This window comes from Mycobacterium lentiflavum (assembly GCF_022374895.2).
Lineage (GTDB): Bacteria > Actinomycetota > Actinomycetes > Mycobacteriales > Mycobacteriaceae > Mycobacterium > Mycobacterium lentiflavum.
Window position 1 is genome coordinate 2962919 of the sequence record NZ_CP092423.2, and the last position, 111305, is coordinate 3074223.

General features: G+C 66.0%; 115 protein-coding genes and 5 pseudogenes (2 of these 120 running past the window's edge). 55 read left to right on the forward strand and 65 right to left on the reverse strand.

What is annotated here, in order from left to right:
* The 4 genes from MJO58_RS13805 to MJO58_RS13820 all read right to left on the reverse strand — a co-directional run.
* Positions 1–952, reverse strand: partial view of a GuaB1 family IMP dehydrogenase-related protein gene (locus tag MJO58_RS13805; protein ID WP_239719760.1) — the 5' portion only. 485 nt of this gene lie to the left of the window's left edge; only the first 952 of its 1437 coding nucleotides appear in the window; its start codon is at positions 950–952; the stop codon falls past the left edge of the window.
* Between the two features lie 27 nt (positions 953–979).
* Positions 980–2446 carry an NADP-dependent phosphogluconate dehydrogenase gene (gene gnd, locus MJO58_RS13810; protein WP_090602287.1) on the reverse strand — a complete coding sequence of 489 codons (1467 nt, stop codon included), beginning with the start codon at positions 2444–2446 and terminating at the stop codon, positions 980–982.
* Positions 2447–2545: 99 nt separating this feature from the next.
* Complete coding sequence (locus MJO58_RS13815) at positions 2546–3496, reverse strand: M56 family metallopeptidase (RefSeq protein WP_239719762.1); 951 nt, start codon at positions 3494–3496, stop codon at positions 2546–2548.
* A gap of 37 nt (positions 3497–3533) precedes the next feature.
* Positions 3534–3926, reverse strand: a complete 393-nt coding sequence (locus MJO58_RS13820) for a BlaI/MecI/CopY family transcriptional regulator (protein WP_090602292.1) — start codon at positions 3924–3926, stop codon at positions 3534–3536.
* A 334-nt stretch (positions 3927–4260) separates the two neighbouring features.
* Between MJO58_RS13820 and MJO58_RS13825 the strand changes: the two genes are divergently transcribed.
* Positions 4261–4683 (forward strand): PaaI family thioesterase, encoded by a 423-nt coding sequence (locus MJO58_RS13825; protein ID WP_090602295.1) that lies wholly within the window; start codon positions 4261–4263, stop codon positions 4681–4683.
* A gap of 11 nt (positions 4684–4694) precedes the next feature.
* On the opposite strand, the gene MJO58_RS13830 is transcribed toward MJO58_RS13825, so the two are convergent.
* Together MJO58_RS13830 and MJO58_RS13835 are read right to left on the reverse strand one after the other, a co-directional pair.
* Positions 4695–6083, reverse strand: a complete 1389-nt coding sequence (locus tag MJO58_RS13830; protein WP_239719763.1) for an NAD(P)/FAD-dependent oxidoreductase — start codon at positions 6081–6083, stop codon at positions 4695–4697.
* A 290-nt stretch (positions 6084–6373) separates the two neighbouring features.
* The gene (locus MJO58_RS13835; protein ID WP_239719764.1) at positions 6374–7051 is read right to left on the reverse strand and encodes an SDR family oxidoreductase; all 678 of its coding nucleotides are present in this window, start codon (positions 7049–7051) and stop codon (positions 6374–6376) included.
* Positions 7052–7240: 189 nt separating this feature from the next.
* On the opposite strand from MJO58_RS13835, the gene modA reads away from it, so the two are divergent.
* From modA to MJO58_RS13870, 7 genes are all read left to right on the forward strand, one after another.
* Positions 7241–8005: a molybdate ABC transporter substrate-binding protein gene (gene modA, locus MJO58_RS13840; protein ID WP_239719765.1), complete on the forward strand. Its 765-nt coding sequence runs from the start codon at positions 7241–7243 to the stop codon at positions 8003–8005.
* Positions 8006–8014: 9 nt separating this feature from the next.
* On the forward strand, positions 8015–8809 hold the full coding sequence (locus MJO58_RS13845) for an ABC transporter permease (RefSeq protein WP_239719766.1): 795 nt from the start codon (positions 8015–8017) through the stop codon (positions 8807–8809).
* A gap of 3 nt (positions 8810–8812) precedes the next feature.
* On the forward strand, positions 8813–9937 hold the full coding sequence (locus MJO58_RS13850; protein ID WP_239719767.1) for a sulfate/molybdate ABC transporter ATP-binding protein: 1125 nt from the start codon (positions 8813–8815) through the stop codon (positions 9935–9937).
* A gap of 98 nt (positions 9938–10035) precedes the next feature.
* Complete coding sequence (locus tag MJO58_RS13855; RefSeq protein ID WP_090602310.1) at positions 10036–11058, forward strand: alanine and proline-rich secreted protein Apa; 1023 nt, start codon at positions 10036–10038, stop codon at positions 11056–11058.
* Positions 11059–11134: 76 nt separating this feature from the next.
* A complete protein-coding gene (locus tag MJO58_RS13860) occupies positions 11135–11434 on the forward strand; it encodes a GlsB/YeaQ/YmgE family stress response membrane protein (protein WP_090602313.1) in 300 nt (99 codons plus the stop codon).
* Positions 11435–11619: 185 nt separating this feature from the next.
* Positions 11620–11898 (forward strand): GlsB/YeaQ/YmgE family stress response membrane protein, encoded by a 279-nt coding sequence (locus tag MJO58_RS13865; protein ID WP_090602316.1) that lies wholly within the window; start codon positions 11620–11622, stop codon positions 11896–11898.
* A 55-nt stretch (positions 11899–11953) separates the two neighbouring features.
* Entirely contained in the window at positions 11954–12988 is a 1035-nt protein-coding gene (locus MJO58_RS13870) for a zinc-binding alcohol dehydrogenase family protein (protein ID WP_239719768.1), read from the forward strand.
* Position 12989: 1 nt separating this feature from the next.
* On the opposite strand, the gene MJO58_RS13875 is transcribed toward MJO58_RS13870, so the two are convergent.
* The 5 genes from MJO58_RS13875 to MJO58_RS13895 all read right to left on the reverse strand — a co-directional run bounded on the left by MJO58_RS13875 (position 12990) and on the right by MJO58_RS13895 (position 18532).
* Entirely contained in the window at positions 12990–13715 is a 726-nt protein-coding gene (locus MJO58_RS13875; RefSeq protein ID WP_239723276.1) for a CPBP family intramembrane glutamic endopeptidase, read from the reverse strand.
* 81 nt (positions 13716–13796) lie between these two features.
* Positions 13797–16184 carry a phosphoketolase family protein gene (locus MJO58_RS13880; RefSeq protein ID WP_239719769.1) on the reverse strand — a complete coding sequence of 796 codons (2388 nt, stop codon included), beginning with the start codon at positions 16182–16184 and terminating at the stop codon, positions 13797–13799.
* Between the two features lie 46 nt (positions 16185–16230).
* Complete coding sequence (locus MJO58_RS13885) at positions 16231–17079, reverse strand: SDR family oxidoreductase (RefSeq protein ID WP_239719770.1); 849 nt, start codon at positions 17077–17079, stop codon at positions 16231–16233.
* Between the two features lie 42 nt (positions 17080–17121).
* Positions 17122–17592, reverse strand: coding sequence for a DUF427 domain-containing protein (locus MJO58_RS13890; protein ID WP_090602334.1), 471 nt, complete (start codon positions 17590–17592; stop codon positions 17122–17124).
* Positions 17593–17623: 31 nt separating this feature from the next.
* Positions 17624–18532 carry an undecaprenyl-diphosphate phosphatase gene (locus tag MJO58_RS13895; protein WP_239719771.1) on the reverse strand — a complete coding sequence of 303 codons (909 nt, stop codon included), beginning with the start codon at positions 18530–18532 and terminating at the stop codon, positions 17624–17626.
* Positions 18533–18664: 132 nt separating this feature from the next.
* On the opposite strand from MJO58_RS13895, the gene MJO58_RS13900 reads away from it, so the two are divergent.
* The 3 genes from MJO58_RS13900 to MJO58_RS13910 all read left to right on the forward strand — a co-directional run bounded on the left by MJO58_RS13900 (position 18665) and on the right by MJO58_RS13910 (position 24812).
* A complete protein-coding gene (locus tag MJO58_RS13900) occupies positions 18665–21058 on the forward strand; it encodes a CoA transferase (RefSeq protein WP_239719772.1) in 2394 nt (797 codons plus the stop codon).
* Positions 21059–21105: 47 nt separating this feature from the next.
* Positions 21106–22590 (forward strand): acetyl-CoA acetyltransferase, encoded by a 1485-nt coding sequence (locus tag MJO58_RS13905; RefSeq protein WP_239719773.1) that lies wholly within the window; start codon positions 21106–21108, stop codon positions 22588–22590.
* 119 nt (positions 22591–22709) lie between these two features.
* The gene (locus MJO58_RS13910; protein WP_239719774.1) at positions 22710–24812 is read left to right on the forward strand and encodes an NAD(P)H-binding protein; all 2103 of its coding nucleotides are present in this window, start codon (positions 22710–22712) and stop codon (positions 24810–24812) included.
* A gap of 20 nt (positions 24813–24832) precedes the next feature.
* On the opposite strand, the gene MJO58_RS13915 is transcribed toward MJO58_RS13910, so the two are convergent.
* From MJO58_RS13915 to MJO58_RS13935, 5 genes are read right to left on the reverse strand one after another with little or no spacing between them, the layout of a single operon-like run.
* Complete coding sequence (locus tag MJO58_RS13915; protein WP_239719775.1) at positions 24833–25567, reverse strand: DUF72 domain-containing protein; 735 nt, start codon at positions 25565–25567, stop codon at positions 24833–24835.
* Positions 25564–26208, reverse strand: a complete 645-nt coding sequence (locus MJO58_RS13920) for an HhH-GDP family DNA glycosylase (RefSeq protein WP_090602346.1) — start codon at positions 26206–26208, stop codon at positions 25564–25566. The genes MJO58_RS13915 and MJO58_RS13920 overlap by 4 nt, the downstream gene beginning before the upstream one ends.
* A gap of 36 nt (positions 26209–26244) precedes the next feature.
* Positions 26245–26577 (reverse strand): TfoX/Sxy family protein, encoded by a 333-nt coding sequence (locus tag MJO58_RS13925; RefSeq protein ID WP_090602349.1) that lies wholly within the window; start codon positions 26575–26577, stop codon positions 26245–26247.
* A 40-nt stretch (positions 26578–26617) separates the two neighbouring features.
* Positions 26618–27007 carry a nitroreductase family deazaflavin-dependent oxidoreductase gene (locus MJO58_RS13930; protein ID WP_090602352.1) on the reverse strand — a complete coding sequence of 130 codons (390 nt, stop codon included), beginning with the start codon at positions 27005–27007 and terminating at the stop codon, positions 26618–26620.
* Positions 27004–28275 carry a cytochrome P450 gene (locus tag MJO58_RS13935; protein ID WP_239719776.1) on the reverse strand — a complete coding sequence of 424 codons (1272 nt, stop codon included), beginning with the start codon at positions 28273–28275 and terminating at the stop codon, positions 27004–27006. Before MJO58_RS13935 ends, MJO58_RS13930 begins: the two co-directional genes overlap by 4 nt.
* Before the next feature lie 157 nt (positions 28276–28432).
* Between MJO58_RS13935 and MJO58_RS13940 the strand changes: the two genes are divergently transcribed.
* On the forward strand, positions 28433–31732 hold the full coding sequence (locus tag MJO58_RS13940; RefSeq protein WP_434086231.1) for a LuxR C-terminal-related transcriptional regulator: 3300 nt from the start codon (positions 28433–28435) through the stop codon (positions 31730–31732).
* Between the two features lie 3 nt (positions 31733–31735).
* Here MJO58_RS13940 and lon read toward each other — a convergent pair whose 3' ends face one another.
* The 3 genes from lon to MJO58_RS13955 all read right to left on the reverse strand — a co-directional run bounded on the left by lon (position 31736) and on the right by MJO58_RS13955 (position 35990).
* Positions 31736–34054: an endopeptidase La gene (lon, locus tag MJO58_RS13945; protein ID WP_239719777.1), complete on the reverse strand. Its 2319-nt coding sequence runs from the start codon at positions 34052–34054 to the stop codon at positions 31736–31738.
* A gap of 98 nt (positions 34055–34152) precedes the next feature.
* Positions 34153–34701, reverse strand: coding sequence for a CGNR zinc finger domain-containing protein (locus MJO58_RS13950; protein ID WP_175364428.1), 549 nt, complete (start codon positions 34699–34701; stop codon positions 34153–34155).
* Between the two features lie 53 nt (positions 34702–34754).
* Positions 34755–35990: an alpha-hydroxy acid oxidase gene (locus tag MJO58_RS13955; RefSeq protein ID WP_090609021.1), complete on the reverse strand. Its 1236-nt coding sequence runs from the start codon at positions 35988–35990 to the stop codon at positions 34755–34757.
* A gap of 18 nt (positions 35991–36008) precedes the next feature.
* Between MJO58_RS13955 and MJO58_RS13960 the strand changes: the two genes are divergently transcribed.
* Positions 36009–36443, forward strand: coding sequence for a DUF1810 domain-containing protein (locus MJO58_RS13960; protein ID WP_090602362.1), 435 nt, complete (start codon positions 36009–36011; stop codon positions 36441–36443).
* Here the strand turns inward: MJO58_RS13960 and MJO58_RS13965 are convergent.
* From MJO58_RS13965 to MJO58_RS13975, 3 genes are read right to left on the reverse strand one after another with little or no spacing between them, the layout of a single operon-like run.
* Complete coding sequence (locus MJO58_RS13965; protein ID WP_239719778.1) at positions 36440–37753, reverse strand: alpha-amylase family glycosyl hydrolase; 1314 nt, start codon at positions 37751–37753, stop codon at positions 36440–36442. The two genes, MJO58_RS13960 and MJO58_RS13965, sit on opposite strands and share 4 nt — an antisense overlap.
* 9 nt (positions 37754–37762) lie before the next feature.
* Positions 37763–38299, reverse strand: a complete 537-nt coding sequence (locus tag MJO58_RS13970; protein ID WP_239719779.1) for an alkyl hydroperoxide reductase — start codon at positions 38297–38299, stop codon at positions 37763–37765.
* Between the two features lie 25 nt (positions 38300–38324).
* A complete protein-coding gene (locus MJO58_RS13975) occupies positions 38325–38912 on the reverse strand; it encodes a peroxiredoxin (protein ID WP_036469215.1) in 588 nt (195 codons plus the stop codon).
* Between the two features lie 102 nt (positions 38913–39014).
* On the opposite strand from MJO58_RS13975, the gene MJO58_RS13980 reads away from it, so the two are divergent.
* The 4 genes from MJO58_RS13980 to MJO58_RS13995 all read left to right on the forward strand — a co-directional run bounded on the left by MJO58_RS13980 (position 39015) and on the right by MJO58_RS13995 (position 41969).
* Complete coding sequence (locus MJO58_RS13980) at positions 39015–39950, forward strand: hydrogen peroxide-inducible genes activator (protein WP_239719780.1); 936 nt, start codon at positions 39015–39017, stop codon at positions 39948–39950.
* 68 nt (positions 39951–40018) lie between these two features.
* Positions 40019–40720 carry an EthD domain-containing protein gene (locus tag MJO58_RS13985; protein WP_239719781.1) on the forward strand — a complete coding sequence of 234 codons (702 nt, stop codon included), beginning with the start codon at positions 40019–40021 and terminating at the stop codon, positions 40718–40720.
* 9 nt (positions 40721–40729) lie between these two features.
* Positions 40730–41173: a PPOX class F420-dependent oxidoreductase gene (locus MJO58_RS13990; protein ID WP_239719782.1), complete on the forward strand. Its 444-nt coding sequence runs from the start codon at positions 40730–40732 to the stop codon at positions 41171–41173.
* Between the two features lie 37 nt (positions 41174–41210).
* Complete coding sequence (locus MJO58_RS13995) at positions 41211–41969, forward strand: enoyl-CoA hydratase/isomerase family protein (protein WP_239719783.1); 759 nt, start codon at positions 41211–41213, stop codon at positions 41967–41969.
* 32 nt (positions 41970–42001) lie between these two features.
* Here the strand turns inward: MJO58_RS13995 and MJO58_RS14000 are convergent, their stop codons facing one another.
* Positions 42002–42199 (reverse strand): (2Fe-2S)-binding protein, encoded by a 198-nt coding sequence (locus tag MJO58_RS14000; protein WP_090609026.1) that lies wholly within the window; start codon positions 42197–42199, stop codon positions 42002–42004.
* Between the two features lie 239 nt (positions 42200–42438).
* On the opposite strand from MJO58_RS14000, the gene bfr reads away from it, so the two are divergent.
* From bfr to MJO58_RS14035, 9 genes and pseudogenes are all read left to right on the forward strand, one after another.
* Positions 42439–42927, forward strand: coding sequence for a bacterioferritin (gene bfr / locus MJO58_RS14005; protein ID WP_090609029.1), 489 nt, complete (start codon positions 42439–42441; stop codon positions 42925–42927).
* Between the two features lie 89 nt (positions 42928–43016).
* Complete coding sequence (locus MJO58_RS14010) at positions 43017–45113, forward strand: MDR family MFS transporter (RefSeq protein ID WP_239719785.1); 2097 nt, start codon at positions 43017–43019, stop codon at positions 45111–45113.
* 42 nt (positions 45114–45155) lie between these two features.
* On the forward strand, positions 45156–45650 hold the full coding sequence (locus tag MJO58_RS14015; RefSeq protein ID WP_239719787.1) for a carboxymuconolactone decarboxylase family protein: 495 nt from the start codon (positions 45156–45158) through the stop codon (positions 45648–45650).
* Positions 45651–45680: 30 nt separating this feature from the next.
* The gene (locus MJO58_RS14020) at positions 45681–47024 is read left to right on the forward strand and encodes a type I glutamate--ammonia ligase (RefSeq protein ID WP_239719788.1); all 1344 of its coding nucleotides are present in this window, start codon (positions 45681–45683) and stop codon (positions 47022–47024) included.
* Between the two features lie 2 nt (positions 47025–47026).
* The gene (locus tag MJO58_RS14025) at positions 47027–48148 is read left to right on the forward strand and encodes an amidohydrolase family protein (RefSeq protein ID WP_239719789.1); all 1122 of its coding nucleotides are present in this window, start codon (positions 47027–47029) and stop codon (positions 48146–48148) included.
* 66 nt (positions 48149–48214) lie between these two features.
* A pseudogene (locus MJO58_RS28805) lies at positions 48215–48274 on the forward strand (twin-arginine translocation signal domain-containing protein); the annotation flags it as partial.
* 26 nt (positions 48275–48300) lie between these two features.
* Positions 48301–48458, forward strand: a pseudogene (locus tag MJO58_RS28810) (cupredoxin domain-containing protein); the annotation flags it as partial.
* Positions 48459–48593: 135 nt separating this feature from the next.
* Positions 48594–49427 carry a lysophospholipid acyltransferase family protein gene (locus MJO58_RS14030; RefSeq protein WP_239719790.1) on the forward strand — a complete coding sequence of 278 codons (834 nt, stop codon included), beginning with the start codon at positions 48594–48596 and terminating at the stop codon, positions 49425–49427.
* Positions 49427–49861, forward strand: coding sequence for an SRPBCC family protein (locus MJO58_RS14035; protein ID WP_090602400.1), 435 nt, complete (start codon positions 49427–49429; stop codon positions 49859–49861). The genes MJO58_RS14030 and MJO58_RS14035 overlap by 1 nt, the downstream gene beginning before the upstream one ends.
* Positions 49862–51274: 1413 nt before the next feature.
* On the opposite strand, the gene MJO58_RS14040 is transcribed toward MJO58_RS14035, so the two are convergent.
* The 10 genes from MJO58_RS14040 to MJO58_RS14085 all read right to left on the reverse strand — a co-directional run bounded on the left by MJO58_RS14040 (position 51275) and on the right by MJO58_RS14085 (position 59279).
* Positions 51275–51559 (reverse strand): hypothetical protein, encoded by a 285-nt coding sequence (locus tag MJO58_RS14040; protein ID WP_239719791.1) that lies wholly within the window; start codon positions 51557–51559, stop codon positions 51275–51277.
* 965 nt (positions 51560–52524) lie between these two features.
* The gene (locus MJO58_RS14045) at positions 52525–52653 is read right to left on the reverse strand and encodes a hypothetical protein (RefSeq protein WP_259608697.1); all 129 of its coding nucleotides are present in this window, start codon (positions 52651–52653) and stop codon (positions 52525–52527) included.
* Positions 52654–53393: 740 nt separating this feature from the next.
* Positions 53394–53837, reverse strand: coding sequence for a limonene-1,2-epoxide hydrolase family protein (locus tag MJO58_RS14050; protein ID WP_090602405.1), 444 nt, complete (start codon positions 53835–53837; stop codon positions 53394–53396).
* Positions 53838–53995: 158 nt separating this feature from the next.
* Positions 53996–55318 carry a cytochrome P450 gene (locus tag MJO58_RS14055; RefSeq protein WP_239719792.1) on the reverse strand — a complete coding sequence of 441 codons (1323 nt, stop codon included), beginning with the start codon at positions 55316–55318 and terminating at the stop codon, positions 53996–53998.
* A gap of 53 nt (positions 55319–55371) precedes the next feature.
* Complete coding sequence (locus tag MJO58_RS14060; RefSeq protein ID WP_239719793.1) at positions 55372–55788, reverse strand: lipoprotein LpqH; 417 nt, start codon at positions 55786–55788, stop codon at positions 55372–55374.
* A gap of 10 nt (positions 55789–55798) precedes the next feature.
* Entirely contained in the window at positions 55799–56632 is an 834-nt protein-coding gene (locus tag MJO58_RS14065; RefSeq protein ID WP_090602411.1) for an SDR family oxidoreductase, read from the reverse strand.
* A 1-nt stretch (position 56633) separates the two neighbouring features.
* Entirely contained in the window at positions 56634–57107 is a 474-nt protein-coding gene (locus tag MJO58_RS14070) for an SRPBCC family protein (RefSeq protein WP_175364430.1), read from the reverse strand.
* A gap of 37 nt (positions 57108–57144) precedes the next feature.
* Positions 57145–57555, reverse strand: coding sequence for a resuscitation-promoting factor RpfC (rpfC, locus tag MJO58_RS14075; protein ID WP_165796405.1), 411 nt, complete (start codon positions 57553–57555; stop codon positions 57145–57147).
* 133 nt (positions 57556–57688) lie between these two features.
* Positions 57689–58276 carry a chorismate mutase gene (locus MJO58_RS14080; protein WP_239719794.1) on the reverse strand — a complete coding sequence of 196 codons (588 nt, stop codon included), beginning with the start codon at positions 58274–58276 and terminating at the stop codon, positions 57689–57691.
* Between the two features lie 13 nt (positions 58277–58289).
* Positions 58290–59279, reverse strand: coding sequence for an esterase family protein (locus tag MJO58_RS14085; RefSeq protein ID WP_090602419.1), 990 nt, complete (start codon positions 59277–59279; stop codon positions 58290–58292).
* Between the two features lie 641 nt (positions 59280–59920).
* Here MJO58_RS14085 and MJO58_RS14090 point away from each other — a divergent pair.
* Entirely contained in the window at positions 59921–61036 is a 1116-nt protein-coding gene (locus tag MJO58_RS14090) for a DUF7159 family protein (protein WP_239719795.1), read from the forward strand.
* A gap of 4 nt (positions 61037–61040) precedes the next feature.
* On the opposite strand, the pseudogene MJO58_RS14095 reads toward MJO58_RS14090, so the two are convergent.
* The 4 genes and pseudogenes from MJO58_RS14095 to MJO58_RS14110 form a co-directional block, all read right to left on the reverse strand.
* A pseudogene (locus MJO58_RS14095) lies at positions 61041–61971 on the reverse strand (class I SAM-dependent methyltransferase).
* A gap of 96 nt (positions 61972–62067) precedes the next feature.
* Positions 62068–62601: a YceI family protein gene (locus MJO58_RS14100; RefSeq protein WP_090609037.1), complete on the reverse strand. Its 534-nt coding sequence runs from the start codon at positions 62599–62601 to the stop codon at positions 62068–62070.
* Between the two features lie 40 nt (positions 62602–62641).
* On the reverse strand, positions 62642–63655 hold the full coding sequence (locus tag MJO58_RS14105; RefSeq protein WP_239719796.1) for an alcohol dehydrogenase catalytic domain-containing protein: 1014 nt from the start codon (positions 63653–63655) through the stop codon (positions 62642–62644).
* Between the two features lie 26 nt (positions 63656–63681).
* The gene (locus tag MJO58_RS14110; protein WP_090602430.1) at positions 63682–64968 is read right to left on the reverse strand and encodes a cytochrome P450; all 1287 of its coding nucleotides are present in this window, start codon (positions 64966–64968) and stop codon (positions 63682–63684) included.
* A gap of 300 nt (positions 64969–65268) precedes the next feature.
* On the opposite strand from MJO58_RS14110, the gene MJO58_RS14115 reads away from it, so the two are divergent.
* The 3 genes from MJO58_RS14115 to MJO58_RS14125 are packed head-to-tail and all read left to right on the forward strand — an operon-like array spanning position 65269 to position 66243.
* On the forward strand, positions 65269–65667 hold the full coding sequence (locus MJO58_RS14115; RefSeq protein WP_090602432.1) for a hypothetical protein: 399 nt from the start codon (positions 65269–65271) through the stop codon (positions 65665–65667).
* 5 nt (positions 65668–65672) lie between these two features.
* Complete coding sequence (locus MJO58_RS14120; protein ID WP_239719797.1) at positions 65673–65963, forward strand: hypothetical protein; 291 nt, start codon at positions 65673–65675, stop codon at positions 65961–65963.
* Positions 65964–66018: 55 nt separating this feature from the next.
* On the forward strand, positions 66019–66243 hold the full coding sequence (locus MJO58_RS14125) for an Rv1893 family protein (RefSeq protein WP_090602437.1): 225 nt from the start codon (positions 66019–66021) through the stop codon (positions 66241–66243).
* Between the two features lie 6 nt (positions 66244–66249).
* On the opposite strand, the gene MJO58_RS14130 is transcribed toward MJO58_RS14125, so the two are convergent.
* The 3 genes from MJO58_RS14130 to pstS all read right to left on the reverse strand — a co-directional run bounded on the left by MJO58_RS14130 (position 66250) and on the right by pstS (position 69231).
* Positions 66250–67380 (reverse strand): nitronate monooxygenase, encoded by a 1131-nt coding sequence (locus MJO58_RS14130; RefSeq protein WP_090602439.1) that lies wholly within the window; start codon positions 67378–67380, stop codon positions 66250–66252.
* A 117-nt stretch (positions 67381–67497) separates the two neighbouring features.
* The gene (locus MJO58_RS14135) at positions 67498–67962 is read right to left on the reverse strand and encodes a hypothetical protein (RefSeq protein WP_090609040.1); all 465 of its coding nucleotides are present in this window, start codon (positions 67960–67962) and stop codon (positions 67498–67500) included.
* Between the two features lie 159 nt (positions 67963–68121).
* Positions 68122–69231: a phosphate ABC transporter substrate-binding protein PstS gene (gene pstS, locus MJO58_RS14140; protein ID WP_239723278.1), complete on the reverse strand. Its 1110-nt coding sequence runs from the start codon at positions 69229–69231 to the stop codon at positions 68122–68124.
* Between the two features lie 246 nt (positions 69232–69477).
* Between pstS and MJO58_RS14145 the strand changes: the two genes are divergently transcribed.
* Both MJO58_RS14145 and MJO58_RS14150 read left to right on the forward strand, forming a co-directional pair.
* Positions 69478–71418, forward strand: a complete 1941-nt coding sequence (locus MJO58_RS14145; RefSeq protein ID WP_239719798.1) for a flavin-containing monooxygenase — start codon at positions 69478–69480, stop codon at positions 71416–71418.
* Between the two features lie 27 nt (positions 71419–71445).
* Positions 71446–72471 (forward strand): alcohol dehydrogenase catalytic domain-containing protein, encoded by a 1026-nt coding sequence (locus MJO58_RS14150; protein WP_239719800.1) that lies wholly within the window; start codon positions 71446–71448, stop codon positions 72469–72471.
* Here MJO58_RS14150 and MJO58_RS14155 read toward each other — a convergent pair.
* Genes MJO58_RS14155 through dtd form a run of 3 tightly spaced genes read right to left on the reverse strand, consistent with a single transcriptional unit; the run spans position 72468 to position 74692 of the window.
* The gene (locus tag MJO58_RS14155) at positions 72468–73259 is read right to left on the reverse strand and encodes an HAD-IB family hydrolase (RefSeq protein ID WP_090602451.1); all 792 of its coding nucleotides are present in this window, start codon (positions 73257–73259) and stop codon (positions 72468–72470) included. The genes MJO58_RS14150 and MJO58_RS14155 overlap by 4 nt on opposite strands.
* A 2-nt stretch (positions 73260–73261) precedes the next feature.
* On the reverse strand, positions 73262–74206 hold the full coding sequence (locus tag MJO58_RS14160) for a class I SAM-dependent methyltransferase (protein WP_239719802.1): 945 nt from the start codon (positions 74204–74206) through the stop codon (positions 73262–73264).
* A gap of 54 nt (positions 74207–74260) precedes the next feature.
* Positions 74261–74692 carry a D-aminoacyl-tRNA deacylase gene (gene dtd / locus MJO58_RS14165; RefSeq protein ID WP_239719804.1) on the reverse strand — a complete coding sequence of 144 codons (432 nt, stop codon included), beginning with the start codon at positions 74690–74692 and terminating at the stop codon, positions 74261–74263.
* A 38-nt stretch (positions 74693–74730) separates the two neighbouring features.
* Between dtd and MJO58_RS14170 the strand changes: the two genes are divergently transcribed.
* Positions 74731–75036: an MTH1187 family thiamine-binding protein gene (locus MJO58_RS14170; RefSeq protein ID WP_090602459.1), complete on the forward strand. Its 306-nt coding sequence runs from the start codon at positions 74731–74733 to the stop codon at positions 75034–75036.
* A gap of 99 nt (positions 75037–75135) precedes the next feature.
* Positions 75136–76410 (forward strand): competence/damage-inducible protein A, encoded by a 1275-nt coding sequence (locus MJO58_RS14175; RefSeq protein WP_473143361.1) that lies wholly within the window; start codon positions 75136–75138, stop codon positions 76408–76410.
* A gap of 1 nt (position 76411) precedes the next feature.
* On the opposite strand, the gene MJO58_RS14180 is transcribed toward MJO58_RS14175, so the two are convergent.
* Entirely contained in the window at positions 76412–77683 is a 1272-nt protein-coding gene (locus tag MJO58_RS14180; protein ID WP_090602463.1) for an MFS transporter, read from the reverse strand.
* 56 nt (positions 77684–77739) lie between these two features.
* Here MJO58_RS14180 and MJO58_RS14185 point away from each other — a divergent pair, with 56 nt between their 5' ends.
* Both MJO58_RS14185 and MJO58_RS14190 read left to right on the forward strand, forming a co-directional pair.
* Complete coding sequence (locus MJO58_RS14185) at positions 77740–78807, forward strand: amidohydrolase family protein (protein WP_090602466.1); 1068 nt, start codon at positions 77740–77742, stop codon at positions 78805–78807.
* Positions 78808–78874: 67 nt separating this feature from the next.
* Positions 78875–79276, forward strand: coding sequence for a phage holin family protein (locus MJO58_RS14190; RefSeq protein ID WP_239719806.1), 402 nt, complete (start codon positions 78875–78877; stop codon positions 79274–79276).
* Between the two features lie 5 nt (positions 79277–79281).
* Here the strand turns inward: MJO58_RS14190 and MJO58_RS14195 are convergent, their stop codons facing one another.
* Positions 79282–80064: an enoyl-CoA hydratase/isomerase family protein gene (locus MJO58_RS14195; protein ID WP_239719807.1), complete on the reverse strand. Its 783-nt coding sequence runs from the start codon at positions 80062–80064 to the stop codon at positions 79282–79284.
* 241 nt (positions 80065–80305) lie between these two features.
* Between MJO58_RS14195 and MJO58_RS14200 the strand changes: the two genes are divergently transcribed.
* Positions 80306–80725, forward strand: a complete 420-nt coding sequence (locus tag MJO58_RS14200) for an anti-sigma factor antagonist (protein WP_090602476.1) — start codon at positions 80306–80308, stop codon at positions 80723–80725.
* Here the strand turns inward: MJO58_RS14200 and MJO58_RS14205 are convergent.
* From MJO58_RS14205 to MJO58_RS14225, 5 genes are all read right to left on the reverse strand, one after another.
* The gene (locus tag MJO58_RS14205) at positions 80709–81674 is read right to left on the reverse strand and encodes an FAD-dependent oxidoreductase (protein ID WP_239719808.1); all 966 of its coding nucleotides are present in this window, start codon (positions 81672–81674) and stop codon (positions 80709–80711) included. The two genes, MJO58_RS14200 and MJO58_RS14205, sit on opposite strands and share 17 nt — an antisense overlap.
* Positions 81675–81676: 2 nt before the next feature.
* A complete protein-coding gene (locus MJO58_RS14210) occupies positions 81677–82246 on the reverse strand; it encodes an Rv1352/Rv1906c domain-containing protein (protein ID WP_434086370.1) in 570 nt (189 codons plus the stop codon).
* A gap of 66 nt (positions 82247–82312) precedes the next feature.
* Positions 82313–82807, reverse strand: coding sequence for an SRPBCC family protein (locus MJO58_RS14215; RefSeq protein WP_090602483.1), 495 nt, complete (start codon positions 82805–82807; stop codon positions 82313–82315).
* A complete protein-coding gene (locus MJO58_RS14220) occupies positions 82807–83448 on the reverse strand; it encodes a nitroreductase family protein (RefSeq protein ID WP_239719810.1) in 642 nt (213 codons plus the stop codon). The genes MJO58_RS14215 and MJO58_RS14220 overlap by 1 nt, the downstream gene beginning before the upstream one ends.
* Positions 83449–83478: 30 nt before the next feature.
* A complete protein-coding gene (locus MJO58_RS14225; RefSeq protein WP_239719811.1) occupies positions 83479–83961 on the reverse strand; it encodes a carboxymuconolactone decarboxylase family protein in 483 nt (160 codons plus the stop codon).
* Between the two features lie 194 nt (positions 83962–84155).
* On the opposite strand from MJO58_RS14225, the gene MJO58_RS14230 reads away from it, so the two are divergent.
* From MJO58_RS14230 to MJO58_RS14240, 3 genes are read left to right on the forward strand one after another with little or no spacing between them, the layout of a single operon-like run.
* Positions 84156–84845 carry a hypothetical protein gene (locus MJO58_RS14230; protein WP_239723279.1) on the forward strand — a complete coding sequence of 230 codons (690 nt, stop codon included), beginning with the start codon at positions 84156–84158 and terminating at the stop codon, positions 84843–84845.
* A 17-nt stretch (positions 84846–84862) separates the two neighbouring features.
* Complete coding sequence (locus MJO58_RS14235) at positions 84863–86308, forward strand: class I adenylate-forming enzyme family protein (protein WP_090602490.1); 1446 nt, start codon at positions 84863–84865, stop codon at positions 86306–86308.
* A gap of 8 nt (positions 86309–86316) precedes the next feature.
* On the forward strand, positions 86317–87030 hold the full coding sequence (locus MJO58_RS14240) for a hypothetical protein (protein WP_090602492.1): 714 nt from the start codon (positions 86317–86319) through the stop codon (positions 87028–87030).
* Here the strand turns inward: MJO58_RS14240 and MJO58_RS14245 are convergent.
* Positions 87027–87176 (reverse strand): annotated as a pseudogene (locus MJO58_RS14245) (nitronate monooxygenase); the annotation flags it as partial. The gene MJO58_RS14240 and the pseudogene MJO58_RS14245 overlap by 4 nt on opposite strands.
* Before the next feature lie 13 nt (positions 87177–87189).
* Positions 87190–87789 carry a TetR/AcrR family transcriptional regulator gene (locus MJO58_RS14250; protein WP_239719813.1) on the reverse strand — a complete coding sequence of 200 codons (600 nt, stop codon included), beginning with the start codon at positions 87787–87789 and terminating at the stop codon, positions 87190–87192.
* 111 nt (positions 87790–87900) lie between these two features.
* On the opposite strand from MJO58_RS14250, the gene MJO58_RS14255 reads away from it, so the two are divergent.
* The gene (locus tag MJO58_RS14255) at positions 87901–89466 is read left to right on the forward strand and encodes a phytoene desaturase family protein (protein WP_090602499.1); all 1566 of its coding nucleotides are present in this window, start codon (positions 87901–87903) and stop codon (positions 89464–89466) included.
* A gap of 4 nt (positions 89467–89470) precedes the next feature.
* Here the strand turns inward: MJO58_RS14255 and MJO58_RS14260 are convergent, their stop codons facing one another.
* Genes MJO58_RS14260 through MJO58_RS14280 form a run of 5 tightly spaced genes read right to left on the reverse strand, consistent with a single transcriptional unit; the run spans position 89471 to position 92296 of the window.
* A complete protein-coding gene (locus tag MJO58_RS14260) occupies positions 89471–90016 on the reverse strand; it encodes a YbhB/YbcL family Raf kinase inhibitor-like protein (RefSeq protein ID WP_090602501.1) in 546 nt (181 codons plus the stop codon).
* 41 nt (positions 90017–90057) lie between these two features.
* Entirely contained in the window at positions 90058–90501 is a 444-nt protein-coding gene (locus MJO58_RS14265; protein WP_090602504.1) for an SRPBCC family protein, read from the reverse strand.
* Positions 90502–90545: 44 nt separating this feature from the next.
* Positions 90546–91550 (reverse strand): zinc-binding dehydrogenase, encoded by a 1005-nt coding sequence (locus MJO58_RS14270; protein ID WP_090602507.1) that lies wholly within the window; start codon positions 91548–91550, stop codon positions 90546–90548.
* Between the two features lie 12 nt (positions 91551–91562).
* Positions 91563–91973 carry an SRPBCC family protein gene (locus tag MJO58_RS14275; RefSeq protein WP_090602510.1) on the reverse strand — a complete coding sequence of 137 codons (411 nt, stop codon included), beginning with the start codon at positions 91971–91973 and terminating at the stop codon, positions 91563–91565.
* On the reverse strand, positions 91970–92296 hold the full coding sequence (locus MJO58_RS14280; protein WP_239723280.1) for an ArsR/SmtB family transcription factor: 327 nt from the start codon (positions 92294–92296) through the stop codon (positions 91970–91972). The genes MJO58_RS14275 and MJO58_RS14280 overlap by 4 nt, the downstream gene beginning before the upstream one ends.
* Positions 92297–92355: 59 nt before the next feature.
* Here MJO58_RS14280 and MJO58_RS14285 point away from each other — a divergent pair, with 59 nt between their 5' ends.
* The gene (locus tag MJO58_RS14285) at positions 92356–93066 is read left to right on the forward strand and encodes an MBL fold metallo-hydrolase (RefSeq protein WP_090602516.1); all 711 of its coding nucleotides are present in this window, start codon (positions 92356–92358) and stop codon (positions 93064–93066) included.
* Here MJO58_RS14285 and MJO58_RS14290 read toward each other — a convergent pair.
* On the reverse strand, positions 93063–93437 hold the full coding sequence (locus MJO58_RS14290; protein WP_090602519.1) for a hypothetical protein: 375 nt from the start codon (positions 93435–93437) through the stop codon (positions 93063–93065). The genes MJO58_RS14285 and MJO58_RS14290 overlap by 4 nt on opposite strands.
* Positions 93438–93751: 314 nt before the next feature.
* On the opposite strand from MJO58_RS14290, the gene aceA reads away from it, so the two are divergent.
* The 4 genes from aceA (at position 93752) to MJO58_RS14310 (ending at position 98441) form a co-directional block, all read left to right on the forward strand.
* The gene (gene aceA, locus MJO58_RS14295; RefSeq protein WP_239719814.1) at positions 93752–96052 is read left to right on the forward strand and encodes an isocitrate lyase ICL2; all 2301 of its coding nucleotides are present in this window, start codon (positions 93752–93754) and stop codon (positions 96050–96052) included.
* 256 nt (positions 96053–96308) lie between these two features.
* A complete protein-coding gene (locus tag MJO58_RS14300; RefSeq protein WP_139043275.1) occupies positions 96309–96536 on the forward strand; it encodes a hypothetical protein in 228 nt (75 codons plus the stop codon).
* Positions 96537–96680: 144 nt separating this feature from the next.
* Complete coding sequence (locus tag MJO58_RS14305) at positions 96681–97085, forward strand: hypothetical protein (protein ID WP_090602530.1); 405 nt, start codon at positions 96681–96683, stop codon at positions 97083–97085.
* A gap of 189 nt (positions 97086–97274) precedes the next feature.
* On the forward strand, positions 97275–98441 hold the full coding sequence (locus MJO58_RS14310) for an LLM class flavin-dependent oxidoreductase (protein WP_090602532.1): 1167 nt from the start codon (positions 97275–97277) through the stop codon (positions 98439–98441).
* Positions 98442–98500: 59 nt separating this feature from the next.
* Here MJO58_RS14310 and MJO58_RS14315 read toward each other — a convergent pair.
* A pseudogene (locus MJO58_RS14315) lies at positions 98501–98607 on the reverse strand (FAD-dependent monooxygenase); the annotation flags it as partial.
* A gap of 153 nt (positions 98608–98760) precedes the next feature.
* Here MJO58_RS14315 and MJO58_RS14320 point away from each other — a divergent pair.
* A complete protein-coding gene (locus MJO58_RS14320) occupies positions 98761–99027 on the forward strand; it encodes a hypothetical protein (RefSeq protein WP_239719815.1) in 267 nt (88 codons plus the stop codon).
* Positions 99028–99041: 14 nt separating this feature from the next.
* Here the strand turns inward: MJO58_RS14320 and MJO58_RS14325 are convergent, their stop codons facing one another.
* Positions 99042–99488, reverse strand: a complete 447-nt coding sequence (locus tag MJO58_RS14325; RefSeq protein WP_090602538.1) for an SRPBCC family protein — start codon at positions 99486–99488, stop codon at positions 99042–99044.
* 198 nt (positions 99489–99686) lie between these two features.
* On the opposite strand from MJO58_RS14325, the gene MJO58_RS14330 reads away from it, so the two are divergent.
* A complete protein-coding gene (locus tag MJO58_RS14330) occupies positions 99687–100859 on the forward strand; it encodes a serine hydrolase domain-containing protein (protein ID WP_090602541.1) in 1173 nt (390 codons plus the stop codon).
* A 33-nt stretch (positions 100860–100892) separates the two neighbouring features.
* Positions 100893–101984, forward strand: coding sequence for a serine hydrolase domain-containing protein (locus MJO58_RS14335; protein WP_090602544.1), 1092 nt, complete (start codon positions 100893–100895; stop codon positions 101982–101984).
* A 195-nt stretch (positions 101985–102179) separates the two neighbouring features.
* Here MJO58_RS14335 and MJO58_RS14340 read toward each other — a convergent pair whose 3' ends face one another.
* Complete coding sequence (locus MJO58_RS14340; protein WP_090602548.1) at positions 102180–102557, reverse strand: hypothetical protein; 378 nt, start codon at positions 102555–102557, stop codon at positions 102180–102182.
* 95 nt (positions 102558–102652) lie between these two features.
* Between MJO58_RS14340 and MJO58_RS14345 the strand changes: the two genes are divergently transcribed.
* The 4 genes from MJO58_RS14345 to MJO58_RS14360 all read left to right on the forward strand — a co-directional run bounded on the left by MJO58_RS14345 (position 102653) and on the right by MJO58_RS14360 (position 106447).
* Positions 102653–104482, forward strand: coding sequence for a fatty acyl-AMP ligase (locus tag MJO58_RS14345; protein WP_090602550.1), 1830 nt, complete (start codon positions 102653–102655; stop codon positions 104480–104482).
* A gap of 40 nt (positions 104483–104522) precedes the next feature.
* The gene (locus tag MJO58_RS14350) at positions 104523–105179 is read left to right on the forward strand and encodes a hypothetical protein (RefSeq protein ID WP_090602553.1); all 657 of its coding nucleotides are present in this window, start codon (positions 104523–104525) and stop codon (positions 105177–105179) included.
* A 113-nt stretch (positions 105180–105292) separates the two neighbouring features.
* A complete protein-coding gene (locus MJO58_RS14355; RefSeq protein ID WP_090609045.1) occupies positions 105293–105661 on the forward strand; it encodes a SpoIIAA family protein in 369 nt (122 codons plus the stop codon).
* 33 nt (positions 105662–105694) lie between these two features.
* A complete protein-coding gene (locus tag MJO58_RS14360) occupies positions 105695–106447 on the forward strand; it encodes a YqjF family protein (protein WP_090602556.1) in 753 nt (250 codons plus the stop codon).
* A gap of 18 nt (positions 106448–106465) precedes the next feature.
* Here MJO58_RS14360 and MJO58_RS14365 read toward each other — a convergent pair whose 3' ends face one another.
* A complete protein-coding gene (locus MJO58_RS14365; RefSeq protein WP_090602558.1) occupies positions 106466–107233 on the reverse strand; it encodes an SDR family oxidoreductase in 768 nt (255 codons plus the stop codon).
* 58 nt (positions 107234–107291) lie between these two features.
* On the opposite strand from MJO58_RS14365, the gene MJO58_RS14370 reads away from it, so the two are divergent.
* Positions 107292–107771 (forward strand): nuclear transport factor 2 family protein, encoded by a 480-nt coding sequence (locus MJO58_RS14370; RefSeq protein ID WP_090602561.1) that lies wholly within the window; start codon positions 107292–107294, stop codon positions 107769–107771.
* Here the strand turns inward: MJO58_RS14370 and MJO58_RS14375 are convergent.
* Both MJO58_RS14375 and MJO58_RS14380 read right to left on the reverse strand, forming a co-directional pair.
* Positions 107768–108523 (reverse strand): DJ-1/PfpI family protein, encoded by a 756-nt coding sequence (locus tag MJO58_RS14375; RefSeq protein WP_239719817.1) that lies wholly within the window; start codon positions 108521–108523, stop codon positions 107768–107770. The genes MJO58_RS14370 and MJO58_RS14375 overlap by 4 nt on opposite strands.
* Positions 108524–108552: 29 nt before the next feature.
* Positions 108553–109503, reverse strand: coding sequence for a GlxA family transcriptional regulator (locus MJO58_RS14380; protein ID WP_090602566.1), 951 nt, complete (start codon positions 109501–109503; stop codon positions 108553–108555).
* A gap of 109 nt (positions 109504–109612) precedes the next feature.
* On the opposite strand from MJO58_RS14380, the gene tpx reads away from it, so the two are divergent.
* A complete protein-coding gene (tpx, locus tag MJO58_RS14385; protein WP_090602569.1) occupies positions 109613–110110 on the forward strand; it encodes a thiol peroxidase in 498 nt (165 codons plus the stop codon).
* 7 nt (positions 110111–110117) lie between these two features.
* Here the strand turns inward: tpx and MJO58_RS14390 are convergent, their stop codons facing one another.
* On the reverse strand, positions 110118–111305 hold the 3' portion of the coding sequence (locus tag MJO58_RS14390) for an AMP-binding protein (RefSeq protein ID WP_239723281.1). It continues 447 nt past the right edge of the window; only the last 1188 of its 1635 coding nucleotides appear in the window; its start codon lies beyond the right edge, outside the window — the gene reads right to left on this strand; it ends in the stop codon at positions 110118–110120.

The window sequence follows — 111305 nt, forward strand, 5'->3', positions numbered from 1 at the left end:
CGGCAGAGAACTGCGGGCGCCCGACACCGGTCATCATCCGGGTGGTGCACATCGCGCCGGGCCCGACGCCGACCTTGACGATGCCGGCCCCCGCGCTCAGCAGGTCACGGGTGCCCTCCGCGGACACGACGTTGCCGGCCGCCAGCGGCAGACCCAGTTCCTGCGATGCCACCGTCTTGATCGCGTCCAGCATCCGTTGTTGATGCCCGTGCGCGGTGTCGATGACGAGCATGTCGACGCCGGCTTCGGCCAGCGAACGGGCTTTGGCGCCCACATCACCGCTGATGCCGACCGCCGCGCCGACACGCAGCCGGCCCACGGCGTCGGTATTGGGTGTATACAGACCGGCACGCACCGCTCCCGTCCGGGTCAGCACGCCGGCGAGCTTGCCGTCCGCGGTGGTGATGACGCCGACCTCGATCGGCGCGTGATCCAGCAGGTCGAAGATCTTGCGCGGCTCGGTGCCCAGCGGGGCGCTGACGAAGTCGGACACGGCGACGTCGCGCACCCGGGCGAAACGATCCACGCCGAAGCAGGACGCCTCGGTGACCAAGCCGATGGGGCGACCCTCGAAGACCACCACCGCGGCGCCGTGCGCCCGCTTGTGAATCAGCGCGAGCGCGTCGGAGACCGAATCGTCGGGGGACAGCACGACCGGGGTGTCGAGCACCAGGTCCCGGCTCTTCACGAACTCCACGGTCCGTTGTACCACCGTGATCGGGAGATCCTGCGGCAAGATCACGATGCCGCCACGCCGCGCGACCGTCTCGGCCATCCGCCGCCCGGCCACCGCCGTCATGTTGGCGACGACCACCGGGATCGTGGTGCCGGAGCCGTCGCTGCTGGACAGGTCGACATCGAACCGCGACGCGATATCGGACCGGTTCGGCACGATGAACACGTCGTTATAGGTCAAGTCGTAGCCGGGCCGGTCGCCGGTCAGAAACTTCATCGCACTCGCCCCCTGGTGTATCTCCCGCTATGCCGGCACTTCGCTGCGGTCGCCACTCCATAGCGTGTGGAAGCGCTTGTCCGGGTCGTCGTCGATACGCCCGTAGGTGTGGGCGCCGAAGAAGTCGCGCAGGCCCTGGGTCAGCGCGGCGGGCAGCCGCTCCGTGCGCAGGGCGTCGTAGTAGGACAGCGCCGAGGCGAAGCCGGGGATCGGAATGCCCAGCTGCGTGGCGGTGACCACGACGCGGCGCCAGCTGTCGATCGATGTCTCGATGGCTTCGCGGAAGTAGGGCGCGACGATCAGCGACGGCAGGTCGGCGTTCTCGTCGAAGGCCTCTTTGATGCGGTTGAGGAATTTGGCCCGGATGATGCAACCGCCGCGCCAGATGGTGGCCATATCGCCGGGGGTGATGTTCCAGTCGTACTCGATGCTGCCGGCCTGGATCTGGTTGAAGCCCTGGGCGTAGGCGATGATCTTCGACGCGTACAGCGCGCGGCGCACATCCTCGGTGAACTGTGCGGCGTCGGATGGCTTTGTGCCGAGATCGCCGGAGGCCAGTCCGGTGGTGGCCTTGCGCTGGGCCACCGAACCCGACAGCGCCCGGGCGAAGACCGCCTCGGCGATACCGGTGACCGGCACGCCGAGGTCAAGCGCGGACTTCACCGTCCAGCGACCGGTACCCTTCTGCTCGGCCTCGTCCAGGATCAGGTCCACCAGCGGCTTGCCGGTCTTCGCATCGGTCTGTTTGAGCACCTCGGCGGTGATCTCGATGAGGTAGCTGTCCAGGTCGCCCTTGTTCCACTCGGCGAAGATGTCCGCGATCTCGGGTGCGGACTTGCCCAGTCCGTCGCGCAGCAGCTGGTAGGCCTCGCCGATCAGCTGCATGTCGGAGTACTCGATGCCGTTGTGCACCATCTTCACGAAGTGCCCGGCGCCATCGGGGCCGATGTGGGTGCAGCACGGCACGCCGTCGACGTGCGCGGAGATCTCCTCGAGCAGCGGCCCGAGCGATTTGTAGGACTCGGCCGGTCCGCCCGGCATGATCGACGGACCATTCAGCGCACCCTCTTCGCCGCCGGAGATGCCGGCGCCGACGAAGTGCAGCCCACGCTCCCGGATCGCCTTTTCGCGGCGGATGGTGTCGGTGTAGAGGGCGTTGCCGCCGTCGATGATGATGTCGCCGTCTTCCATGGCGTCGGCGAGTTCATTGATCACCGCGTCGGTCGGGTCGCCGGCCTTGACCATGATGATCACCCGGCGCGGCTTCTCCAGCGCGTCCAGGAACTCTTCGATGGTCTCCGAGCGCACGAACTTGCCCTCGTCGCCGTGCTCGGCGAGCAGGGCGTCGGTCTTGGCGATCGACCGGTTGTGCAGCGCCACGGTGTAGCCATGGTGGGCGAAGTTGCGGGCGAGATTCGAGCCCATGACCGCCAGCCCGGTGACGCCGATCTGCGCGGTACCAGTCTTCGAATCCTTGGAGTCCGGGCCACTCATGTCTTCGCCTCTCAGTTAGGAGCACTTTTCCTACACGGTTTCCGTCACACTGTGGCACAGCGGAGTTTCGGTCCGCCAAAGGGATTCGCTGTGGCTGCGCTAGAGGTTGAACAGTCGCTTGAGCTCGGTGAGCCAGGGCACCGCGAGTGCGACGGTGGGCACCACCAGAACGGCCGCCGCGGCCAGATAGGCGGCCGCCGACAACAGCACGCTGTTGCCCTGCCCCGCCAACCGGCGGACCCGCACCACGGTGCTGGGACCACCCGCGGCCAACGCACCAATCGGCGCCCGCCCGGCCGCGCAGGCCACCAGTGCGCGGGCCAGGGGAGTGCGCCCGGCGGCGCGCACCGCGGCATCATCGGCGAGCAGCTCGACCAGCAGCTGCACCGCGCCCAGCGCATTGGAACTGCGGACCAGCCGCGGGAATGCGGCATGCACCGCGGTGAACGCTTCCAGAACCAGGTCGTGCCGGGCACGCAGATGCGCCCGCTCATGCGTCAGGATGGCCGAGACTTCGTCGTTGTTGAGCTTGGTCAGTGTTCCTTCGCTGACGACAACCCGGCTGCGGACGCCCGGCAAGCAGTAGGCCAGCGGTTCGGCCACCTCCAACACGCGCAGGTCGCGGGTGCGGGCGCAGGGTTGGGCGAGGGCCGCTTCGTGTCCGACCCCGACGAGATCGACTACCATTCGGTGGTGAGCCCGCCGGCGCCGATTGGCGATGGCGACCCGCAGAACGGCCACCACCAGACGTACACCGACCAGCACAGTCAGCGCGAAGGCGGCGATATAGGCCGTCCACAGCGGCCAACCGAGCCGCCCCGCGGCGCCGACGACGCTGGCGGTGGGCCGACCGTCGGGGCCGGGCATGAGGATGCGGGTGGCAATGGCGATACCGGCGCTGAACGCGGAGAGCACGGCGGCCACTGCGATGGCTTGCCACAGCACCATCGCCGCACGCGGGGCACGCAGTGGCCAGGACGCTCGCGCTAAAAGGGCTGGCGTTGGGCCGATCAGCAGCACCGCGAGGAAGGTAAAGGCCAGCGCGGACACATCACTAGTGTCCCTCAGGGCGCCGGTCTAGCGCCAGCTATGGCGTATTGCGTTGATTTGCTTCCAGTTCAGCGAGCGCACGGCGCAGCGCTTCCGCTTCATCGGCGCCGACGCGCTCGACAAAATGCACCAGCGCGGCTTGCCTGCCGCCGGAGTCCTCGGCCTGCGATAGCGCATCCACCATCAGCCCGGCGACCAGCTCGTCGCGGCCGTGCACGGGTGCATAGCGGTGGGCCCGGTCGTCGCGGATCTGGGAAACCAGGTTCTTCTTCGCCAGCCGCTGCAGCACAGTCATCACCGTGGTGTAGGCGAGGTCGCGCCGCGCCGAAAGGGCTTCATGCACCTGACGGACCGTCTGCGGTTCGGGCGTGGACCATAGGTGGTCCATCACTGCGCGTTCCAGATCCCCCAGCCGTGTCAGCTTGGCCATAGTTCGTTCATCTCCATCAGCGTTGAAACAAGCGTACTCCGGCTTACTACCGGCGGTCGTAAAGACAGCCGGGCTATTCGTCATCCGGCCACGGGTACACGTGCACCCGGTCGGTGTAGTTCACAGCTTACCGCTTGCAAAGTTAGGGCAGCCTTGCCTATACTCAAGGAGATCGAGCGCAACAGACCGTCGGAGTGTCCTGAGGGCTGCAGTGACCCCCGGTCTACTCGATCGGCGAGCCCCGTGCCTTTGCGCACGGGGCTCGCCTGTTCTTTGCCACCACTTCACGACCGACCGTGATCACCGGATTCGGCGATGGTGTAGACAACAGAGCGTGTCAACGTCACCAGACGCGGTGATCCCGCCCGATTTCACCGCACCATTCGATACCGAGTTGGGCCTGCGATTCACCGAGCTCGGCCCGGACGGTGCCCGCGCCCAACTCGAGGTCACACCCAAACTCCTGCAGCCGATGGGCCTGGTCCATGGCGGTGTCTACTGCTCGATGGTGGAGAGCATGGCCAGCGTGTCGGCCTATACGTGGCTTGCCACCCAGGGCGGCGGCGAGGTCGTGGGCGTGAACAACAACACAGACTTCCTGCGTTCGATCGGCTCGGGAACCGTCTATGGCGTCACCGAGCCCATTCACCGGGGCCGGCGCCAGCAGCTGTGGTTGGTCACCATCACTGACGACAACCAGAAAGTCGTCGCCCGCGGACAGGTGCGGCTGCAGAATCTCGAGCCCCGGGAAGGCTGATCGGGCGTCGGCTAACTCGCCCGTCTGGCCGCGGCGGGCCGCTTCGCCTCCGCGGCTAGCACCGCGAGTTGTTCGATGCGGGTGCGGGCGAACGCCTGCTGCTCGGTGATGGTCAGCTGCCCACGCTGGGTGCTGAGGAAGGTCACGGTCCAGGACAGCAGCGTGCTGACCTTGGTCTTGAATCCGACCAGGTAAACCAGGTGCAGCACCAGCCACATCAGCCAAGCGATGAAACCGCTGAACTCCAGCCGCCCAACCTTGGCTACCGCCGAAAAGCGCGACACGGTGGCCATCGAACCCTTGTCGAAATACTGGAAGGGCTCGCGATCGGCCGGGTTGGCGCCCGCGAGTTCGGCTTTGATCGTGCCGGCGACATACTTGGCACCCTGGATCGCGCCCTGCGCGACTCCCGGCACGCCCTCGACCGCGGCCATGTCGCCGATGACGAAGACGTTCGGATACCCGGGGACCGACAGGTCGGGCTGCACCTTGACCCGCCCCGCACGGTCGAGTTCGACCGCCGACTGGTCTGCGAGATCACTGCCCAAACCGCTGGCCTGGACACCCGCGGACCAGACCTTGCAGGCGGACTCGATGCGTCGAATGGTGCCGTCGGAATCCTTGACGGTGATGCCGTTGCGGTCGACGTCGGTGACCATTGCGCCCAGCTGGATCTCGACGCCCATCTTCTCCAGCCGAGCGCGCGCCCGAGTCCCCAGCTTCTCACCGAACGGCGGCAGCACCGCGGGCGCGGCGTCGAGCAGAATCACCCGCGCCCGGGTGGAGTCGATGTGCCGGAACGAACCCTTCAAGGTGTGGGTCGCCAATTCCGCGATCTGCCCGGCCATTTCGACGCCGGTCGGTCCGGCCCCGATGACGGTGAACGTCAAGAGTTTGGCCCGTCGTTCCGGATCGCGAGACCGCTCGGCCTGTTCGAAAGCGCTCAGGATCCGCCCCCGCACCTCCAGTGCGTCATCGATCGACTTCATGCCGGGGGCGAACTCCGCGAACTGGTCGTTGCCGAAGTAGGACTGGCCGGCCCCGGCGGCGACGATCAGGCTGTCATAAGGAGTTTCGTAGGTGTGACCCAGCAAGTCCGATACGACGAACTTGCCGGCGAGATCGATGTGTGTGACGTCCCCGAGCAGCACCTGGACATTGCGCTGCCTGCGCAGGACGACCCTGGTGGGCGGGGCGATGTCGCCTTCGGACACGATGCCGGTCGCCACCTGATACAGCAACGGTTGGAACAGATGATGGGTGGTGCGGGCGATCAATTTGATGTCGACGTCGGCGTGCTTGAGTTTCTTTGCCGCATTGAGTCCGCCGAATCCCGACCCGATGATGACGACCTGATGGCGTCGCTTCGGATCAGCTGTGCCTTCTTGCTGGGGGCTCATTGCTTTGGGTGCTCCTGGTGGGGCTTCGTGTCGCGCGGTGTCAGTTAGCTATAACGCTAGTCACCCGGCCGCCCCGAAACCCAGGTACTAAGCCTGTGTAATCAACCACAATCGATCCGTTGCCGCTGGTCGCCCCAACGTGATTCGCGTCATGTCCGGCACCGAATGCGACCTCGGTTACATACCGAAGGTTACATACCGAAAACTTTGCTCTTATCTTGTTCGGCAACGGTTTCCGGTTGTGCGCATCCCAAAAACCAAGGCGCACAGGGAATCTGGCCCCCGTGTCGTTAGGCGAAACGAGCGAGGGCGCCGTGGCTGACGTGCAGGGTCTGGCCGGTGATGTGGCGGGCCGCCGGGGTCGTCAGGAACAACGCCAACCGCGCGACCTCGTCGGCGACGGAAGGCGGTGTGCGCGAAAGACCTTCGTAGCCGGCCTGGGCGCTGCGCCCGCTCGCCACGGCGTTGACCGTGATCCCGCGAGTGCCGAAAATGCCGGCCTGTCCGGAGATCCAGCTCGACAGCGTCGCTTTGATCGCGGCGTCGACGCTGGCCGCAGGCGGGTTTTCCGGCACGACGCTGATGATTGAGCCACCGGAGCGCAGGTGGTCGCCGACGGCTTGCACCGTCAGCACCGCCGACAGCACGGTCGCCTCGAGCGAACTGCGCCATACGGCGGCGGTGTCGGACAGCGAGTAAGTGCGCGGGTCACCATCGCTCCAGCCGCTGTCGGGAACGTTGACGATGGTGTCCAGGTGATGGGGGAACAACCCGCGAGCCTCTTCGAGGCTGGCCGGGTCGGTGGTGTCGCAGACGATTGCGTCGACGTCGAGCTCTTTGGCGGCGACCTCGAGGTCGCCGCGCCGTGCGCCCACGAGGGTCACCTTGTGACCGCCATCGCGAAATCCCTCGGCTACTGTCCGCCCCAGATCCGTGTCGCCGCCGGTGACCAGCACCTCCACAGCCATCCTCCTCGTGTTCCACGTTGAACCCACCGCGCCCATGCCCTGGGACCTCAGCGCGTATGGCGCCAATCTACGCCGAATGTTACTGGACAGTAGTTCTAAGGGGAAACTAAGGACGCCGCGACGCGCGGACAATTTTCGATAACTCTTTGGTCGTCACTGCTTCAATTCGCCGCGAGCTAGGGTCTGACCATGCGTCGGATCGCGGTCCTGGCCTGGTTGGTATGCACGATCCTCGTCGCGAGCCTGGTCGCCTGCAGCTCGAAACCGTCGTCGTCGCCGTCCGCCTCGATCGTGGTGTTCGCCGCGGCGTCGCTCAAGCCGGCCTTCACCCAGCTCAGTCAGCTGTTCAAGGCCGACAATCCCGGTAGCGGCGCCGAATTCGACTTCGCCGGCTCCTCCGAACTCGCCACCCAGCTCACGCAGGGTGCGAGCGCCGACGTGTTCGCGTCGGCAGACACCGCGCAGATGGACACCGTCGTCAAGGCCGGGCTGCTGGCCGGGAACCCGACAAATTTCGCCGCCAACACGCTGGTCATCGTCACCGCGCCGGGAAACCCGCGCAACATCGGCTCCTTCGCCGATCTGGCCAAGCCGGGCGTCAGCGTGGTGATCTGCCAGAGGCCAGTGCCATGCGGGGCGGCCACCCACCGCATCGAAGACGGCACCGGGGTGCACCTCAACCCGGTCAGCGAGGAATCCAGCGTCACCGATGTCCTCAACAAGGTCACCACCGGGCAGGCCGACGCCGCGCTGGTCTACGTCACGGACGCGAAGAACGCGAAAGACAAAGTCGCGACGGTCAACTTCCCCGAAGCCGCAGGTGCGGTCAATGTCTATCCCATCGGGGTATTGAAAAAGGCGCCGCAACCGGCGAGTGCGCAGAAGTTCGTGACCCTGGTGACGTCTGATGCGGGCCAGAAAATCCTGGCTCAACACGGCTTCGCAAAACCCTGACCCGCAACCGTGCGCCGGCCCACGAACCTGCCCCGCTGGGTGTATGTCCCTGCCGCCGTGGGAGCCGCGTTCGTGGTGTTGCCGCTGCTGGCGATCGCGATCAAGGTCGACTGGCCGAATTTCTGGTCGCTGATCACCAGCGCGTCGTCGAAGACGGCGCTGCTGCTCAGCCTCAAGACCGCGGCCGCGAGCACCGTGCTGTGCGTGCTGTTGGGCGTGCCGATGGCACTGGTGCTGGCCCGCAGCACGGCCCTGCTGGTCCGGCTGCTACGGCCGCTGATTCTGCTCCCGCTGGTGCTGCCGCCGGTGGTAGGCGGTATCGCGTTGCTCTACGCCTTCGGCCGGCTCGGACTGATCGGGCAGTACCTGGAAGCCGCGGGCTTGCGCATCGCTTTCAGTACCACCGCCGTGGTGTTGGCGCAGACCTTCGTCTCGTTGCCGTTTCTGGTGATTTCCCTCGAGGGTGCGGCCCGGACGGCGGGCTCCAACTATGAGGTGGTCGCGGCGACCCTCGGGGCACGCCCCAGCACGGTGTGGTGGCGGGTGACCCTGCCGCTGCTGTTGCCCGGACTGATGTCCGGCGCGGTGCTGGCGTTCGCCCGCGCGTTGGGCGAGTTCGGCGCGACGCTGACCTTCGCGGGTTCGCGCCAAGGGGTCACCCGCACCCTGCCGCTGGAGATCTATCTACAGCGGGTGACCGACGCGAATGCCGCTGTGGCACTGTCGATTCTGCTCGTCGCGGTGGCCGCGCTGGTGGTGTTCGGCCTGGGCGCTCGCCGGCTGACCGGAACAGCGGCGAGGTAGCCGGTGAGCGAGCTGCAGCTGCGCGCGGTCGTCGCCGACCGCCGGTTGGATGTGGAGTTTTCGGTGTCCCCGGGCGAGGTGCTCGCGGTGCTCGGACCCAACGGCGCGGGAAAGTCGACCGCCTTGCACGTCATCGCCGGTCTGGTTCGCCCCGATGAGGGCGTGGTGCGGTTGGGGGATCGGGTGTTGACCGATACCGCCGCCGGGGTCGACGTGGCGACGCACAACCGCCGGGTCGGGCTGCTGCTGCAGGACCCGCTGCTGTTCCCGCACCTGAGCGTGGCCGCCAACGTGGCGTTCGGGCCGCACAGCCGTCGCGGCCTGTTCCGGTCGACTCGGGCCACCGAGAAGCAGACGGCGCTGCGCTGGCTGCGCGAGGTGGATGCCGAGCAGTTCGCCGACCGCAGACCGCGGCAGCTGTCCGGCGGCCAGGCTCAGCGGGTGGCGATCGCGCGGGCGTTGGCCGCCGAACCCGATGTGCTGCTGCTCGACGAACCGCTGAGCGGGCTGGACGTCGGGGCGGCCGCGGCCATCCGCGCGGTGTTGCGGACCGCGGTCACCCGCAGCGGCTGCGCGGTCGTCCTGATCACCCACGACCTGCTCGACGTGTTCACCCTGGCCGATCGGGCGCTGGTGCTCGAGGCCGGCAAGATCTCCGAAGTCGGCCCGGTGTCCGAGGTGCTCACCGCTCCGCGCAGCCATTTCGGCGCACGCATCGCCGGCGTCAACCTGGTCAACGGAACCATCGGGCCCGACGGTGCTCTGCGGACCCGCTCCGGCACCCGCTGGCACGGAACCCCCGCCGGGCAGTTGGACGCCGAACTGACCAACGGGCAGGCCTCGATCGCGGTGTTCGCCCCGACGGCGGTGGCGGTCTACCGGGACCTGCCGCACGGCAGCCCCCGCAACTGCGTCGACGTCACCGTGTCAGCGCTGGACAGTCGTGGACCCGCGGTCGTGGTACGTGGCGAGGAACAGCCCGACGGCGCCCCGGGGCTGGCCGCCGAGATCACCGGCGAGGCCGCCGCCGAGCTGCGGCTGGCTCCCGGAGACCGGGTGTGGTTTTCGGTCAAAGCACTCGAAGTGGCGCTGTATCCGGCGGCACCGCGACGCGCCAACCCCCAGTGAACTGCGCAGACTCACCGAAGGTTGCGCTCCGGCAACATCGCGCGCATCGCCAGCACGGCATCCTTGCGTCACAGCGGTAACACGGTAGGTTCGTCGCCATGGATCAGGTGGACTCACACTCGACACGTCGCAAAGGCCTGTGGGCGACGCTGGCGATCGCCACGGTGACCAGTGCCAGTGCCGTCACCTTCGCGTTGCCGGCCCCGGCACATGCCGATCCCGAGGTCCCGACTCCGGTGCCGGCAACGACCACCGCCCCGGTCCCGGCCGCGGGCGCCCCCGCGCCGACGACCGCGGCACCTGCGCCGGGCGTCCCGGCACCTGCCGGACAGCCGGCAGCCGGCGACCCCAACGCGCCGGTGCCTGCGCCGCCCCCGCCGGTGGACCCCAACGCACCTGCGCCGCCGCCGCCCGTCGACCCCAATGCCGCCCGGATCACCAACGTCGTCGGTGGCTTCAGCTACCTGCTGCCCGGTGGGTGGGCCGAGTCGGACGCCTCGCACCTCGACTACGGCTCGGCGCTGCTCAGCAAGATGGTCGGTCCGCCGCCGCAGCCCGGTCAGCCCGCGCCGGTTGCCAACGACACTCGCATTGTGATGGGCCGCCTGGACCAAAAGCTCTATGCCAGTGCGGAAGCCAATGACGCCAAGGCCGCGGTCCGGCTGGGGTCGGACATGGGTGAGTTCTTCATGCCGTATCCCGGCACCCGGATCAATCAGGAATCCGGCACGCTGACCGGCGCCAACGGGATCACCGGAAGCTCGTCGTTCTACGAGGTCAAGTTCAGTGATCCGAGCAAGCCCAATGGACAGATCTGGACCGGTGTGGTCAGCGCTCCCAACGCAGCCAGCGCCGGGCCGCCCCAGCGCTGGTTTGTGGTGTGGCTCGGTACCGGCAACAACCCGGTAGACAAGGTCGGCGCCAAGGCACTGGCCGAGTCGATCCTGCCGTTCACCGCACCGCCGGCGCCGGGGGCGCCTGGTCCGGCTCCGGGGGCTCCGGTGGCACCGGCTCCGGGAGCCCCCGCACCTGCGCCTGGGCAGGTACCAGGCCAAGCACCCGCGAGCGGGGTCACTCCCACTCCCAGCCCGGCGCCGCAACAAACGTCGTTCAGCGCCTGACCCGTAACCCGGGGTATACCACTACGACGGCCGCGAATCCTAGGCTGAGTTCTGGCAGCGAACTCGAAGGAGACGCATGGATCTCATGGCGGCTACCGAATACCTGGCCCGATCGACCACGACGACAAGCGTCGGCCTGATCGGTTACATCATCATCGGCGGCCTTGCCGGGTGGGCCGCGGGCAAGATCATGAAGGGCTCCGGCTCCGGAATCTTGATGAACATCGTGATCGGCGTCGTCGGTGCACTGGTCGGCGGCTTCTTGCTGAGCTTCTTCGTCGACACCGCGGCCGGCGGTTGGATCTTCACCTTCTTCGCCGCGTTGCTGGGGTCGGTGATTCTGCTCTGGATTGTCGGCTTGGTGCGCAGGAGCTGATCGGCGGGGCCGTCTGTGGCAAATCGAGCGCGGCGCTGACCGGCGACCCGCCGAGCGGTCTGCGAGTCGCAGCATCTAGCCGAATTACGGCATCAGAATGGGTATTTCGCCGAGACGGTTGAGTTGGCTTCGACGGGGTATACGGCCCTACGTCCCGTCTGTCAGTTAAATAGAAGGAGCCGGTCATGATTCTGCATATCATCTGGCTGATCGTCTTAGGCCTGATCGTCGGCTTGGTCGCGCGCCTGCTGGTGCCGGGCAAGCAGCCGATGGGCTGGGTCGCCACCGCACTGCTCGGCATCGTCGGCGCGTACGTCGGCGGCACCCTGGGCAGCATCGTTTTCCCACCGCACCAGTTCGATATCCACCCGCCCATTCAGCACTCATTCCTGGGTGCGCTGGTCGGCGCGGTGATCCTGTTGTTGATCTACAAGTTCGCCACCTCGCGCACGAAGACCCTGTAGGACCAAGGCCTTTGGGCCCATGCGGATCGCCGGCGCGTAGCGGCATGATGGGGTGATGGCCTCAGCGGCGACCACGATGAACGCATGGCGGGTACGTCGGCCCGGCCCGATGGACACCGATCCGCTGGAGCGGGTCACCGCGGAAGTGCCGCGGCCGGCGCCCTCGGAGTTGCTGGTGGCCGTGCGGGCCTGCGGGGTGTGCCGTACCGACCTGCATGTCACCGAGGGTGACCTTCCGGTGCACCGCGAACACGTCACCCCCGGCCACGAAGTCGTGGGCGAGGTCGTTGAGGTCGGATCGGAGGTGGGCGCCGACGCCGGTGCCGAGTTCGCGGTAGGGGACCGGGTCGGCATCGCCTGGTTGCGCCACACCTGCGGTGTGTGCAAATACTGCCGCCGAGGCGACGAGAACCTCTGCCCGGAGTCCCGCTACACCGGCTGGGATGCCGACGGCGGGTACGCCGAATTCGCTACGGTGCCAGCGGCTTTCGCCCACCACCTGCCGCGCGGCTACAGCGACAGCGAGCTCGCACCGCTGTTGTGCGCCGGCATCATCGGATACCGTTCGCTGCTGCGGGCGCAGCTACCGCCAGGTGGCCGGCTGGGCATTTACGGATTCGGCGGCAGCGCGCACATCACCGCCCAGGTCGCGTTGGCCCAGGGCGCCGAACTGCACGTGATGACCCGCGGCGAGCAGGCCCGCGAGCTGGCGCTGTCGCTCGGCGCGGCCTCGGCTCAGGGGGCGGCGGATCGGCCACCGGTGCCGCTGGACGCCGCGATCCTGTTCGCCCCGGTCGGCGAGCTGGTACTGCCCGCCTGCGAGGCGCTGGACCGCGGCGGCACGCTGGCGATCGCCGGAATCCACCTGTCGGATATCCCGGCCCTGAACTATCAGCGTCACCTGTTCCAGGAGCGTCAGATTCGCTCGGTCACGTCGAACACCCGGGCCGACGCGCGCGAGTTTCTCGACTTCGCCGCCCGTCATCGCATCGAGGTGACGACGCCGGAATATCCGCTCGATCAGGCCGCCCGGGCACTGAGCGACTTGGCCGACGGTCGCATCGCCGGGGCGGCGGTGCTGCGGGTGTAGGTCAGGTCGACAGCTGCCAGACCAGGGCCGCCGCCAAGGCGCCCAGCCCGTTCAACGACCAATGCAGCGCGATCGGCGCGATCAGGCTGCCGCTGCGCCGTCGTAACCAGCTGAACACGAAGCCCGCGCTGCCGGTCGCCACCACGGCCAACGTCACGCCGACCACCATGCCGACGAACCCGCCGCCGAACAGTCGGGTGAAGCCGACGTTGTTGCTGGTCAGCCCGAGCGACGTGGCGACGTGCCACAGGCCGAACAGCAACGAGCCGACCAGTGCGACCCCGCGGAATCCCCAGGCTCGGTGCAGCGCGCCGTGCAGCACACCCCGGAAGGCCAGCTCCTCGGGGATGACGGTCTGCAGCGGAATGATGACCATCGAGGCGATCAGCGCGCCCGAGACCGTCGCGTAGTGGTTGTTGAGGAACATCGGGCGCGTCATGGGCAGCAGCACTCCGACGGCGATCACCGACGCCACGACGGCCACCGCGGCCAGCGCGTAGCCCAGCCCGGAGCGCCAGTGCTCCCGGCCGAGGCCCAGGTCGACCCAGTCCAAACCCGTGGCACGCATCAACACCACCAGCCCGACTGCCGCCACCGGCACCGTCGCGACACTCGCCCACGGCGTGGTGAAGTGCGCGATCAGGTTCGTCAGCACCAGCACCACGACCACCACAGCAATGTCGAAGTACAGCCGCAGCCGGTGCAGCGCCGCCAATTGCGACACCATCGGGTGCAGGTCAACGGCGTCGAAGGCCGTGGCGTGCTCGGACATCCCGGCCGAGTTTACCTGCGCGCAGCGACCGGCCGGTCACGACGACTGCTCGGATCCCCACTGCCAGTGCGCGATCTGTGGATCGTCCTCCCCGTGCTCGCGGGTGTAGCGACGGGCGGCCAGGCGCGCGTCTACCATCCGCTGCCGCAGCAGCGCGGCCCGGCCGGCCAACCCTTCGACCCGGTCGATGACGTCAATGACCAGATGGAAGCGGTCGAGGTCGTTGAGCATCACCATGTCGAACGGCGTCGTAGTGGTGCCGCGCTCCTTGAACCCGCGGACATGGAGGTGCGGGTGATTGGTCCGGCGATAGCACAGCCGATGAATCAGCCACGGATAGCCGTGATACGCGAAGATGACCGGCTTGTCCCGGGTGAACAACGCGTCGAATTCCTTGTCCGGCAATCCATGTGGATGTTCGGAGTCCGGCTGTAGGCGCATCAGGTCGACGACGTTGACCATCCGCACCGCCAGGTCGGGCAGCTCGCGGCGCAGGATGTCGGCGGCGGCCAGGGCCTCCTGGGTGGGGATGTCGCCGGCGCACGCCAGCACCACGTCGGGTTCGCCGGTCGCGGTGCTCGCCCAGTCCCAGATCCCCAGGCCGCGGGTGCAGTGTGCGATCGCGTCGTCGATGCCGAGGTAGGACAGGGCGGGTTGCTTGCCGGCGACGATGACGTTGATGTAGTCGCGGCTGCGCAGGCAGTGGTCGGCCACCGACAGCAGTGTGTTGCCGTCCGGCGGCAGGTAGACGCGCACGATCTCGGCCCGCTTATTGGCGACCAGGTCGATGAACCCGGGGTCCTGGTGCGAGGCGCCGTTGTGGTCCTGACGCCACACATGCGAGCTCAACAGGTAGTTCAGCGACGCGATCGGCTGCCGCCACGGCAGTTCGCGGCTGGTAGCCAGCCATTTCGCGTGCTGGTTGAGCATCGAGTCGACGATGTGCACGAAAGCCTCGTAGCAGTTGAACAGCCCGTGCCGTCCGGTGAGTAAATAGCCCTCCAGCCATCCCTGGCACAGGTGCTCGGAGAGCACCTCCATCACCCGGCCGTCGGGCGCGAGGCCCTCGTCGTCGGGTTCGGTCCGCGACATCCACACCTTGTCGGTCGACTCGAACACGGCCGACAGCCGGTTGGACGCGGTTTCGTCGGGCCCCATCAGCCGGAAGCGGTCGGGGTTGTGGGTGATTACGTCGCGCAGGAAGGTCCCCAGCACCCGGGTCGCCTCGTGGGTGGCCGCGGCCGGCTTGTCGACCGGCACCGCGTAGTCCCGAAAATCCGGCAGATCCAGCTCGCGCAGCAACAGGCCGCCGTTCGCGTGCGGGTTGGCGCTCATCCGCCGTTGCCCCTTCGGCGCGAGCGCGCGCAGTTCGGGGCGCAGCACGCCGCGGGAGTCGAACAACTCGTCGGGCCGATAGCTGCGCATCCACTCCTCGAGTTGCGCGCGGTGCGCGGGGTTGTCGTGTGTCTCGGACAGCGGCACTTGGTGGGCGCGCCACGTGCCCTCGACGTGCTTGCCGTCGACCTCCTTGGGCCCGGTCCAACCTTTCGGCGTGCGCAGCACGATCATCGGCCATACCGGTCGATCGGCCTGCTGCCCGCTGCGTGCAGCGCTCTGGATGTCGGCGATGTCGTCGAAAGCGTCGTCGAGGGCGGCGGCCAGCTCGCGGTGCACGGAGGTCGGGTTATCGCCGGCGACCGTGATCGGCCGGTAGCCGTAGCCCCGCAGCAGCGATTCGAGTTCGGCGTGCGGGATGCGGGCCAGCACGGTCGGGTTGGCGATCTTGTAGCCGTTGAGGTGCAGGATCGGCAGCACCGCCCCATCGACGGCAGGGTTGAGGAATTTGTTCGAATGCCAGCCGGCCGCCAGCGGACCCGTCTCGGCTTCACCGTCGCCGATGACGCACGCGACCACCAGGTCGGGGTTGTCGAACGCCGCACCGAACGCATGCACCAGCGCGTAGCCGAGTTCGCCGCCCTCGTGGATCGATCCGGGGGTCTGTGCGGCCACGTGGCTGGGGATACCGCCGGGGAAGGAGAACTGTCGGAACAACCGGCGCAATCCCTCGGTGTCCTCGCGGATGCCGCTGTAGATCTCGGTGTAGGTGCCTTCGAGGTAGGCGTTGGCGACCAGGCCGGGACCGCCATGACCCGGTCCGGTGACGTAGATGACGCTGGCGTCGCGATTGCGGATGATCCGGTTGAGGTGCGCGTAGATGAGGTTGAGCCCGGGCGTGGTGCCCCAATGCCCCAGCAGTCGGGGTTTGACGTGGTCAGCCGCCAGCGGCTCTTTGAGCAAGGGGTTGTCGAGGAGGTAGATCTGCCCGACAGACAGGTAGTTGGCGGCCCGCCAATACTTGTCGATCAGCGTGAGTTCGTCGTCGGAGAGTGCTTCGGGCGCGGTCGTCGGGGTTTGCAGGCTCACTTGGCCGATTGTCCGCGCCGACGATGAAAGTCGCTACGCGAGACGGTCACCCGGCGCCGCGTGCGCGGTCCTCGTAGGCCTTGCGCTTCTCGACGTCGACGTCGTCGGTGAAGACGTGCTCACCACCAAGGAGGCGATTGATGCCCTCCGACAGCCCGCGTGGCAGGAACTTCTGCGAGGCGATGATCGCGCCGGCCAGCCGGGTGACCCGAACCCGCGGCTTCGGGTGGGCTACCAGTTTGACGATCGCGTCGGCGATGTCGGACGGTTCCGCGTTCTTGATGCCCTTGGCTCCCTGGGTTCCGGCGATCAGTTCGGTGTTAACGAATGTGGGATTGACGAGCGAGAGCTGCACACCGGTGCCGCGGTATTCGATCCTGGCCGCGTCGGTGTAGCCGATCACGGCGTGTTTGCTGGCACAGTAGGTGGCCGCGCCGGGGATGTAGGTCTCCCCGGCGAGCGAGGCGACGTTGACGATGTGGCCTTGCTTGCGCGGGATCATGCGTTCCAGGGCCAGCTTCGTGCCCAACATGACGCCGTAGACGTTGATGTCCAGAATGCGCCGGGTGACCGCATCAGACTCCTCGATAATGCGGCCGAGCGGCATGATGCCGGCGTTGTTGACCAGCACGTCGATCGGGCCGAGTTGCCGCTCCACCTCGTCGAGGAATTCCGAAAACGAGTGCGGGTCGGTGACATCGAGCCTGCCGTACACGTCGAGTCCGAGGGCGGCGCCCGACTCCTTGACCCGGACCTCGTCGACGTCGCCGATCGCGACCTTGGCGCCCAGGTTGTGCAAAGCGGTCGCGGTGGCTAGCCCGATTCCCCGTGCGCCGCCGGTGATCACGATGACCTTGTCGCGAATCTTGAGAGCGTGAGCCGCGTTGTCTGCCATCCGGCTAGCACAGCACTCGATGTCGTACGGCGCAATGATCCTTCACCAGCCCGCCGAACCGGGGACACCCTTGAACGGCCCGATGACCCAGCTGGTGATCCAGCCCCCGTAAAAGCCACCGGGCTGCGCGGTGACGACCTCGCCGTTGACGGTGCACCGGTCGACGGCGGCGGCCATCACGGCCAGCGCACCGGCGATTGACTCGAAGCCCGGGGTCGGATTCAGATAACTCCATGCCGCCCTGGGGGCGACGACGTCGCCCCCGACCAGGTCGTAGTAGCTCGCCCGGCCTTTCCATTCGCACCACGAGCTACCGGATGCGGAGCGCACCGCGCCGTCGGCGAACGCGTCACGCGGCAGGTAGTACGTCGGCGGGTGACTGGTCTCGAGGACTCGCCAGGCGTGGCCGGTCGAGGCAATGACGTGGCCGCCCAGCTCAACGGTGATCGAGCCGGTGAATGGCTCGACGCGCGGAGGCCGCGGGTAGTCCCACACTGATTCCTGATCGCTCATCTCAAGACACCTCTTGGGTTCGTACCTTCGCCTACCGCAACGTCAACCAGGCGAGGCTGCCGGCCCCGAACACCGCGCAGTAGATGGCGAACGGGATCAGGGTACGGGTTTCGAAGTAACGGGTGAGGAACCGCACGGCCAGATAGGCGCAGACAAACGAGGCGAGGCTGCCGGCCAGGACCTGGCCGCCTATCCCGGCGCCTATCGGTCCGAACAGATCGGGGATCTTGTAGACGCCGGCGGCCAGGATGATCGGCGTCGCCAGCAAGAAGGAGAAGCGCGCTGCGTCTTCGTGGGACAGGCCGCGCCACAGACCGGCCACGATCGTGATCCCCGACCGGCTGATCCCGGGGAGTAGCGCGAGAATCTGAGCGCTGCCGATCAGGACGCCTTGGCCGAGGGGGACCTGGGCGAGCCGCTTGTCGACGGCCTCCCCGCCGTGCGCGGATTGGTCGCCCGCCGAGGGCTGATCCGCCGCGGCGCGGCGGCGCAGCACTTCGCCGGCGTACAGGGCAATTCCATTGAGCAGCAGGAACGCCGCGGCCGGAATCGGTTTGCCCAGCGTGGTGCGAAACAACTTCTCCAGGAACAGACCCGCGAGGCCCACCGGGATGGTGGCGGCCACGATCAGCCAGGCCAACCGCTCGTTGGCCGTCTGGATTCGACGGTGCCGCAACGAGGAAATGAACCCGGCCAGCACGCGCAGCCAATCACGCCAGAAGAACACCAGCAGCGCGGCGGCGGTGGCGACGTGCAGGCCGACGATGAACGCCAGGTACGGAGACTGCGGTGCGGAGACGTCTAAATCGCGCGCCCACTGGCCACCGACCAGGGCCGGCACCAATATCGAGTGACCGAGGCTGGAGACCGGGAATAGCTCGGTCACGCCCTGCGCCGCGCCGACCAAAAGCGCTTCGACGTAACTCAAGTGCGCACTCACGGACCGATTCCTCCATTCCTCGGCGGACAACAAACTACGCAGCGTAGCCGGTCGGCTGGGCCGATCCGAAGCCGATCCGAACCAGCTTGAGCGACTATGCATTTGGCGACACGGGGCCGGTACGGTGAACGGATGGCCGATCAGTTGCTCGCCGCGGTGCGCGTCATCGACTTGTCCGGCGGCGTCAGCGACACGGTGACTCGCCTGCTCGCCGACCTGGGGGCAGACGTCGTCAAAGTGGAACCTCCGGGCGGCAGCCCCGCTCGTCACGAGCCGCCCACGCTGGCCGGTGCCAGCATCCCGTTCGCCGTGCACAACGCCAACAAACGCAGCGTGGTGCTGGATTCGCGCAACGACGACGACCGCCGCAGCTTCGTCCAGTTCGTCGGGGGAGCCGACATCGTCGTCGACGCGGCAGATCAGGCGGCCGCGTTCGGCACATCGGCTGCCGAGTTAGTCGATTGCTACCCGCATCTGGTCGTGCTATCGATCACCGACTTCGGCGCCACCGGTCCGCGCGCCTCGTGGCGTGCGACCGACCCGGTGCTCTTCGCGATGTCGGGCGCGCTGTCGCGGTCCGGACCGACCGTCGGCACCCCGGTGTTGCCGCCCGACGGCATTGCCTCGGCCACCGCCGCCGTGCAGGCGGCCTGGGCGGTACTCGTCGCCTATTACGACCGACTACGTTGCGGCACAGGCGATTACATCGACTTCTCGCGTTTCGACGCGGTCGTGATGGCACTCGACCCGGCATTCGGCGCGCATGGGCAGGCCACCGCGGGACAGCGCACCAGCGCGTGGCGGGGCCGGCCGAAAAACCAGGACCCCTACCCGATCTGCCCGTGCCGGGACGGCTACGTCCGGCTCTGCGTGATGGCACCCAGGCAGTGGCGCGGCCTGCGCCGCTGGCTGGGGGAGCCCGAGGAATTCCAGGATCCCCGCTACGACACGCTGGGCGCCCGGTTCGCAGCATGGCCCCAGATCAGCGTGCTGGTCGACGCGTTGTTCGCCGACAAGACCATGAAGGAACTGGTTGCCGAGGGTCAGGCACACGGAGTCCCGATCTCGGCGGTGCTGACGCCGTCGCGAATCCTGGCCTCCGAGCACTTCCAGGCCGTCGGCGCGATCACCAATGCCGAGCTGGTGCCCGGGGTGCGCACCGACGTGCCGACCGGATATTTCGTGGTCGACGACGAACGCTGCGGCTTCCGGACTCCAGCTCCGCCCGCCGGGGCCGACGAACCGCGCTGGCTGGCCGACCCGGTGACGGCAACCCCGTCGGGCGGGGCCGGCGAGTATCCGTTCAAGGACCTCAGAATTCTCGACCTGGGCGTGATCGTCGCCGGCGGTGAGCTGAGCCGGCTCTACGGGGACTTGGGCGCGCAGGTCATCAAGGTCGAAAGTGCGACCTATCCCGACGGGCTGCGCCAATCGCGAGTCGGCGCGGTGATGAGCGAGTCGTTCGCCTGGACCCACCGCAATCACCTGGCGCTGGGCCTGGACCTGCGCAGCGAGCAGGGCAAGGAGATCTTCGGCCGACTGGTCGCCGAGGCCGACGCGGTGTTCGCCAACTTCAAGCCGGGAACCCTTACCTCGCTTGGGTTTTCATTCGAAAACCTGCGCGAGATCAACCCCCGCATCGTGCTCGCGGGCAGCAGCGCGTTCGGAAACCGGGGGCCGTGGAGCAGGCGGATGGGCTACGGCCCGCTGGTCCGCGCCACCACCGGCGTGACCAGTCTCTGGACGTCCGAGGAAGCTTCCGCCGAAGCGCATGCCGCCGGCGCCCGGCATGCGTTCTACGACGCGACGACGATCTTTCCCGACCACATCGTGGGGCGGGTCACCGCGATCGCGGCACTGGCCGCACTGATCCGCCGCGATCGGACCGGCGACCCGGCCCATGTGCACATCTCGCAGGCCGAGGTCGTCGTCAATCAGCTGGACACCCTGTACGTCACCCAGGCCGCACTGGGAGCGGGAGCCGCGGTCTGCGACGACACCAGCGTGCACGCGGTCTACCCATGCGCCGGCGACGACGAGTGGTGTGTCATCTCGATCTGTTCGGACAGCGAATGGCGTTGTCTCACCGTACTTTTCGAACGGCCCGAGCTGGCTGACGATCCGCGCTTCGCGATCGGCCAGGAGCGGACGGCCCATCGCGCGGAGCTGGTGCGGCTGGTCGCCGCCTGGACTCGCACGCGAACAACGGCCCAGGCCGCCGAAGCGTTGCAGGCGGCCGGGATTGCGGCCGGCCCGATGAACCGTCCGCCGGACGTCCTCGCCGACCCGCAACTGGTCGAGCGCAAGCTGCTCAGTGACATGGTGCATCCGCTGGTCGAGCGCCCGCTGCCGGCCGAGACCGGGCCGGCGCCGTTCCGCCACATTCCGCCGGCCCCCCAGCGGCCCGCACCCCTGCCCGGTCAGGACACCCGGGAGCTCTGCCGGAAACTGCTCGGCCTGAGCACCGAGGAGATCGACCGGTTGATCGCCGATCGGGTGCTGTTCGCGGCCGCCGACAGCACGTAATCACACCGCCGGCGGGGCCCGCGTCGTCGCCAAGATAAATTCGTCTGATGCGCGTCGACCCCAAAACACCGGTGCTGATCGGGTATGGCCAGATCAACCGCCGCGACGAGATCGACCCGCAAACACGGTCGGTCGAACCCGTCGACCTGATGGTCGCCGCAGCTCAGCAGGCCGCCGACGCCCCGGTTCTGCGGGCCGTGGACTCCGTCCGGGTGGTCAACGTCCTGTCGGCGACCTACCGCGACGCCGGGCTCCTGGTCGGCGAGCGGATCGGCGCACCGAAGTTCACCACGCTGTACAGCCCGGTGGGCGGCAACGTGCCGCAGACACTGCTGAACCAGGCCTGCTTGGACATCCAGCAGGGTCGCGCCGGTGTGGTGCTACTGACCGGCGCCGAAACCTGGCGCACCCGGCGAGGGCTCAAGGCCAAGGGCAGCCGGCTCGAGTGGACGGCTCAGGACGAATCCGTGCCGATGGCACAGGTCAGCGGTGAGGACGTGCCGATGGCCGGCGACGCCGAACTCAGGATCAGGCTGGACCGGCCGGCCTACGTCTACCCGCTGTTCGAGCAGTCCCTGCGCATCGCGAACGGCGAATCGGTCGAGGAGCATCGCAACCGCATCGGGGAGCTGTGGGCGCGCTTCAACGCCGTCGCAGTCGGCAATCCGCACGCGTGGATCCGCAAACCCGCGACCGCGGCCGAGATCGTGCAGCCCGGCCCGCACAACCGGATGATCAGCTGGCCCTACCCGAAGCTGATGAACTCCAACAACATGGTGGATCAGGGCGCCGCGCTGATCCTGACGTCGGTCGAGCAGGCCACCCGTCTGCGCATCCCAGAAGAGCGCTGGATTTATCCGCACGCCGGCACTGACGCCTACGACACCCCGTCGATCGCCGAGCGCCACGAACTGCACCGGTCGGCGGCCATCCGAATCGCCGGTGCGCGGGCACTGCAGCTGGCCGGTCTGGGCATCGACGACGTCGACTACGTCGACCTGTACTCGTGCTTTCCCTCCGCCGTTCAGGTGGCGGCCGCCGAGCTCGGATTGAGTATCGACGACCCCGCCCGGCCGCTGACGGTCACCGGTGGCCTGACCTTCGCCGGCGGACCGTGGAGCAACTATGTGATGCACTCGATTGCCACGGTGGCCGAACTGCTGGTGGCCAATCCCGGGCGACGCGCCCTGGTTACCGCCAACGGCGGCTACCTGACCAAGCACAGCTTCGGGGTCTACGGCACCGAGCCACCAGACGAATTCCGTTGGGAGAATGCGCAATCCGTGGTGGACAGGGAACCGACTCGAGAGGCGTTGGTGCAGTGGGAAGGCGCCGGCACGGTCGAAGCCTGGACGACGCCGTTCGATCGCGACGGGCAACCGGAGAAGGCTTTCGTTGCTGTGCGCACACCGGATGGATCCCGGACGCTGGCGGTCATCGCCGACCCCGACTCGGCGCGGGCAACTGTTCGCGAAGATATCGGTGGCGCCAAGGTGACCGTCAGCGCGGACGGCAACGCCACGCTGCAATAGCCCGGCGGCGGATTAAGTGGATTAAAAAGCCAGGCCACAGTGCCGTTCACGCAGTAACGGTCGCGCAGCGATAGTGGCGCGCATATTGTCGAATCAGACGTTGGGGGAGGTGAGCCCAGGTGCACACCCTGGTTACCGACGCCACCGGCACACTCGGGCGGCTGGTTGCACGGCAGCTGATTGCTGCCGGACATTCGGTTACCGGCATTTCTGAGTACCCCGACGCCCGTCTGGACCCGGCGGTCGAGTTCGTCTGCGCATCGCTGAACGACTCCATCCTGCAAGAACTGGCCGACGAAGCCGACGCGGTGATCCATCTGGCCCCGATCGAACCCGATGCGCCCGGCACCGCGGGCATCAACGGTGTGGCGCACGTGACGCATGCGGCCGCGCGCGCCGGCGCGCGCCTGCTGTTCGTGTCCCAGGCCGCCGGGGCCGCCGACGTCTACCAGCCGGCCGAGGACCTGGTGTCCACGAGCCTGGGACCAAGCCTGATCATCCGGATCGCGCCGCCGGTGGGCCGCCAGCTCGACTGGATGGTGTGCCGCACGGTGGCCACCCTCCTGCGCACGAAGGTGTCCACGCAACCGATACGAGTGCTGCACCTCGACGACCTGGTGCGCTTTCTTGTCTTGGCGCTGAACACCGACCGCACCGGACTCGTGGATCTGGCGACTCCGGACACCACCAATGTGGTGACCGCGTGGCGACTGTTGCGCGCCGTAGACCCCCGGTCGAGAAGTCATCGGATCCGCGGCTGGCCACAGCTGATTCCTTCGGTGGATATCGTTGCTGCCCAAGAGGATTGGCAGTTCGAGTTCGGCTGGCCGGCATTCGATGCGGTCGCCGACACCGCGCGCGGACTCGTCGGCCGCAAACTCGGCGCCGGAGGCGCGACCAGCCACGGCGTGCAGATGGCACTTCCGGTGGAGGTCATCCCGCGTCCCGCACCGTCGGACCAACTGCGCAGCGCCGCGCCCGAGGGCGTCGAGGGCGAGTTCGACGACCGCATCGATCCACGATTCCCGGTATTCGCCACCGACGGCCTCACCGAGGCGCTGCCCGGTCCGCTGACCCCGATCACCCTGGACGTGCAGTTGAGTGGACTGCGCACCGCCAGCCGGGTGCTGGGCCAGGCGCTGACGCTGGGCGGCGTGGTCGGCGACGAATGGGGCAGCAGGGCCATCGCGGTGTTCGGTCATCGCCCCTACGTCGGGGTCTCGGCCAACGTCGTCGCCGCCAGCCAGCTGCTCGGCTGGGATGACCAGGCCCTCGTCAAGCGCGCGTTGGTCGGTCAGCCGCAGGTCGCAGACGTGCTGCCATTCGGTCAGCCCCGGCTGGCGGCCGGAGCGCTCGGGTCGATCGCCAAGGCGGTCGCCACCACGCGATCGCTGGCCCTGATGCGTCATCTCAAGGCCGACACCCGGGCCTACAGCGCCGCCGCATACGCCGAACATGCCGATGCCACACACCTGGGTTTGTTGCCCGACCCGGGCCTGGGCGTACGAGTTCGGTTGCTGCGAGACCGCATTCACCAAGGCTGGATTCTCACGGCGCTGTGGTTGATCGACTCCGGAGTCACCGCGGCGGCACTCGAATACACCGCGGCGGGCTCCCGCGTGCCCGGGATGAATGCGATCATGCAAAGCGACCGCGTCACCGGCGTGCTCGCCGAACTGACCGCGGCGCTGCGTGCCGACCCGCCACTGCGGGCGATGGCCGCCGCAGGCAACCTGGCCAGCATCCGTGCGCTGTCGCCCCCGACCGCCGCGTTGGTGGATGCCGCGATCGCGCAACTCGCGCACCGCGGGCCCGGAGCGGCCGAGCTGGCCAGCCGAGTCTTCGGCGACGACCCGGCGATGCTATTGGCCGGGGCCGCCGAAGCAGCTTGCGAGCCCACCGCATCTGATCCGCCCGCGACCCTGGTCCAGCGAATCGCCACCAACGCCCGCGTCTCACGCGAGCTCGCCCACGACACCACCCTGCGGTTCACCCACGAGCTTCGAATGACGTTGCGCGAACTGGGCTCTCGGCGAGTCACGGCCGACCTGCTCGACGTCGTCGATGATGTGTATTACCTGACCTGCGATGAACTGGTCACCATGCCGGCCGATGCCCGGCTGCGGATCAAACGCCGCCGCGCCGAACGGGAACGCCTGCAAGCCCAGTACCCGCCGGATGTCATCGACCACGACTGGGCGCCGGTCGACCCGACGTCATGATCGCTGCTCCTCGCGCCGGACTAACTCACTAGATCCCGCACCGAGAGGGCGTTGCGGACGGCGTGGCCGCCCAGGTCGTTGTTGAAGTACATCCACACGTCCCTGCCCTCGTGGTCCCATGCGACGATCCGGTCTGCCCAGGACCGCAACTCGTCGTCCGGATAGGAACCGGTGTAGAGCGAATCGGGGTCTGGGCCGTGCATGCGGATGTAGACGAGATCGGTGGTGGCGCGCGGTATGCACGCCAAACCCGCACCACTCATCACCACGTACGCGGCGCGGTGGCGTTCCAGCAACTGGTAGACGGCTGGGTCGTCCCAGGACGGATGGCGCAACTCGACGGCCACCCGGATCGATCCCGGCACGAGATCCAGGAACGAATCCAGTCGCGTCTCAGATGCACTGTCGCGCTGCAATTCTGGATGCACCTGGACCAACAGCACACCGTGATGGTCGCCCAGCAGGTGCCAACACCGTTCGAACCGCTCGATCCAGGGCTCGGGCGAGCCCAGCCGGCGATAGTGGGTCAATCCGCGGTGGGCCTTGACCGACATCGTGAAGCCGGGCGACAGTTGGTCGCGCCATCGGGTGAAGGTCGAATCCTTGGGCCAGCGGTAAAAGCTGGCGTTGAGTTCGACGGTGTCGAAAACCTCCGCGTATCGGGCGAGCCGGCGCGCGGATGCCGTTCCGCGCGGGTAGAGCACGTCGGCCCAGTGGTCGTAGGACCACCCCGAAGTGCCGATCCGAACGGTCAACCGGCCATCCTGCTACACAACTCCTTGTCCAGCGACGCCCGGACGAGCGCGGCGGCCAACCGCGCGTTGGCCCGCGGCGCCAGTGCTCCCAGCTCGGCCGGTTCGGCGGGTAGCCCCAGCTTCTTCGCTGTCCCGGTGGCACGGTCGTCGAAGTACGGACGGACCCACGGCCACACGTCCTGCACCTCGCGCAGATAGATGTCGGCGCCGGTATCGCCAATTCCCTTGAATTCCTTTAGCATTCGCCTCGCTTGAGCGGCGTCCTGATGACTGCGCTCGGCGATTTCACGCAGATCGCCGAAGTACTCGTCGTCCACCCGCTGCGCCATCTCGGTGAGCCGGGTGGCCGAACTTTCGTCGTAGCGCACGTAGTGCGCGCGGCCGAACGCGTCGATTATCTTGTGCCGGTCGGCCGCCAGGACCGCCTTGGGCGTGCGCAGGCCGGCCTTGAACAGCTCGCGCGCCCCACGCATCGCGATCGCGGCATCGATGGGCTTGCTGGCAAGCATGCTCAACACCAGCAGTTGGAACAGCGGCATCGGTTTGTCGCCGATCCGGATTCCCGCCTCGTGCGCGTACGTGCTGCCGCCGGCCTTAAGCACGCGCCGCACCAGCTGCTTGGACCCGTCCGACTTGCTCATAGCTCGGCGCGTACCCGCCACGCGCGCCGGCAAACGTTACTTCGATGGCAGGCTGCCCGCGTACCCCACGCCGCGGTCAACCCAACTCGCAAGCTGGCGTTTGGTTTTCACGCCCTCGGCGGCCACCCGCAACCAGCCCCGGGCTTCGCGGCCGGCCATCACCATCGGGCTGACGTGGGGGCGATCCAGCAGCTTGACCGTGTCCTCGGGCGGCACCCGCACCATCAATCCGCCCTTGCCGCTGGCCGCGACCGCCATGTTTCCGCCGACGAGAAATGCCAGCCCGCCGAACATCGCCTTCTCGTCGACCCCGCGCAGGGGTGCCAGCAATTCGCGGATCCGGTTGGCGAGTTCTAGGTCGTAGGCCATGTGTCGACGCTAATCGTGTGCACCGACATTCGCGGCCGGGTCAGTCCAGGTCGACCCGAATGGTGAGCAGGTCGCTGCCCATCATGCGCACCACCGCGCTGTTGAGCCGCGGCAGATTGTCCAGCCGGCGCACCGCGTCATCGTCGGGCAACAGGTGAGCGGTGCCGTTTCGCCACTGCCCACCAAGGCGCAGCCGTACACCGGGGTTGGCCTTGATGTTGCGCACATAGTCCGAGTGCTCGCCGTGTTCGGAGACCATCCAGAACTGGTTGTCCACCACACGTCCGCCGACCGGGGTGCGGCGAGGCTGGCCGCTCTTGCGGCCAGTCGTTTCGAGCATGGTCACCGGCAATTGCCGACCGACCGGATTGACCACCAACCGTTGAACACGATGCACTACTTGCCGTTTGAGATCGCCGAGGCCGGTCACGCCGTCGATTCTGCAATAGCCACAGGCCGGCCGCCAGGCCCGGGTGCGCGCGGCAGGTAATCCACCACCAGTTGAGTGGGCCCGGAAATCCCGGCGATCGGCTTCCAGGGGGCGTCGCCAACGCGGCGCGGACACGTCAGCATCTGCGCCAACGCGGCGAGCGCCTCCGCGAGCTCGACGCGGGCCAGGTGCGCGCCGAGGCAATAGTGATTGCCGCCACCGAACGTCAGCATCGCGGGCGGGCCATCGCGAGTGATGTCCAGGCGATCCGGTGCATCGTATTTCGCAGGATCCCGGTTGGCTGCGGCGGTGTTGGCGAAAACCGGTGTGCCGGCAGGGATTATGAGACCACCCAGTGCCAGGTCCTCAGTGGGAACGCGCAGCGTCTTCAAAATGATCGGCGAGTGGCGCATCACCTCCTCGACGGCCCGCGGGGCGAGCTCGGGATGTGCGGCGAGGCGGTCCCATTGGTCAGGATGGCCGCAGAATGCCTGTACGGCGGCTGACAACTGATTGCGGGTGGTGTCGGTCCCGCCGTTGAGCAGGATCAGGGCCAAGTTGACCAGTTCCTCGTGGGTGAGGCGGTCGCCTTGATCCTCGGCGCGGATCAGGTCCGATATCAGGTCATCGGACAGGTCGCGACGGCGCCGGGCGATCAAGTCGTCGAGGTATGCGTCGAACTCGTCCCAGGCCACCAGAATCTCGGTCGTGTGCGGCGCGACGTCCACGCCGAACGCATAGCCGATGTGATCGGCCCAGCCGGAGAACAACTGCCAGTCGGAGCGCGGTGCGCCGAGCATCGCGCAGATGATAGGCACCGGGTAAGGACGAGCGATCGCGGTGACGATGTCACAGCGACCAGCGTCGCGATGTGCGGCAATCAGTTCGGCGATGACCTCGACGCAGGCCTGGCGCATTCGATCGGCAGCGCGGGGGGTGAAGGCCCGTGAAACGAGTCGGCGCAGGCGATGGTGTTCGCGGCCGTCCAGGCTGATGATCAGCCGACACACCCGATCCCACACCGGTCCACCGGTGATTCCCTGGACGGCCAGGGCAAGTCCTCGCGGCATGGCGAAGCGAGAATCGCGCAGCACCGTGCGTACTAGGTCATAAGTAAGGACTTCGGGGCCAAAGGGTCCCAGCGCGAATGGGCCCTGCTCGCGGGCCCGCCGGAGCACATCGTGGACCTCATCGATCGTGCCGGCATCGTCGTAAGCGATCTCCGGGAGTTCGACCTGGTCCAGGGTCGGCAAAGCGTGGGTTGTCATAGGGACGCTCCTTGCAGTCGGTTCGGAGTCGACTATCCGGACTCGACGTGGCTGGGGCATCGGCCGAATTACCTATCCGCACCCCGAGTGTCTGAGGGAGCCGCGTCAGCAATTTGGCTGATGAATTGTCATCGCAGCCTGGTGGATCGTGGCTAGCATGAGCGAAATTGACGAAAGCGACCTGACTGTGGCCGAGATGTTGCCTACGGGAACGGTGACGCTGTTGTTGGCAGACGTCGAAGGCTCTACTCGGCTGTGGCAAACCGTTCCCGACGAAATGGCGGACGCGGTCGCCCGACTGGATCAGGTGCTGGGTCGCATCGTTGCCGAGCATCGGGGGGTGCGGCCCGTCGAACAAGGCGAGGGCGACAGCTTTGTTCTGGCTTTCCGCCACGCCACGGACGCCGTCGCGTGTGCTCTGGCGTTGCAGCGCGAGCCGCTGGCGCCCATAAGGGTGCGCATCGGGGTGCACACCGGGGAAGTCCAGTTGCGCGACGAGGGCAACTACATCGGATCGACCATCAACAAGGCGGCGCGGCTGCGCGATCTCGCGCATGGCGGACAGATCGTGCTGTCGGGCGCGGCCACCGAGCTGGCGGCCGACTGTCTTCCGCCGAACGCGTGGTTGATTGAACTGGGCACGCACCGGCTACGCGACCTGCCACGCGCCGAACGGGTAGTGCAGCTGTGCCATCCAGATATCAGTGTCGAGTTCCCGCCGCTGCGGGTGGCCGAGGACGCAGTCACCGGTCGGCTGCCCGTCCAGTTGACCAGCTTTATCGGCCGAGGTGACGAGCTTGGCGAGCTGCGGAATCTCCTGTCGGACAACCGTCTGCTCACCCTGACCGGGGCCGGCGGGGTCGGCAAGACCCGGCTGGCGCTCGAGCTAGCCGCGGCGGTAGCCGGCGAATTCCCCGGCGGCGCCTGGTGTGTCGACCTGGCGCCGATCCCCCACCCGGACGTGATCGCGGTGACGGTCGCGCTCGCGCTCGGCTTGCCCGACCAACCGGGAATATCCACCCTCGACAACATCGTGCGGTTCATCGGCGACCGCACGATCCTGCTGGTGGTGGACAACTGCGAACACCTGCTCGACGGAACCGCCTCGGTCATCACCGAACTGCTGGGCCGGTGCCCGAACCTGAAAGTGCTGGCCACCAGTCGCGAGCCCCTCGCGGTTGCGGGCGAGGTGAGCTGGCGCGTGCCGTCGCTGTCGGTCGACGACGACGCCGTCGCCCTGTTCACCGACCGCGCGAAACGCGTGCGGCCGAACTTCCGCGTCACCGACGACAACCTCGCCGTCGTGCGCGAGCTGTGCCGCCGGCTCGACGGCCTGCCGCTGGCCATCGAGCTGGCCGCCGCGCGGGTGCGCGCTTTGTCGCTACCCGAGATCATCGCGGGCCTCAACGACCGCTTCCGATTACTCACCGGCGGCTCCCGCACGGCGGTGCGTCGACAGCAGACGCTGCACGCCTCCGTCGACTGGTCGCACACCCTGCTGACCGACGAGGAGAGAAGCCTTTTTCACAGCACGGCGGTGTTCGCGGGCGGATTCGATTTGGACGCAGCGTCTTTCGTGTGCGCGGAGGGCCGCGCCGAGCGGTTCCACGTCGTCGACCAACTGACCCTGCTGGTCGACAAGTCACTGGTGGTCGCCGAGGAAGGACGGCTGGGCACGCGCTACCGGCTGCTGGAGACGATCCGCCAGTACGCCCAAGAGCACCTTGGCGCGTCGGGGCAGGCCGATGCGGTGCGGGAGCGACATCGCGATTACTACCTCGCGATGGCCACTGCCCTCGACGCCCCGCAACGCACCGACTACGAGCACCGCCTCGACCAAGTGGAAGTCGAGATGGACAACCTGCGGGCCGCTTTGGGATGGTGCCTGGAGACCCGCGCCATCGGGCCGGCACTGACACTGGCCTCCGCGCTGTTCCCGCTCTGGCGCTCACGGCTGCGCATCTGGGAGGGCAAGTCGTGGTTCGACACCGTGTTCGCCGAAAAGTCGTCCGACGGTGACCACGCTGTAGACCGGACGGTATGGGCACGCGCGCTGGCCGATGCCGCGGCGCTGGGTGCTTGGCTCGGTGCCCTCGACAATATGCAACGCGCCGAGCGGGCGCTGGCGATCGCCCGCGAGGTCGACGACCCGGCCCTGCTGACCCGCGTGCTGACCTCGTATGGGTTGGTCGCCGGATGGAGCGCGGTCGGCGGAACCGCGACGCAGGCTTGTTTCGATGAGGCCGGCCGCCTCGCCCGGGAGCTTGGGGACTGGTGGGGGCTCAGCCAAATCTATGCCTGGCAGGCCTATTCGGCCGTCGGTGTCGGCGACGCGCGCGCGGCGCGCGCCGCGGCCGAACAGGGCCGAGACGTCGCCGAGTCGATCGGAGACGCGGGCGCCGCCCGGGAATGCCTGCTGAGTCTGGGATGGGCGCTGCTGATGGAGGCGGATATCCCGGGCGCGGTGGCCCAGTTTCAGAAGCTTCTAGCGCAGGTGGAGGCGGCTCGAGCGCTGTTCCTGCTGCCCGCCTGCTTACACGGTCTCGGGTTGGCGCTCGCCTATGCCGGCCGGATCGACGAGGCCCGCCTGGCTTCGCGTGCCGCGATGGCCGCCGAAGCCGATCGCGACGGGGTGTCTCCGCAGGGCATCGGCCATTCGGCGCTGGCAGCGGCCGAGCTGGCGGCGGGGGACGCCCGGGCCAGTCTGGATGCGAGCGAGACTGCGCGGCAACAGATGTCCGCCCAGAAAGTCCTGGCCGCCGGCCAAGGGGCCCGCACCGCCGACGCCGCGCTGGCCACCGGCGATCTGACCGCCGCGCGAACCTGGGCCGACGAGGCGGTGTCGATGACCACCGGCTGGCACCTCGCGTACGCGCTCATCGTCCGGGCTCGCACCTCGCTGATCGAGGGCCGGCCCTCAGACGCGGTTCGGGATGCGAGGCAGGCGCTTTCGTGCACGGCAGAGTGCGGGACGTATCTCAATGTGCCTGACGCAGTCGAATGCCTTGCCGCTGCCGTCAGTCATCAAGGCGCGCTCGGCGACGCCGTACGACTACTGGCGGCCACCGCTGCGATCCGGCTGCGGTGCGGGTTGGTTCGGTTCAAGATCCGCGACGAGGACTATGCCGCCTTGCTGGACTCGCTGCGGGAATCTTTAGCGCCTGACGAATTCGAGTCCGAATGGTCCGCGGGCGAGGCCATGAGTATCGACGACGTGGTCGCATACGCGGTCCGGGGCCGAGGCGCGCGCCAGCGTCCCGATTCGGGATGGGCATCGCTGACGCCTGCGGAACTGGACGTCGTGCGGTTCGTGTGTGAGGGGCTGGGCAACAAGGAGATTGCCGCGCGGCTGTTAATCTCCCCGCGGACCGTTCAGGCCCACTTGTCGCACGTTTTCACCAAGCTCGGCCTGTCCTCCCGCGTTCAGCTTGTGCAGGAGGCGGCCAAGCATGGGTAGCGGTCAGGCCGCTGCGGTCACCGGCTGGTTCGCCGGTTCCAGTGCTTGCGCGACGATCTCCGCGACGTCGGTCATCGGCGTGACGGTCAGCGTCTCGAGCACTTCAGTAGGCACGTCGTCGAGGTCCGGCTCGTTTCGCTGCGGGATGAAAACCGTTGACAGACCAGCACGTTGGGCGGCCAGCAGCTTCTGCTTCACACCACCGATCGGCAGCACCCGGCCGTTCAGCGTGACCTCACCGGTCATGCCGACGTCGGAGCGAACCTGACGGCCGGTGGCCATCGACACCAGCGCGGTGACCATCGTGACACCGGCCGACGGGCCGTCCTTGGGCACCGCGCCCGCCGGCACGTGCACGTGAATGCGCCGGTCCAGCGCCGTCGGGTCGACACCCAATTCGGCCGCATGGGAGCGGACGTAGGACAGCGCGATCTGCGCCGACTCCTTCATCACGTCGCCCAGTTGACCGGTCAGCTGCAACCCGGGCTCACCATCGGTGGCCCCGGCTTCGATATAGAGCACATCGCCGCCCAGGCCGGTGACAGCCAGCCCCGTGGCAACGCCCGGCACCGCGGTGCGTTCGGCCGACTCTGGCGTAAACCGCGGCCGGCCAAGGTAATCCACCAGGTCGGGCTCGTCGATGATCACCGGTTCATCGGCGATCTTGGTCGTCACCTTGCGAAGCGCCTTGGCCAGCAGCCGTTCGAACTGCCGAACCCCCGGCTCGCGGGTGTAATCGGCGGCGATCTTGCGCAGCGCGGCGTCGGTGACGGTGACCTCGTCATCCGTCAGGGCCGCCCGCTCCCGCTGCCGCGGCAGCAGGTAGTCGCGGGCGATCGCGACCTTGTCGTCCTCGGTGTAACCGTCGATAGCCACCAGCTCCATGCGATCCAGCAGCGCCGACGGGATGTTCTCAATCACGTTGGCAGTAGCCAGGAACACGACGTCGGACAGGTCGAGATCCAGATCCAGGTAGTGGTCGCGGAAGGTGTGGTTTTGCGCCGGGTCCAGCACCTCGAGCAGTGCCGCGCTCGGGTCGCCGCGATAATCGGAACCAACCTTGTCGATTTCGTCAAGCAGCACAACGGGATTCATCGAACCCGCCTCGCCGATCGCACGCACGATCCGGCCGGGCAACGCACCCACGTAGGTGCGCCGGTGCCCACGAATCTCGGCCTCGTCGCGTACGCCGCCCAACGCGACACGCACGAACTTGCGGCCCAAGGCCCTGGCCACGCTCTCACCCAGCGACGTCTTACCGACCCCGGGCGGACCGGCCAGCACCATCACCGCGCCCGAGCCGCGGCCGCCCACGACCTGCAGCCCACGCTCGGCGCGCCGCGAACGCACCGCAAGATATTCGACGATGCGGTCCTTGACGTCGTCCAGCCCGTGATGGTCGGCATCCAGGATCTCCCTCGCCGCCTTGAGGTCAGTCGAGTCCTCGGTCCGGACGTTCCAGGGCAGGTCCAGCACGGTGTCCAGCCAGGTACGAATCCAGCCGCTCTCCGGGCTCTGGTCGCTGGCACGTTCCAGCTTGCCGACCTCGCGCTGCGCGGCCTCGCGCACCTTCTCGGGCAGCTCGGCGGCCTCGATGCGGGCCCGGTAATCGTCGGATCCGTCGGGCTCGCCCTCGCCCAGTTCCTTACGGATGGCGGCGAGCTGCTGGCGCAACAAAAACTCCTTCTGCGTCTTCTCCATGCCATCGCGGACGTCCTCCGCGATCTTGTCGTTGACCTCGACTTCGGCGAGGTGGTCGCTCGTCCAGTCGATCAGCACGCGCAGCCGCTCGGCGACGTCCACGGTCTCCAACAGCTGGCGCTTCTGCACGTCGGTCAGATACGACGCGTAGCCCGAGGTGTCGGCCAGCGCCGACGGATCGGTCAGGCTGTTGACGTAATCGATGATCTGCCAGGCCTCGCGCCGTTGCAGCATGGCCAGCAGCAGTTTCTTGTACTCCGCCGCAAGGGCTTTCACCTCGTCGGTGGCCTCGGCGTCGCCGACTTCGGTCACCTCGACCCACAGCGCCGCGCCGGAGCCGCTGGCTCCCGCACCGATCTGCGCCCGGCGCTCGCCGCGCACGACGGCCGCGGTGCCGCCGCTGCCGGCGATGCGTCCGACTTGGAGAATCTTCGCGATCACACCGTGGGACGGATACCGGTCGTCGAGCCGCGGCGCGATCAGCAGTTCACCGGATTCACTGGCCCGCGCCGCGTCGATGGCCGCTCGCGCGGCATCGTCCAGCTCGATCGGCACAACCATCCCCGGTAACACGATCGTGTCGGTGACGAACAGCACCGGCACTGATTTAGGTTCAGACATCTGCACTCCAAAGGTTTAGTCTGTTGCGCTCAACCTTTGCGGAGTGGCTTTTGTTCCCGACCTAACTGGGCCCGCGGTGTGACCAGGCTCAATGGGCTTCAATTAGCCGCAGCGCGCTGGCGCGCCCGGAAGGCCTGGACCTTGACTTTGTTGCCGCAGGTGGCCATGCCGCACCAGTGCCGGTTCTTCGCCCGCGAGGAGTCGACGTAGAGCAGCGAGCAGTTCGGGTGGTCGCACCGCTTGACGTTGTCGATGTCGGGGCCGGCGAGCAGATCCAGCAGATCCGCGGCCAAGCTTGCGATCAGTTGTGGCGCGGTTCCGCCGCGGGCGGTGTCGCCGTTGGGCAGCAGCCGCGGCGTCAGCGCAGGGCGCGATGCCTGCTCGTTCAACAGGTCGACATCGGCCGCCGCGGGCTGGCGGCCGTCCAGCCGCGCGGTGACAGTGCGGTAGATCGCTTCCCGCACGGCGATCGCGGCGGCCAGGTCGTCGTCGGCGATCTCGATGCCGGCATCCACCAATCCCGCCTGCACGGCCCATTCCGACAGCGCCGCAGGTTCGGTCAATCGTTCTTCACGAGAGGTGTTGCGGTGTTTCAGCGTGCCCGCGAAGTTGAGGCAGGCCCGGCCGCAAACGAACGCGAATTTCACGTAACCACCTTGGCAGGTTTCAGCCAACCCCGCAACAGATCGTGGGCACTGGCCTACTCGACCGGTCCCAGCCGCCGCAGCTGCGTGACGTGGGCGGGGGAGAGCTCCTCGAGACTCCGCACGCCGAGCAGCCGCATCGTGCGCAGCACCCCGCTCTCCAGGATTTCGATCGCCCGGCTGACCCCCGCCTCGCCGCCCGCCATCAGCCCGTAGAGATAGGCCCGCCCAACCAGCGTGAACCGTGCGCCCAGCGCGATCGCGGCCACGATGTCGGCGCCGGACATGATGCCGGTGTCTACCAGAATTTCGGTGTCCTTGCCCAGCTCGCGCGCCACCGCCGGCAACAGATGGAAGGGCACCGGGGCCCGATCCAGTTGGCGTCCACCATGATTGGACAACACGATGCCGTCGACGCCGTGCTGCACGGCAGCCCGCGCATCGTCGAGGGTCTGGATACCCTTGACCACGAGCTTGCCGGGCCACTGCTCCTTGATCCAGGCCAGGTCGTCGAAGGTCAGGCTGGGGTCGAACATCGTGCTCAGGTACTCGGCGACGGTGCCCGGCCAGCGATCCAGCGACGCGAACGCCAGTGGCTCGGTGGTCAGCAAGTCGAACCACCACTTCGGGTGCGGCACCGCGTCGAGCACGGTGCGCAGCGTCAGCGACGGCGGGATCGTCATCCCGTTGCGGCTGTCCCGGAACCGGGCCCCGGAGACCGGCACGTCGACGGTGGCCAGCAGGGTGTCGAATCCGGCGTCGGCGGCGCGCTTGACCAGTGCCATCGACCGGTCTCGGTCCTTCCACATATATAGCTGAAACCATTTGCGGCCCTGCGGGACCGCGGCCACCAGGTCTTCGATTGCGCAGGTTCCGAGCGTGGAGAGCGAAAACGGGATGCCGGCCCGGGCCGCCGCCGCCGCTCCGGCGATCTCGCCTTCGGTCTGCATCAACCGGGTGAATCCGGTCGGCGCGATCCCGAAGGGCAAGGCGACGGGCTGACCCAGCACGTCCCACCCGAGGGTCACATTGCTGACGTCGCGCAGGATCGTCGGGTGGAATTCGATGTCGCGGAAGGCTTGTCGGGCACGCTCTAACGACAACTCGTCCTCGGCCGCGCCGTCGGTGTAGTCGAATGCCGCCTTCGGGGTGCGGCGTTTGGCGATGCGGCGCAGATCCTCGATCGTGAAGGCCGCGCTGAGCCGACGTGTGGTCGCGTTGAACTGCGGCCGCTTGAATTGCATGAGCGGGGCCAGGTCGCGGGCTTTGGGCATGCGTCGTTTGACGGCCATGTATGTCACCGTAGTCATATGGACTCGGCGGACGATCCCTTCGATCTGACACGTTTCGTTGTCGCGCAGGAGCCGGTCTACGGCAGCGTCGTCGAGGAGCTGCGTGCCGGACGAAAACGTGGTCACTGGATGTGGTTCGTGTTCCCGCAGCTGCGCGGCCTGGGCAGTAGTCCGACGGCCGTCCACTACGGCATCTCGTCGCTGCAGGAGGCTCGCGCCTATCTCGGGCACGAGGTGCTGGGGCCGCGGCTGCATGAGTGCACCCGGCTGGTCAATCAGGTGCGAGGTCGCTCGATCACGCAGATCTTCGGTTCACCGGACGATCTCAAGCTGCGTTCGTCGATGACGTTGTTCGCGCTGGCGACCGATGACCGCCAGGATTTCCTCGCGCTGCTCGACATTTACTACCGCGGTGAGCAGGACGCCCTGACGCTGGCCCAGCTGGGCGACTAGGCGGGGCGCAGGATTCGCCAGCCGTGCGGTTCGACGGTCACCTCGGCGACGACGTCGCTGGGTGGGGCTGCCGATCCGGCGACCACCTCGGCGCGCGCCGGTCCCAGCTCCGACAGCACCAGCCGCACCGGCTCGTCGTCGATGTTGAGCGCAACCACTAGTGCATCGTTTCCGCTGCGCGTCTCGTAGACGTAGTGCCGGTTGGCCAGCCGCATCGACGTGGTGGTGGCGGAATGGAGCCAGGGGTGGCGCCGGCGCAGTCCAATCAGGAATTGGTGCAGTCGCCATACCTCGGCACCGAAGTCGTCCAATTGCAAAGGGGGAGAGGCGAACTCCGGGCGCACCGCGTCGTCGCCGCCGTAACGCTCTTCTTTGACGGCGCGGAACCCGAACTCGTCGCCGGCGTATACGCTGGGCACACCGCCTATGGTCAACAGCAACACCAGCGCGTGCGCGAGGTGATGGGGATTGTCCAGCTGGCTGGCGATGCGGGTGACGTCATGATTGCCGATGAACGTCAGCGGCGCGAAACTGGCCAGAAACGTGCTGTGGCGCTGCAGCGCCCAGTTCAGCTCGAAGAAGTTGCCGTCGTTGAGGCTGCTCCAGATCGCCTTCCACAGTTCGTACTGGGTGGCGGAGTCGAAGGTGGCCGCCTCGACGATCGCGGCATAGTCGCCGTGAATGAGTTCGCCGACGAACCAGGCGTCCGGATGCCGCTCGCGCACCCGCGGTAACGTCGTCGCCCAGAACTGTTGTGGCACAGCGTAAGCCGCGTCCAGGCGCCAGCCGTCCGCGCCCCGCTGCAACCAGTGCGACATCACGTCGGCGACGTAGTCGACGACTTCCGGGTGGTCGTGATTGAGGGTAATCAGCTCGGAATGCCCCTCAAAGGTGTGAAACCGTCCGGGACGGCCCCGAAACCAGCGCGCGGCCGTATCGTCGTGCGCCGCATCGAGGTAGCGCCCGAAGTCCACCCCGACATGGTTGAAGACACCGTCGAGCAGTACCCGCAGGCCGCGGGCTCGGGCCTCGGCGACGAGGTAGTCGAAATCGCCGTCGTCACCGAGTCGGGGGTCGATCCGGTAGTGGTCGGTGGTGTCGTAACCGTGTGTGCGCGAGGCGAAGATCGGCCCCAGGGCGATTCCGGATGCCCCCAGCTCGATGGCGTGATCGAACCAGTCGGCAAGCCGCCGCAACCGGTGTTCGCCCGGACCCGGCGGGTCCGATCCCTCGGGCGTGGGAAATGCTCCCACGAAGCCCAAGGGATAGACCTGCCACCAGATCGCGTGCGCTACCCAGGATGCGGTCACCGGCGACGATCAGCCGACGCCGGCCAGTGTCTGCGCGGTCGTGATCGCTTGTGCCACACCAGAAACAATCGCTGCGGCCTTCAAGGCTTCCAGGATCACCTCACGATCCACGCCGGCCTCACGAAGCGTGTGCTCGTGTGCCACAACGCAGTGCGAACACCCGTTGATCGATGACACCGCGAACGACCACAGCTCGAAATTCGCCTTGTCCACCCCCGGATTGCCGATGATGTTCATCCGCAGTCCGGCCCGCAGGTCGTCGTACTTACCGTCCAAGAACCCGCGGCCCCGGTAGAACACGTTGTTCATGCCCATGATCGACGCGGCACCCAGAGCCGCCTGGTACGCCTCGGCAGACAGATTGTCGGCTGCCTCGGCCCCAATCTCGGCCAGCACCTGGGTGTTTCGCGTTGCCGCCGCACTGGCCAGCAACGTGCCCCACAACTGTTCGTCGTTGAGCACGGTGGTCCGCGCGATCGAACCCAGGTTGAGCTTGAGGTCCTTGGCGTATTCCGGCAGCGCTTCCTTCAGATTCTCGATACTCATCACAAACCTCCAGATCGAGCCGAAATTACGCCGAGGCCTTGAGCAGTTCTCCGGCGTTCAGCGTCGGGTCGCCCTTGCGCCAGTTGCAGGCACACAGCTCGTCGGATTGCAGAGCGTCCAAGACTCGCAGCACCTCGTCCACGTTACGCCCCACGGATCCCGCGGTCGCCGAGACGAATTGGATCTCGTTGTTGGGGTCCACGATGAAGGTGACGCGGTCGGCCACACCGTCGGCATTGAGCACACCGGTGGCCAAGGCGAGTTCACGCTTGATGTCCGACAGCATCGGGAACGGCAGCTTCTTGAGGTCCTCGTGCTGGGCACGCCACTGGAAGTGCACGAATTCACTGTCCACCGACACGCCGAGCACCTGCGCGTCGCGATCCTCGAACTCGTCGTTCAGCTTGCCGAACGCGGCGATCTCGGTCGGGCACACAAAGGTGAAGTCCTTGGGCCAGAAGAACACGATCCGCCACTTGCCCTCGTGGCCGTCGCTGGAGAAGGTCTTGAAGTAGTCCTCCGGTTGCTGGGCGTCGACCTTCGACAGGTCGCCGCCGATCAGCCCGGTGAGCTCGTAGGCGGGAAACTGGTCGCCGATCGTCAACAGTGCCATATCCGCTCCTTATCTGGAATTAGTCAAGATTAAGTGTCTGTCACCATGTTGCCGGGAGCGGTGTCTGAAGTAAAGGTGATATATCACACTATACTTATAGCCATGACCGATAAGAGTTTTCAGCCGACCCTGGCCGGGCTTCGGGCCTTCGCGGCGGTGGCCGAGAAGCATCATTTCGGCAGTGCTGCAACGGATCTCGGTGTCAGTCAGTCGACACTCTCGCAGTCGCTCGCCGCCCTCGAAACGGGCCTGGGCACCCACCTCGTCGAGCGCTCGACGCGGCGTGTCCGCTTGACACCGGAAGGCGCGCAACTGCTGCCGCTCGCCCAAGCCGTGGTCGAGGCGGCGGAAGCGTTCACCGCCGCCGCGGGGGGCACCTCGGATCCGCTGCAGGGCACCCTGCGCCTCGGCATGATCCCCACGGTGGCGCCCTACGTCTTGCCCACCGTGCTGACCGGCCTCTCCAATCGCCTTCCCGCCCTGACCCTGCGGGTGATCGAAGACCAGACCGAGCGACTGCTGACCGCACTGCGCGGCGGGGCCCTGGATGCGGCCCTGATCGCGCTGCCCGCCGACGCCACCGGACTCACCGAGGTGCCGATCTACGAGGAGGACTTCCTGCTCGCGGTACCGCCCGGCCACCCGCTGTCCGGCAAACGCCGGGTACCCACCTCGGCGTTGGCGGACCTGCCGCTGCTGCTACTCGACGAGGGACACTGCCTGCGCGATCAGGCCCTCGATGTCTGCCAAAAGGCCGGTGTGCGAGCCGAACTCGCCGACACCCGAGCCGCGTCGCTGGCCACCGCGGTGCAGTGCGTGACCGGCGGGCTCGGGGTGACGCTGATCCCACAGAGCGCGGCACCCGTGGAGGCCGCCCGCAGCCAGCTCGGGCTCGCGCAGTTCGCGTCGCCGCGCCCGGGCCGGCGCATCGGCCTGGTGTTCCGCTCGTCGAGTGGCCGCGACGAATCGTATCGGCGACTTGCCGCCATCATCGGCGAGTCGGTCGGCAGCGAACAGCGAGTACGCCTGGCTACATAGCGTCATTCGGCTGCGGCGCGTCGACTACTGCACTCGGCGTTCGGCGGCGCCGACGGTAGGTTCTGCCTATGGAGAAGGTGATCGCGGTGCTCAGGCGCGCAGATGCGGACGACGATTGGACCGCCCGCCAACGGGGTCCGGTAGCGGACGCCTTGTTGGGCTTGGGCCTGCCCGGGTTGGCCATCAACGTGAAAGACAGCGGGGTGCGGCACTCGCTGATGACGCTGACGACCATGGACCCACCGGCCGTTGCCGTCGTGAGCATGTGGACCGAGCAGTGCTACGGCGCACAGATGACCAAGGCGTTGGCGATCCTCGAGGCCGAATGTGAACAGCTCGCCGCCTATTTGGTCACCGAGTCGGTGCCGCTGCCTTATCCCGGCGGTGACCCCGGCTCCCGCACGACAGGTTTTGCCAATATCGCGCTGCTGCGCCGGCCCGCGGGGCTGGACCAGGCAACGTGGCTGAACCGCTGGCAGCTCAACCACACCTCGGTGGCCATCGAGACGCAGTCGACCTTCGGTTATACCCAGAACTGGGTGGTGAGGGCGCTGACTCCGGACGCGCCGGGAATCGCGGGCATCGTCGAGGAGTTGTTCCCGATCGAAGCGGTCACCGATCTCAAGGCATTCTTCGGGGCCGCCGACGACGACGACCTGCAGGACCGGCTGGGCCGAATGGTCGCCAGTACAACAGCATTCGGCGCTAACGAGAACATCGACACGGTGCCGACCAGCCGCTATGTATACAAGGCAGCCTTTGGAACGTGAGGACCGCAAATGACAACACTCAAGGACGCTGTCGCGCTGGCGGCGGCGGAAAGCGGGTTGGCGGTGATCTCGACGGTTCGCGCCGACGGAACCGTGCAGGCATCGCTGGTCAACGTCGGCCTGTTACCCCACCCGCATACCGGTGAGTCGGTCCTCGGCTTCACCACCTACGGCAAAGTCAAACTCGCCAACCTCCGGGAACGGCCGCAACTGGCCGTCACGTTCCGCAACGGCTGGCAATGGGCGACTATCGAAGGCCGCGCAGAGCTGGTCGGCCCCGACGACTCGCAACCGTGGCTTGCCGACAGCGACCAGTTGCGGCTCCTGCTGCGCGAGGTCTTCAGCACGGCCGGCGGAACCCACGACGACTGGGACGAATACGACCGCGTGATGGCCATGGAACGTCGCGCCGTGGTGCTGATCGCGCCCACCCGCGTCTACAGCAACGGGTGAGCTCGGGCCGGCGACGCGGCGCGGTTAGGCTGCAGCGGTGACATTGCTGATCGATGACACCAACCGGGTACGCACCCTGACGTTGAACCGGCCCGAGGCGCTCAACGCCTTCAACGAAGCGCTCTACGACGCCACCGCGGAGGCACTGTTGGCCGCTGCCGAGGACCCGGAAATCGCGGTCGTTATCTTGACCGGAACCGGCCGCGGCTTTTCTGCCGGCACCGATCTGGCCGAGATGCAGGCACGCATCACCGATCCCGACTTCGCTGCGGGCACGCACGGATTCCCCGGCTTGATCGACGCGCTGAGCGCGTTTCCCAAACCCCTGATTTGCGCCGTGAACGGTGTCGGAGTCGGGATCGGCGCCACCATCCTCGGCTACGCCGACCTGGCGTTCATGTCGTCGACGGCACGGCTGAAGTGTCCGTTCACCAGCCTGGGTGTGGCCCCCGAAGCGGCCTCGTCGTATCTGCTGCCGCAGCTGATCGGCCGGCAGAACGCCGCGTGGTTGTTGATGTCGTCGGAATGGGTGGATGCACAGGAGGCCTTGCGGATGGGCCTGGTCTGGCGGGTCTGCGAGCCGGAAGAGCTGCTGCCCGAAACCCGGCGATACGCCGAAGTCCTGGCTTCCCGGCCGGTTTCGAGCCTGATGGCGGTGAAACACACTATGACAGAACCGATTCGGCCCGAGATCGTGGCCGCAACCGCACGCGAGAACGCGCATTTCGCCGAGCTGATGGGCGCTGCGGCCAACGCCGCGGCGTTGGCCTCTTTCGCGGAGCGGAAGAACAGCTGAATAACGGAGCGAATTAACGAAACGCGACGCGTCTAGCGCGACACCGCGGATTCGAGTTCGGCGTCGACTTGCTTGGACGCCTCGATGATCGCCCGCAGCGTTCGCCGGCACCGCCCGCAGTCACCGCCGGCACCGCACAGCGCCGCCACCTCCTTCGAGGTGGAGGCACCACGGGCCACGCATTCAGCCACGGTGTGATTGGTGGCGCCGACGCACAAGCACACGTACATCAGCAGTCCTCCCATTCACCCGCACTCGCCTGAACAGGCCTCACATTAAGCGAGTCTATCCTAAGTAGGTTAGACGAACCTAACTATGCTCCCAACAGGCGTTTCAGCGAGTGAGCGCAGCCATACCTTGCTGGAACAATTCCAATTTGCGTGGCAAAGTGCTGCTTGGCCGGCGGTGAGGCAGCGCAACGCACCTGCCGCGCGCAGCCACGACAGCCCCGACCACCGGAGGAGTGATCATGCAAGGGGATCCCGACGTTCTGCGTCTGCTCAACGAGCAGTTGACCAGTGAGCTGACTGCGATCAACCAGTACTTCCTGCACTCGAAAATGCAAGAGAACTGGGGCTTTACCGAGATTGCCGAGCACACTCGCGCGGAGTCCTTCGACGAGATGCGCCACGCCGAAGCGATCACCGACCGCATCTTGCTGCTGGACGGCCTGCCGAACTACCAGCGCCTGTTCTCGTTGCGCATCGGTCAGACGCTGCGCGAGCAATTCGAGGCCGATCTGGCAATCGAATACGAGGTCTTGGCCCGGCTCAAGCCCGGCGTGATCATGTGCCGCGCAAAAGAAGACAGCACCAGCGCCTTCTTGTTGGAGAAGATCATCGCCGACGAGGAAAACCACGTCGACTATCTGGAGACGCAGCTGCAGCTGATGGAGAAGCTGGGCGAGCCGCTGTACTTGGCGCAATGCGTGTCCCGGCCGCCGGGCTCGATCGCGTAGTCCCGATTTGGTTTCACTGACCCGCGGCGCGATTGCCGCGGGTTAACCCTGGGCACCCGTTAGCATCGAACGCCGACGGGAAGGCAGGCATGACGAGCCCGAGAGCAACGTCCAGCGCGGCAACTCAAGCCAATCCCGTTGTGGTGGATCCCACGGCCAGCGGTGCGTTGATCACCCCGCGACGTCGAAACCTGATCTTCGTCGCGATCGTGCTCGGGATGCTGCTCGCCGCGCTGGACCAGACCATCGTCGCGACCGCCTTGCCGACCATCGTCGCCGACCTGGGCGACGCCGGCCATCAATCCTGGGTCGTCACCAGCTACCTGCTGGCGTCGACGATCGTCACCGCACTGGTCGGCAAGCTCGGTGACGTGTTCGGCCGCAAACGCGTGTTTCAGGCCGCCATCGTGTTCTTTGTCGTCGGGTCGGTGTCGTGCGGGCTGTCCCAATCGATGGCCATGTTGGTCGGGTCGCGGGCGCTGCAGGGCATCGGCGGTGGGGGGATCACCGTCACGGCCAGCGCGCTGATCGGTGAGGTCGTCCCCCTGCGTGAACGCGGCCGCTACCAAGGCATTCTGGGCGCGGTCTTCGGGGTCACGACGGTCGTCGGCCCGTTGCTTGGCGGCTACTTCACCGACTACCTGACCTGGCGGTGGGCGTTTTGGGTGAACGTTCCGATCTCGGTGCTGGTCATCTTCGTTGCGGCAGCGGCCATTCCGGCGCTGGCGGCATCCACCAAGCCCGTCATCGACTATGGCGGAATTGTGTTGGTCGGACTGGGCGCCGCCGGCGTGACCCTGGCGACCAGTTGGGGCGGCACCCTGTACCCGTGGGGCTCGCCGACGATCATCGCATTGTTCGTCGGCGCCGCCGCGGCGCTGGCCGCCTTCGTTTGGATCGAAAGCCGGGTCCCCCAGCCGATCCTGCCGACTCGGCTGTTCGCCAGCCCGGTGTTCACGGTCTGCTGCGTGTTGTCGTTCGTGGTCGGTTTCGCGATGCTGGGCGCGATGACGTTTCTGCCGACCTACATGCAGTACGTCAACGGAGTCTCGGCGACGACGTCGGGGCTGCGCACGCTGCCAATGGTGATCGGGATGCTGATCACCTCGACCGGCAGCGGCACCCTGGTCGGCAAGACGGGCCGCTACAAGATCTTTCCGGTCACCGGTACCGCCCTGATGGCTCTGGCGTTTCTGCTGATGTCGCGGATGACCCCGTCCACCTCGGCACTGGTTCAGTCCCTCTACCTGGTCATCCTGGGGGCCGGCATCGGATTGTCGATGCAGGTACTGGTCCTCATCGTGCAGAACACCTCGAACTTCGAGGATCTCGGTGTCGCCACCTCGGGTGTGACGTTCTTCCGCACCATCGGTAGTTCGTTCGGCGCCGCGATCTTCGGTTCGCTGTTTTCGAACTTCCTCGACGGGCGGATGCCCGCGGCCCTGGCGGCCAGCGGCGCGGTGCCCGACGCGGTGAGTTCACCGGGTGCCCTGCATCGTCAGCCACATAGTGTGGCCGCCCCGATCGTGGCGGCCTATTCCGAGTCACTGAGCGAGGTGTTTTTCTGGGCCGCACCGGTTGCCCTGGTCGGGTTCGTCCTCGCGTTGTTCTTGCGTGAGATCCCTCTGCGGGACATCCACAACAGCGCAGTCGATCTCGGTGACGGATTCGGGATGCCGACCACCGACACTTCAGAACGGCTGTTGGAGAACGCGATTGCGCGTATGCTGCGCGGAGACCCCGGCGTACGGTTGCGCAGTATCGCGATGCGACCCGACTGTCGCCTCGACGTGGCCGGGCTGTGGGGCGTGATGCGCATCTACCGCTTCGGGCAGATGTATGGGACGGCCCGCCTCAGCGATATCGGCGACTCGATGCGGATCCCGTTCGAGGTCATCGAGCCCACCTTCGGTCGCTTGGTCGCTAGCGGCTACGTGCAACGCGACGGCGATCAAATGTGGCTGACCCCGGCCGGGGCTGAGCAAGTCGACTACGTCTATTCGTTGCTGTTGGGCTGGATCGTCGACAAGCTGTCGCGTTCGCCCAGTTATCAGGGCCGACCGGACCGCCGCGCAGTCGAAATCGCGCTGCAGCACATCGCCCACCGCGTTCTGGCTCAACGCGATTGGCACGACGACGCGCCCAACACCGGCCGCCTGGAGGCGGCCGCCGGCGGCAGATACTAGAACGTGTTCCAAGAATCGCGGGCGCGGGCGTACCATCACGCCATGAGCCGAATCGGAACATTCGCTGACGACGACATCTACAGCTGGGCCACGAAGTCTCCGGACCTCGGCGGCGCAATCGCCAACTTCAGCCAGGCCGTGTACACCAAGAACCGGCTGCCGATGCGCACCCGCGAAATCGCGCGCGCCGTGATCGCCCACGACAACGAGTGCACCGTGTGCATTAACACGCGCGACGCCGACGGGCCGGCCGCGGGCGTCGACGAAGAGCTGTATGAGCATGCGCTGGACTGGCGCACGTGGCCGGGATTCAGCGAACAGGAGCGACTGGCCGCCGAGTTCGCGCACCGTTTCGGCACGGAACACACCAAGTTGCGCGATGACGAAGACTTCTGGAGCCGAGCCAACGAACACTTCACCGAGGAGCTACTCGCCGACCTCGCCATGTCCTGCGCCCTCTGGGTCGGCATGGGGCGGATGCTGCGGACCCTCGACATCGGCCAGACCTGCATGCTGACCCTGCCGAGCCGGGCATAGTCGCCAACCGGATCCGCCGATGAGGCGGCGATGACAGCCACCCCCCTCGCCGCGGCTTCGGTCGCCCAGCTGGAGGCCGAGGGCGTCGATACCGTGATCGGCACCGTGGTGAATCCCGCCGGCCTCACCCACGCCAAGGCCGTGCCGATCCGGCGCACCAACGCCTTCGTCGACCCCGGCCTGGGCGCCAGCCCTTCATGGCACGGGTTCGCCATCGACCAGACCGGTATCGCGTTCACCGAAGACGTTGGTGTGATCGGTGATCAGCGTGTGCGCATCGACTTGTCGGCGCTGCGCGGCATCGGCGACGGGTTGGCGTGGGCACCCGGCTCGTTCTTCGAACAGGACGGCGCGCCGGTTCCCGCGTGCAGCCGGACAACGTTGCGCCGGGTAGAGGCCGCACTCGCGACAGCCGGCATTGAGGCGACGATCGGCCATGAAATCGAATTCGTTCTGGTCGATCCGGACGGTAGGCGGCTGCCGTCCACGCTCTGGGCGCAATACGGTCTGGTCGGCGTCCTCGAGCGCGAGGCATTCGTCCGCGATGTCATTGCGTCGGCGGCGAGCAGCGGCGTCGGGATCGAGCAACTCCATCCGGAGTACGGTGCCAACCAGTTCGAGATCTCGCTGAGGCCGCTGTCACCAGTCGCCGCCGCGGACCAATTGGTACTGACCCGGATCATTGTCAGCCGCGCCGCCCGCCGCCATGGTTTGCGCGTCAGTCTGTCGCCGGTGCCCTTCGCTGACGATGTCGGATCCGGTGCGCACCAGCACTTCTCGCTGACAACGCCGGAGGGTCCGCTGTTTTCCGGTGGCGGGGGCGTCGCAGGCATGACGCAGGCGGGACAGAGCGCGATAGCGGGAGTGCTTGGCGGATTGCCGGAGGCACAGGGCGTGCTGTGCGGGTCGATCGTGTCCGGCCTGCGCCTGCAACCGGGCAACTGGGCGGGAGCCTACGCCTGCTGGGGTACCGAGAATCGGGAAGCCGCAGTGCGATTCATCAAAGGCGGGGGAAACAACGCGAATGTCGAGGTGAAAATCATCGACCCCTCGGCGAACCCGTATTTCGCGTCGGCCGCGATCTTGGGACTAGCACTCGACGGAATCCAGCGCAACGCGACACTACCACCGGAGATCACCGTCGACCCGGCAAAGCTGTCCGATTCGGAGCAACAACGTATCGGCATCGTACCCCTCACCCAAAACCAACCAGATAGTGTTGCCGCACTGGATAATTCGGAACTGTTACGCACCATTTTGGGCAACGCCGCGGTCGACGTGATCGTCGCGGTCCGGCGCCTGGAACACAACTGCTACGGCGATCTCGGCCCCGAGCAGCTGGCCGACAAGTTCCGGATGGCGTGGAGCCTGTAGCGGTGGCCGACTCGTCAACTCTCGCCGACCACATCGGCGAAGTGGCGCTGATCGACCACCACGTCCACGGCTGCTGGTTGGAGCCGGGGGACCGGCAGCGGTTCGAGAACGCCCTCAACGAGGCCAATACCGAGCCACTGACCGACTCGGGCTTCGACTCACAGCTGGGCTTCGCGGTGCGTGCCCACTGCGGCCCCATCCTCGGATTGCCGAAACACGGCGATCCACAAGACTATTGGGAGCGCCGCAGCGCATTCACCGAAACCGAGCTGGCGCGCCTGTTTCTGCCCGCCGCCGGAGTGAGCGACTGGCTGATGGACACCGGCATCGGCGCCGGCACCACAGATATCTCGCAATTGTGCACACTGTCAGGAAACCGGGTACACGAGATCGTTCGCCTCGAGCAGGTGGCCGAGCAGGCCGCCCGGGCGCCCGGCGATTACGCCTCGGCATTCGCGGAGATCCTGCACGAGCGTGCCGCCGGTGCGGTCGGCACGAAGTCGATCCTGGCCTACCGCGGCGGTTTCGACGGCGACCTGACCGAGCCGAGCGCGGCCGAAGTAGCCCAGGCCGCGCAGCGGTGGCGGGATCTCGGCGGAACCCGGTTACAGGATCGAGTTCTGCTGCGTTTCGGGCTGCACCAGGCATTACGTCTCGGCAAGCCGCTGCAATTCCACGTTGGGATTGGCGACCGCGACTGCGACCTGCACAAAGCTAATCCGCTGTACCTGCTCGATTTTCTGCGTCAATCCGGCGATGCGCCGGTCATGTTGCTGCACTGCTACCCCTACGAGCGCGAGGCAGGCTACCTCGCCCAGGCTTTCAACAACGTCTACCTCGACGGCGGATTGAGCATCAACTACCTGGGCGCCCGGGCACCGGCGTTCATCGCCCGTCTGCTGGAGATGGCACCGTTTCACAAGATCCTGTATTCGTCGGATGGCTTCGGGCCGGTGGAATTGCACTATTTGGGCGCGGCGTTGTGGCGCAGGGGTATTCACCGAACACTGAGCGGATTTGTCGACGACGGCGAATGGTGCGAACGCGACGCAATGCGGGTTGTCGATCTGATTTCCCACCAGAACGCCGCCCGTGTCTATCGTCTCGACGCTCCCGGTCACTGAGGCCGAAGTCCGACTATCGTGCTGAGGGGAGATGGCGAAGCGTCGGTTCCCCAGACAAGGCGTTTCGTGGAGAGACGTGACTTCCTCAAATGGGCCGGGCTGGCGGCAGTAGCCGCAGGTCCCGCTCAGGCCGGAGCGACCATTGCCTGCTCGCCCACGAGATGCGGCGGATCGCATCTGTGCCCGGCCCCGCGGGCTTCCGCTTCTATCACACCCACCTGGTCCCGCAGCCGACCTATCCCGGGGGCGGTACGGCGGCCTGGTCGGTCCGGTCTACATCGAAACCAAACAGAATCCCGGCGCATACGACCACTGCTTAACGCCGCTTAGTTACCGAGGGGCAACGTTGTGGTGCAACGGTTTTCGGCCGCTTTACGAATCGCGGTGTAAAAGACCGGTAATCCGGGTAATCGACCCCGAAGCACGCTGAGGACAGGAAGCGGACATGGGGCTCGTAGCAGAGGCCATTGACTGGACCCGCAGGCAGGTCGTGTCCAGAGTCCCCAAGGCCGACCTCGACCAGCGAGATCCCGACTACATCCGCGACCAGCTGCCGGGCACCTGGCTCCTCGCGTCGCTGTATTTCCGCGCAGACGTCCGGGGATTGGATCGGATACCCAACGAAGGTCCGGTGTTGCTGGTGGGCAACCACAGCGGCGGAAACGTGCCCCCGGACACCTTCGTATTCACGCTCGCGTTCTGTTCGTACTTCGGCGTCGAGCGGCCGTTCTACCAGCTGGCCCACAACCTCGTCGTCTCAGCACCGCCGCTGGGCTGGCTGCGCAAGTTCGGCACCGTCGCCGCCAACCCCGAGAACGCCCGTTTGGCATTGGATTCCGGCGCGGCGCTGCTGGTGTATCCCGGCGGCGACTACGAAGTGTTCCGGCCGTCGTGGCAGCGCCACCAGGTGGACTTCGGTGGCCGGATGGGATACGTGAAGCTAGCCCGGGAGGCGGGCGTGCCGATCGTCCCGGTCGCCGCCGTCGGAGGCCAGGAGAGCGCGCTGTTCCTGAACCGCGGGCAGTGGCTGGCCAAAGCACTGATGGCGGATAAATTGTTGCGGCTCAAGAGCATTCCGATATCGCTGGCACTGCCCTGGGGCTTGAACATCGGCGACCTGGCGGGCCACATCCCGCTGCCCACCAAGATCGCGATCGAGGTGCAGGAACCGATCGACGTCGACGGCGATGACGAAGCGGTGCATGACAAGGTCATCGCCAGTCTGCAGGGCGCCGTCGACCGGCTCGCCGCCAAACGCCGTCTACCGGTGATCGGCTGATGCGCGTCGAACGCCGATGCGTCATCCAGGCGGACCGCGCGGCCGTTTGGAAGATCGTCAGCGACCCGGACTGCTACCCGACCTTCATGACGAACCTCGAACGATGGGAAGCAGCGAACGAGCAAGCTGCCGGCGTAGGTGCCCGCTATACCGTCCATTGGAAGATTGGGTCGGTGCCGGTTGGCGGCCTGATCGAGGTGGTCGAATTCGATGAGCGCCGCGACCTGGCCTGGGTGGGTATCACCGGCGTCACGCTGCGGGGGCGCATCCGGCTGCGAGACGGGGCTGCCGGCCAAACGAAAGTGACTTTCCGGCTGTCATATCAGGCACCGGGGGGAATCCTGGCCTACATCGCCGATCGAATCGCAGTGCGTCAGGTGGGCCGCACGCTGTCCGACACGCTGCGGTGCCTCAAACAACTCGCTGAGTCTTAGTCGATTCGTCTCCAACCGGCAGCGCGCGTTGTCATCGGTACGGCCGCCCGAGTCAGCCGGCATGGCTGGGTGAAGGTCAAATGCAAGCGCGACCCGGTCCGGCTTTGTGTACAGCACGGAAAAGCTGCATAGCAATGGCTATTCATGTGTTAGCTATGCATTTCGCCCAATGAATGAATGGCGCCCTCGGCACGAAACTCGTTGGCTTGCCGGATAAACACACGAGCAGCGGCGCCGGCGCGGTCCTGCGTGAGGCTCGTCCGCACCACCAAACCCTTTGGTTCAGCGAGCTTGCGGCGTACACTCAAACTTCCCGGGTCACTCGGGCGTATACAAGTCCATATAGCTGGCAATAGATCGTTCAAAGACGAACGGGGGAACTGCCATGTCACGTTGCACGAACAAGATCATCGTCGCCTTGATCCTCGGTTTTACCGCCCTTACCGCATCGGGGTGCACAGTCCCACTCACCATTGATTGCGGTCAATTCACCTGCATTCCAGGCTAGCGATCAACGATTCATCTTGGTCACGGATAAGCGGTTCGCGCGCTTCGGGCGTACCGTGAAGCTGCACCCGAAACCGTGACGGTCACCGGAATCCAAGTCGAAAGTACTTGTGCCATAGCACTACTGCTTTCGTTGGCGTCTAACGCCAACGAAGACAGCTAGCCGTACATAGGTCGCCCGCTCCTAGCTGCAGACGCCCAAAGGCGTTGAGATAGGCCATATCCGGGAGACGGGCTGCCGTAAGATGCATCCCGCCGAAAGAGCGCTGCACAGCACACGTTGGCTAAGCCCAGGGGCCCAAAGCGAGGGATCCGCGATAATCCCTGCTCGCACAGGGATTATCGCGGATTCACCCCACGACTAACAAGCGCTGCGCTATGGCGTGAAGACTAGGCCGGAGCCACCTGGATCGATGGTGAGCGGGATCGTGCACCCTGATGCCGTAAGCGCGGTGAAGCCGAGGATCAAGGCGACGACAAATTTACTGCTGAGACGTGACATGGTGTTACCCCCGTTCGTCTAAGGACAATCTGTTACCAGAGAGCCGATCTGCTGCCCGAGACACACGTACAATACGACGCGAAATAGCTTGATCACGAGTGTTTTCCCGAAATCGCCGCAAAATTTTTTCACCTATTGCGTTCAATCGGTACGATTCTGAGCCGCTTCCCAGGCAAGCGGTATGTCCATTCGAAAGCTGTTGCTGCGCAATGTATTTCAAATCAAGATCACCGGGAAATACGCTGGCACAAAGGGATGCGGTCGGGACGCGACCGGAACCCCGGCGGCTACACCGCGTGTCGGCGGCTGCAAGGGCTAAATTCCTGACTGCGGCGGGACACTCCGAGACGCCGCAACGCGGTCGGGAGCGGCTCCGCGACGGCTCTCGCGATGAGCAACGGTGGCTAGCCCCAGTGCGGCGGCACTTGACTGCCCGGGCAGTCGGCGTATTGGCAGTTGATGTCCCGCACCCGCCTGCGGATGACCTTGCCGTCACTGTCGCGGATGTACTCAACCGTCGCCTCGGCTGCCCGTCGGCAATGAGGACAGGCTTCCATTTCGGTTTCAAAGCGCGCCATCACGTCCCCCCTCCCCGTCGCGAAGTAATTTAAGCGTCGCAGATCACCGCGCCGTATGTAGTGGTTGGCCCGCGGACACTGTTGGATCTCGTTTCCGGCGATGTCCAGCACGACGAAACCATTTCGAACACGGCATATCATGCCCTGCGAGGAGTTAGCCAGCGCACGCCGGCGATCGGAACTCCATTTCCATTGCCTTCGCGCTCAGCCCTACGCACTGAAATTGCAGCGGTCTCGGGCGCACCTCCCAGTCGCCGCGGCGGCCACGATGGTGCTGCCGTCCCCTGAGCGGCACCCCCGCGCGGTCTGTCCGGACCGCGGACCAAACCGGCCCGGACAGACGACGACACCGTCAGGCACGCGTTGAACGTGCCGGCGTGCGGTGCTTGGGGCACCCAGCGCGCTCGCTAACCCCGCAGGCGATCAGCCAGCCCCGCGCGCGTGTCCATGCGCGCAGCGACTGACGTGTGCAGCGACTGACTTGTGAGAAGCCGTTGACGAACAACCGCACCGTACGGACACCTGATGCCTACCCGAGGGCGTCATGTCGTGCCCAAGGCCCCATACCGTAGCAAACAGCCCACTCAGCGTTCACCGACGCGTGAGAGGCGCACAGCGCGTCGAGCCACGCAGGCTCACATCGAGATGTTGATGAGCGACAACACCGGCGTGCAGCCGGTGGCCGTAGCAGCGGTAACAGCAAGGATTACGGCAACACTGAGTTTGCTGGTTACACGTGACATAACGCACTCCATTCGTCCCGGTTTGCACCCGACTCAAGTTGGAGCCGGGCTTATGGCGTCAGGAGCGCAAAAAACGGCCGCTCCCGACTCCGAACAACAATTAGCTGGCATGAAGGCGCCCACCATCGCATTCAGACCCGATTCGGCCGGTGCCGATAGTAACCCGAGATCTAGTAGACATGCCACCTTTACCAAGAAGTAATGTGCACGTGTCGCTGAGGCGAACAACGTCTACGCGTACATGACCACCAGAAACGGCGATGAAGTGGACTTTTGTCGGCTGGAAAGTCGACGGGTGAACTGATCTCCGCAAAAATCTGCGTTGCCGAAAACTCAGCCAGGATGCCGGATCACCTCGACGCTCAGACAGAGTTCAGCGAATGCGACGGCGAACACCCGGAGGGTCAGCATCGCGGCACGGGGGATGAGCGGGATACCGAATTTGCTGACGGCGCGTGACATGTAGTATTCCGTTCATCCAGGACTCACCCGGCTCGAATGACGCCGTAGTGGCAGAGACCTCAGGAGAGGCGCAAAGCGCTACTCCGAACTCTGCACAGCTGGTAGCTGGCAGGAAGACGCCCAGCATCGAATTCAGGCCTGAGCCGGGTGCACAGGGGAGCCGACATAGGTTGCTGTGCCAGGTATCCGCGAGTAGCCGCGGCCGTCGCAGAACACAACAAACGCGCCGGGATGGGCTACCTTCAACACCACTTATAGCAAACTCATACGGCATTCCGCATGCGTCGGAAGTCGGCGAAGATCCGCGCCGCACCGCGGCGTTGGCTCGTCGTCGGCGAGCACCGGCCGTGTTCGCCGACGACGGCCTAAAGCGCCGCAGACTCCTCGCCGGTCAGGGCATCAGAAAGAGAAAAGCGACAGGACCGGCGAACATCCGGAAGCCGTTACGGCCGTGAAGCCCAGGATCATGGCGACACCGACTTTGCTGGTTATGCGCGACATTGCACTCCATTCATCCAGGTATCACCCGGCTCTGGCCAAGCCGGGTCTCGGCGTCAGGAGGCCCAAAAATGGCCGCTCCCGACTCCGAACAACAAATAGCTGGCTTGAAGGCGCCCACCACCGCATTCAGACCGATTCGGCCGGTGCAGATCATAACTGAGATCTGCTGTATCGCGCTAGATGATACTCATGGGTAACCACTAGCCCAATTATTTGTCCATTAGTGAATGAAAGATGGGTCAGATCAGACCCGTAGCATCGAAAACCCAGGACGTATCGGCATTCGCCAACGCCTCGAAGTGGTTCGGCGGCGCGAAGCTGACCAGGCTGTTCATGTCCCAATAGTCTTTCCAGACCGTGATCTTGCCGTCGACGACCTTATGTACCGTGACGAATCTCAGTACACCTCGTTCCCCCGAGCTGAACGTCCAGGTTTCCGAGTGTTCATACATCACGTCGGTGCCGTTGGACAGCAGCACACCGTCGTGGTTCTCGTAACCCGCCAGGTGCTCGAGTCCAATTTTGAGGCGTTTCACGGTGTCTTCGGGTCCGCGCGCCGACACCGCGGGAACCGGCATGTCGACGTAGAGGCAGTCGTCTGCCAAGAACGTCTTGACCGCATCCCAATCCCGCCGCGAAAGCGCCCGCCACATCCCGAGTACGACATCCTCGACCGCGATCATAGAAACTTCTGTCATAGCCGCAAATAAACTCGCTCGCCGCACGGGTGTCAACCACGATGCCGCAGCGGATACTCGCGAAGGTGAACCCGCTGCAGCGCTATCGCCGCAGCCGACGGCTGGCAGCGCTTGTTGGACTGGCTGAGCCGCTACCTGACTCCCTAGACGTCGACGGGAGCCATCGATCGCGCCCGCCCGAGCGCCACCGGCAGATTCGACCAACCCCGCAACACCCGGGTGTCTCGGCGGGTCCCGGCACCGGCCGCCCGCACCTCGGGGAAGCGATCGAAGAAAGCCCGCAGTCCCACCTCGCCCTCGACGCGGGCGAGAGCGGCGCCCAGGCAGAAGTGCCGACCCCCGGAGAACGCGAGATGCCTTCCCGCATTGGAGCGTTCGATGTCGAATCGATGCGGATCGGGGAACACGGACGGATCCCGGTTCGCGGCAGCCAGATAGAGCAACACCACGTCGCCGCGGTTGATCGGCCTTCCCACCAGCTCGACGTCGTTAACGGCCTTGCGCACGGTGAGTTGCACCGGTGAGTCCAGGCGCAATATCTCTTCGACGGCGTTGGGCCATAACTCGGGACGCTCACGCAACGTCTCGAGGTGCTCGGGCGTGTCGAGCAGCATGCGAATCCCGTTGCCCAACAGGTTAACCGTGGTTTCAAAGCCGGCGGCCAGCACCAATGCGGCGATCGCGGTGAGTTCGTGTTCGTCCAGCCGCGTTTCGTCCGCGCCGCTTTCGGCGGTCTGAATCAGCTGACTCATCAAGTCGTCACCCGGGGAGCGCCGCAGGTGCTGCAGATGGTCGACGAGCCAGGCGTTGAATCCGGCGATCCCTTGCTGCACCGTGCGGTACTGGCGCCACGGCAATCCGACGTCCAGACTCGGGGCGGCCAGTTCGCCGAACTGCAGGACACGCGGCCGGTCTTGTTCGGGCACACCCAAGATGTCGCTGATGATGGCGACCGGAAGTCGCGAGCAGTATCGGCCGACGACGTCGACCACGCCGGCCTCGGAGGCCAGCTCGTCCAACAGGTTGGCGGCCGTTTCCTGGACTCGGTCGCGCAGCGCGGCGACCGCCCGCGACGTGAACACCGCCGACACGGTCTTGCGGTAGCGGGTGTGCTCGGGCGGCTCGGTGGCAAGCAGCGACGGGGCGCGCAGCGGATGCAGCAGATCGTCGCGCGCACGACGCTCGAGCCACCGCACCGGTGCCGGCAGATTCGATCCCAGCACCAGGACCCGGAAGTCGTCGGACCGCAGCAGGCTGTGGATGACCTCGTGGTCGACCGCCAAATAGCCGACGCGGCTGCGCACCATCGGGCCCATCGCGTGCAGTTCGTCGCAGAACGCCACCGGATCGGCGGCCACGGTGGGGTCGGCGATCAGCCTGGCTTGCATGTCACCGCGACGGACCCCGAGGAATGCGACGGCCCGAATGAACCCGTGCATCGCGAGCCAGTGCAACCACTCCTTCACGGTGCCTCCCCGGGGCAGATAGGTGGTGTTCGAAAAAGCGTAGACCCGATTGCTCAGCACTCCGCGGTGATCTTGAAGTCCGTGGTGATGACCTTGTTGGGGTTGCTGCTGTTGATGCCGTAGGCACTGCCGGTGATGGTGTACGCCCTGTTGGCGACGTCGACGTGCGCGTCGCCGACTCCGCCCTGCCAAAAGCTTCCGGTGAACCCGTCGACGTTGCGGATCTTCACCCATTGCGGGATGGCCCGGTCAGCGCTGAGCAGCACCACGGCTTCGACCTGGCCGTCGCGGTCGGGAATGTTGATCGTCCGGTAGGACTGCAGCTGCGTGCACGCCGGCGGACGCGCCGCATGGGCGGCCCCGTTGATGGTCAGATGCGCGGCGGCACGCGGCGTGGTCTGGGGCTCCGCGCAGCCCGCAACGCCAGCGGCCAGCACACCTGCGGCCGCAATCCACTTGTATTGCGCCATTCCAGCTCCTCTACTGCCGCTTCGGCATCAGCCCCGGCAGCGATTTGGCGATGCGGCCTCGGACGAACTCGGGACTCAGGCCCTTGAGCAGGTCGATCATCCGAATGCTCTTCGGCACGTACCAATGCAGCCGCTTGGGGTGGTGGTAAGCCTGCCACGCCGCTTCGGCCACGCTGGCCGCCGGCATTAGCCGCATCAAGCCCTTCTTCGGCGCGGTGGCGCGCAACTGCTCACCGGTCATCGGCGCACCGCCGTCGGCGGAATGGTTGGGCGTCGTCGTCAGGATCGCGGTGTCGATCAGACCGGGCAGCACGTCGGCGACGCGCACACCATGGCGCTGCCATTCCACGCTCAGCGCTTCGGTCAGGCCCTTGACCGCGTGCTTGGTCGACGAATAGACCGCGATGCGCGGCATCCCGTAGGTCGCCGACGATGATGACGTCGAGAACATCAGGCTGCCGGGGGTCTTCTTCAGATAGGGCAGTGCGCCGTAGGCGCCGGTCAGCACCGCTTTGTAGTTCACCTCGACGACGCGCATCGTGGCCTCGTAGGGCACGTCTTCGAACCAGCCGGACTCACCGATCCCAGCGTTGTTCCACATCATGTCCAGCCCGCCGCCCGCATTGCCGGCGCAGAAGTCGGCCAGGGCGCCCTCCAGATCCGCCTTGACCGTGACGTCGACGGTGCGCGTCCACAGGCGTTCGTCGCCCAGCTCTCCGACGAGCCCGCTCAGGCCGTCCGCGTTGCGGTCCACGGCGCCGACCCGCCATCCGTTGGCGTGGAAGAGCCTGACACCTTCACGGCCCATCCCACTGCCCGCGCCGGTGATGAAGACGGATTTCACCTCAGCCAGCCTCGACCACATCTTTGATGCGGTTCAGCGTCTTGGTCATATCGCGGATATTGCGGCGCTTACGCAGAAAGCCACCAAACAACCAGTAGATCCCGAGCCACGGCGCGGGGCTGAGCCGGAACGACTCGGTGACATCCGTGCCGGCACCGGACGGCGCCAGACGGTAGTGCCAGTTGTTGACCGGCTTGTCGCCGAGAAAGACCGCGAAGCCGAATTCGCGGCCGGGCTCACAGGCGGTTACTTTGCAGACCGTCCAATAAACCGGGCCGATCTCATTTCTCTTAACATGGCCGCGGAATTTGGCGCCGAGGGCCGGCCCTGTCGCATCACCTAGCCACTCGGCTTCAAAGACCTCCGGTGAAAACTTCCCGGTGTTGCGGACATCGGAAATCAAGTTCCAGATCTTGTCCGCGGGCGCCGCCATATGTACTGTCGCCGAACCTTCCATGGCCCGATCCAAACACATGGCTGGGCGTGAACCTAGGCCGCGCCCGAATTGATCATCAGTGCGGGACGGCTGCCTGGATGAGGCCGTTGATGATCTCCTTGATGCCCTGGGCCGGGTGCGAGTACCACCCGATCGGCAGGCCCGAGTTGGCGCCGCACTTCGGCCACGGCTCCACGCCCTGGTCAGCGAAAAGCCGGTTGGCAACCGCGATTTGCTGCTCACGCGAGGCTGCGGCGGGATTGCCGACGCCGCCGTAACTTGCCCAGGTGGCCGGCTTGAATTGCAGCCCGCCATATGCTCCGTTTCCGGTGTTAGCATGCCAGTTGCCGCCGGATTCGCACTGTGCGATCGCGTCCCAGTTGGGAGTGGGCGCCGCGCCGGCCTCGGCGGTCGCCGGGCCAAGCGTCGCTGCGATGAAACCGCCGACGACGGCGTACTTCACGAGAGGCTTCCCCAAGTTTCTCATGTCAAGCAATTCGGCATGTGTGCAGAAAGCGTTACCGATTTGATTGATTCGCGAGATAAGAAATTTATGGCATTTCTATGGCAATGAAATCCGCATGTCACCCACCAACGACGGCTTCTCGCACGCCAGATGGTTAAGTGCAATAAGACTGAGTCGCCAGTGCCAGGGCCTGCTGATAGAGCCTGTCTAACAGGCGGGCGCGGGTCACAACGGCCCTCGCGGCGTGGAGTTGCGGGGCGCATGCCGGCGAGTGCAGAAGGTCCCAGTGGACCACGATCTGGTTCAGCATCGTCTGGTTGAGACCGTCGATCGTCGACCGTGACACCGATAGGTCGGGCGCACCCGCGGGCGCGCTCGCCGGGTCGAGCTTCCACTCCGCGAACCGGGTGTGCTCGATCGCCTCGGTGGCGTTGATCTGGTCGCCGAACACCCGGCTGACGTAGTTCGGGTCGATGTGTTCACCGGCGGCGTCGGCGCTCAACTTGGCGAGTTGCTGGTGCACGCGGTCCGGATCCTCGACGGGAACGTGCGCATTCCATTTGTAGGCGGCCACCGCCTCGGCCACCTGCAAGCGTTGCGCGGCCGCATCGACCAGCTCCGTCAGCGCACTGGTGTCGGCTCTCGCCGGCGTCGCCAGCAGCGTGGCGGCCGGCAGCGCCGCGAGCAGTGCCCTTAACGCACCACTGCGCCTGACGATTGCCGTCAAGCGCAGTAGTGACATCCGAAATGAGGGGTTAGCCGCCGCCTCCGGGGGTCGCACCCAAGGTGGTCTGCAGGTCACCCTTCATCGCGTTCAGCTGCGCGCCCCAGTACTCCCAGCTGTGGGTTCCGTAGTTGGGGAAGTTGAACACGGCATTGTGGCCGCCCGCGGCGTTGTAGGCGTCTTGGAACTTCTTGTTGACGCCGATCATGAAGTTGCTCTCGAGGAACGTGGCCGGAAGGTTGGCGCCGCCCAGTTCGTTCGGCGTCCCGTTGCCGCAGTACACCCAGAGGCGGGTGTTATTCGCGACGAGCTGGCCTACGTTGACCAACGGGTCGTTGCGTTGCCATGCGGGGTCGTTATCCGGGCCCCACATGTCTTCCTTCTTATAACCGCCGGCGTCACCCATCGCCAGGCCGATCCAGCTCTGCCCGGTGGACGGGCTGAGGTAGCCGGACAGCGAACCGGCGTACACGAACTGAGCTGGGTGGTAGATCGCCAGGTTCATGGCAGAAGCACCGGCCATGGAGATGCCGACCGCGGCGCTGCCGTTCGCCTTGACGCCCTTCTGCGACGACAGATACCCGGGCAGCTCGCTGGTCAGGAACGTCTCCCACTTGTAGGTCGAGCAGCCGGCCTTCCCACACGCCGGGCGGTACCAGTCGGTGTAGAAGCTGGACTGGCCACCAACCGGCATGACGACCGACAGGCCCGACTTGTAGTACCACTCGAACGCGGGAGTGTTGATGTCCCAGCCGTTGTAGTCATCCTGGGCACGCAACCCGTCAAGCAGGTACACCGCGGGCGAGCCGTCGCCGCCGCTCTGGAATTGGACCTTGATGCTGCGGCCCATTCCTGCCGACGGCACCTGCAGGTATTCGACGGGCAGGCCAGGTCGCGAGAATGCACTCGCGGTGGCACCGCCTCCGGCAAGACCGATCAGACCCGGCAGGGCCACCGCCGCTGCCGCACCGACCAAAAGCCGGCGCCCCCAGGCCCGGATCTTCTCGCTCACGTCTGTCATACCTGCGCCCCTTGTCGGTCGTACGTAGTCGCGTGGTGCCCTCGGCAGAATTTACCGTGTAAATAGCTGAAATGTCGATTGGGACGCGTTGTCATCCCGGTTTTGTTTCGGCTGGCGCCACAAATTGTGCGTGTGCGATAACTGATCGCGATAGCCCGCACCCGGTTCGGTGTCCTCCTTCGGCCCTCCTGCCGCGCAAAACGCCAGCTAGCGGGGAGCGCACGAACAGCGAGGTAGCAGGCGAGTGGAGTGCGACAACCTGGGCTACAAACATTGTCAATTATGGCGGTCCACCGATTTGGACACGCGGCACGCTGCCGGGCCAATCGGGCGGATGGTTAGGGGGATTGACGCGTGGTACGACGGGGGACCACCACCGGCGAGCCGGTGCCGGGCCGCTTGACGCGGTCGACAATTAGTTCGATTGCGTCGCCGGTGTTTGGGTCCGGGCGAATTTTCGCGGGATCTGAGATCGGTGCAGCCGAACCCTCCACGACCGCGTAGGCTCTCTCGGAGCAAGCCGATGGAGACCGAACGCTAACCGGTCCGTTCCGGCCCTCACGAATCACCGCACCGCGGACTTCATGGTGTGTGATGGTTCGACAGGGCCACGGAGTCCGGGATCATATTGAGGTGCAAATTTGGACACGGTACTAGGGCTATCACTGACGCCGACCAGCTTCGGATGGGTCCTCGCAGAAGGGCACGGCGCTGATGGCACCATCCTGGACCACCAGGAATCGCCGCTGCACGCCGAAGACGGCGTGGTCGCCGTGGGTACCGCAGAGCAGGTGGCACAGGAGGTCTTGCGGGTCGACGCGCAGGCCAACTCGAGCGATCACCATCTGCGCGTCGTGGGGGTGACCTGGAACGACGAAGCGGCCGCCCAAGCCGCACTGCTGTTGGAGGCGTTGACCGACGCCGGGTTCGACAACGTGGTACCGGTTCGATTGCTCGAGGCGGTCGAGACCCTCGCGCGGGCGATCGCGCCCGTCATCGGGTACGAGCAGACCGCGGTATGCGTGCTCGAACACGAATGGGCGACGGTCGTCATGGTCGACACCCATGACGGCGACACCCAAACCGTCGTCAAGCACATCACCGGTGGCTTCGACGGACTGCGCACCTGGCTGACCGGAATGTTCGACCGCAGCGGATGGCGCCCGGGCGCCGTAGTCGTCGTCGGCGCGGACAGCGACATCGACGGATTTTCCTGGCAACTCGAAAAAGCTTTGCCGGTACCGGTCTTCGCCCAGACCATGGCGCAGGTGACCGTCGCGCGCGGCGCGGCGCTGGCCGCGGCCCGAAGCACCGAGTTCACCGACGAGCGACTGATCCCGCAGAACAGCGAACCCACACCGCCCACGGCGCCGCGACGACCCGGGCACTTGTCCTACGCCGGCGCGGTGACCGCGTTGGCCGCCGGCGCCATCACTTTTGTCTCGTCCCTGGCGGTTGCCGTGGGCATTCAGCTTGCTCCCGACGCCGGGCGCGCCGCGGGCAAGCATGTCGTGCACGAGCAGACGCCACAGGTCGCCGCGGCCGTGACGCCCGCGGTGGCACCGTCTGAGGCCGAGCCTCCCGCGCCCCGGCCGGCGGCCACCGGCGAACCGGTTTCGAAGCCGGCGGAGGACGCCGCCGCGGCCGAGCAGCAGCCCGACCCGAACAGCCCACAGCCCTACTTGACCAGGGTGCTCGAGCACATCCCCGGCGACACCGGCGATCCGACGACGCCGGCCGCGCCGTCGCAGCCCTAAGCCCCTAGGGTTGTCGAATCGCGGTGCAGTAGTAGGTGCCGTCGGCCAAACTTCCTGCGGTCGCAGGTATTTCGGCTAAGCCGTTGGCCGCGAACAATTCATTGAGCGTCTTGGATTCCGTCTGCCAGCCGTGACGATCCAGGTATGCGGCAACGTCGTTGCGCTCGACGTCGTAGCGCAAGTCGGCGAGTTCCACATCGAATCCGTGCGCACGCCAACGCTCACCGGCGACTGCAACCATGTCCGGTACCGGCTCACCGTTTTCGTCCGGCCGGTTGCCGAATATCTCAGCAGCAAGCCGACTTCCGGGTGTGCTAAGACCAGTGATGTTGTCCCAGCAAGCGATCCTGCGCATCCGGCGGCAGGAACGCAAGCAACCCCTCGGCGATCCAAGCGCTGGGCCGGTCGGCATCAAAGCCCATTTCGCGCAACGCTGTTGGCCAATCGTGCCGCAGATCGATCGGCACCACGCGCAACTCCACCGTCGGCTGCGCATCCAGATCCGCCAGCGTGGAGGTCTTGAACTGCATCACCTCGGGCTGGTCGATCTCGAACACCGTCGCCCCGGCCGGCCAAGACAACCGGTAGGCCCGGGCATCCAGTCCCGACGCCAGGATGACGGCCTGTCGGATACCCGCGTCCATCGCGTCCCGGAAAAACGCATCGAAGTACGGTGTCCGGACACTCATCAGGTCGGCCATCCGCTGCAACCCCCACGCCTCGTCGGCGACGTCGATGTCGGCGGCGTCGATCTCCCCGTTAGCCCATCGTGTGAGGAACTCGATACCCACGGCCCGCACCAGGGGCGCGGCGAAGGGATCGTCCATCAGCGGCTTGCCGGCCCTGGTGGCGACGGCCCGGCCGGCAGCCACCATCGTGGCCGTCGCCCCGACGCTGGTTGCGAGGTCCCACGAATCATTCTCTGTACGAGGCATTTTGATCCCTTTCGACGCGACAAGGTAATAAATACTTAGCGGCGGTAACTAATCCTCACCGAGGATACACGCGCCGATGGGTACGGCCAGTAGAGCTCAATCGTCCTTGGCGTGAACCGCGCTGAAAGTCAGCGTCACGTCGTCGGCGACCTGCACCGCGCCCATCAGCAGCGAGTACGGCTTAATGCCGTAGTCGGATTGACGCACCGTGGATTCGGCGGACATTCGCCAGGAATCGCCGAGATCCTCTGTGTGCAAATCGATTACGTGTTCGCGCTGTTTCCCGTGAAGCTGAAGCATGCCGGTGAGAAGATAGCCGCTTTCGCTCGCTTCGATGACGTCGGCAAAGAAGCGGATGTGGGGGAAGCGATCGGCGCCCAGCGAACTCAACGCGTTGGACCGAACCAGCGCTTTCTCGGGACCCGAGAGGCCCTTGACGCCACCCTGGCTGCCGACCACCTCGAACGAGTCCGCCTCGACCGCAAGCTCGGCCGAAACGGGGTCGGAGCCGGCCCATCGCACCGTCGCCTGCCAGCGCGTCATCTCGATCGTGAGGCGATGGCCCATCCGCGCGGCCCGGCCCTTGACGCCGGTACGAAGTTGCAGTTCGCCGTCAGCGGCGTCGAGCATCCACACCGAGCCTCTTTCCGGGGTCACATCCCGACTGTATTCACATGGTCAAAACGGTGCGGTAGTGCGCCCGCCCTTGCTCAATCGCCGCGTAGCCGTCGGCGGCCTGCGCCAGCGGCAACTCCTCGATCCACGCCCGCACCCCCGACAGCACCGCGAAATGCATGGTGTCTTCGACGTCTTTCGAGGTGCCGGACGGATGCCCGACGATGCTCACACCCGACGTGATCAGCTGTACCGGACTGATCGGCAGCGGATCCGTGGTGACGCCGATGGTGATCAATTCGCCCCTGGGCAGCAACCCGCCGACGGTGTCGGCCATGGCCGCGGAGTTCGAGGCGGTGGCCAGCACGACCGTCGCGCCGCCCAGCGCCTGTAGCGCTTCCGCGACGTCACCGCTGGTGGAATCGATGTAGTGATGGGCGCCCAATTTCCGGGCATCGGATTCCTTGGCACTGCCCCGGGCGATCGCAATGGTCTCGAAGCCCATCGCCCGGGAGAACTGCACCCCGAGATGCCCGAGTCCGCCGACGCCGAGAATCGCGACCCGGTCACCGGGCAAAGCCTTGGTGTGACGCAATGCGTTGTACGTCGTGACACCCGCGCAGCCCATCGGGGCCGCTTCGACATCCGACAGCGCGGCCGGTATCCGGGCCAACGCATTGGCGGGCACCGTCACCGCCTGCGCGTAGCCGCCGGGGTACTGCCAGCTCGGAACTTTCATGTTCGCGCAGTGAATGAGGATCCCTCTGCGGCAGGCATCGCAACGGTTGCAGTTTCCGCCGAACCAGCCGACGGCGACACGATCACCGACCGCGAAACCCTCCACGCCCTCACCGAGTTCGGCTATGGTTCCGGCGATTTCGTGCCCAAGGGTGAGCGGCCAGGTCATGTTGGGGAAGCCGCCGTTGGCGAACGCACGGTCGGTGCCGCACACTCCACAAGCCGTGACCGTCAGCCGCACCTCGTCACGGCCGGGTGGTTTCGTCTGAACCTCTGCTAGTTCCAACGACCCGCCAGGGGACCGCATTTGGACGGCTTGATGTGTCGGCATGGACTACCCCCGGTCAGATCAGTATGTCAATGGGCGACGGGGCATTCCCCGGACGCCTTGGTGTGGTAATCCACCTGCCAGTGCTTGATGCCGTTGAGCCAGCCCGACCGCAACCGCTGCGGCTTGCCGGCGGATTTGATGTCGGGCATGGCGTCGGCGATCGCGTTGAACATCAGGTCGATGGTCATGCGCGCCAGGTTCGCGCCGATGCAGTAGTGCGCGCCGGTCCCACCGAATCCCACGTGCGGGTTCGGATTGCGCAGGATGTTGAACGTAAACGGGTCCTCGAAGACGTCCTCGTCGAAATTGGCCGAGCGGTAGACCATTACGACCCGTTGGCCCTTCTTGATCTGCACTCCAGACAGCTCGTAGTCCTGAAGCGCGGTGCGCTGAAATGACGTGACCGGGGTGGCCCACCGGACGATCTCGTCGGCCGTGGTGGCCGGACGTTCCCGCTTGTACAGCTCCCACTGGTCGGGGAAATCGGTGAAGGCCATCATCCCCTGGGTGATGGAGTTCCTGGTCGTCTCGTTGCCGGCCACCGCCAGCAAGATGACGAAGAAACCGAACTCGTCGTCGGAGAGCTTGTGGCCGTCGACGTCTGCCTGGATCAGCTTGGTGACGATGTCGTCGCCGGGGTTTTGCGCCCGGTCCGCGGCCATCTGCATCGCGTAGGTGATCAGCTCGACCGAGGCGCCCATCGCATCGTTGCGGGCGAATTCGGGATCCTGATCGCCGACCATTTGGTTGGACCAGTGGAACAGCTTCATGCGTTCCTCCTGAGGCACGCCCATCAGCCCGGCGATGGCCTGCAGCGGAAGCTCACACGACACCTGCTCGACGAAATCGCCGGAGCCTTCGGCGGCCGCGGTCGCGACGATCTGCCGGGCACGGGCGTTCAGATCCTCGCGCAGCCGCTCGACGGCACGGGGGGTGAAGCCGCGGGAGATGATTTTGCGCAGGTGGGTGTGCTGCGGGGCGTCCATATTGAGCAACACGTACTTGCCGGTCTCGCGCTGCTCGCGGACCGTGCCCTCGCGGTAGCGGGGCAAGGCGGTGTTCTCCAGGCTGGAAAACACGTCGCTGCGCAGCGAAATCTCTTTGACGTCCTTGTGCTTGGAGACCACCCAGAACCCACCGTCGTCGAACCCGCCGCAACCGTTGGGCTGTTCGTTCCACCAGATTGGCGCGGTGCGTCGCAGCTCGGCCAATTCCTCCACCGGCAATCGCTCAGCGTGGATGTCAGGATCGGTGAAATCGAAGCCCGGAGGCAAATTTGGGATCGGCTCGGTGGTCGTCTTAGAAGTTGACAAGGTCCCACTCCTCGATACGAAGTCTTCTAGTCGTGCGTCTTGTGCCAAATAAACCACTGCAACACCACCGTTGGGAAGCATTGACACAACATCGACCGAGCGAATTGCAACATGTTCAGCGTCGATGAGTCGCGACGACGTCGTCCCAGCGCCGGACGGCCCGGCCAGGACACCGGCAGTGGGTTCGCGGCCGGCGGTTGGTCGACCGGATCTTGTGGCCCGCGACACAATCGATATGCTTTTGTCCAGGTCACCGGCGCACCGAGAGGCAGGTGACGGTAACGGAAGGGTGGGAGGCGCATGATTCGCGAGGTACTCGCCGTCGCTGCGATCACGGGTGGGGCCATCAGCGTGGCGCCGGGTGCGGCAGCCGGCTACGAAGGCGATGTCCCAAACATGAACTATCAGGCCTCGCTGGGTGCACCGTGCGACAACTACGAGCGCTTCATTTTCGGCCGTGGCCCCAGCGGCCAGGCCGAGGCCTGTCACTTCCCGCCGCCTAACCAGTTCCCGCCGGCGACCACCGGCTACTGGGTGATCTCCTACCCGCTATACGGAGTACAGCAGGCCGGCGCCAAGTGCCCGGGTCCGCAGACCGCGGCGCAGTCGGACCGCGGACTGCCGATGCTCTGCTTGGGCGCGCAAGGGTGGCAAGAGGGCTGGTTTACCGGCGCGGGGTTCTTCCCGCCTTCGGGATAGCCATCATGGAAGAACGTCGGCCGGCGCACGGTTCAATACCCGGGTGGCTGCGTTTCGTGCTGGAGTCCGACCGGGCCGGCTCGGCCTGGTACATCGGGACAGGTTTCTTCTTCGCTCCGGTGCTTGCGGTCTTGTCGCCGTGGCCCGCCGTCACCGCCGCGCTCTGGGCGGTGATCGGGTTGGCGGGGCTATGCCTGGGTCTGCTCGGGATCGCGATGGCCGTCGGGCTGGCGCGAATCCTGCGCTCCGGCGCCGAGATCCCCGAGGACTATTGGCGCTCGCTGGTCAATTACTGACCCTCTAGAGTCGTACCAGAAGTCTTTCCAAGTCCCGCAACGATAGGAGATTCCGGTGGCGGTCAACCCCAGAGACGCCGTGGACGCGGTCAAGGACATCGCAACCAATGCCATCGAAAAGGCTTCGGACATCGTCGAAAACGCCGGCGACATCATCCGCGGCGACCTCAAGGGCGGGGTCAGCGGCATCGTCGAGAACTCGATCGACATCGCGACTCACGCGGTGGAACGAACCAAGGAAGTCTTCACCGGCGGCAAGTTCGAGGTGGACGACGACTAGCCTCGATCAGACGCTGGCCGCCTCATTGAGCTCGTCGAGCTTGTTGGTCGCCTCCAGGTACTCCTGCACCCAGCGCTCGATCACGGTCGAGGTCTTCTCCACCTTGCTGAACTGCCCGACGACCTGACCGACCGGGTTGAACGCCACGTCGACGGATTCGTTGGGGTAGCGGTTCGTGGCGCGCACGGCCATGCCGGAAACCATGTACTGCAACGGCATTCCGAGAGGCTTCGGGTTGTCCGGCTTTTCCCACGCCTCGGTCCAGTCGTTGCGCAGCATCCGGGCCGGCTTGCCGGTGAACGAGCGGCTGCGCACGGTGTCGCGGCTGCCGGCCTTGACGTAGGCCGCCTGCTGCACCGGCGTGTTCGAAGATTCCTCGACCATCAGCCACTGCGAGCCGGTCCACGCGCCCTGGCAGCCCAGCGCCAGCGCCGCGGCGATCTGCTGGCCGCTGCCGATGCCGCCGGCGCCGAGAACGGGGACCGGGGCCACCTCCTTGACGACCTGCGGCCACAGCACGATCGAGCCGACCTCGCCGCAGTGCCCGCCGGCCTCGCCGCCCTGGGCGATGATGATGTCGACGCCGGCATCGGCGTGCTTGCGCGCCTGCGAGGGCGAGCCGCACAGCGCGGCCACCTTGAGCCCGGCCTCGTGGATGTGCTTGATCATGTCCGCCGGCGGGGTGCCCAGCGCGTTGGCGATCATCTTCACCTTCGGGTGCTTGAGCGCCACCTCGACCTGCGGCGTGGCCGTGGCCTCGGTCCACCCGAGCAGCTGCAGGGTATCGCCGTCGCTGTCCTCGATCGGCACGCCGTGGTCGGCGAGGATCTTCTTGCCGAAGTCCAGGTGCTCCTGCGGAACCATCTTGCGCAGTGTCTCGGCGAGCTCTTCTGCGGACTGGTTCGAGTCCATGCCCTCGTACTTGTTCGGGATCACGATGTCGACGCCGTACGGGTGGTCGCCGATGTTCTCGTCAATCCAGTTGAGTTCGATCTCCAGCTGCTCGGGCGTGAAGCCCACCGCTCCGAGCACACCGAACCCCCCGGCCTTGCTGACCGCCACCACAACATCGCGGCAGTGCGTGAAGGCGAAGATCGGGAACTCGATGCCGAGTTCGTCGCAAATAGGGGTGTGCATTACAACTCCTGGGATGCCGGCCGAATTGGAACGTGTTCTAGTTTAGTACGCGCGCCCATGACGAGGCCAGGGGCCCCTGACTAGCACCCCGCAACTACGACGCTTCGCCCCAAGAAGTCAGATCACCAGGGCTCGGGCCACCCACAGGAGCAGGAACGCGAGCATGCACGCGGCGCAGACCAGGTGATCGCGGCAGACCGATCGCGCCAGGCGGCTTTGCTCGGCCACGCTGTCGGTGCGCTGTCCCAGCCGAATCGCGTCGGGAACCGTCTGCGCCATCGCCAGCATCATCGGGATGCCGGCCAGCCCGGCTGACAGCACCAGTAGCCAACCGGGATCGCGCCCCAGGGTTGCCTGAAATCCGAACGCGCCCAACAAAGTCAACATCACCAGCGCAATCAGCCGGCTCATCGGGCGCGACGTGGTGGTCGCGCGGTGGTAATAGCCCGCGATGGAAGCGAGCACCGGCTCGGGCAATTCCTCGCCGGCCGAGCGATGCACCAGAACCTGGACGTCGAACATCAGATCCATCCACAAAACCGCGACGAGGAAGCCGCTGCAGGCGGTGAGCAATGCGGCCATGCTCATCCACCTCCGGTTCCCCCACGGCAACCGTCAACCGACACGTCGGCCGCGGGTCCGCGCACCGGCGACAAGTCGTTTTATTGTTTCGCAGCAGGCCGAATAGTCACAGACCTCGGCCCAGCGAATCTGCCGATTGGAACAGGTTTCACTGCAGCGTCACGCGACCGCATTGACCGAAGCCAACAACCACGACTTCCATGCCGTGGGAATCGGTATGTATCCGTTGTCCGCCAGGCCTTCCTGACCGGCACCGAGAGCGCTCTCCAAGAATGCGCGCACGGCCGTTCCCACCTGCGGGTCCGCGTACTTCGAACAGACGATCTCATAGGTCGCCATCACAATCGGATACGCACCGGACTGCGTGGGGTTATAGAACGACACGGTGTCGAGCACCATGTCATTGTCCCGGCCGATGACGGCGGCGCCCGAGATCGTCTTGCTGACCGAGTCGGCGCTGATCGATACCGGGTCCGGACCGGCGGGGGTGACGATCTTCGCCATGTTCAAATTCTTCGCCTCGGCGAACGACCACTCGTTGTAGGTGATCGCCCCTTCGGTGGCCTTGACCGCCGACGACGTGCCGTCGTTGCCTTTGGCGCCCTCGCCGACACCGCCGTTGAACGCCTTCCCGGCACCTTTTCCCCACACGCCCCCGGACGCCGCGTCGAGGTATTTCTGAAAGTTGTCCGTAGTCCCGGACATATCACTGCGAAACACGACGCGAATCGGTTCGGCAGGCAGCGTCACGCCCTTGTTGAGCGCCTGGATCGCGGGATCGTTCCACGTGGTGATGGTTCCCTTGAAGATCTTCGCCGCCGTCTGAGCATCGAGATTCAGCGAATTCACGCCCTTGACGTTGTAGGTGATCGCGATCGGCCCGAATACCACCGGCAGGTCCCACGCCGGTGAGCCGCAACGCTCCTGGGCCGCCGCGTACTCGTTGCCGGCCAGCGGTGAGTCCGAGCCGCCGAAATCGGTTTGGTTGCCCGTGAATTCACTGATCCCGGCACCCGAGCCGTTCGCGGTGTAGTCCAAGGTCTGACCGGGGCACGCTTGTTCGAACGCCTTGATGAACCGAGTCATTGCGTTGGCCTGCGCCGTCGATCCACTCGCTCTCAGGGTCGCCTTCCCGCCGCAATTCACCTTCACCGGCGAGGTCGACGTTGTCGAATTCCCCGCGGCATTGTTGTCGCCGCCGCATCCCGATAAGAGCAGTGCACCAGTGACCGCAACACTGAGCGCGTTGCCAAATCGGTTGCGCTTCAATTCCGTTCCTATCTGTCGCGACGAAACGGGAGCGCCGCCGCGCTGTCCGCGGCGCACTAACCAGCCATCTCTGGCAGTCACGAAGCAAATATTAACAAGGTTCACACCTGCCAAAATTTGCCGTCCGCGGACGATGGGGTGACGACCCTTGATCCGCTCCGTCGCCAGCGGGTAGCGTAGTGCTGCCAATTACGAAACGCCGAGTAGCGTAATAGGATCCCCCCGTCCACCGAAAGGAACGGCTCGATGCGAAGCCCCTACTCCGGCCGCCCTTTCACCACGTCGACGCCGGAGATTGCCGCGGCTTTGCGAGACGTCAGCATTCCCACGCTGTTGTTGTCGCTCGTCCACATCACCGGCGACCCCCGCTTCATTCGCGACTACAAGCAGACGGGCATCTTCCTCAACGAGGTGCAGGGGTTCATGTCGGAGGAGGACAAGGCCCGTGCCCGCGCCGAGGCGCTGACCGTCATCAGCGAATATCGCGACCGCGGCTGCCCCGAGCCGGAGCCACTGAGCCCGGAACTCATCCGGGAGATGATGGACTGGGCCGCCTGCGAACATGTTCCCGACGACTACCAATCCTTGGTCGCCGAGGAACTCGACCTTGACGGCGCCGACCCACGCCGCCCGGCGGCAATACCGGCCGAGCGAGCCGCCGAACTCCCGGTCCTTGTCGTCGGATGCGGGGAATCAGGGCTGCTGGCCGGTGTCCGGCTTCAGCAAGCCAACCTCGGATTCACGATCGTGGAGAAGAACGCCGGGCCCGGCGGGACGTGGTGGGAGAACAGCTATCCCGGAGCCCGGGTGGACGTGGCCAACCATTTTTACTGCTACAGCTTCGAACCCAACAACGACTGGACCCACTTCTTCGCCGAGCAAAACGAGCTGCAGCACTACTTCACCAAGGTGATGAACAAACACGACCTGGCCGAGCACATCCGCTGGAACACCGAGGTTCTCGGCGCCGAATGGGACGACGACGCCGGAATCTGGAACGTAACGCTGCGTGATGCCGCCGGACAGACCAGCACGCTTCAGGTACGCGCCCTGATCACCGCGGTCGGTCAGCTCAACCGGCCGCAGATTCCCGATTTCGCTGGCGCCGACACCTTTGCGGGGCCGTCTTTCCACTCCGCGGCCTGGGATCACTCGGTCGACCTCAGCGGCAAGCGAGTCGCCCTGATCGGCGCCGGCGCCAGCGGCTTCCAGATCGCGCCGGCCATCGCTGGGGACGTCGAGCACCTCACCGTGTTCCAGCGGAGCGCCCAGTGGATGTTCCCCAACGCGATGTACCACGACCAAGTCGGCGACGGCGTGCGCTGGGCGATGAACAACCTGCCGTTCTATGGACGGTGGTACCGCTTCCTGGTCCTGTGGCCCGGCTCGGACAAGGGCCTCGACGCCGCCGAAGGCGACCCGAACTACACCGGCGACGATGCCGTCAGCGACATCAATGCCGCCGCGGCAATGATGTTCTCGCAGTGGATCACCAGCCAGGTCGGCGACGGCCCCGACACCCAAGAGCTGTTGGCCAAGGTGATGCCCGACTATCCCGCCTGCGGCAAACGCACGCTGCAGGACAACGGCAGCTGGCTGCAGACCCTACAGCGCGACAACGTCGAACTGGTGCGCACCGCGATCCAGAAGATCACGCCCCGCGGCGTCGTCACCGAGGATGGCGTCGAGCACGACGTCGACATCATCGTCTACGCCACCGGGTTCCGACACACCGACGTGTTGTGGCCACTAAAAGTGACCGGCCGCAACGGAATTGACTTACACGAGCTGTGGGGGAGCCGCCCGTATGCCTACCTGGGCATCACGGTTCCGGATTTCCCCAACTTCTTCATCATCTACGGGCCCGGCACCCACCTCGCCCACGGCGGCAGCCTGATCTTCCAGTCGGAACTGCAGATGCGCTACATCGACCAGTGCCTCGCACGACTGGCCGATGCCGACGTGCATTCGATGGAACCCAGGGCCGAAGCCGCAACCGACTGGCACCAACGGACGCAGACCCAGATCAAGAAGATGGTGTGGTCACATCCCGCGGTCAAACACTCCTACTTCAAGAACGCCGACGGCGAGATCCACACCGTCAGCCCGTGGCGCCTCAACGAATACTGGGCCGCGGTGCGCGAGCCCGATTGGTCCCAATTTGTTGTGCGACGCCGCAGTTCGTAATTCGACCAGGAAAGTGAGCACAGCACTATGCGCACGGTAGTCGTCGACGGGCCCCGCAACATCCGGGTCGACACCCGTCCCGATCCCGTCCTTCCCGGCCCCGACGGAGCGATCGTCGAAGTGACCGCCGCCGGCATCTGCGGATCCGACCTGCACTTCTACGAGGCCGACTTTCCGATGCCCGACCCGATCGCGCTGGGCCACGAAGCGGTCGGCACCGTGGTGGCGGTCGGGCCCGAGGTGCGCACCGTCCGGGCTGGAGATCAGGTCATGGTGTCGTCGGTCACCGGCTGCGGTAAGTGCGCGGGGTGCGCGAGCCGCGATCCGGTCATGTGCTACTCCGGTTTTCAGATCTTCGGTGGGGGCCTGCTCGGTGGAGCGCAAGCCGATCTGCTGGCCGTGCCCGCCGCCGATTTCCAGCTGCTGAAGATGCCCGACGGCATCAGCACCGAACAGGCTCTGCTGCTGACCGACAACCTGGCCACCGGCTGGGCGGCGGCGCAGCGTGCCGACATTCCGTTCGGCGGCAGTGTCGCGGTCCTCGGGCTGGGCGCGGTGGGTTTGTGCGCGCTGCGCAGTGCGCTTTTCCAGGGTGCTGCAACAGTTTTCGCGATCGATAAGGTCGCTGGCCGCTTGGACCGCGCGGCTAGCTGCGGTGCGACGCCGGTCAAAGCACCGGCCCTCGAGGCGATCATGGCGGCCACCGCCGGACGGGGCGCCGACGCGGTGATCGACGCCGTCGCCACAGATTCCTCCCTGACCGATGCGATCAACATCGTCCGGCCCGGGGGCACCGTCTCGGTGGTCGGTGTGCACGATATGAATCCCTTCCCGCTCAACGCCTTGGGCTGCCTGATTCGCAGCACGAGCCTTCGATTCACCACGGCGCCGGTGCAGCGCACCTGGCCGGAGTTGATCCCGCTGCTGCAATCGGGCCGACTCGACGTCGACGGCATCTTCACCACATCAATGCCTTTGGACGAAGCGGCCAAGGGGTACGCGACCGCCGAGTCGCGATCCGGTGACGACGTGAAGATTCTGCTGAAGCCCTAATCGGCGTCTCGCGGCGATTCACGGCGAACGTGGTTCGCCAGGTAGCGCAGCGTCCGCATCGGCCCGCGCCGCACCGAGGCAAGCCACAGCACCGGCCAGCCGTGTGCCGCGGCCGCGGCGGCCAGGCCCGAGCGCGGATTCACCGGTCGCGGATGGCCGACCACCGACATCGACGCGGCGTCCTCGTCGCCATCGGCGTAGAAATAGCTGCGTCGCACCGCGACATCGTTTTCAGTGCAGAACTGTTGCACCGCGGCCGCTTTCGTCGTACCCCACACGATCGGTTTGATGATTCCACCGGTGAGGCGTCCGAGCGCATCCAACTCGAAACGGTTGCACTGCACGTTGGAGATGCCGAGAAAGCGCGCGACCGGCAGCGCCTGAATCGACAGTGCCGAGGAACTCAGCACCACGGTATGACCGCGCTCCTGATGCGCTCGCACGATGTCACGCATGTGCGAATACAGGCGTGAGGCAACACGTTCGACGAACAACCGCTCGCCCAGCTCGTCGAGCTCGAGCAGTGATTCGCCTTGCAGATATCCCGCGGCCCGGACGATGAGCCGCTCGAATTCCAGGCGGCCGAATCGATAGCGCAGCGCGGCATCGAAGACGCCGACCAGCTCACCGAGTCCGACCTGCCGGCGCCGGATCCGGTCGCCGACGTGGACCGCGGCCGTGAAGCCGTCGACCAAAGTGCCGTCGAGATCGAAGAATGCGCCGACGCGCGGTCCCGGTGCACTGGCCGCGATCTCGGCGAGGGCGTCAGCGGGCGACAGCATCGTCATAGTCACCACGTCGACTCCATCCGCTTCCGGGTAGCCGTTATGTACTGCGAATGCATGAAACTGTCGATCTTCACGTCGACAGCGGGCGGTGTCATGCCGTAGCCGGCCTGTAGGTCCAGGGTGTTGCGGACAGGCTCGACGCTCCAGCCGTGCGCGGCCAGCCGTTCGGCGGGGTCACCCGTCGGCTCATATGTCAGGGCGGAGAAGTCGACGTCGCCGGACATGTTGACCCCAGGGTGGTTGGTTTCCAGCGCTTCGAGCTGATCGTGGTCCAGGCGCGATCCCAGTGCGCCGGTGGCGATTCGGCTGCCGGCTGCGCTGAGTCCGCTGATCCGGGTGAACAGCGCGTTCTGGGCTTCGTCGGTGAGGTAGGGCAATATCCCCTCGACCGACCACGCGCTCGGCTTTTCGGTGTCGAAGCCGGCGGCTTCCAGGGACCTGGACCAGTCGGTGCGCAAGTCCGCTGCGACCTCAACCCGCGACGCCTTGGGCACCGCGCCATGCTCGCCCAGCACACGAGCCTTGAACTCCAGGACTTTCGGCAGGTCGATTTCGAAAACCCTTGTTCCGGAAGGCCATTGGAGGCGATACGCGCGGGAGTCCAATCCTGCTGCGACGATCACCGCTTGTCGGATGCCCGCGTCGGTCGCGGAGCTGAAGAAGTCGTCGAAGAACCGCGTTTGAACACCGTAGAGACGCGGAAACGCGGTCTCGTCGTCGGTCCTTCCCGGGTTGGCGAGCACACCGGCCAAATACGGGTCCCGCGAGGCCTCGATGAACACCTTCGCGTATTCGTCGCGGACCAGCGGTTGCGCGCTCATGGCGTGCACGGCGCGCCATCCCGCCACCAGGAGGGCGGTGTAACCGACGCTGCTGACGATGTCCCATTGGTCGTCGTCGGTACGGAGCGAGCCGAATTCGGACCCAGATTCCGGCGCAGTGCTCACGGTCGCCCCTCCTGTTCCGATCAACCAGGATCCAAGGTACCTGCGAGGCCGTGTTCAGAGTTCAAGAAACACCGTCACTGGCCCATCGTTGACCAATTCGACCTGCATATTCGCCCCGAACACGCCGGTCTCGACGCGGGCGCCCAAGCCGTGCAACGCCGCCGCGAACGCGGCGACCAATGGCTCGGCCACCGCAGCGGGAGCCGCCGCGTTCCAGGACGGCCGGCGGCCCTTCGCGGTGTCGGCATACAGCGTGAATTGGCTGACCACCAGGATCGGCGCATCGATATCGGAAGCGGAACGTTCGTCGGCGAGAATGCGGAGGTTCCAGAGCTTCTCGGCAAGGCGGCGCGCCTTGTCGGCATCGTCGCTGTGCGTGACGCCGACGAATGCCAGCAGCCCCTGACTTTCGGGCCGGATGGCACCGACCACCCGGCCGTCGATGGCCACCGCTGCCGACGAGACCCGTTGCACCAGAACCCGCATCCTTCGATGCTGCCAGGCGCGATGGGTACGCTCGACGGGTGTCTGTCCTGGTCGCGTTCTCCGTCACCCCGCTCGGTGTCGGCGAGGGCGTGGGCGAAATCGTCGCCGAAGCGGTGCGGGTGGTGCGCGAGTCCGGGCTGCCCCACCAGACCGATTCGATGTTCACCGTGATCGAGGGCGATACCTGGGAGGAAGTGATGGCGGTCGTGCAGCGCGCCGTCGAGGCCGTGGCCGCTCGTGCCCCCAGAGTCAGCACCGTGATCAAGGCGGATATGCGCGCCGGCGTCACGGACGCCATGAACCAGAAAGTCGCGACGGTCGAGCGCTACCTCGCCCAGGGCTAGCTTCGAGTGTGCGTCCAGGGCGGCCGCGACCGGCGTGTCGCTGCCGCCAGCGCACACTCGACGCCGTTAGCGCTGCCACGCGCCAGTAGGCTCATGCCGGTGAGCGCACGCGCAGGCATCGTCGTCACCGGAACCGAAGTCCTCACCGGACGCGTCCAAGACAGAAACGGCCCGTGGATCGCCGACCGGCTGCTCGAACTGGGCGTAGAGCTGGCCCACATCACCATTTGCGGCGATCGGCCTTCCGACATCGAGGCACAGCTGCGCTTCCTGGCCGATCAGGGCGTGGACCTGGTCGTCACCAGCGGGGGACTGGGCCCGACAGCCGACGACATGACCGTCGAGGTGGTGGCACGGTTCTGTGAACGCGAGCTGGTGCTCGACGAAGTAGTCGAAGACAAGATCGCCAACATTCTCAAAAAGCTTATGGCGCACTTCGATTCGGAAAGCTTCGACGCGGTGCGCGCCGCCAACCGCAAACAGGCCATGGTTCCCGCCGGCGCGCAGGTGCTCGACCCGGTGGGGACCGCCCCGGGGGTCGTGGTGCCCGGAAAGCCCACGGTGATCGTGCTTCCCGGCCCTCCGCGTGAACTTCAGCCGATGTGGTACACGGCCATCGAGACACCGGCGGCGCGCCATGCGATCGCCGGCCGGACGATCTACCGCCAGGACACCATCCGGATGTTCGGGCTGCCCGAGTCGGGGCTGGCCGAAACACTGCGTGACGCGGGCAATTCCGTCGCCGGATTCGAGTCGCTGGAGATCACTACCTGCCTGCGGCGGGGCGAGATCGAGATGGTCACCCGCTACGAGCCGGACGCGGCGCAGGCCTACGCCCAACTGACCCAGCTGCTGCGCGACCGGCACGGACAACAGCTGTACTCCGAGGACGGATCGCAGGTGGACGATGTGGTCGCGCGGTTACTGTCGGGCCGCCGGATCGCCACGGCGGAGTCCTGTACCGCGGGACTGGTGGCCGCGCGGCTGACCGACCGGCCCGGATCCTCCGACTACGTGATGGGCGGCGTGGTGAGCTACTCCAACGATGCGAAGGTGCAGCTGCTCGGCGTTGATGCGGCGCTGATCGACGCACACGGCGCGGTGTCCGAACCGGTGGCCGAGGCGATGGCGGCCGGCGCATTACGCCGTTTCGCCGCCGATACCGCCGTCGCGATCACCGGCATCGCCGGTCCCGGCGGCGCGACGCCGGACAAGCCGGTGGGCACGGTCTGCTTCACCGTTCGACTGGCCGAAGGGCGCACCGACACCCGGACACTGCGACTGCCCGGGAACCGCTCCGATGTCCGCGAACGCTCGACGACGGTCGCGATGCACATGCTGCGACGGGCGCTGAGCGAGCAAGCAGCCATCTGACTCATTTGACTTCCGTTGGCAGGAAAGCGGTTTCGGCGGTGCCGAAACGAAGGCCGGTCGCGTCCTTACCGATAAACGTCAGGATTGCCACGGCACATAACACCGGCACGATCGTGGCGGCCAGCGCGAACGGATAGCCGTGTGTCTCGGCCAGCCGTTCCTGGATGGGCAGGTTGAACGCGGCGAGCAGATTGCCGAGCTGGTAGGTCACCCCGGGGTAGAGGCCGCGGATGGCGTCCGGCGACAACTCGGTCAGGTGTGCGGGGATCACACCCCAGGCGCCTTGCACGCAGACCTGCATCAAAAACGAACCGAGACACAGCATCGCCGCGGTGCGCGAGTAGGCGAACAGCGGCACGATCGGCAACCCCAGGATCGCGCAGAAAATCACGGTGTAGCGGCGGCTGAACCGTTGCGACATCGTGCCGAAGAACAGACCGCCGGCGATAGCACCGATGTTGTAGACCACCACGATCCACTTGACCGTCACGCTGTCGAGGCCGGCGCCGTGGTTGGCCGTCGACCCCAAGAACGTCGGGTAGACGTCCTGCGTGCCGTGGCTCATCCAGTTGAACGCCGTCATCAGCGCCACCAGATAAAAGAACCGGCGGACGATCTTGCCGTCGCGCAGCACGTCGGTGATTTTGGTATTGGTGAGCTTCATCCGATCCTGGGCGGCTTCCCAAACCTCGGACTCCTGCACCCGGTAGCGGATGATCAGGCTGATCAACGCCGGGATGATCGACAGACCGAACAGCCAACGCCACGACAGGCCCAGCCAGTCCATCACCAACAGTGAGCCGACACTGGCCAGCAGATAGCCGAAGGCGTAGCCCTCCTGCAGCAGCCCTGAGAAAAAGCCGCGCCGCTCGACGGGAACCTTCTCCATCGCGAGCGCGGCGCCGAGTCCCCACTCACCGCCCATGCCAAGTCCGTACAGCATCCGCAGAATCATCAGCACGGTGAAGTTGGGCGCGAACGCGCACAGGAAGCCGACGATGGAGTAAAAGATCACGTCCACCATCAGCGGGGTCCGCCGACCGACCCGGTCGGCCCACAACCCGAATAGCAAGGCGCCCACCGGGCGCATGATCAGGGTGGCGGTCGTGACGAAAGCGACCTCGGCCTTACTGATGTGGAAGGTCTTTGCGATATCGGCATAGACGAACACGACGATGAAGTAATCGAAGGCGTCCATCGTCCAGCCCAGCATCGCGGCAATGAACGAATTTCGCTGGTCGGCGTTGAGCCGTTGAGTTGTCACGTGAAGCATCGTGGCGCACCGCGAGCCGTTTGACCATCCGCTGCGCCGGAGTAAGTTCCGGATATATGCGAATCATCGATGCCGATGGACATGTCGCCGAGAATTCCTCGCTGGCGATCGAAGCGATCAAGCGGTGGCCCGACCACGTCAAGCCCAGCACAGACCGGCGCCTGCGGCTGATGATCGAAGGCCGCAACTATCCGGAGGATCGCGGCCCGGGCGCCGGCTGTCCGCCCGAACACGGAATCAGCAAGTCGCCCAACATCAACTGCTCGTCACCCGACGGCGTGCTGGGCGACGCCGACCGCGATCACATCGACACGATGGTCCTGTACCCGAGCCTCGGGCTCTGCGCGCCCAGCCTCGAAGACCCGGAATTCGCCGCGGGATTCGCGCGGCTCTACAACCAGTGGATCGCGGATTACTGCGCCTCGTCGGGCGGCCGGTTGCGCGGCGTGGCAGTGACCCCGATTGAGCACGGGCAGCCGGCCATCGACGTCATGACCGAGGCCAAGGACCTCGGGCTGGTGGCGACGCTCGTCCCGCCGGCGCTCAAGACCCGCAACCTGGACCACCCCGACCTCGACGCGTTCTACGCCGCCGCGGTGGAACTCGGGATGCCGCTGGGCATACACGGAGCCCCCGGAATTCATCTACCGAAAATCGGCGTGGACCGCTTCACCAATTACATCCAGGTGCACTGCATCAGCTTTCCGTTCGACCAGATGACGGCGATGACAGCGATGGTCTCCGGCGGCGTCTTCGAGCGCCATCCCAAGCTGCGGGTCGCCTTCCTGGAAGCGGGCGCCGGCTGGGTTCCGTTCTTCATGGACCGCCTGCACGAGCACTACGAGAAGCGAGGGGATTGGGTCGAACGCGGCTGGCGGCGCGACCCACACGAATACCTCTGCGCGGGCAACATCTTCGTGACGTGCGAGCCGGAAGAACCGATCCTGCCCGGCGTGATCGACGTGCTGGGCGCCGATTTCATCATGTTCGCCAGCGACTACCCGCATTGGGACGGCGAGTGGCCGGAGAGCACCAAGCACCTGCGCACCCGCGCGGACATCAGCGAAGAGGCGCGAGAGAAGATCGCCAGCCGCAACGCGCAACGCTTTTACGCGCTTAACTGAACTGACGTCTAGCACGGGGCCGAATGGCCCTGCCGGGCCTTCAATTCGGATGGCAGGATCTTGCCGCATGGGCCCTTTTCTGCTTCGCGCCGCCTTGACGGGTTTTGCCATGTGGATCGTCACCCACTTCGTTCACGGGCTGACCTTCGTCGGTGGCAACACGCCGCTGGAACGGATCGGCATCATCTTCGTCGTGGCGGTGATCTTCGGACTGGTCAACGCGTTCGTCAAACCGATCGTCGCGTTCTTGTCCTTCCCGCTCTACATCGTGACCCTCGGCCTGTTCCACATCGTCGTCAACGCGTTGATGCTCTGGCTCACCGCATGGATCACCGAACACACCACGCACTGGGGACTGGCGATCGACCACTTCTGGTGGACGGCGATCTGGGCCGCGATCCTGTTGTCGATCGTGAGCTGGCTGCTGTCGCTGGTGGCTCGCGACGTCGACCGGCACACGCGCGGCTGATCCGCTTAGCGCGCCTGCCACCGCGGCGGTCGTTTCTCGGCGAAGGCGCGCGGCCCCTCCTTGGCGTCCTCGGTCGCGAAAACCCGGTCGCTGTGCCGAGTCTCGTTGTCATAGGCCGCTTCGAGGTCGAGCGTCAGCCCTTCGACCGCAGACTGCTTGGTGGCATAGACCGCGAGCGGCGCGTTGGCGGCGATGCGTCGCGCGTACTCGTAGGCGGTGTCCATCAGCCGCTCGGCGGGCACCACTTGATTCAACAGCCCCATGGCCAGCGCGCGCGGCGCGTCCACCATGTCGGCGGTCAGCAGCAGCTCCATCGCCAGCGCGTAGGGAATCTGGCGCGGCAGCCGCACCGTACTGCCACCGCCGGCGAACAGGCCACGTTTGGGTTCCAGCACGGCGAACCGCGCTTCGGGCACTGCGACGCGGATGTCGGTGCAGCCCAACATTTCAAAGCCACCTGCGACACACGTTCCGTTCACGGCTGCGATGATCGGCTTGTACACCGGGAAGCGATGCAACACCGCATGGATGGCGTCGAGCGCGTCCCAGCCGTCGGGCCTGGGAAGGTCGCCGGTGAGTTCGGGAATGAATTTCTTCAGATCTGCTCCGGTGCAGAAATCGCGGCCCACGCCGGTGACGACCGCAACCCAGGCGCCGTCGTCGTCGCGGAAGCGGGCCCATGCGTGAGCCAAATCGCGGAAATGTTCCATATCCAGCGAGTTGCGCGTCTCGGGGCGGTCGATCGTAATGGTGGCAATGTGAGCGTTAAGCGCGTAATCGATGCTCACGGTTGGTCCACCGTTTCAGTTCGTCGTTGCTACCGTTTCCGAAATAGTAAGACTGTCAGTGACCTTCGGCGGTCCGCCGGGCGCAGTAAAGCCGGCCGATTTGCGCAAATTCACTCGATAAATCCCAATTGCACATACGCTTAGCAACCGACGGGGGTCGGTTTGACGACAACCCTGCCGGCCTTTTCGGGACAAGGACGGCGTCGCCCGATACTGCCCACGACGACGGGATGTCGCAGAGATGGACACTGCTTCGATTGGAATCGCGCGGCCCAACAACGGGTCGTATCTTGGCTACGGGCCAAGCGGCTTGCGCACGGTTACCAGGCGCACCGGTTCCTCGGTGGTCGTTCAGGTCGGCGGCGATATCGACGCCAGCAACGAGACCGCGTGGCAGGACGTGCTGAGCCGCGGCGCCGCCGAAACCGTCGCACCCGGTCCGTTCGTCATCGACGTGTGCGACCTCGATTTCATGGGCTCGTGCGGTTATGCCGCGCTGGCGCACGAGGCGGCGCAGTGTCGCAGTCGCGGCGTCACGTTGCGACTCGTTACCAGCCAGCCCATCGTGGCCCGAACCATCGCGGCTTGCGGACTGCATCCGCTGCTGCCGACGTACGCGTCCGTGGAGACAGCATTATCGCCGGTCAGCGATCAGGATTGACCAGCCGCATTACATCGCGCGCGCAACCCCAGGACAACGTAACGCCATTGCCACCGTGCCCGTAGTTGTGGATGCAGCGCGCCGTCCCGAGTGACTCGGCTTCTAGCCGCACCGCGGGGCGATCGGGCCGCAGCCCGGTAATCGTCTCGAGTACCTCGACCTCGCCAAGCCTCGGCTCGATCCGGCGGCAGCGCGCCAGGATGCGCTCGGTGATATCGGGTTCGGCGGTGGTGTCCCAGCGATCCGGGATGCTGATCCCGCCACACACCACGCGCTGCGGGTGCGGGAAGTAACACACCCATTCCGGGCCATTGTTGATCTCTAGAAACAGTTGCCCCAGACCAGGATTGGCGAGGATGACATGCTGGCCGAACAGCGGCCGCACCGTGTCGTCGCCCACCAGGACTCGCGCGCCGAGGCCGGAGCAGTTGACCACGATCGGCGCGGCATCGGCGGCCTCGGCCAGTGACTGCACCGGGTGTTCCTCGATCTGGCCGCCGGCCGCGGCGAGCCGCCGCGTGAGGTAGTCGAGGTAGTGCGGCATGTCGATCATCGGCAGGGTCGCGCGAAACCCGACCTGAAATCCGTCGGGCAGATCGGCCGGATCGGCCGGCCGCAACTCCGGGATCAGCTGCGCCGCGGACGACATCGCCTCGGTCGCGGTCAGTTCGCCGACGCCGAGCGCCGGCGCCAGCTGCACCCCGGTATCGGGATCGGCGGCCAGTTCGCGAAACACTCCCAGCGAATGTTCGGTCCACGCCATTGTCGTGGTGGCACGTTCGGCCGGTCGCGGCGGAGCCCAGACCGCACCGGCCACTCGCGATGTCGTCTGCTTGGGCAGTGCGGCGGTCCAGACCCGCACCGGCCACCCGGCTTCGGCCAGGCATAGGGCCGACGTCAGTCCGCTGACTCCCGCACCGACGACGACAATCTGTTGCGTACTGGCCACGGTCAGGTGCCCGGTACCCGCATTCCGTTCGGCCCTAGCAGCCCGTTGAGGGTGCCCAGCGTGCCCTGCAATTGGGCCCCGGCAACCGGCCCGGGGACGTCGGCGGGCGCAGCAGCGTCCGGCGTCAGCTGCCAGGGCTGACAGCCGTCCGTCTTGAACGCCTTGTCCGTCGGTTCGATCTTGACCACCTGCGGCTTTTTGGTGAGCGAGTTATCGATCAGGGCGCCGTCCGGGTTGGCCGTCCGCTTCCAGTAGCAGGTACCGTTCCCGACCGGCCCGCCGCTGCTGTAGATGCCCGGCACGATGTCGGTACCCACCGCGTAAAGGCCGTCTTTGTCCATGACCGTCTTCGGCGCGCCCCCAGGCGGTGCGGGTGAGGGTGATGCCGACGGCGACGCCGCAGGCGCCGCGGGTGACGGCGGCGCTGATTGCCCCGGTGCCGGCCCCGGCGCCGGACCGCGTGTGTCGTCCGGGTCGGCGCTGGCCACGACGGTGGACGCGGCGGCCCAGCCCGCGATCATCAGACTCGCCGCAGCCAACCGTGCCGCAGTAGGTATTCCACCCATAGACATCGAGGGTACCGGGGTCAAGAACCTAATTCACATCTCTGTGAGATCGGCCGAACAGCATTCGAACGCCTAGGGCAGCCGCCGGACCTTGCCGGCGTAGCCGAGGGCGTGCTCGTAGGTGTCGAGGTTGTCCCGCGAAATCCTGGCGTGCACCGGGCGCTCGAGAAAGAAGCGCAGCACCGGGTTGTAGGCGTGATATGTCTCGTGGAACGTCAGCACGGTGGTGCCGTCGGGCTGCTCCTCGAGCTGGTGATATCCCTCGGCGCGCGACCACAGCGGCGCGCCGACGGCGATGTAGCGCGACAGCTTGTTCAGCTCGGCTTCGGTCACCGTCTCCCACGACCGCGCCCTGCCGCCGGACAACAGGTACCTCGGGACGGGAAAGACGCAGGTGCGGACCAGGCCTTCACCGGCTTCGTTGCCCTCGTTGAGGATTTCCATGCTGCCGGTCGGCCAGGTGAGCACTCGCGGGCGCGGCGCGTTCGGTGGCACCGGAGGATGCAGCACTCGCCACACCTTTTTCGGCGGCGCGTCGACGTGGAATCGCACGGTGTAGGACTGCATCAGCTATCTCCATCAGCCGGTATCCAACTGTTCCAGAACGTGATGGTCTCCGCGGGCGGCCGGGTAGCCGGTCGGAAGTCGGTGCCAATCGTGTAGGCGACGGGGAACAGGGCGGCCTGCGTGACCGTCGCCGGAATGCCAAGCAATTCGGCCACCTCCTTCTCCTTGAACAGATGCATCGTCGTCCACACCGAACCCAGCCCGCGTGAGCGCAGCGCCAGCAAGAAACTCCAGCCCGCCGGGATGATCGACGCCCATGCCGCCGCGGCGATGCCCGGCTCCGCCGTGTCGATGCGCTGGTTCAGGCAGGGGATGACGTGCACGGGAACCTGTCCCAGCGTTTCCGTCAGGCTCATCGCGCTCTGGTAGACCCGCTGGGTCTGCGGGTCGGTCGCGTTGTCGACCGCATGCGCCAGGTACTCAGAGCCGATGCTGCGGTAGATCTCGGCGATGGCCGCGCGCTTGTCCGCGTCGGTGACCACCAGCCAGCGCCAGTCCTGTGTGTTGCTGGCTGTCGGCGCCTGCATCGCCAGCTGGATGCACTCCAGAATCACCTCGCGGCCGACCGGCCGGGTCAGGTCCAGACGCTTGCGAACCGACCGCGTGGTGCTCAGCAGTTCATCGACGGTGGCTAGGTCCATCTGGGAGTCCATTGGTTCCTTCAGAGTTGGTTAGAGGTCGATGGCGCAGGACTGGTCGACGCGAAGCACGGTCAGGGAACGTCCCAGGCCAAGAAATACCGCCACGCACAGCGTGAGATCCAGGATCTCCTCGTCGGAGAACGATTCCCGAAGTCGTTGGAAGAACGCGTCATCCATCGACGCATGGTCGTTGGCGAACCGCTCCGCGAACTCGATGGCAAGGCGTTGGCGTGACGTGTAGCCGGGGTAGTTGGCGTAGGCGGCGACGTTGTCGTACAACTCGGGCGCGAGACCGGCGTCCAGCACCGACTGTGCGCGAAAACCCGAGCAGGCCACGCAATCGTTGATCTGCGCTATCCGCATTCTCGCCAGCTCGCGCTCGTCGGCCGGCAGGATGCTCTGCTGATAGGCGCCGCGGATCATCCGTTCGACCATGCCGCCGAGCTGTGGCCGCAGCGTCCAGATCATGGCGGCCTCGCCACCCGGGCCCTCCGGCACGTCGAGCCTTGCCATCCGAGAACTCCTGCCCGGTAAGGACGGTACCGAGTTGAGCAAACCAGATTCTCAAGTCGGCTGTCTAGGTCGGGCGACTAGGCGCAATTGCGCATATGAATAACCCGGCCTGGACGTGTCAATCCGCCGGGGTTACCGTCCGTTGAGCGGCGTTGCGTCCACCGCTGCGAATTGGAGGTCTGTGCGTGCTGTTCATGCACGAGCTGCACACGGTCCGCGGCCGTAAGGAAGACGAGTTCGAAGCAGCGTTCCGTGAGGGTTGGATGCCGATGCTCGGACGCGGCGACGATGCCCGGTTGCTTTGGTACGCCAACCAGGCGCACGGCAGCGGCCCGGCCTACACGGTCGTGACCGTGACCGCCGTTCGCGACGGCGCGGCGTGGGAGAAGTTGACCCTGCGAGTGCAGAAGGGCGATCTTCAGGACTGGATGCGCGGGCTCGACGAACTCCGCCACGAGGTCGTCGCAAAACTGCTGATGCCGTTGCCCTGGTCACCACTGCTGGACGTCCAGTTCGGTCAGGTGCCGGTCGACGGGCGAGAGCACGAGATGACCCTCTACATGGAAGACACCATGTGGCCCTACGAGGACAAGTTCGAGGAGTACATCGTCCGCTGCGGCGAGGTGTACGCCAGGAGCCTCCAGGAGCCGTCCTCGATGCTGACGATGCATGCGGCATTCCAGCCCGCCCTCGGCAGCCATGTGCGACGCGAGGTGATCCTGATGCAGCGCATCAGCCGTCCGGACGCGCTGCTCGACCTGCTCCGCAGCCATATCCCCGCCGAGTACCGTGCGCCAGGCACCTGGATGTATGACGCCCTGGACCTGCGCGACCAGTGGACCAGCCGGTTGCTGCGCACCTCCGAGTGGTCACCTCTTTTTTAGGGGGTACTGCGCCCGCTATGAACATCGGGACGATCCACGATGCCGCCGCCGGCGGGGATCCCGTTCGGGCCGCGCTGATCGTCGGCGGGCACACCGTCAGTTATGGCGAGCTGGCGACGGCAGTACGGCAGTGCGCGGCGAGCCTGGCCGGCCACGGCGTCACGCCCGGACAGCGCATCGCCGTCGTCGACGACGCAAGCCTGCTGTCGATCGCCGCATTGCTCGGTGTGGCACGCATCGGCGCCGCACCCGCGCTGATGAACCCTGCGCTGACGCCGCCGGAATTGCAGGAACTGCGCAAGAATGCCGGCTGCGCCGACGTGGCTGTCGCCGGCGAACGGTACGTCGAGCGGGTCCGGGCGGCCGGCGTCCCCACGGCATTGACGCTGACCGATCTGCTGGGCCGGCCGGTTCTCACCGGCGACACCGTCGCCGCGGACGCCGACGACCGCGACGCGTTGATCCTATTCACCAGCGGCACAACGGGACTCCCGAAAACCGTCAGCATCAGCGGCCGCCAGCTCACCGGGCGGATCACTGCGATGTCGCGCCCGCTGCGGGCCGGCGCGAAACCATCGGTGAGCATGCTGACCGTCCCGCTGTGCCACGTCGGTGGTGTGCTGGGCGTGCTTGGCAGCCTGTATTCCGGCAACACCGCGGTCGTGCAAACGCGGTTCGATGCTGGCGAATGGCTGCGCCTGGTGGCAGCGCACCGCGTCAGCACGACCTTCATGGTTCCGACGATGCTGCAGCGGATCCTCGACCATCCCGACTTCGCGAGCACCGATCTGTCGTCTCTGATCGCCATTGCCTACGGGGCCGCGGCCGCGCCGCTGAGTCTGGTGCGCAGGGCGATGGCGGCGCTGCCACACGTCGCGTTGACCAACGTATTCGGCCAGACCGAAACCCTGGGCGCTTACACGACTTTGATGCCCGACGAGCACCGCGACCCGGCGCGCGCCGGCTCCGTCGGCCGCGCGTTACCCGGAGTCGAGGTGCGCGTGGTCGACCCCGATACGGGCAACGACGTCGAGGTCGGGGCGGTCGGCGAGTTGTGGGTGAACACTTCCCAGAACGTCACCGAGGGCTGGCTGCGCACCGGCGACCTCGCCCGCCAAGATGCCGATGGCTACATCTTCCCAAGCGGCCGACTGAAGGACACAATCAATCGAGGGGGAGAGAAATTCGGACCGATCGAGGTCGAGGACGCATTGCGCTCACATCCGGCAGTCACCGACGTCGCGGTCGCCGGGATCGCCGACGACGAGTTGGGGCAACGAGTCGGCGCGGCAATCGTGGCATCCGCCCCGGTGACACTCGACGAGTTGCGCGCTCACTGTCGGGATTTGATCGCGTACTTCAAGCTCCCCGAGCGATTGGCGATCGTGGAAGACATCCCGTACAGCACGACCGGCAAGGTCAACCGCGATCAGCTCGCCACGCTGATTGCCGACGAGACCTAGGAGTCCACATGCTGTTTCTGCATGAGACCCACAAGGTGATGGGCACCCGGGAAGACGAATTCGAGGCCGCTTATCGCGAGGGTTGGATGCCCACGCTGGCCAACGACGACAACGCCCGACTGCTCTGGTACGCCAACCACGCACACGGCACCGGGCCTTCCTACACCGTCGTCACAATCACGGGCATCGCCGACGGTGCCTCCTGGGAGAGTCTGGCGCAGCGCGCCCAGCATGGCGATCTGCAGCCGTGGATGCGCGAACTGGACAACCTGCGGCACAAGGTGACGGGCAAGCTGCTGTTGCCGGTGGAGTGGTCGCCGTTGCAGTCGGTTGATCTTTCGGCCGTGCCCACCGACGCCGGAACCCACCCGCTCAGCCTCTTCATGGAAGACACCGGCTGGCCGTCCGCGCCGCTCGACGACTACCTCCGGTCGTGGAACGACATCTACTATCGGCCGCTGTCCGCGGCCCCGGCACACATGCGCATCCTGGACATCCAGGCCTGTTTCCAAGTAGCGCACGGAAGCCATCAGCGACGAGAAGCCATGCTGTGGCAGAAGATCGACGACTCCAACAACTACGCGGCGCTCGTCCATCTGCTGACCAAAGAGGTGCCTCCCGAGTACCGCGGGCCCGGCAGCTATATGTTCGAAGCGCTCAAGTATCGCGATCAGTGGGAGAGCCGGCTGCTGCGGACGTCGGACTGGTCGCCGTTGTACTAGGCCTCTCGGCCCAGAATCCGGGCGGCGTCGCGCGCCATATCGCGCACGATGTCGCCGGCCGGTCGAATATCGCGGACGAGTCCGATCGCCTCGCCGACGAGTATCGCAGCGGTATCGAAATCCTCTGCGGCCACGGCCTTCTCGAAGGCCGACAGCGGATTAGGCCAGCGACGCCAGCCCGGTGCGGACCAGATCGATACTGTCCGCCACCAGCTGGCCGAGGTCGTCGGTACAGCCGTTGCGGCCCCAATGCTCCACTGCGACAACAAGGGCCGCCGCCAGGGCCGAGCCCGCGACCTCGGCACTCAATTCGATGTCGGGCGCGTCCGGATTCCGCTTGCTGATGAAATCGGTCAGCACGGCGGCGAATGAGGACTGCACCACCCGCAGGTGGCCGGCGATCCGTTCGGCAGTGATCAATTCGGTGCGCGCCGTCGCGGCCTGCCGGACCACTTCGAGGTCGTGCGGGAAGGCCGCAACACTGGCCTGCACCGCGTCGAATAGCGACTCGCAGGCCGGTCGCTGCTCAAGAGCCTCGGCCAGCCATTCCAACTGCGACTCGTAGTCCTGGAACAGCACCGACTCCTTGGTCGGGAAGTGCCGGAAAAAGGTGCGTTCGGTAACACCGGCCTCGGCCGCCAACTCGGTGACCGTCACGTTCGCAAAGCCTTTGCGGGCGAAGCTCTTTAGCGCGGCTTGGCGCAACGCCTCGTGCGTCGAGCGGCGGCGCTGCTCGTGGCGATTCATCGGAACGGTCATGGCACGCCGATCGTATCTCACCGTTTGTGTCAGAACTGACATCTTCCAATTATGTCAGTACTGACATACGCTTGTCGGGCGCACACCAACGATGGAGGGCAGGCCAGGACCATGAGCACGACGACATACGACGCAATCGTGGTGGGCGCCGGCCACAACGGGCTGACCGCGGCGGCGATCCTGCAGCGCGCCGGCCTGCGAACCGTGTGCCTGGAAGCCAACACCTACGCCGGCGGCATGGCGGCGACGGTCGAATTGATCGACGGCTTCCGCTACGAGATCGCGGGGTCGGTGCAGTTTCCGACGGCGAGCCAACTCACCAAGGACCTCGGACTTGACACACTGCCCGCGATAGAGCCCGAGGTGATGTCGATCAACATCGGCGAAAACGGTGAAGAGCCGATGGTCTTCTATCGCGACCCGATGCAGCTGATGGCTCACCTGAACGACAAGCACGGCATGGAAGCCGTCACGGGGATGGCAGAGCTGATCGGCTGGAGCCAGGCGCCCGCACGGGCGCTGGGCCGCTTCGATGTGTGCCAGCCGCCCAAGACGATCGACGAAATGTATGCCTGCGCAACCAATGACGCCGAACGCCGGGCGATTCACGAGATGCTGTTCGGCTCGGCGATGGACGTGATCGACCGCTACCTGCCGGACCAGGACAAGCATTCGGTTATGCGCGGCATGCTGGCGTTCCTGGCCGTCAACTCCACCTACCGCGGCCCCTACACACCGGGCAGCGCCGCGTGCCTGGCATTCGCGCTGGCGGTACCCGACGACAGCACCGCGATGATGACCAAACTCAAGGGCGGTATCGGCGCGCTCACCGAACACCTGCGCGAGCTCTTCGTCTCGCACGGCGGAGAGATCCGCTTTCGCACCAAGGTCGAGGAGATCCTCGTCGAGAACGGCAAGGTGACCGGCGTACGACTGCGCGACGGTTCGTCGATCTCGGCGCCGATCGTGGTCTCCAATCTTTCGCCCGATGTCACGCTCACTGAACTCATTGCGCCCGAACATGTTCCGGCAGAGTTGGTCTCACGTGTGTCCGGACGCGATCATCGCGCCTCATTCGTGCAGCTTCATTTCGCACTCGACGGACTGCCCGAGTTCGCACCACCGTATGAGTTCCTCAACGAAGAGGGCATGCAGCAGTCGGTCGGGATCTTCGGCTCACCGGAAACCCAGCAGCGGCAGTGGGAGATCTGCCGGCGGGGCCTCGTTCCGGACAACCCGTCGATGGGCATGCAAATCCCGTCGGTGCACGATCCCGCGATGGCGCCACCCGGCAAGCACGCGGCCAGCGTATATGCCTACGCCTTTCCGGTCGAAGTCGACCGCGACCAGCACGGCCACCTGAAAAACGCTATGGCACAGCGTGTTATCGACAAGATCACCAAATTCGCGCCGAACTTCAAAGACATCGTGATCCGTCATATCACATTCGCGCCGTATCACATGAACACCATGTTCGGCGCCCCCGCCGGGGACTTCTGTCACGGTCTGTTGCACCCGGATTTGATGGGACCAAACCGTCCCGGCCCGAAGGGCTTCCTGGACATGCCGATTCCGATCGATGGTCTATACCTGGGCGGCGCGGGATGCCATGGCGGCCCGGGTATTACGTTCACTCCCGGCTACAACGCGGCCTATCAGATCCTGGACGACCGGTAGCCGATCAGCCGCCGAACGTTCCGGTCAGCTGCGCCTGGGCGGTCGCGGCGTCGGCGATGGTCTGCGCGGCTCGCGCACCGGCGAGTCCGCCGGGGAGCTGGTAGTCGTTGGGAAGCTGGTAGAGCGTGAAGCGGTAGTGATGGGTGCCGGTGCCCGCGGGCGGACAGGGTCCCTTATACGCGGACTGGCCCGCCGTGTTCGGCAGCGTGCTCCCGCCGCCGGGCGTCTGACCGTCCGAGGTGCTGCCGGATCCCAGCGGTATCCCGGTCACGATCCAGTGGATGTACACCCCGTTGACCGCGTCCGGATCGTCGACGACGAGTGCCGCCCCCAGCGGCGCCGACCACGTCAACGGCGGCGCGACGTCAGCGCCTTTGCAGGTGTATTGCGCAGGTATGGGCGCGCCGTTTGCGAAGGCCGGACTGCTGATCGTCAACGGCGCACCCGGCGCCGCGTTCGCCGCGCCGATGCCTCCGTGGCCGGCGGCCACAAACAGCAATGCCAGTCCGCCGATGGCCACGCCGATTCGCCGAGCAACGCTGCACCCCATACCGACCAGTGTCGCCAACTGTGGTCCGAGAAGATAGCCGTCTAGCCGCCCTTTTTGACTTCGAGCACTCGCTCGCGAAGCCCCTTGGTCGCGGTGTCCATCAGACCCTTGGTTCCCTTCCTGATCAGAAACCCGGGCACCGGCACCGTGAGATCCACGGTCAAGTCGAAGCGGACCCGGGTGGAATCGCCGTCGGGGGTGAGCGTGTACCGGGCGTCCTGTGCCCGTTGCTGTTTGGCTCTCACCAGCGTCCAGCTCACGCCGTTGTCGTGCACGGTGTAGGCGAGCTCCTGTTCTTCGCTGATTCCCACGATCTTGACGACCTGCCGGGAGCGGATCGGATGTCCCTGGTCATCGCGCTCCAAGACTTCGACGTTTTGATGAGCCGATGACCACTCGGGCAAGGATTCGATATCGAAGAGCACGTCCATGATCTCGTCGGGAGTCGCCTCGATAACGAGTTCGCGTGAATCGGAGACAGCCATCCTCGGAAGATAACCCAGTGCCGCAGCTGCCCAAACGGGTCGACCTACGGCACCAGAACCACCTTCCCGATATTTTCGCGCGCCGCCAGGATCCGGTGCGCGGTGGGCGCTTCGTCGAACGGGACGGCCGCATGCACGATCGGCGCGATGGTGCCGTCGTGCAGTGCCTGGTTCAACGGAGTGATCCACGGCTCCAGCGTGCCGCGGTCGTCCCACAGCCGCAGCATGTTCAGGCCGATCACCGTCTTCGACTCGGAGAGCTGGTCCAACAGATTGAATCCGCGCAGCATCGACAACACCTGCGGGGCCGCCCGGCGCAGCGAGCGCTTCTCACCCTCTTGCAGCGACGAAACGCCGTAGCCGACAAGCCTTCCGCCGGGTCGCAGCAATCGGTACGACCGCCGCAGCGACGTGCCGCCAAGGGCGTCGAGGATGAGGTCGTACGGGCCGACGTCCTTCCACCAGTTGTCACGGCGGTAGTCGATTGCCCGGTCCACGCCGAGCTCGGCGAGCTTGCCGTGTTTGGCCGGCGATGCGGTGCCATGCACTTGCGCCCCGGCGGCCTTCGCGAACTGGACGGCCGCCGTCCCGACACCTCCGGCCGCGGCGTGAATCAACACCCGCTCACCGCGGCGCAGCGAGCCGTAGCCGTGCAAAGCCGCCCACGCGGTTGCGTAGTTGACCGGGACCGCCGCTCCTTGTTCGAAGCTCATCGCGTCGGGCAGTGCCACGGAATCGCTCGCGGCCACGTTGACGGTTTCGGCGTAGCCCCCGAATCGCGTTCCCGCCAAAACCCGTTCGCCGACACGGCCCGGGTCGACGCCCTCGCCGACGGCCGCGACGACGCCGGCGACTTCGTAACCGACGACTGCCGGAAGTCTTGGAGCATCGGGATACAGCCCGACGCGGGCGAGGTGATCGGCGAAGTTCACTCCCGCGGCCCGGACCGCGACCTGCAACTGTCCCCGCCCCGGCGGGGGTGGGTCCGGGCGCTGCTGGACCTGCAAGACCGACGGGTCTCCATGCCTGGTGATCACGACTGCGCGCATTGCGATTCTCCGCTACGCCCGTGCTGCCGACTCGGCGAGGCGGGGGAGGATGACGTCGCGCCACCCTGGGCCCATCCGGTCGAAACCCCGGGCCATCCTCGTGTCGTCCAGGTCAAAGCCACTGTGCTCTAAGAACACTCGGGTGCCGGTGCCCTCGGCTTCCAGGCGCCAGGTGAGCGTCCACGCCGAGGTGAAGGTGTAGACGAAACGGTGCGGCGGGTCGACCTCTAGCACCTTGCAGGGCTGCTTGCCGTAGCCGGGCAGGTCGAGGACGAATTGGTGGCCGACCACCGCGGCGACTTGCCCGTCGGCCCACCAAAGCCGCATCAGCTCGGGCTCGGTGAGCAGTCGCCAAACCTGCTCCGGCGGTGCGGCAACGAATTGATCGACGGTGATCGTCGCAGGTGTTGACGTCTGGGTCATTCCAGCTCCTCTGCTGCGTCGGCCAGCGCGGCCAGCCGTCCGCGCCAGAACTTCTCGAAGGGGTGCAGCCACTCGCCGAGCTCGGCGAGTGGCTCCGGGGTGAGGCGGTAGATCCGGCGGCGGCCTTGCGGCTCATCGGCGACCAGGCCGGCGTCGCGCAGCACCTTGAGGTGCTCGGCGACCGCGGGGCGGCTGAGTTCGAAACACTCGCTGAGTTCCCCCGCGGAAAGTTGCTGCCCCGTCAAAATCTCCAACAGCTCGCGTCGCACCGGATTCGCCAGGGCGAGAAAAACGCGATCCGAAGTCCCCACGCCCGGCACTATATGTCGGAAATTCCCGACACGTCAATCGCCTGCGTCATCCGCCCGCTAGGTTGCTGGTTATGCGATTCAGCTGGGAACGACTGACCACCAGCGTGCACCGCTGCCGGCTTCCGTTCTGCGACGTCACCGTGGGCTTGGTGCGCGGACGCGCCGGCGCATTACTCATCGACAGCGGCACCACGATGACCGAGGCGGCCGCGATCGACGAGGACGTCCGGCAGCTGACCGGAGGCCCGGTCACGCATATTGTGTTGACGCACAAGCATTTCGACCATGTACTGGGTTCTTCGTATTTCACCGACGCCGAGATTTACTCCGCACCGGAGGTTGTCGATTACCTGTCGTCGGCCCACGACCAGATTCGAGCCCACGCCCTGAGATATGGTGCGGACGCCGCCGAGATCGACCGGGCACTTGCGGCGCTGCGGCCGCCGCAGCACGGCCTGTACGACGCCGTCGTCGACCTCGGCGACCGCGACGTGAGAATCACCCACCCGGGGCGCGGCCACACCACGTCGGACTTGGTCGTGGTGGTGCCCGGATTGGACGAGCACGATCACCGCGTGGTGATGTTCACCGGTGACCTCGTCGAAGAGTCCGCTGACCCGTTCATCGATGCCGACTCCGACGTGGCGGCCTGGCCGGCGACGCTCGATCGGGTGCGGGCGATCGGTGGACGAGAAACGATCTACGTCCCGGGCCACGGGAAGATCGTCGACACGGAGTTCATCCGCCGCCAACGAGCCTGGCTACAACAACGTTCGGGCTAGGCGTTCGCGGCCGTGCACGCGGCGATGAGTGCGCCCGGATCGGTCACGCTGAGCACCAACGAGCGCAGCTCCACCGATCTCAGCGGGACTTTCGCCCGCACCGGCGGCTCTATCGTCAGTGCCACCAGCCCTTTGCCCGAACCGTTTACCAGCCAGCGACCATTCGAGTAGTGCACCCCCGCGGTGAACGTGCGCTCGTCGGAGGCTTCGGCGCGGGTGATCGACGCGATCGGGATATGGGCGTCGAACGCCCATCCCATCTTCACGTGAAGAGTCCCGTCAACAACGCGCACCTCGCTGGTGTTGGGCCCGAGTCCCAGCGGGGTGGACAACAGCACGTACCAACGCTCGTAGCGCAATTCCGTCTGCACCGGACCGACCCTACTCGAAGTTTGCTGGCTAGGCCGGGTTTTCTTTTCATCTAACCGTCTATGCAGTTTGCTGGTCCGGGTGCCGAACAGGCCTCCGCGGAACCGTCACGGCGAATGCTTTACGAAAAGTATTGCACCGCAATCTCTTAGATGTTCCACACTGACGGCGACGCGCCGCGCAGCCATTCGGAGTACGCCGTGTGGCAACAGTTTTGGCCCGGCTCGGCAAGCGGCGAATTACCCATGATTGAAATCACAGGTCCAGGGCTAGACTCACGTTCAGCGGACTCGCGCTGGAAGGGGAGCGTAAAGCCATGGCCATCATCGACGCGGACACCGAGGTCCCCGCACCATTCGACGAAGACGTCGCCGCCACACAGCGATACTTCGACGACCCACGCTTTGCCGGCAAGACCCGCCTCTATACGGCCCGCCAGGTAGCAGAGCAACGCGGCACGATACCGACCGACTACACCGTGGCCCGGGAAGCCGCCGCGGCCTTCTATCCCCGCCTGCGCGAGCTTTTCGCGGCAAAAAAGAGCATCACGACCTTCGGCCCGTACTCACCCGGGCAGGCCGTGAGTATGAAGCGAATGGGCATCGAGGGGATCTACCTCGGCGGCTGGGCAACCTCGGCCAAGGGGTCCACCACCGAAGACCCGGGGCCCGACCTGGCGAGCTACCCACTGAGCCAGGTGCCCGAGGATGCCGCGGTGCTGGTGCGCGCGCTGCTGACCGCCGACCGAAACCAGCAGTACCAGCGGCTGCACATGAGCGAGCAGCAGCGCGCGGCGGCCAAGGAGTACGACTTCCGGCCGTTCATCATCGCCGACGCCGACACCGGCCACGGCGGTGACCCGCACGTGCGCAACCTGATCCGCCGCTTCGTCGAAGTCGGCGTGCCCGGCTACCACATCGAAGACCAACGTCCGGGCACCAAGAAGTGCGGTCACCAGGGCGGCAAGGTTTTGGTGCCGTCCGACGAACAGATCAAGCGCCTCAATGCCGCCCGCTTCCAGCTCGACGTCATGCGGGTACCAGGCATCATCGTCGCGCGCACCGACGCCGAGGCGGCGAACCTGATCGACAGCAACTCCGACGAGCGCGACCAAGCGTTCCTGCTCGGCGCAACCAACTTGGACATTCCGTCCTACAAGGCCTGTTTCCTGGCGCTGATGCGGCGCTTCTACGAGCTGGGCGTCAAGGAGCTCAACGGTCATCTTCTCTATGCGCTCGCCGATGGCGAGTACGGCATCGCCAACGCCTGGCTCGAGCGCCAAGGCATTCTGGGCCTGGTCTCCGATGCGGTCACGCAGTGGCGGCAGGACGGTCAACACTCGATCGACGACCTCTTCGACCAGGTCGAATCGCGGTTCGTCGCCGCATGGGAGGACGACGCCGGGCTGATGACCTACGCCGATGCGGTGGCGGAAGTGCTGGCATTCGGCGAAAGCGAACACGACGAACCGGCGACCATGAGTCCCGACGACTGGCGCAAGTTCGCCGCCCGGACGTCGCATTACGCGGCTCGCGAGAAGGCCCGCGAGCTGGGCGCCGCGCCGGACTGGAGCCCCGAGCTGGCCAGGACGCCCGAGGGCTACTACCAGGTGCGCGGCGGCATTCCATACGCGATCGCCAAATCGCTCGCGGCGGCGCCGTTCGCCGACATCCTCTGGATGGAGACCAAGACCGCAGACCTGGCCGACGCCAAGCAGTTCGCCGACGCGATTCACGCCGAGTTCCCCGACCAGATGCTGGCGTACAACCTCTCGCCGTCGTTCAACTGGGACACCACCGGCATGACCGACGAAGAGATGAAGCAGTTCCCGGCGGAGCTGGGCAAGATGGGCTTCGTCTTCAACTTCATCACCTATGGCGGGCACCAGATCGACGGCGTCGCCGCCGAGGAGTTCGCTACCAACCTGCGCCAGGACGGCATGCTGGCGCTGGCCCGGCTGCAGCGCAAGATGCGCCTGGTCGAGTCGCCCTACCGCACGCCGCAGACGCTGGTCGGTGGTCCGCGCAGCGACGCCGCGCTGGCCGCGTCGTCGGGCCGCACCGCGACCACCAAGGCGATGGGCAAGGGCTCGACCCAGCACCAGCATCTGGTGCAGACGGAGGTGCCTAAGAAGCTGCTGGAGGAGTGGCTGGCGCTGTGGAGCGAGCACTACCAGCTGGGCGAGAAACTTCGGGTCACGCTGCGGCCCCGCCGCGCCGGCTCGGACGTGCTGGAGCTCGGGATCAAAGGCGAGGGCTCGGACCCGCAGGAGCAGCTGGCCAACGTCGTCGTCGACCCGATCAAGGACCGGCACGGCCGCAGCATCCTGCAGGTGCGCGACCAGAACACCTTCAGCGAGAAGCTGCGCCAGAAGCGGCTGATGACGCTGATCCACCTTTGGCTGGTACATCGCTTCAAGGCCGATGCGGTCTACTACGTGACGCCGACCGAGGACAACCTGTATCAGACCGAGAAGATGAAGTCCCATGGGATCTTCAGCCACGTCTACCCCGAGGTGGGCGAGATCATCGTCGCCGAGGTGAACAAGCCGCGCATCGCCGAGCTGCTCAAGCCGGATCGGGTGGCGCTACGCAAGCTGATCACCAAGGAAGACTAGTCGTCACAGCCAATCGGTCCGCGAAACTACTTGGCGGGCTTGATATTTCGTGATGCCGCGGGTTCGGCCCGCCACGATTTCGTGTTCGGACGACGGCGTCATTGTGCCGTCGCACACCGGACGCGTTGCGTGATACCCGCCAAACGTGAAAGTGATCACACTGGCTATTTTCGCTTCCTGCAACAGTTGCATAGGTGTACATTAGCTATTGAACAGGCGTGCAGCAGATCAACCAGACCGGCGAAAGGACACTTCGATGAAGTCTTCAACCAAGATGACGATCACGACCTTTGGTGCGGCGGGCGCACTCGCACTCGTCGTCGGAGTCGGGGGAGTCGGGCCCAGCCCGGCCGCCGCCGCGCCCGCCCCGGTGACCCACTCTTCGTCGAGCGCCACGCCGGCGAGCCGCAACGTGGCCGTCGCCCCCGGCAATGTGCACCAGGCCGTCCTCGTCGCCTGCATCTCGGGCCTCAACTGCGGGTAGGCACGAACCCCACATCCAAGCAACCGGTGGCCCATCTCGACTACGAGATGGGCCACTGGCATGTCCGCTTCAAGTCGTGCGGTTTGCGACGGGCACCAATGGGTACCAACGAATGAGTTCGCTGAGTGTCGGGAGGGGAGTCTGATGAGAACGGAAGCTCGGACCGCAGTTGCGATTTTCGGCGGTGCCGCCATGCTCGTTTTGACGGTTGGCTGCGGCGGAGGCGGCAACAAAGCACCTAGCAGCACCACCACTACGACGTCCACCACTACGACGTCCACCACTACGACGTCCGGCGTCGCGCCGTCAACGGCCCCGGGCACCGGCGGACCGACCGGCGGCGGCGGACCGGGCGGCGGCGGTGGCACCGTGCCCGGCGGACCGACCGGCGGCGGCGGACCGGGCGGCGGCGGCGGCAGCGTTCCGGGCGGTCCCACCGGTGGTGGCGGCCCCGGCGGCGGTAGCGGCAGTATCCCCGGCGTCGGAGGTGGCGGCGGCGGACCCGGTGGTGGCGGCGGTTGCGTCGGCAACATCTGCGGTGGTACCTGACCGCGCCTTGCGCCATTAACACGTGCTCGCGGTAGCCGAGGGGGTTATGTCAACCTGACCCCCTCGGCTGAGCAAATCTCCGCCCCACGCGGCGTCGCAGACAACCCACGACGTCGCGCCGTTGATCTGTTCACCGGGTCGCCAGCCTGAGTTATGGTTCTCCGCAACGTGACTGCAAGGAGACCTTCAATGGCGAAGCTCAGGTTCGGATATTTCATCGCGCCGTTCCACCGCGCGGGCACCAACCCGACGCTGGCCATCCAGCGCGACCTGGAGTTCGTCCAACACCTCGACGCCCTGGGCTTCGACGAAGCGTGGATCGGCGAGCATCACTCGGCCGGCAGCGAAATCATCGCGTCCCCGGAGATCTTCATTGCCGCCGCCGCCGAGCGGACCAAGCGGATCAAGCTCTGTACCGGGGTTATCTCGCTCTCGTATCACAACCCGCTGTGGGTCGCCGACCGGCTGATGATGCTGGACCATCTCACCCATGGCCGGGTGATCGGCGGGGTGGGCCCCGGCTCGCTGCCCAGCGACTCGTCGATGATCGGGCTGACCCCGACCGACACCCGGGAGCTGTTGGACACCAACCTCGACATCGTGGTCCGGCTGCTGCGGGGGGAAACGGTGAGCGCCAAGACCCCCACCCACGAACTCCACAACGCCAAGCTGCAGCTTGCCCCGTACTCCGACGGTGGGGTTCCACTGGCGGTGGCCGCGGTCGCTTCCCCGACCGGCGCCCGGCTGGCCGGCAGGCACGGCATCGGCCTGCTCTCCATCGGCGCGACGCTGACCATCGAGGGCTTCAATGCGCTGCAATATCACTGGGACATCGTCGAAGAACGCGCCGCGGTATTCGGCACCGAGGTCGATCGCCGGAACTGGAGCCTGGTCGGGCCGTTCCATGTCGCCGAAACCGACAAGCAGGCGCGCGAAGACGTGAAATTCGGTCTCGAGCCGTGGTTCCGGTATTTCCAGAAGGTGGCCGCGTTCCCGCAGATGACGATGCCGGGCGAGCAGATCGACGAGATGATCGACGTCATCAACGAGAACGGCGCGGGCGTGATCGGCACCCCGGAGCGGGCGCGCGCGCAGGTGCAGCGGATGTGGGATCAGTCCGGTGGCTTCGGCTGCATGCTTCAGATGGGCCACGAGTGGGCCAATCCGGAGGCCACTAAACGGTCAGCCGAATTGTTCGCCGCCGAGGTGATGCCGCACTTCCAGGGTCAGGCGCAGCCGACACTGGATGCGGCCGCCCGGGCCAGCGCAGCGCGCGAAGGGCTGGCGGAGTCGCAGAACCAGGCCGTCGAGCACATGACCAAGAAATACCAGGACGAGCTCAACGCGAAAAAGTAGTCGCGCACAGCCCGGACCACCGCGTGAGTGCCCGGCGAAGTTCCGCGGCACCGCATCGGGTTAGGGCCGGGCATCGGGTCCAGCACCACCGGACGGATCCCGTTCAATGCCAGTTCGCTGGCCAGCATCAGCCCGTTGGGACCGCCCCGGCGATGACGACGTCAATCCCTTAGGCCAGCTTAATAGTTGGGTGTGGTCCGACACGCCCGGCGCAACTGACAGCGCCGGTTTTCATAGTGCGGCGCTAGCCGCTTCCCAGTTGAGAGCTAAGAACGCGGCGCATACCTGGAGCATGAGCACCCCTCGTCAGAAGCAGTTCATGCGGATCGTCTCGGCCGGCGTCGCGGGCATCGCGATACTGGCCTTCCTCGACGCGGCCCCTGTCGAGGCCACCACCGACATGTTCGGCCACGTGCGCTTCGCCGCCGACGACAACGACGACGCGCAACTACAACAGCAACTGGCCCAGCAGCAGTTGCTGTTGTCCGAGCAGCAGGCCGAGCAACAAAACGAAGCGGCACAGCAGCAGTTTGAACAAGACATGCAGCAAGCACAGCTGACCGAACAGCAGGCCAACAACCCCTAGCCCGCGCCGCTAGATCAGCGCTCGGCCGCCTTCACCAGCCGATCCGCGAGAAGCTTCACCGCACCGCCCAGCGCCGCGCGCGTCGCAGGCCCGGTACCGCGAATTCTCTCGACGAACGATCCCGACCAGCGGATGTCGGTACCGCCGGCCGCGTTGGGCGTCAAGACCACCTCGCCCAGGTAATCCTTTGCCGGAGACGGCCCGACCAACTTGTAAACCTGCCGGCGATCCTGCTCGTACTCGACGATCTCCTCGCGCGCCAGGATCGGAGGCACACCGATCTGACGAATCGCGCCGACCCCGCCCGGCGCCGGATCACCTTGGCGCGCCCAGCTCGAGCGCAGCACCACCGGCTTGGCCCAGCTCGACCAATTGGCGCCGTCCGCCAACAGCCCGAACACCGTTGCGGCAGGCGCGCTACAGGTCCGATTGACCTCGAACGAAAACTTGCGACCCGACATAGCCGCGTACCCTACCGCCACCGCGATGGACACCGGCGCCGCGGTGCGGACCTGGGCCGGCGCGGGCCTCGAGGCCGGTGAAATCCGGCACACACCGGCGGCCGCACGTGCATACTCACCGTGTGCGGCGGTTACCGCCGACCGCGGCCGGACACCGGGCGGGCAGTCCAATGCGCGATGGAAAGCTTTGGTGGACAGATGATTTCGAGCGGACCTTCTGGCTTCGCCGGGCGTGGCGTCGCGTGGCCATCCCATCGGAACACGCGAATATCGCTGGTGTTGTGCGCGGTCGTGTTATCGCTCAGCGGCTGCGACAAGGTTACTGTCACCCCCGCGTCGAAAGCGCCCACCTCTACCAGCAGCGCCGCCGTCACCCCCAACGACAACCCGCTGGCCAAGGCCAACAGTCAGCGGGTGCTCGACGACGCGGTCAACGCCACGACACCGGGCTGCTCGGCCGCGGTGGGTTCCAAGGGCACCGTGGTGTGGACCGGAGTGCGCGGCATCGCCGACACGGCGACCGGCGACAAGATCACCCCTGACACCGTGTTCGATATCGGCTCGGTGTCCAAGCAGTTCACCGCCGCCGCCGCCCTGTTGCTCGTTGATGCCGGAAAGCTGACCCTCAACGACACGCTCGCCCAGCACCTGCCGGAATTCCCCAAGTGGGCCGCCACCATCACGATCACCCAGTTGATCCACCAAACCAGCGGTATCCCCGAATACGAAGGGCTGCTGGCAAAGCAGGGGTTCGCGGTCAGCGACCGGACCACGCAGGAGCAAGCGCTGCAGGCCGTGGCGGCGGTGCCGAAGCTGAATTACCAGCCGGGCAGCCAATTCCGGTACTCCGACTCCAACTATTTGTTGCTCGGCGAGATCGTGCACCGGGTGTCGGGACAGCCGCTGCCGCAGTTTCTCAGCACGGAAATCTTTGGCCCGCTCGGCCTGGGGATGGTGATGGATCCCGTCGGCGGGGTTCCGCACAAGGCCGTCTCCTATGCCGGCGGTAGCGACGGATACCGGATGACCACTTCCGCGTGGGAACAAATCGGCGACGGCGCGGTCCAAGCCTCGCCCAGCCAGCTGGTTCAGTGGGGTGACAATTACCGGACCGGTCGCGTGGGTGGGCCCAAGCTGCTGGAGGCGCAGCTGGCCGGGGCGGTGGAGATCGGGCCCGGCATCCCTGTGCACTACGGCGCCGGGATCTACATCAAGGCCGACGGCACGCTCGACCACGACGGCGCCTCGCCCGGCTTCGTCACGGCATTCCGCGTCAGCAAGGATCGGCAGACGTCCATCGCCGTCAGTTGCAACACCGATGACCAGATCCCGGAAGCCCTGACCGACTCGTTGGCGAAGCTCTGGATGTAGTGGATTGCGTGCAGAGACGCCATCATTCACCGTATGGCGAAACGGCCGGCGCTCCTTCTCGCAATCGCGTTGTTGCTCGGCGCCTGCAGCAGCACTCAGCCGGCCGCGCCGAAAACCAGCTCGGCGGAACCGGCTAACGCTAAGGCCGCGAAGCTGGCCAGCCAGAAGGTCCTGAACGATGCGATCGACGAAGGCGCTCCCGGGTGCTCGGCCGCGGTGGGTGTCAGGGGCCAGGTCATCTGGACCGGGGTGCGCGGCCTGGCCGATGTGGCGGCCGAGGCCCCGCTGACGTCGGAGACGCTGTTCGATATCGCGTCGGTGTCCAAGCAGTTCACCGCCTCGGCGCTGCTGTTGCTCGTCGACGCCGGCAGGCTGACGCTCGACGACCCGCTGTCCCAGCATCTGCCCGAGCTGCCGGCCTGGGCGGGGACCGTCAACGTCGGACAACTGATGCACCAGACCAGCGGCATCCCCGACTACGTCGGACTGCTCGAGGCGCAGGGGTATCAGTTCGGCGACCGCACCACCCAGGATCAGGCGGTGCGGGCGGTGGCCGCCATGCCGAAGCTGACGTTCGCGCCCGGCTCCCAGTTTGAATACTCGAACTCCAATTACCTGCTGCTCGGCGAGATTGTCCGCCGGGTGGCGCGGGAACCGTTGCCGCAGTTCCTCGCCGAACAGATCTTCCATCCGCTCGGCTTGGCCATGGTCCTGGATCCGACCGGACCGATTCCCGGCAAGGCCGTCGGGTACGAAGCGGACAGCGACGACTATCACGCCACCACAACCGGCTGGGAACAGGTCGGCGACGGCGGCATCCAGACCACGCCCACCCAACTGGTCTACTGGGCCGACAATTACCGTACCGGCCGGGTGGGCGGCACCGCATTGCTCGACGCGCAACTGAAGGGCGCAGTGCCGACCGATCCGGGCGGTGGTGACCGCTACGGCGCGGGAATCTTCCTGCTGGCCAACGGCACACTCGATCACGACGGCGAATGGGGGGGATTCGTGACTGCGTTTCGGGTGAGCAAGGACCGCACGACGTCCGTCGCGGTCAGCTGCAACACCGACGAGCAGGACCCCGAAGCCCTGGCCGGTGCGATCGCGAAACTCTGGATGTAGCTGACTACCAACATGTTTCGCCAACGTCAGCCGGTTACCCCGGTGACCGTACGGCCGTCTTCGAGTACGAAGATTGGTCGGGGCCATCGGCGCGGGCAAGGCGGCAACCAATCTATCGCGCTGCTGTGCACGCGTCGCTCTCGTTGAACAGTGGAAACGCCTAGGTAACTCTAGATTGGTTGGCGCCGCGTGGCCTTAAATGAACTCGTAGACAAAGACAACGACGATTGCCACCGCCAGCAGAATCAGGCTCACCACGATGACGGCGCGAACACCACGAGACTGGCGATGGAACCAGTGCTGCACTTGGGAAAAGCGCCAATCCGTCCAGGCGTAGGCGCGCGCAGCCCACAGCGCTTCAACCGCGAGCAAGCGAAAAGCGACCAGCAGCGCGGGGATCCCGACTTCGGGGAGCAACACAATCAGCGGAATCGAGGCGATGAGCAACACGCCGCCCAGGACGGCGAGGCTCACCCGAACCGGCAGCGCCTTGGCCCGCCACCGAGCGCGATAAGCGAGCACTCGGGCCAGTGCGCCGGCGCGCGTCTCGGGGTGCTGCTCGGCAGAGTCCACGGTTGCTCCTCAAGGCCCCCGCGGCGGTGTCGACTCGCACTCTAGCCGACGGCCGGATCCGAAGCGCGGTGTCGCGGCGCACCTAGACTGCGGATATGGATGACGGTTCCCGACAGGACTCCGTGGCTCCAAAAGGCCTGCTACGAATAGAAGATTGCCTGGACGCCGACGGCGAGATCTCGTTGCCCCCGGGGACCACACTGATTTCTCTGATCGAGCGCAACATCCGAAATGTGGGTGATTCCATCGCGTACCGCTACCTGGACTACGCCCGCGCAGCAGGCCACGCCCTGGAAGTGACCTGGGCCCAATTGGGTGTCCGGTTGGAAGCCATCGCCGGACGCATCCAGCAGTTCGCGGGTAATAGCGACCGGGTGGCGGTTCTGGCGCCGCAGGGCATCGACTACGTCGCCGGCTTCTACGCCGCAATCAAGGCGGGAACCATCGCGGTGCCATTGTTCGCGCCCGAGCTCCCGGGCCACGCCGAGCGCCTCGAGACGGCGCTGCGCGATTCCGAGCCGACCGTGGTGCTGACGACCGCGGCGGCGAAAGACGCGGTCGAAGAATTCCTGACCCAGTGCGCCCAGCTGCGCCAACCGCACGTCGTGGTCATCGATCAGATCCCCGACTCGGCGGGGGAGGCGTTCGTCCCCGTAGAGCTGGACATCGACCGGGTTTCCCACCTGCAGTACACCTCCGGTTCGACCCGGCCGCCGGTCGGCGTCGAGATCACCCACCGGGCCGTGGGCACCAACCTGACGCAAATGATTCTGTCGATCGATCTGTTGAACCGGAACACCCACGGGGTGAGCTGGCTGCCGCTCTACCACGATATGGGGCTGTCGATGATCGGCTTTCCCGCGGTGTACGGCGGGCATTCCACGTTGATGTCGCCGACCGCGTTTGTGCGCCGGCCGCAGCGATGGATCCAGGCGTTGGCCGCGGGGTCGAGGGAAGGCAATGTGGTCACCGCCGCACCCAACTTCGCCTACGAGTGGACGGCACAGCGCGGCCTGCCTGCGGCCGGCGACGACGTCGACCTGAGCAATGTCGTGCTGATCATCGGCTCCGAGCCGGTCAGCATCGAGGCGATCGCGACGTTCAACAAGACTTTCGCGCCGTACGGGTTGCCGCACACCGCATTCAAGCCCTCGTACGGCATCGCCGAGGCGACGCTGTTGATCTCCACGATCGAGCCGGCCGCCGAGGCGAAGGTTGTCTACCTCGACCGCGAACAGCTGGGCGCGGGTAGCGCGGTGCGCGTCGGCGCGGATGCGCCCGGCGCGGTGGCCCACGTATCGTGCGGTCGGCCGGCTCGTAGCCTGCGGGCGGCGATCGTCGACCCCGAAACCGCCGACGAACTGCCCGACGGCATGGTCGGCGAAGTCTGGTTGCAGGGCGCCAACGTGGGCCGCGGCTATTGGCGACGCCCCGAAGAAACCCAGCGGACATTCCACGCGCACCTGCAATCGCGGCTGGCCGAAGGCAGCCGTGCGGAAGGGTCGGCGGCGGATAGCTCGTGGCTGCGAACCGGCGACTTGGCCGTGTATGTGGACGGCGAGCTCTATGTCGCCGGCCGCATCGCGGACCTGGTGGTCGTCGACGGCCGCAACCACTACCCGCAGGACATCGAGGCCACCGCCGCCGAGGCGTCACCGATGGTGCGACGCGGCTACGTGACGGCCTTCTCGCTGCCGGACGACGGTGGCGTGGTGATCATTGCCGAGCGCGCGGCGGGCACGAGTCGCGACGATCCGCAACCGGCGATCGAGGCGATAAAGGCCGCGGTATCGCACCGCCATGGCCTGGCCGTTTCCGACGTGCGCTTGTTGCCCGCCGGCGCCATTCCCCGCACCACCAGTGGAAAGCTGGCCCGCCTGGCCTGCCGCGCTCAATACCTCGGTGGCGCACTGGGCTCGCGTTGACAACTCGGCCGCACAAAGCTCCCGGTGGCATCCTGGCCACATGGGTCTGATCATCCGGCTGGCGGAGCTCCTCATTCTGCTGCTGCCGCTGGTGGGCCTGGCCATCGGCGCGCTGCGGGCCTTCGGCGCGAACAAGCGGCGAGCCTCCGATGCGCCAGCGCCCCCGGCGCCGCCGCCCGAACCCAACGCCATCAGTCAAGCCGCGCAATGGCGCTCGCTGCGACGGATCCTCGACGAGCACCATCGCACCGACACCCGCTGGCTGGAGTACGAACTCGACTTCGCCAAGCTGCTCGACTTCCCGCTGATGACGGATCTGCGCGATCCGCTGACCGTCGCTTTTCACAAGGCCAAGCTGCGCGCGGACCTGTTGCGGCCCGTCAAGGCCGAGGATCTGCTCGACGACCGCGAATCCGCCGCGCGCTATCAAGTCGCCGTCGAGGATTACGTGACCGCGTTCAACGTCGCCGAGGCCGAAGCAATACGCAGACGCCGCAACGACTTCTCACGCGATGAACAACAGCGCATCACCCGCGCCCAGCGCCTGTTGCGGATGGCTTCCGACGCCGCCGCCGCGCCGCAGGAGCGGCAAAGCGCCTATGAGTCGGCCCGCAAAGAACTCGACGGGCTGATCGTGTTGCCCGCCACCACACAGGCCAGCATCGAGCGTGGAATCTCCGGCGAGATCGAGGGATAGAGCCTTTTTAGGAGCTTCGTGATGCCTTTGTGCCCTTATCGGCACCTGTCGGCGCGCGGCATCATGACGGCATCGCCGTCCTCGGCGACGAACCGATCATCAAGGAGCCCAACATGATCGAATACGATTTGGACAAAGAGCATTCCATCTTGGAGGTGCGGCCGAAGGCCGCGCTCGACAAGCAAGATTTCGTCGAACTCGCGCAAGCGGTTGATCCCCTGATCGAGGCCCAGGGCGACCTTGCCGGCCTGATTGTCAATGCGGCGTCGTTCCCGGGTTGGGACAGTTTTGGGTCGATGGTCACCCACCTGCGCTTCGTTCGGGACCATCACCGGCACGTCAAGAAAATCGGAGTGGTGACCGACTCGCACCTGGGAGATATCGCCGAGCATCTGGCCTCGCATTTCGTGTCGGCCGAGATCCGGCATTTTCCAGCCGGACAGCTCGAGCAAGCGCGGCAGTGGATCATCGACGGCTCCTGAAGCGTTGAGTCGTGGGCGTGTCACGATGATGAGATGACCGCGACCGGGCAACCTGATGAGCCGCTCGCCGGTTACCCGGTCACACCGCCACCGCTGCCTGGCCCGGTCACCTTCGACCAGCAGTGGAGCGACCTGACGTTCGTGCACTGGCCGGTCGATCCCGACGGCGTCGCGCACCTGTACCCACCGGGGACGAGGCCGGACGTCTTCGCCGACGGGCTGACCTACGTTGCGTTGGTCCCGTTCATGATGGCGAGCACGAAAGTCGGTACCGCGCTGCGGCTTCCGTACTTCGGCCGGTTCCTGGAGACCAACGTCCGGCTGTATTCGATCGACGACGCCGGCCGGCACGGTGTCCTGTTCCGGTCGCTGGAAACCGCTCGCCTGGCCGTCGTACCCGTCACCCGGATCGGCCTCGGCGTCCCCTACACCTGGGCCAAAATGCGGCTGACGCGCGACGGCGACCACATCACCTACGGCAGCGTGCGCCGCTGGCCGCGCCGCGGCCTGTGCAGCCGGCTGACCGTCGCCCTGGGGGACGTGGTGGAGCCGACGCCGCTGGAGGTCTGGCTCACCGCTCGCTGGGGCGCCCACACGCGCCGGGCCGGCCGGACGTGGTGGGTGCCCAACGAGCACGGACCGTGGCCGTTGCGCGCGGCGCACATCGTCGAGCTGAGCGACGAGCTGGTCGACGCCAGTGCGGTGCGTCCGGCCGGCGATCGACTGCGCGGCCTGTATTCGCCGGGTGTGCGAACCCGCTTCGGCCGCCCCTGCCTGGTTCAGTGAGTTCTCACGGGATGGTTCTCACGGGATGGTGTAGCCGCCGTCGATCACGACGTCCGAACCGGTCATGTAGCTGGACGCGTCGCTGGCCAGGTAGACGTAGAGGCCGACGAGTTCCTCCGGCCGGCCGATGCGGCCAAGCGGAATCTTGGGCTCCCACAGCCGGTGATACTCCGCCATCGGTTCGACGAGCTCGGTGAGGATGTAGCCCGGGCTGACGCTGTTCACCCGGATGTTGTGCGGCGCGAGCTCGACGGCCAGCGCTTTGGTCAGGTGGATGACCGCGGCCTTGGAGGTGCAGTAGTGGCCCGCCTGCTGCGGGACGTTGATGATGTGGCCGGACATCGAGGCGGTGGTGATGATGGCGCCGCCGCGGCCCTGGCCGACCATCGCGCGGGCCGCCGCCTGCGCGGTGAGGAATACGCCGTTCACATTCGTGTCCTGGATGGCCTGGAATTCGTCCGGCGACATGTCCAGCATCGCCTTCAGATTGATGATCCCGGCATTGCAGACGGCAATGTCGATGCCGCCCATCTCCGCAATCACCTGGTCGACCATTCGGTTCACCTGATCGGGTTGGGTCACGTCGCAGGTGATCGGCACGACCTTGTCACCGGCCGCGGCGAGCTCGGCGGCGACCTTCGTCAAGACCTCGGTATGGCGTGCCGCAATGGCCACTTGTGCACCGGCTTGCAAATAGGCCTCGGCCACTTTTTTGCCGATACCGGTGGACGCCCCGGTCACCAGGGCCGTCCTGCCGCGCAGGTCAAACAAGTCCAACACGCTCATTCGATATCCCTATCCAGACGAGCCCCGTAAAACCAGAACACGTTCTAGTGTGTCCGCTATGGGCAACTTCAGCAGGGCCGAAATCGAGCAAGCCGTCGAGCACTACACAACCGTGGCCGAAGAGTGCAGCGCCTCCGGCGACTGGGCTCCATTTGCGGATTTATTCACTGAGGACGTTGTCTACATCGAACACCACTACGGCGTCTTTCACGGCCGCGAGGCGGTGCGGGACTGGATCGTCGCCGTCATGGCGCCGTTCCCGCACATGCGCTTTCCCAGCGACTGGATTGCCTACGACGAGGACAATGACGCCGTCGTCATCATGATCAAGAATCTGCTCGACCACCCGACCGACCCGAACGGTGAACCGTTCTGGTTCCCGAACTGGACTCGATTGGTCTACGCCGGCAACGGCCTGTTCTCCAGCGAGGAGGACATCTACAACCCCAACCGCGATGCGCCTGGTGCCGTCGCGGCGTGGATGGAAGCGGGCGGGCAGTTCGCGTCAACCGAGTTCCTGCAACCCAACGCGCACTAGGCCTTCGGAGAAACCGCGGCAAGATCCGGCTGTCGCTTGCGGCGGCGTGACCGGACCGCCGCCAGCGCCTGATCCCAGGCAATCATCGTCGTCGCCGTGAGGTTGGCCGGCTTGGCACTGTCTTTCGAGAGCAGGGCAGCGGCAGCGGCTTTCGTGGTTGCCGACGCCTTCGACAGGTGACCGGAGTCGAACGGTGGCTGCGGGTCGTATTCGATCGCGAGCTGGATCGCCTTGGCGCGGCGCTGGCCCCCGATCTCGGCGGCCAGCCGGAACGCGAGGTCCAATCCCGCGGATACGCCGGCACTGGTGATGACGTTGTCCTGGCGCACGACCCGCTCGTCGCTGACCGGGATCGCGCCGAATCCCTTCAGCAGCGGGATCGCCAGCCAATGCGACGTCGCCCGCCGACCCTCGAGCAGGCCGGCCGCGGCCAGGATCACCGAGCCCGAGCATACCGACGCCGTCCAGCTCGCGTTTCGATGCGCCGAGCGCAGCCAGTCCAGCAGCACCCCGTCGCGGGCGTGCACCGGAGTCGACGGGCCACCGGGCACGAGAATGACGTCGGGCGAAGGGGTTTCGGCCAGCGAATGCGTGGCCCCGATGACCAGTACCCCGGAGTCGGCGGTGATCGGCCCGGATTCGTGCCAGACGAACCGCACCTCGGCACCCGGCAGATTGCGCAGCACTTCGTACGGTCCGATCATGTCCAGCGCGGTGAATCCGGGGCAAGCCACGAAGGCGATCTGGGTCATCGGTGCGGTCCTCTCCGATCAGGATTCAACTAGGCAAACGTCTTGCGGTACTGGTCCGGAGAAACACCGATACGACGAATGAAGTTGCGCCGCATGGTTTCCGCGGTGCCAAAGCCGCATCGGGCCGCGATCGCGACCACGGTGTCGTCGGTCTCTTCCAACTGCCGGCGCGCGGCTTCGGTGCGGACCCGTTCGACGTAGTGGCCGGGCGCCTCGCCGACCTCGTCGGTGAACACCCGAGTGAAATGCCGCGGGCTCATCGTCGCCCGGCGCGCCAGATCACCGATGCTGTGCGGGGCTCCCGGCTGCGCCTCGATGGCCTCCTGCACCTCGCGGATGCAGACGCGTTTGGCGCGCGGCACCCATACCGGCGCCGCGAATTGCGTCTGCCCGCCGGGGCGGCGCAGATACAGCACCATCCAACGGGCGACGGTCTGCGCGGTCTCGGTTCCGTGGTCGTCCTCGACGAGGGACAGCGCGAGATCGATACCCGAGGCGACACCCGCGGCCGTCCACACCACCTCGGAGCTTCGCACGAAGATCGGATCGGGATCGACGTCGATGGCGGGGAACTCACCGGCCAGCCGCTCGGCGAAGGCCCAGTGGGTGGTGGCGCGGCAGCCGTCGAGCAGCCCGGCCTCGGCGGCGAGGAAGGCGCCCGTGCAGACGGTCACGACGCGGCGCGCGTGGCCCGCCGCGGCTTTGATCCAGGCCACCAGGTCCGCGTCTTGCCGAGCGGCGTCGACGCCGCCGCCGCCGGGCAGCACGACCGTGTCGATCTGGTCGTCGGGGTCGGGCAGCGGGGCGCCGACGAACGCGAGGCCGCTCGGGGTGGTGATCGGCCGGCCCTGCACCGAGGCCAGGACGACGTCGTAGCCGCCGTCGGTCAGCAGCGCTGCGCCGGTGAACACGTCGTAGGGCCCGACGACGTCGAGCGCCTGCACACCCGGAAAGCCGACGATGACGACCTTGCGAACCATGGATTCAGTGTTGGCCGAACCAGGGTATGTCGTCTAGGCCTAGTACCCCACGAATCAGGACATCGGACCTGATCCCGGGCCGCTCGACCGGCCTTGGCAGACTGTTCCCATGGCACAGATAACTCTGCGAGGAAACGCGATCAACACTGTCGGCGAGCTTCCTGCCGTCGGATCTAAAGCTCCAGCCTTTAATTTGACCGGCGCCGATCTGGGTGTGGTCAGCAGCGACCAGTTCAGCGGTAAGTCCGTGCTGCTGAACATCTTTCCGTCGGTGGACACTCCGGTGTGCGCGACCAGCGTGCGGAAATTCAACGAGCGTGCCGCCGGCGGCGGTGCGACCGTGGTGAATGTGTCCAAGGACCTGCCGTTCGCGCAGAAGCGGTTCTGCGGCGCAGAAGGCATCGAGAACGTCACCACGGCCTCGGCATTCCGGGACAGCTTCGGCGAGGACTATGGCATCACGATCGCCGATGGTCCGATGGCCGGACTGCTCGGCCGGGCCGTCGTGGTGATCGGCGCCGACGGCAACGTCGCCTACGCACAACTGGTGCCCGAGATCGCCGAGGAGCCCGATTACGACGCGGCGCTGGCAGCGCTGGGCGCCTAGCCTCGGGTCATAGTCCCAGTAGCCGGACCGCTTCGGCCCGCATATCGACCTTGCGAACCTTCCCGGTGACTGTCATCGGGAACTCGTCGACGATGTGGATGTAGCGGGGGATCTTGTAGTGCGCGAGTTTCCCGGCGCAGAAGGCCCGCACGGCTTCGGCGTCTAACGGGGGGCGGTCTGGCCGCATCTTGATCCAGGCACAGATCTCCTCGCCGTACTTGGCGTCGGGAACACCGACGACTTGCGCGTCGTCGACGTCGGGGTGGGTGTGCAGGAAGTCCTCGATCTCGCGCGGATACACGTTCTCGCCGCCGCGGATAACGACGTCCTTGATGCGCCCGACGATCGCGCAGTAGCCGTCGTCGGCCATCACCGCGAGATCGCCGGTGTGCATCCAGCCGTCGCGATCGATCACCTCGCGGGTCTTGCCGTCATCGTGCCAGTAGCCGAGCATCACCGAGTAGCCGCGAGTGCACAGCTCGCCCGGCTGACCCCGCTTGACGATCTCACCGCTGCTCGCGTCGATGACCTTGATCTCGACGTGCGGATGAACGCGGCCGACGGTTTCCGTTCGGTGGGCGAGGTCGTCGTCGATCCGGGTCTGACAGGACACCGGGGACGTCTCGGTCATTCCGTAGGCGATCGACAGCTCCGACAGGTGCAGTTCGTCGACGCAGCGCCGCATCACCTCGACCGAGCACGTCGCGCCGGCCATGATGCCAGTCCGCAATGACGACACGTCGCGGCGGCCGAGGTCGGGGTGGCCGAGGATCGCGATGAACATCGTGGGCACGCCGTAGAGTCCCGTGCACCGCTCGGTTTCGATCGCGTCCAGCGTCGCGGCGGGATCGAACCCGGGCGCCGGAATCACCATGGTGGCCGCGTGCGTGGTGCAGCCCAGGTTGCCCATCACCATGCCGAAGCAGTGGTAAAAGGGCACCGGGATGCACAGCCGGTCCCCGGGCCGAAGTCCGATGCATTCGGTGACGAAGTACCCGTTGTTGAGGATGTTGCGGTGCGACAGGACCGCCCCCTTGGGGGAACCCGTTGTGCCCGAGGTGTATTGGATGTTGATCGGATCCCGGGGTTTCAGTCCGGCCAGCCGGCAACCCAATTGGTCGCCGGTTACCGCAGCGGCTCGCAGTCGCAACCGCTCCCAGTCCTCGGTACCCAGGAACACGACATCCGACAATTC

Bases quoted from the DNA above. Each gene is read 5' to 3' on its own strand.
- MJO58_RS14270 (WP_090602507.1), bottom strand. From the start codon at position 91,550: ATGCGCGCAGTCGTGATCACCAGGCATGGAGACCCGTCGGTCTTGCAG.
- MJO58_RS14210 (WP_434086370.1), bottom strand. From the start codon at position 82,246: ATGTCTATGGGTGGAATACCTACTGCGGCACGGTTGGCTGCGGCGAGT.
- MJO58_RS14330 (WP_090602541.1), top strand. From the start codon at position 99,687: ATGATTTCGAGCGGACCTTCTGGCTTCGCCGGGCGTGGCGTCGCGTGG.
- MJO58_RS14135 (WP_090609040.1), bottom strand. From the start codon at position 67,962: ATGGCCGCATTGCTCACCGCCTGCAGCGGCTTCCTCGTCGCGGTTTTG.
- MJO58_RS14100 (WP_090609037.1), bottom strand. From the start codon at position 62,601: ATGCTCGACGCCGCTGACGGCGAACTGCAACTTCGTACCGGCGTCAAG.
- MJO58_RS14325 (WP_090602538.1), bottom strand. From the start codon at position 99,488: ATGTCGGGTCGCAAGTTTTCGTTCGAGGTCAATCGGACCTGTAGCGCG.
- MJO58_RS14020 (WP_239719788.1), top strand. From the start codon at position 45,681: ATGACAGCCACCCCCCTCGCCGCGGCTTCGGTCGCCCAGCTGGAGGCC.
- MJO58_RS13905 (WP_239719773.1), top strand. From the start codon at position 21,106: ATGCGCGTCGACCCCAAAACACCGGTGCTGATCGGGTATGGCCAGATC.
- MJO58_RS14120 (WP_239719797.1), top strand. From the start codon at position 65,673: ATGGAAGAACGTCGGCCGGCGCACGGTTCAATACCCGGGTGGCTGCGT.
- MJO58_RS14275 (WP_090602510.1), bottom strand. From the start codon at position 91,973: ATGACCCAGACGTCAACACCTGCGACGATCACCGTCGATCAATTCGTT.
- MJO58_RS14200 (WP_090602476.1), top strand. From the start codon at position 80,306: ATGGACACTGCTTCGATTGGAATCGCGCGGCCCAACAACGGGTCGTAT.
- MJO58_RS14010 (WP_239719785.1), top strand. From the start codon at position 43,017: ATGACGAGCCCGAGAGCAACGTCCAGCGCGGCAACTCAAGCCAATCCC.
- MJO58_RS14380 (WP_090602566.1), bottom strand. From the start codon at position 109,503: ATGGTTCGCAAGGTCGTCATCGTCGGCTTTCCGGGTGTGCAGGCGCTC.
- MJO58_RS14345 (WP_090602550.1), top strand. From the start codon at position 102,653: ATGGATGACGGTTCCCGACAGGACTCCGTGGCTCCAAAAGGCCTGCTA.
- MJO58_RS14115 (WP_090602432.1), top strand. From the start codon at position 65,269: ATGATTCGCGAGGTACTCGCCGTCGCTGCGATCACGGGTGGGGCCATC.
- MJO58_RS14230 (WP_239723279.1), top strand. From the start codon at position 84,156: ATGCACGAGCTGCACACGGTCCGCGGCCGTAAGGAAGACGAGTTCGAA.
- MJO58_RS14190 (WP_239719806.1), top strand. From the start codon at position 78,875: ATGGGCCCTTTTCTGCTTCGCGCCGCCTTGACGGGTTTTGCCATGTGG.
- MJO58_RS13890 (WP_090602334.1), bottom strand. From the start codon at position 17,592: ATGAGCGATCAGGAATCAGTGTGGGACTACCCGCGGCCTCCGCGCGTC.
- MJO58_RS14360 (WP_090602556.1), top strand. From the start codon at position 105,695: ATGACCGCGACCGGGCAACCTGATGAGCCGCTCGCCGGTTACCCGGTC.
- MJO58_RS13900 (WP_239719772.1), top strand. From the start codon at position 18,665: ATGGCCGATCAGTTGCTCGCCGCGGTGCGCGTCATCGACTTGTCCGGC.
- MJO58_RS13885 (WP_239719770.1), bottom strand. From the start codon at position 17,079: ATGGCAGACAACGCGGCTCACGCTCTCAAGATTCGCGACAAGGTCATC.
- MJO58_RS13830 (WP_239719763.1), bottom strand. From the start codon at position 6,083: ATGAGCCCCCAGCAAGAAGGCACAGCTGATCCGAAGCGACGCCATCAG.
- MJO58_RS14260 (WP_090602501.1), bottom strand. From the start codon at position 90,016: ATGGGGTGCAGCGTTGCTCGGCGAATCGGCGTGGCCATCGGCGGACTG.
- MJO58_RS14185 (WP_090602466.1), top strand. From the start codon at position 77,740: ATGCGAATCATCGATGCCGATGGACATGTCGCCGAGAATTCCTCGCTG.
- bfr (WP_090609029.1), top strand. From the start codon at position 42,439: ATGCAAGGGGATCCCGACGTTCTGCGTCTGCTCAACGAGCAGTTGACC.
- MJO58_RS13855 (WP_090602310.1), top strand. From the start codon at position 10,036: ATGGATCAGGTGGACTCACACTCGACACGTCGCAAAGGCCTGTGGGCG.
- MJO58_RS14305 (WP_090602530.1), top strand. From the start codon at position 96,681: ATGAGAACGGAAGCTCGGACCGCAGTTGCGATTTTCGGCGGTGCCGCC.
- MJO58_RS13820 (WP_090602292.1), bottom strand. From the start codon at position 3,926: ATGGCCAAGCTGACACGGCTGGGGGATCTGGAACGCGCAGTGATGGAC.
- MJO58_RS14085 (WP_090602419.1), bottom strand. From the start codon at position 59,279: ATGACAGACGTGAGCGAGAAGATCCGGGCCTGGGGGCGCCGGCTTTTG.
- MJO58_RS13875 (WP_239723276.1), bottom strand. From the start codon at position 13,715: ATGGTGTCGCAATTGGCGGCGCTGCACCGGCTGCGGCTGTACTTCGAC.
- MJO58_RS14310 (WP_090602532.1), top strand. From the start codon at position 97,275: ATGGCGAAGCTCAGGTTCGGATATTTCATCGCGCCGTTCCACCGCGCG.
- MJO58_RS13865 (WP_090602316.1), top strand. From the start codon at position 11,620: ATGATTCTGCATATCATCTGGCTGATCGTCTTAGGCCTGATCGTCGGC.
- MJO58_RS14225 (WP_239719811.1), bottom strand. From the start codon at position 83,961: ATGGCAAGGCTCGACGTGCCGGAGGGCCCGGGTGGCGAGGCCGCCATG.
- MJO58_RS14355 (WP_090609045.1), top strand. From the start codon at position 105,293: ATGATCGAATACGATTTGGACAAAGAGCATTCCATCTTGGAGGTGCGG.
- MJO58_RS14030 (WP_239719790.1), top strand. From the start codon at position 48,594: ATGGGGCTCGTAGCAGAGGCCATTGACTGGACCCGCAGGCAGGTCGTG.
- gnd (WP_090602287.1), bottom strand. From the start codon at position 2,446: ATGAGTGGCCCGGACTCCAAGGATTCGAAGACTGGTACCGCGCAGATC.
- MJO58_RS13955 (WP_090609021.1), bottom strand. From the start codon at position 35,990: ATGGCCGTCAAACGACGCATGCCCAAAGCCCGCGACCTGGCCCCGCTC.
- MJO58_RS14375 (WP_239719817.1), bottom strand. From the start codon at position 108,523: ATGACCCAGATCGCCTTCGTGGCTTGCCCCGGATTCACCGCGCTGGAC.
- MJO58_RS13925 (WP_090602349.1), bottom strand. From the start codon at position 26,577: ATGGCCTACGACCTAGAACTCGCCAACCGGATCCGCGAATTGCTGGCA.
- MJO58_RS13975 (WP_036469215.1), bottom strand. From the start codon at position 38,912: ATGGCACTGTTGACGATCGGCGACCAGTTTCCCGCCTACGAGCTCACC.
- MJO58_RS13835 (WP_239719764.1), bottom strand. From the start codon at position 7,051: ATGGCTGTGGAGGTGCTGGTCACCGGCGGCGACACGGATCTGGGGCGG.
- MJO58_RS14000 (WP_090609026.1), bottom strand. From the start codon at position 42,199: ATGTACGTGTGCTTGTGCGTCGGCGCCACCAATCACACCGTGGCTGAA.
- MJO58_RS13960 (WP_090602362.1), top strand. From the start codon at position 36,009: ATGGACTCGGCGGACGATCCCTTCGATCTGACACGTTTCGTTGTCGCG.
- dtd (WP_239719804.1), bottom strand. From the start codon at position 74,692: ATGCGGGTTCTGGTGCAACGGGTCTCGTCGGCAGCGGTGGCCATCGAC.
- MJO58_RS14180 (WP_090602463.1), bottom strand. From the start codon at position 77,683: ATGCTTCACGTGACAACTCAACGGCTCAACGCCGACCAGCGAAATTCG.
- MJO58_RS14215 (WP_090602483.1), bottom strand. From the start codon at position 82,807: ATGCAGTCCTACACCGTGCGATTCCACGTCGACGCGCCGCCGAAAAAG.
- MJO58_RS14035 (WP_090602400.1), top strand. From the start codon at position 49,427: ATGCGCGTCGAACGCCGATGCGTCATCCAGGCGGACCGCGCGGCCGTT.
- MJO58_RS14105 (WP_239719796.1), bottom strand. From the start codon at position 63,655: ATGCCGACACATCAAGCCGTCCAAATGCGGTCCCCTGGCGGGTCGTTG.
- MJO58_RS14255 (WP_090602499.1), top strand. From the start codon at position 87,901: ATGAGCACGACGACATACGACGCAATCGTGGTGGGCGCCGGCCACAAC.
- MJO58_RS14300 (WP_139043275.1), top strand. From the start codon at position 96,309: ATGAAGTCTTCAACCAAGATGACGATCACGACCTTTGGTGCGGCGGGC.
- MJO58_RS13940 (WP_434086231.1), top strand. From the start codon at position 28,433: ATGAGCGAAATTGACGAAAGCGACCTGACTGTGGCCGAGATGTTGCCT.
- MJO58_RS14265 (WP_090602504.1), bottom strand. From the start codon at position 90,501: ATGGCTGTCTCCGATTCACGCGAACTCGTTATCGAGGCGACTCCCGAC.
- MJO58_RS14130 (WP_090602439.1), bottom strand. From the start codon at position 67,380: ATGCACACCCCTATTTGCGACGAACTCGGCATCGAGTTCCCGATCTTC.
- MJO58_RS14150 (WP_239719800.1), top strand. From the start codon at position 71,446: ATGCGCACGGTAGTCGTCGACGGGCCCCGCAACATCCGGGTCGACACC.
- MJO58_RS14335 (WP_090602544.1), top strand. From the start codon at position 100,893: ATGGCGAAACGGCCGGCGCTCCTTCTCGCAATCGCGTTGTTGCTCGGC.
- MJO58_RS14320 (WP_239719815.1), top strand. From the start codon at position 98,761: ATGCGGATCGTCTCGGCCGGCGTCGCGGGCATCGCGATACTGGCCTTC.
- MJO58_RS13870 (WP_239719768.1), top strand. From the start codon at position 11,954: ATGGCCTCAGCGGCGACCACGATGAACGCATGGCGGGTACGTCGGCCC.
- MJO58_RS14155 (WP_090602451.1), bottom strand. From the start codon at position 73,259: ATGACGATGCTGTCGCCCGCTGACGCCCTCGCCGAGATCGCGGCCAGT.
- MJO58_RS13970 (WP_239719779.1), bottom strand. From the start codon at position 38,299: ATGAGTATCGAGAATCTGAAGGAAGCGCTGCCGGAATACGCCAAGGAC.
- MJO58_RS14080 (WP_239719794.1), bottom strand. From the start codon at position 58,276: ATGTCACTACTGCGCTTGACGGCAATCGTCAGGCGCAGTGGTGCGTTA.
- MJO58_RS14015 (WP_239719787.1), top strand. From the start codon at position 45,156: ATGAGCCGAATCGGAACATTCGCTGACGACGACATCTACAGCTGGGCC.
- MJO58_RS14220 (WP_239719810.1), bottom strand. From the start codon at position 83,448: ATGGACCTAGCCACCGTCGATGAACTGCTGAGCACCACGCGGTCGGTT.
- MJO58_RS13980 (WP_239719780.1), top strand. From the start codon at position 39,015: ATGACCGATAAGAGTTTTCAGCCGACCCTGGCCGGGCTTCGGGCCTTC.
- MJO58_RS14250 (WP_239719813.1), bottom strand. From the start codon at position 87,789: ATGACCGTTCCGATGAATCGCCACGAGCAGCGCCGCCGCTCGACGCAC.
- modA (WP_239719765.1), top strand. From the start codon at position 7,241: ATGCGTCGGATCGCGGTCCTGGCCTGGTTGGTATGCACGATCCTCGTC.
- MJO58_RS13860 (WP_090602313.1), top strand. From the start codon at position 11,135: ATGGATCTCATGGCGGCTACCGAATACCTGGCCCGATCGACCACGACG.
- MJO58_RS14370 (WP_090602561.1), top strand. From the start codon at position 107,292: ATGGGCAACTTCAGCAGGGCCGAAATCGAGCAAGCCGTCGAGCACTAC.
- rpfC (WP_165796405.1), bottom strand. From the start codon at position 57,555: ATGAGAAACTTGGGGAAGCCTCTCGTGAAGTACGCCGTCGTCGGCGGT.
- tpx (WP_090602569.1), top strand. From the start codon at position 109,613: ATGGCACAGATAACTCTGCGAGGAAACGCGATCAACACTGTCGGCGAG.
- lon (WP_239719777.1), bottom strand. From the start codon at position 34,054: ATGTCTGAACCTAAATCAGTGCCGGTGCTGTTCGTCACCGACACGATC.
- MJO58_RS14060 (WP_239719793.1), bottom strand. From the start codon at position 55,788: ATGGCGCAATACAAGTGGATTGCGGCCGCAGGTGTGCTGGCCGCTGGC.
- aceA (WP_239719814.1), top strand. From the start codon at position 93,752: ATGGCCATCATCGACGCGGACACCGAGGTCCCCGCACCATTCGACGAA.
- MJO58_RS13990 (WP_239719782.1), top strand. From the start codon at position 40,730: ATGACAACACTCAAGGACGCTGTCGCGCTGGCGGCGGCGGAAAGCGGG.
- MJO58_RS14145 (WP_239719798.1), top strand. From the start codon at position 69,478: ATGCGAAGCCCCTACTCCGGCCGCCCTTTCACCACGTCGACGCCGGAG.
- MJO58_RS13985 (WP_239719781.1), top strand. From the start codon at position 40,019: ATGGAGAAGGTGATCGCGGTGCTCAGGCGCGCAGATGCGGACGACGAT.
- MJO58_RS14285 (WP_090602516.1), top strand. From the start codon at position 92,356: ATGCGATTCAGCTGGGAACGACTGACCACCAGCGTGCACCGCTGCCGG.
- MJO58_RS14240 (WP_090602492.1), top strand. From the start codon at position 86,317: ATGCTGTTTCTGCATGAGACCCACAAGGTGATGGGCACCCGGGAAGAC.
- MJO58_RS13920 (WP_090602346.1), bottom strand. From the start codon at position 26,208: ATGAGCAAGTCGGACGGGTCCAAGCAGCTGGTGCGGCGCGTGCTTAAG.
- MJO58_RS14365 (WP_090602558.1), bottom strand. From the start codon at position 107,233: ATGAGCGTGTTGGACTTGTTTGACCTGCGCGGCAGGACGGCCCTGGTG.
- MJO58_RS14235 (WP_090602490.1), top strand. From the start codon at position 84,863: ATGAACATCGGGACGATCCACGATGCCGCCGCCGGCGGGGATCCCGTT.
- MJO58_RS13935 (WP_239719776.1), bottom strand. From the start codon at position 28,275: ATGACAACCCACGCTTTGCCGACCCTGGACCAGGTCGAACTCCCGGAG.
- MJO58_RS14045 (WP_259608697.1), bottom strand. From the start codon at position 52,653: ATGTCACGCGCCGTCAGCAAATTCGGTATCCCGCTCATCCCCCGTGCC.
- MJO58_RS14070 (WP_175364430.1), bottom strand. From the start codon at position 57,107: ATGTGTTTGGATCGGGCCATGGAAGGTTCGGCGACAGTACATATGGCG.
- MJO58_RS14050 (WP_090602405.1), bottom strand. From the start codon at position 53,837: ATGATCGCGGTCGAGGATGTCGTACTCGGGATGTGGCGGGCGCTTTCG.
- MJO58_RS14350 (WP_090602553.1), top strand. From the start codon at position 104,523: ATGGGTCTGATCATCCGGCTGGCGGAGCTCCTCATTCTGCTGCTGCCG.